This is a genomic window from Nitrososphaera sp., assembly GCF_037447015.1.
Classification (GTDB): domain Archaea; phylum Thermoproteota; class Nitrososphaeria; order Nitrososphaerales; family Nitrososphaeraceae; genus Nitrososphaera.
This window is the reverse complement of sequence record NZ_JBBIHK010000001.1, coordinates 44,808-155,613: the sequence shown is the minus strand read 5'-3', so window position 1 is coordinate 155,613 and position 110,806 is coordinate 44,808. Positions and strand designations below refer to the sequence as shown.

At 58.5% G+C, this 110,806-nt stretch carries 129 protein-coding genes and 1 rRNA gene; 62 read left to right on the top strand and 68 right to left on the bottom strand.

The window, feature by feature from the left end; all coding sequences use genetic code 11:
* Positions 1-112 precede the first annotated feature (112 nt).
* A complete protein-coding gene (locus WKI84_RS00890; protein ID WP_337861625.1) occupies positions 113-694 on the top strand; it encodes a hypothetical protein in 582 nt (193 codons plus the stop codon).
* 10 nt (positions 695-704) lie between these two features.
* On the opposite strand, the gene WKI84_RS00885 is transcribed toward WKI84_RS00890, so the two are convergent.
* Positions 705-1,301 carry a hemerythrin domain-containing protein gene (locus WKI84_RS00885; protein WP_337861624.1) on the bottom strand — a complete coding sequence of 199 codons (597 nt, stop codon included), beginning with the start codon at positions 1,299-1,301 and terminating at the stop codon, positions 705-707.
* Positions 1,302-1,478: 177 nt separating this feature from the next.
* Between WKI84_RS00885 and WKI84_RS00880 the strand changes: the two genes are divergently transcribed.
* Both WKI84_RS00880 and WKI84_RS00875 read left to right on the top strand, forming a co-directional pair.
* A complete protein-coding gene (locus WKI84_RS00880; RefSeq protein ID WP_337861623.1) occupies positions 1,479-2,336 on the top strand; it encodes a MoxR family ATPase in 858 nt (285 codons plus the stop codon).
* A gap of 47 nt (positions 2,337-2,383) precedes the next feature.
* On the top strand, positions 2,384-3,943 hold the full coding sequence (locus WKI84_RS00875; RefSeq protein ID WP_337861622.1) for a vWA domain-containing protein: 1,560 nt from the start codon (positions 2,384-2,386) through the stop codon (positions 3,941-3,943).
* Here the strand turns inward: WKI84_RS00875 and fsa are convergent.
* The 3 genes from fsa to WKI84_RS00860 are packed head-to-tail and all read right to left on the bottom strand — an operon-like array spanning position 3,940 to position 7,263.
* On the bottom strand, positions 3,940-4,605 hold the full coding sequence (gene fsa / locus WKI84_RS00870) for a fructose-6-phosphate aldolase (protein ID WP_337861621.1): 666 nt from the start codon (positions 4,603-4,605) through the stop codon (positions 3,940-3,942). The two genes, WKI84_RS00875 and fsa, sit on opposite strands and share 4 nt — an antisense overlap.
* Positions 4,606-4,607: 2 nt before the next feature.
* Positions 4,608-5,603 (bottom strand): transketolase family protein, encoded by a 996-nt coding sequence (locus WKI84_RS00865; protein WP_337861620.1) that lies wholly within the window; start codon positions 5,601-5,603, stop codon positions 4,608-4,610.
* Positions 5,590-7,263, bottom strand: a complete 1,674-nt coding sequence (locus tag WKI84_RS00860; RefSeq protein WP_337861619.1) for a ribulose-phosphate 3-epimerase — start codon at positions 7,261-7,263, stop codon at positions 5,590-5,592. Before WKI84_RS00860 ends, WKI84_RS00865 begins: the two co-directional genes overlap by 14 nt.
* 163 nt (positions 7,264-7,426) lie before the next feature.
* On the opposite strand from WKI84_RS00860, the gene WKI84_RS00855 reads away from it, so the two are divergent.
* On the top strand, positions 7,427-7,849 hold the full coding sequence (locus WKI84_RS00855) for a hypothetical protein (protein ID WP_337861618.1): 423 nt from the start codon (positions 7,427-7,429) through the stop codon (positions 7,847-7,849).
* Between the two features lie 7 nt (positions 7,850-7,856).
* On the opposite strand, the gene WKI84_RS00850 is transcribed toward WKI84_RS00855, so the two are convergent.
* The 3 genes from WKI84_RS00850 to WKI84_RS00840 form a co-directional block, all read right to left on the bottom strand.
* Positions 7,857-8,219, bottom strand: a complete 363-nt coding sequence (locus tag WKI84_RS00850; protein WP_337861617.1) for a type II toxin-antitoxin system VapC family toxin — start codon at positions 8,217-8,219, stop codon at positions 7,857-7,859.
* Positions 8,220-8,226: 7 nt separating this feature from the next.
* A complete protein-coding gene (locus WKI84_RS00845) occupies positions 8,227-8,448 on the bottom strand; it encodes a hypothetical protein (RefSeq protein WP_337861616.1) in 222 nt (73 codons plus the stop codon).
* Positions 8,449-8,537: 89 nt separating this feature from the next.
* Positions 8,538-9,182, bottom strand: a complete 645-nt coding sequence (locus WKI84_RS00840; protein ID WP_337861615.1) for a hypothetical protein — start codon at positions 9,180-9,182, stop codon at positions 8,538-8,540.
* 114 nt (positions 9,183-9,296) lie between these two features.
* On the opposite strand from WKI84_RS00840, the gene WKI84_RS00835 reads away from it, so the two are divergent.
* Genes WKI84_RS00835 through WKI84_RS00825 form a run of 3 tightly spaced genes read left to right on the top strand, consistent with a single transcriptional unit; the run spans position 9,297 to position 11,942 of the window.
* Positions 9,297-9,761 (top strand): hypothetical protein, encoded by a 465-nt coding sequence (locus WKI84_RS00835; RefSeq protein WP_337861614.1) that lies wholly within the window; start codon positions 9,297-9,299, stop codon positions 9,759-9,761.
* Between the two features lie 47 nt (positions 9,762-9,808).
* Positions 9,809-11,350, top strand: coding sequence for a leucyl aminopeptidase (locus WKI84_RS00830; RefSeq protein ID WP_337861613.1), 1,542 nt, complete (start codon positions 9,809-9,811; stop codon positions 11,348-11,350).
* A gap of 4 nt (positions 11,351-11,354) precedes the next feature.
* Entirely contained in the window at positions 11,355-11,942 is a 588-nt protein-coding gene (locus WKI84_RS00825) for a hypothetical protein (RefSeq protein ID WP_337861612.1), read from the top strand.
* A 14-nt stretch (positions 11,943-11,956) separates the two neighbouring features.
* On the opposite strand, the gene rrf is transcribed toward WKI84_RS00825, so the two are convergent.
* A 5S ribosomal RNA gene (gene rrf, locus WKI84_RS00820) occupies positions 11,957-12,076 on the bottom strand.
* Positions 12,077-12,214: 138 nt separating this feature from the next.
* Here rrf and WKI84_RS00815 point away from each other — a divergent pair.
* The 3 genes from WKI84_RS00815 to WKI84_RS00805 all read left to right on the top strand — a co-directional run bounded on the left by WKI84_RS00815 (position 12,215) and on the right by WKI84_RS00805 (position 16,543).
* The gene (locus tag WKI84_RS00815) at positions 12,215-13,693 is read left to right on the top strand and encodes a hypothetical protein (RefSeq protein WP_337861611.1); all 1,479 of its coding nucleotides are present in this window, start codon (positions 12,215-12,217) and stop codon (positions 13,691-13,693) included.
* Positions 13,694-13,810: 117 nt separating this feature from the next.
* A complete protein-coding gene (locus WKI84_RS00810; RefSeq protein ID WP_337861610.1) occupies positions 13,811-15,652 on the top strand; it encodes a ribosome biogenesis/translation initiation ATPase RLI in 1,842 nt (613 codons plus the stop codon).
* Positions 15,653-15,661: 9 nt separating this feature from the next.
* A complete protein-coding gene (locus WKI84_RS00805; protein WP_337861609.1) occupies positions 15,662-16,543 on the top strand; it encodes a class I SAM-dependent methyltransferase family protein in 882 nt (293 codons plus the stop codon).
* On the opposite strand, the gene WKI84_RS00800 is transcribed toward WKI84_RS00805, so the two are convergent.
* Entirely contained in the window at positions 16,506-16,730 is a 225-nt protein-coding gene (locus WKI84_RS00800) for a hypothetical protein (protein WP_337861608.1), read from the bottom strand. The two genes, WKI84_RS00805 and WKI84_RS00800, sit on opposite strands and share 38 nt — an antisense overlap.
* A gap of 82 nt (positions 16,731-16,812) precedes the next feature.
* Positions 16,813-17,022, bottom strand: a complete 210-nt coding sequence (locus WKI84_RS00795; RefSeq protein ID WP_337861607.1) for a dodecin family protein — start codon at positions 17,020-17,022, stop codon at positions 16,813-16,815.
* A 149-nt stretch (positions 17,023-17,171) separates the two neighbouring features.
* Between WKI84_RS00795 and WKI84_RS00790 the strand changes: the two genes are divergently transcribed.
* Positions 17,172-18,737 carry a hypothetical protein gene (locus WKI84_RS00790; protein WP_337861606.1) on the top strand — a complete coding sequence of 522 codons (1,566 nt, stop codon included), beginning with the start codon at positions 17,172-17,174 and terminating at the stop codon, positions 18,735-18,737.
* Positions 18,738-18,754: 17 nt separating this feature from the next.
* Here WKI84_RS00790 and rimI read toward each other — a convergent pair whose 3' ends face one another.
* A complete protein-coding gene (gene rimI, locus WKI84_RS00785; RefSeq protein ID WP_337861605.1) occupies positions 18,755-19,252 on the bottom strand; it encodes a ribosomal protein S18-alanine N-acetyltransferase in 498 nt (165 codons plus the stop codon).
* A gap of 215 nt (positions 19,253-19,467) precedes the next feature.
* Positions 19,468-19,602 (bottom strand): hypothetical protein, encoded by a 135-nt coding sequence (locus WKI84_RS00780; RefSeq protein WP_337861604.1) that lies wholly within the window; start codon positions 19,600-19,602, stop codon positions 19,468-19,470.
* Positions 19,603-19,776: 174 nt separating this feature from the next.
* Between WKI84_RS00780 and WKI84_RS00775 the strand changes: the two genes are divergently transcribed.
* A complete protein-coding gene (locus tag WKI84_RS00775) occupies positions 19,777-20,952 on the top strand; it encodes a site-2 protease family protein (protein ID WP_337861603.1) in 1,176 nt (391 codons plus the stop codon).
* On the opposite strand, the gene WKI84_RS00770 is transcribed toward WKI84_RS00775, so the two are convergent.
* Positions 20,936-22,204, bottom strand: coding sequence for a hypothetical protein (locus WKI84_RS00770; RefSeq protein ID WP_337861602.1), 1,269 nt, complete (start codon positions 22,202-22,204; stop codon positions 20,936-20,938). The genes WKI84_RS00775 and WKI84_RS00770 overlap by 17 nt on opposite strands.
* Before the next feature lie 63 nt (positions 22,205-22,267).
* Between WKI84_RS00770 and pyrE the strand changes: the two genes are divergently transcribed.
* Positions 22,268-22,888 (top strand): orotate phosphoribosyltransferase, encoded by a 621-nt coding sequence (gene pyrE, locus WKI84_RS00765; protein ID WP_337861601.1) that lies wholly within the window; start codon positions 22,268-22,270, stop codon positions 22,886-22,888.
* Positions 22,889-22,892: 4 nt separating this feature from the next.
* Here the strand turns inward: pyrE and WKI84_RS00760 are convergent, their stop codons facing one another.
* From WKI84_RS00760 to WKI84_RS00730, 7 genes are all read right to left on the bottom strand, one after another.
* Positions 22,893-23,504 (bottom strand): LemA family protein, encoded by a 612-nt coding sequence (locus tag WKI84_RS00760; RefSeq protein WP_337861600.1) that lies wholly within the window; start codon positions 23,502-23,504, stop codon positions 22,893-22,895.
* Positions 23,505-23,534: 30 nt separating this feature from the next.
* Entirely contained in the window at positions 23,535-24,377 is an 843-nt protein-coding gene (locus tag WKI84_RS00755; protein ID WP_337861599.1) for a TPM domain-containing protein, read from the bottom strand.
* An 86-nt stretch (positions 24,378-24,463) separates the two neighbouring features.
* Positions 24,464-25,294, bottom strand: coding sequence for a TPM domain-containing protein (locus tag WKI84_RS00750; RefSeq protein WP_337861598.1), 831 nt, complete (start codon positions 25,292-25,294; stop codon positions 24,464-24,466).
* A gap of 232 nt (positions 25,295-25,526) precedes the next feature.
* The gene (locus WKI84_RS00745) at positions 25,527-26,090 is read right to left on the bottom strand and encodes a TATA-box-binding protein (RefSeq protein WP_337861597.1); all 564 of its coding nucleotides are present in this window, start codon (positions 26,088-26,090) and stop codon (positions 25,527-25,529) included.
* A 77-nt stretch (positions 26,091-26,167) separates the two neighbouring features.
* Entirely contained in the window at positions 26,168-26,584 is a 417-nt protein-coding gene (locus WKI84_RS00740; RefSeq protein WP_337861596.1) for a secondary thiamine-phosphate synthase enzyme YjbQ, read from the bottom strand.
* Positions 26,581-27,177: a signal peptidase I gene (locus tag WKI84_RS00735; RefSeq protein ID WP_337861595.1), complete on the bottom strand. Its 597-nt coding sequence runs from the start codon at positions 27,175-27,177 to the stop codon at positions 26,581-26,583. The genes WKI84_RS00740 and WKI84_RS00735 overlap by 4 nt, the downstream gene beginning before the upstream one ends.
* 37 nt (positions 27,178-27,214) lie before the next feature.
* On the bottom strand, positions 27,215-27,517 hold the full coding sequence (locus WKI84_RS00730) for a hypothetical protein (protein WP_337861594.1): 303 nt from the start codon (positions 27,515-27,517) through the stop codon (positions 27,215-27,217).
* 99 nt (positions 27,518-27,616) lie between these two features.
* On the opposite strand from WKI84_RS00730, the gene WKI84_RS00725 reads away from it, so the two are divergent.
* Together WKI84_RS00725 and WKI84_RS00720 are read left to right on the top strand one after the other, a co-directional pair.
* A complete protein-coding gene (locus WKI84_RS00725; RefSeq protein ID WP_337861593.1) occupies positions 27,617-29,176 on the top strand; it encodes a hypothetical protein in 1,560 nt (519 codons plus the stop codon).
* Positions 29,154-29,822: a fibrillarin-like rRNA/tRNA 2'-O-methyltransferase gene (locus tag WKI84_RS00720; protein ID WP_337861592.1), complete on the top strand. Its 669-nt coding sequence runs from the start codon at positions 29,154-29,156 to the stop codon at positions 29,820-29,822. The genes WKI84_RS00725 and WKI84_RS00720 overlap by 23 nt, the downstream gene beginning before the upstream one ends.
* On the opposite strand, the gene rnhB is transcribed toward WKI84_RS00720, so the two are convergent.
* The gene (gene rnhB, locus WKI84_RS00715) at positions 29,815-30,468 is read right to left on the bottom strand and encodes a ribonuclease HII (RefSeq protein ID WP_337861591.1); all 654 of its coding nucleotides are present in this window, start codon (positions 30,466-30,468) and stop codon (positions 29,815-29,817) included. The two genes, WKI84_RS00720 and rnhB, sit on opposite strands and share 8 nt — an antisense overlap.
* A gap of 96 nt (positions 30,469-30,564) precedes the next feature.
* On the opposite strand from rnhB, the gene WKI84_RS00710 reads away from it, so the two are divergent.
* Positions 30,565-31,716, top strand: a complete 1,152-nt coding sequence (locus WKI84_RS00710) for a tRNA (guanine(10)-N(2))-dimethyltransferase (RefSeq protein ID WP_337861637.1) — start codon at positions 30,565-30,567, stop codon at positions 31,714-31,716.
* Here the strand turns inward: WKI84_RS00710 and WKI84_RS00705 are convergent.
* Positions 31,709-32,218, bottom strand: a complete 510-nt coding sequence (locus WKI84_RS00705; protein ID WP_337861590.1) for a hypothetical protein — start codon at positions 32,216-32,218, stop codon at positions 31,709-31,711. The genes WKI84_RS00710 and WKI84_RS00705 overlap by 8 nt on opposite strands.
* A 91-nt stretch (positions 32,219-32,309) precedes the next feature.
* Between WKI84_RS00705 and WKI84_RS00700 the strand changes: the two genes are divergently transcribed.
* The 4 genes from WKI84_RS00700 (at position 32,310) to WKI84_RS00685 (ending at position 35,125) form a co-directional block, all read left to right on the top strand.
* Positions 32,310-33,146 carry a ferredoxin--NADP reductase gene (locus WKI84_RS00700; protein WP_337861589.1) on the top strand — a complete coding sequence of 279 codons (837 nt, stop codon included), beginning with the start codon at positions 32,310-32,312 and terminating at the stop codon, positions 33,144-33,146.
* A 115-nt stretch (positions 33,147-33,261) separates the two neighbouring features.
* Positions 33,262-33,582 carry a DUF424 family protein gene (locus WKI84_RS00695; RefSeq protein ID WP_337861588.1) on the top strand — a complete coding sequence of 107 codons (321 nt, stop codon included), beginning with the start codon at positions 33,262-33,264 and terminating at the stop codon, positions 33,580-33,582.
* Between the two features lie 11 nt (positions 33,583-33,593).
* Positions 33,594-34,505 carry a serine protein kinase RIO gene (locus WKI84_RS00690; RefSeq protein WP_337861587.1) on the top strand — a complete coding sequence of 304 codons (912 nt, stop codon included), beginning with the start codon at positions 33,594-33,596 and terminating at the stop codon, positions 34,503-34,505.
* Entirely contained in the window at positions 34,502-35,125 is a 624-nt protein-coding gene (locus WKI84_RS00685; RefSeq protein WP_337861586.1) for a KH domain-containing protein, read from the top strand. Before WKI84_RS00690 ends, WKI84_RS00685 begins: the two co-directional genes overlap by 4 nt.
* Positions 35,126-35,146: 21 nt before the next feature.
* On the opposite strand, the gene WKI84_RS00680 is transcribed toward WKI84_RS00685, so the two are convergent.
* Together WKI84_RS00680 and WKI84_RS00675 are read right to left on the bottom strand one after the other, a co-directional pair.
* On the bottom strand, positions 35,147-35,614 hold the full coding sequence (locus WKI84_RS00680) for an Hsp20/alpha crystallin family protein (RefSeq protein WP_337861585.1): 468 nt from the start codon (positions 35,612-35,614) through the stop codon (positions 35,147-35,149).
* A 54-nt stretch (positions 35,615-35,668) separates the two neighbouring features.
* Positions 35,669-36,274, bottom strand: coding sequence for a UbiX family flavin prenyltransferase (locus tag WKI84_RS00675; RefSeq protein WP_337861584.1), 606 nt, complete (start codon positions 36,272-36,274; stop codon positions 35,669-35,671).
* Positions 36,275-36,384: 110 nt separating this feature from the next.
* Between WKI84_RS00675 and WKI84_RS00670 the strand changes: the two genes are divergently transcribed.
* Positions 36,385-37,314, top strand: a complete 930-nt coding sequence (locus tag WKI84_RS00670) for a PfkB family carbohydrate kinase (RefSeq protein ID WP_337861583.1) — start codon at positions 36,385-36,387, stop codon at positions 37,312-37,314.
* Positions 37,315-37,375: 61 nt separating this feature from the next.
* Positions 37,376-37,867 carry a ferritin-like domain-containing protein gene (locus tag WKI84_RS00665; protein WP_337861582.1) on the top strand — a complete coding sequence of 164 codons (492 nt, stop codon included), beginning with the start codon at positions 37,376-37,378 and terminating at the stop codon, positions 37,865-37,867.
* A 255-nt stretch (positions 37,868-38,122) separates the two neighbouring features.
* Here WKI84_RS00665 and WKI84_RS00660 read toward each other — a convergent pair whose 3' ends face one another.
* Positions 38,123-38,284 carry a hypothetical protein gene (locus WKI84_RS00660; RefSeq protein WP_337861581.1) on the bottom strand — a complete coding sequence of 54 codons (162 nt, stop codon included), beginning with the start codon at positions 38,282-38,284 and terminating at the stop codon, positions 38,123-38,125.
* A 119-nt stretch (positions 38,285-38,403) separates the two neighbouring features.
* Here WKI84_RS00660 and WKI84_RS00655 point away from each other — a divergent pair, with 119 nt between their 5' ends.
* The 3 genes from WKI84_RS00655 to WKI84_RS00645 are packed head-to-tail and all read left to right on the top strand — an operon-like array spanning position 38,404 to position 39,565.
* On the top strand, positions 38,404-38,796 hold the full coding sequence (locus WKI84_RS00655; RefSeq protein ID WP_337861580.1) for a helix-turn-helix domain-containing protein: 393 nt from the start codon (positions 38,404-38,406) through the stop codon (positions 38,794-38,796).
* A 35-nt stretch (positions 38,797-38,831) separates the two neighbouring features.
* A complete protein-coding gene (locus WKI84_RS00650) occupies positions 38,832-39,242 on the top strand; it encodes a hypothetical protein (RefSeq protein WP_337861579.1) in 411 nt (136 codons plus the stop codon).
* Positions 39,239-39,565 carry a hypothetical protein gene (locus WKI84_RS00645; protein WP_337861578.1) on the top strand — a complete coding sequence of 109 codons (327 nt, stop codon included), beginning with the start codon at positions 39,239-39,241 and terminating at the stop codon, positions 39,563-39,565. The genes WKI84_RS00650 and WKI84_RS00645 overlap by 4 nt, the downstream gene beginning before the upstream one ends.
* A 12-nt stretch (positions 39,566-39,577) precedes the next feature.
* On the opposite strand, the gene WKI84_RS00640 is transcribed toward WKI84_RS00645, so the two are convergent.
* Both WKI84_RS00640 and WKI84_RS00635 read right to left on the bottom strand, forming a co-directional pair.
* Positions 39,578-40,384: an S-methyl-5'-thioadenosine phosphorylase gene (locus tag WKI84_RS00640; RefSeq protein WP_337861577.1), complete on the bottom strand. Its 807-nt coding sequence runs from the start codon at positions 40,382-40,384 to the stop codon at positions 39,578-39,580.
* Positions 40,385-40,386: 2 nt separating this feature from the next.
* Positions 40,387-40,926 (bottom strand): adenine phosphoribosyltransferase, encoded by a 540-nt coding sequence (locus WKI84_RS00635; RefSeq protein WP_337861576.1) that lies wholly within the window; start codon positions 40,924-40,926, stop codon positions 40,387-40,389.
* A gap of 133 nt (positions 40,927-41,059) precedes the next feature.
* On the opposite strand from WKI84_RS00635, the gene WKI84_RS00630 reads away from it, so the two are divergent.
* The gene (locus WKI84_RS00630; RefSeq protein ID WP_337861575.1) at positions 41,060-41,584 is read left to right on the top strand and encodes a hypothetical protein; all 525 of its coding nucleotides are present in this window, start codon (positions 41,060-41,062) and stop codon (positions 41,582-41,584) included.
* On the opposite strand, the gene WKI84_RS00625 is transcribed toward WKI84_RS00630, so the two are convergent.
* Positions 41,570-41,809 (bottom strand): hypothetical protein, encoded by a 240-nt coding sequence (locus WKI84_RS00625; protein ID WP_337861574.1) that lies wholly within the window; start codon positions 41,807-41,809, stop codon positions 41,570-41,572. The two genes, WKI84_RS00630 and WKI84_RS00625, sit on opposite strands and share 15 nt — an antisense overlap.
* Before the next feature lie 156 nt (positions 41,810-41,965).
* Here WKI84_RS00625 and WKI84_RS00620 point away from each other — a divergent pair, with 156 nt between their 5' ends.
* The 7 genes from WKI84_RS00620 to WKI84_RS00590 all read left to right on the top strand — a co-directional run bounded on the left by WKI84_RS00620 (position 41,966) and on the right by WKI84_RS00590 (position 47,247).
* Positions 41,966-43,495, top strand: a complete 1,530-nt coding sequence (locus tag WKI84_RS00620) for a 4-hydroxyphenylacetate 3-hydroxylase N-terminal domain-containing protein (protein ID WP_337861573.1) — start codon at positions 41,966-41,968, stop codon at positions 43,493-43,495.
* Positions 43,496-43,585: 90 nt separating this feature from the next.
* Positions 43,586-43,933, top strand: coding sequence for a VOC family protein (locus tag WKI84_RS00615; RefSeq protein WP_337861572.1), 348 nt, complete (start codon positions 43,586-43,588; stop codon positions 43,931-43,933).
* A 98-nt stretch (positions 43,934-44,031) separates the two neighbouring features.
* Positions 44,032-44,502, top strand: coding sequence for a transcriptional regulator (locus tag WKI84_RS00610; protein ID WP_337861571.1), 471 nt, complete (start codon positions 44,032-44,034; stop codon positions 44,500-44,502).
* A complete protein-coding gene (locus tag WKI84_RS00605; RefSeq protein ID WP_337861570.1) occupies positions 44,499-45,113 on the top strand; it encodes an RlmE family RNA methyltransferase in 615 nt (204 codons plus the stop codon). Before WKI84_RS00610 ends, WKI84_RS00605 begins: the two co-directional genes overlap by 4 nt.
* 118 nt (positions 45,114-45,231) lie before the next feature.
* Positions 45,232-46,470 (top strand): DUF373 family protein, encoded by a 1,239-nt coding sequence (locus tag WKI84_RS00600; RefSeq protein ID WP_337861569.1) that lies wholly within the window; start codon positions 45,232-45,234, stop codon positions 46,468-46,470.
* A 48-nt stretch (positions 46,471-46,518) separates the two neighbouring features.
* Positions 46,519-46,701, top strand: coding sequence for a hypothetical protein (locus WKI84_RS00595; protein ID WP_337861568.1), 183 nt, complete (start codon positions 46,519-46,521; stop codon positions 46,699-46,701).
* Between the two features lie 48 nt (positions 46,702-46,749).
* On the top strand, positions 46,750-47,247 hold the full coding sequence (locus tag WKI84_RS00590; protein ID WP_337861567.1) for an NUDIX domain-containing protein: 498 nt from the start codon (positions 46,750-46,752) through the stop codon (positions 47,245-47,247).
* Here WKI84_RS00590 and WKI84_RS00585 read toward each other — a convergent pair.
* Complete coding sequence (locus tag WKI84_RS00585) at positions 47,230-48,063, bottom strand: orotidine 5'-phosphate decarboxylase (protein WP_337861566.1); 834 nt, start codon at positions 48,061-48,063, stop codon at positions 47,230-47,232. The two genes, WKI84_RS00590 and WKI84_RS00585, sit on opposite strands and share 18 nt — an antisense overlap.
* The gene (locus WKI84_RS00580; RefSeq protein WP_337861565.1) at positions 48,053-48,751 is read right to left on the bottom strand and encodes a hypothetical protein; all 699 of its coding nucleotides are present in this window, start codon (positions 48,749-48,751) and stop codon (positions 48,053-48,055) included. Before WKI84_RS00580 ends, WKI84_RS00585 begins: the two co-directional genes overlap by 11 nt.
* Before the next feature lie 57 nt (positions 48,752-48,808).
* On the opposite strand from WKI84_RS00580, the gene WKI84_RS00575 reads away from it, so the two are divergent.
* On the top strand, positions 48,809-49,210 hold the full coding sequence (locus tag WKI84_RS00575; protein ID WP_337861564.1) for a hypothetical protein: 402 nt from the start codon (positions 48,809-48,811) through the stop codon (positions 49,208-49,210).
* Here WKI84_RS00575 and WKI84_RS00570 read toward each other — a convergent pair.
* Both WKI84_RS00570 and WKI84_RS00565 read right to left on the bottom strand, forming a co-directional pair.
* The gene (locus tag WKI84_RS00570; RefSeq protein WP_337861563.1) at positions 49,207-50,205 is read right to left on the bottom strand and encodes an adenylosuccinate synthetase; all 999 of its coding nucleotides are present in this window, start codon (positions 50,203-50,205) and stop codon (positions 49,207-49,209) included. The genes WKI84_RS00575 and WKI84_RS00570 overlap by 4 nt on opposite strands.
* 212 nt (positions 50,206-50,417) lie before the next feature.
* Positions 50,418-50,666 (bottom strand): hypothetical protein, encoded by a 249-nt coding sequence (locus WKI84_RS00565; RefSeq protein WP_337861562.1) that lies wholly within the window; start codon positions 50,664-50,666, stop codon positions 50,418-50,420.
* A 352-nt stretch (positions 50,667-51,018) separates the two neighbouring features.
* Between WKI84_RS00565 and WKI84_RS00560 the strand changes: the two genes are divergently transcribed.
* Positions 51,019-52,932 (top strand): beta-propeller fold lactonase family protein, encoded by a 1,914-nt coding sequence (locus WKI84_RS00560; protein WP_337861561.1) that lies wholly within the window; start codon positions 51,019-51,021, stop codon positions 52,930-52,932.
* Positions 52,933-52,979: 47 nt separating this feature from the next.
* Here the strand turns inward: WKI84_RS00560 and WKI84_RS00555 are convergent, their stop codons facing one another.
* The 6 genes from WKI84_RS00555 to WKI84_RS00530 all read right to left on the bottom strand — a co-directional run bounded on the left by WKI84_RS00555 (position 52,980) and on the right by WKI84_RS00530 (position 56,374).
* Positions 52,980-53,153, bottom strand: a complete 174-nt coding sequence (locus WKI84_RS00555) for a hypothetical protein (RefSeq protein ID WP_337861560.1) — start codon at positions 53,151-53,153, stop codon at positions 52,980-52,982.
* Between the two features lie 124 nt (positions 53,154-53,277).
* Complete coding sequence (locus tag WKI84_RS00550; RefSeq protein WP_337861559.1) at positions 53,278-53,481, bottom strand: hypothetical protein; 204 nt, start codon at positions 53,479-53,481, stop codon at positions 53,278-53,280.
* A gap of 44 nt (positions 53,482-53,525) precedes the next feature.
* Entirely contained in the window at positions 53,526-53,783 is a 258-nt protein-coding gene (locus WKI84_RS00545; RefSeq protein ID WP_337861558.1) for a hypothetical protein, read from the bottom strand.
* A gap of 13 nt (positions 53,784-53,796) precedes the next feature.
* Positions 53,797-55,101, bottom strand: coding sequence for a DEAD/DEAH box helicase (locus WKI84_RS00540; protein ID WP_337861557.1), 1,305 nt, complete (start codon positions 55,099-55,101; stop codon positions 53,797-53,799).
* Positions 55,102-55,123: 22 nt separating this feature from the next.
* Positions 55,124-55,459 carry a translation initiation factor eIF-1A gene (locus WKI84_RS00535; RefSeq protein WP_337861556.1) on the bottom strand — a complete coding sequence of 112 codons (336 nt, stop codon included), beginning with the start codon at positions 55,457-55,459 and terminating at the stop codon, positions 55,124-55,126.
* 93 nt (positions 55,460-55,552) lie between these two features.
* Complete coding sequence (locus WKI84_RS00530) at positions 55,553-56,374, bottom strand: plastocyanin/azurin family copper-binding protein (protein ID WP_337861555.1); 822 nt, start codon at positions 56,372-56,374, stop codon at positions 55,553-55,555.
* Between the two features lie 103 nt (positions 56,375-56,477).
* Here WKI84_RS00530 and WKI84_RS00525 point away from each other — a divergent pair, with 103 nt between their 5' ends.
* The gene (locus tag WKI84_RS00525) at positions 56,478-56,765 is read left to right on the top strand and encodes a hypothetical protein (RefSeq protein WP_337861554.1); all 288 of its coding nucleotides are present in this window, start codon (positions 56,478-56,480) and stop codon (positions 56,763-56,765) included.
* Positions 56,766-56,769: 4 nt separating this feature from the next.
* The gene (locus WKI84_RS00520) at positions 56,770-57,114 is read left to right on the top strand and encodes a hypothetical protein (RefSeq protein WP_337861553.1); all 345 of its coding nucleotides are present in this window, start codon (positions 56,770-56,772) and stop codon (positions 57,112-57,114) included.
* Here WKI84_RS00520 and WKI84_RS00515 read toward each other — a convergent pair.
* The 6 genes from WKI84_RS00515 to WKI84_RS00490 form a co-directional block, all read right to left on the bottom strand.
* The gene (locus tag WKI84_RS00515) at positions 57,059-57,310 is read right to left on the bottom strand and encodes a hypothetical protein (protein ID WP_337861552.1); all 252 of its coding nucleotides are present in this window, start codon (positions 57,308-57,310) and stop codon (positions 57,059-57,061) included. The genes WKI84_RS00520 and WKI84_RS00515 overlap by 56 nt on opposite strands.
* Before the next feature lie 39 nt (positions 57,311-57,349).
* Positions 57,350-58,861, bottom strand: a complete 1,512-nt coding sequence (locus tag WKI84_RS00510; protein ID WP_337861551.1) for an MFS transporter — start codon at positions 58,859-58,861, stop codon at positions 57,350-57,352.
* 92 nt (positions 58,862-58,953) lie between these two features.
* On the bottom strand, positions 58,954-59,994 hold the full coding sequence (locus WKI84_RS00505; protein WP_337861550.1) for a PfkB family carbohydrate kinase: 1,041 nt from the start codon (positions 59,992-59,994) through the stop codon (positions 58,954-58,956).
* A 167-nt stretch (positions 59,995-60,161) separates the two neighbouring features.
* Positions 60,162-61,832 (bottom strand): thermosome subunit beta, encoded by a 1,671-nt coding sequence (gene thsB, locus WKI84_RS00500; RefSeq protein ID WP_337861549.1) that lies wholly within the window; start codon positions 61,830-61,832, stop codon positions 60,162-60,164.
* A 60-nt stretch (positions 61,833-61,892) separates the two neighbouring features.
* Positions 61,893-62,318 (bottom strand): thioesterase family protein, encoded by a 426-nt coding sequence (locus WKI84_RS00495; protein ID WP_337861548.1) that lies wholly within the window; start codon positions 62,316-62,318, stop codon positions 61,893-61,895.
* Between the two features lie 65 nt (positions 62,319-62,383).
* The gene (locus WKI84_RS00490) at positions 62,384-62,599 is read right to left on the bottom strand and encodes a hypothetical protein (RefSeq protein WP_337861547.1); all 216 of its coding nucleotides are present in this window, start codon (positions 62,597-62,599) and stop codon (positions 62,384-62,386) included.
* 301 nt (positions 62,600-62,900) lie between these two features.
* Here WKI84_RS00490 and WKI84_RS00485 point away from each other — a divergent pair, with 301 nt between their 5' ends.
* The gene (locus WKI84_RS00485) at positions 62,901-63,176 is read left to right on the top strand and encodes a 50S ribosomal protein L44e (protein ID WP_337861546.1); all 276 of its coding nucleotides are present in this window, start codon (positions 62,901-62,903) and stop codon (positions 63,174-63,176) included.
* 2 nt (positions 63,177-63,178) lie between these two features.
* Entirely contained in the window at positions 63,179-63,379 is a 201-nt protein-coding gene (locus WKI84_RS00480) for a 30S ribosomal protein S27e (protein WP_337861545.1), read from the top strand.
* Here WKI84_RS00480 and WKI84_RS00475 read toward each other — a convergent pair.
* The 6 genes from WKI84_RS00475 to WKI84_RS00450 all read right to left on the bottom strand — a co-directional run bounded on the left by WKI84_RS00475 (position 63,332) and on the right by WKI84_RS00450 (position 69,385).
* Positions 63,332-63,991, bottom strand: a complete 660-nt coding sequence (locus WKI84_RS00475; RefSeq protein WP_337861544.1) for an NTP transferase domain-containing protein — start codon at positions 63,989-63,991, stop codon at positions 63,332-63,334. The two genes, WKI84_RS00480 and WKI84_RS00475, sit on opposite strands and share 48 nt — an antisense overlap.
* A complete protein-coding gene (cobS, locus tag WKI84_RS00470) occupies positions 63,988-64,806 on the bottom strand; it encodes an adenosylcobinamide-GDP ribazoletransferase (protein ID WP_337861543.1) in 819 nt (272 codons plus the stop codon). The genes WKI84_RS00475 and cobS overlap by 4 nt, the downstream gene beginning before the upstream one ends.
* Entirely contained in the window at positions 64,793-65,761 is a 969-nt protein-coding gene (locus tag WKI84_RS00465) for a cobalamin biosynthesis protein (protein WP_337861542.1), read from the bottom strand. Before WKI84_RS00465 ends, cobS begins: the two co-directional genes overlap by 14 nt.
* 2 nt (positions 65,762-65,763) lie before the next feature.
* Positions 65,764-66,633, bottom strand: coding sequence for a cobyric acid synthase (locus WKI84_RS00460; RefSeq protein ID WP_337861541.1), 870 nt, complete (start codon positions 66,631-66,633; stop codon positions 65,764-65,766).
* Positions 66,626-67,777 (bottom strand): histidinol-phosphate transaminase, encoded by a 1,152-nt coding sequence (locus tag WKI84_RS00455; protein ID WP_337861540.1) that lies wholly within the window; start codon positions 67,775-67,777, stop codon positions 66,626-66,628. Before WKI84_RS00455 ends, WKI84_RS00460 begins: the two co-directional genes overlap by 8 nt.
* Before the next feature lie 69 nt (positions 67,778-67,846).
* Positions 67,847-69,385, bottom strand: a complete 1,539-nt coding sequence (locus tag WKI84_RS00450) for a phospholipid carrier-dependent glycosyltransferase (RefSeq protein WP_337861539.1) — start codon at positions 69,383-69,385, stop codon at positions 67,847-67,849.
* Positions 69,386-69,498: 113 nt separating this feature from the next.
* On the opposite strand from WKI84_RS00450, the gene asd reads away from it, so the two are divergent.
* The 3 genes from asd to WKI84_RS00435 all read left to right on the top strand — a co-directional run bounded on the left by asd (position 69,499) and on the right by WKI84_RS00435 (position 72,135).
* Positions 69,499-70,575 (top strand): aspartate-semialdehyde dehydrogenase, encoded by a 1,077-nt coding sequence (gene asd, locus WKI84_RS00445; protein WP_337861538.1) that lies wholly within the window; start codon positions 69,499-69,501, stop codon positions 70,573-70,575.
* Between the two features lie 136 nt (positions 70,576-70,711).
* Positions 70,712-71,194 (top strand): Lrp/AsnC family transcriptional regulator, encoded by a 483-nt coding sequence (locus tag WKI84_RS00440; RefSeq protein WP_337861537.1) that lies wholly within the window; start codon positions 70,712-70,714, stop codon positions 71,192-71,194.
* A gap of 53 nt (positions 71,195-71,247) precedes the next feature.
* A complete protein-coding gene (locus WKI84_RS00435; protein WP_337861536.1) occupies positions 71,248-72,135 on the top strand; it encodes a heme o synthase in 888 nt (295 codons plus the stop codon).
* On the opposite strand, the gene WKI84_RS00430 is transcribed toward WKI84_RS00435, so the two are convergent.
* Positions 72,094-72,849 carry a ribosome biogenesis protein gene (locus WKI84_RS00430; RefSeq protein WP_337861535.1) on the bottom strand — a complete coding sequence of 252 codons (756 nt, stop codon included), beginning with the start codon at positions 72,847-72,849 and terminating at the stop codon, positions 72,094-72,096. The genes WKI84_RS00435 and WKI84_RS00430 overlap by 42 nt on opposite strands.
* 76 nt (positions 72,850-72,925) lie before the next feature.
* Here WKI84_RS00430 and WKI84_RS00425 point away from each other — a divergent pair, with 76 nt between their 5' ends.
* The 5 genes from WKI84_RS00425 (at position 72,926) to WKI84_RS00405 (ending at position 76,149) form a co-directional block, all read left to right on the top strand.
* A complete protein-coding gene (locus tag WKI84_RS00425) occupies positions 72,926-73,270 on the top strand; it encodes an RNase P subunit (protein ID WP_337861534.1) in 345 nt (114 codons plus the stop codon).
* Positions 73,271-73,294: 24 nt separating this feature from the next.
* Positions 73,295-73,750: a 30S ribosomal protein S19e gene (locus WKI84_RS00420; RefSeq protein WP_337861533.1), complete on the top strand. Its 456-nt coding sequence runs from the start codon at positions 73,295-73,297 to the stop codon at positions 73,748-73,750.
* 11 nt (positions 73,751-73,761) lie between these two features.
* A complete protein-coding gene (locus tag WKI84_RS00415) occupies positions 73,762-74,067 on the top strand; it encodes a DNA-binding protein (protein ID WP_337861532.1) in 306 nt (101 codons plus the stop codon).
* Positions 74,068-74,120: 53 nt separating this feature from the next.
* Positions 74,121-75,179: a zinc-binding dehydrogenase gene (locus tag WKI84_RS00410; protein ID WP_337861531.1), complete on the top strand. Its 1,059-nt coding sequence runs from the start codon at positions 74,121-74,123 to the stop codon at positions 75,177-75,179.
* Between the two features lie 70 nt (positions 75,180-75,249).
* Positions 75,250-76,149, top strand: a complete 900-nt coding sequence (locus tag WKI84_RS00405) for a CoA ester lyase (protein ID WP_337861530.1) — start codon at positions 75,250-75,252, stop codon at positions 76,147-76,149.
* Here WKI84_RS00405 and WKI84_RS00400 read toward each other — a convergent pair.
* Together WKI84_RS00400 and WKI84_RS00395 are read right to left on the bottom strand one after the other, a co-directional pair.
* Positions 76,097-77,053 (bottom strand): arsenic resistance protein, encoded by a 957-nt coding sequence (locus WKI84_RS00400; protein WP_337861636.1) that lies wholly within the window; start codon positions 77,051-77,053, stop codon positions 76,097-76,099. The two genes, WKI84_RS00405 and WKI84_RS00400, sit on opposite strands and share 53 nt — an antisense overlap.
* Positions 77,016-78,878, bottom strand: coding sequence for a M3 family oligoendopeptidase (locus WKI84_RS00395; protein ID WP_337861529.1), 1,863 nt, complete (start codon positions 78,876-78,878; stop codon positions 77,016-77,018). The genes WKI84_RS00400 and WKI84_RS00395 overlap by 38 nt, the downstream gene beginning before the upstream one ends.
* Positions 78,879-79,053: 175 nt before the next feature.
* Between WKI84_RS00395 and WKI84_RS00390 the strand changes: the two genes are divergently transcribed.
* Positions 79,054-80,568, top strand: a complete 1,515-nt coding sequence (locus tag WKI84_RS00390; RefSeq protein ID WP_337861528.1) for an AAA family ATPase — start codon at positions 79,054-79,056, stop codon at positions 80,566-80,568.
* 802 nt (positions 80,569-81,370) lie between these two features.
* Here the strand turns inward: WKI84_RS00390 and WKI84_RS00385 are convergent.
* Complete coding sequence (locus WKI84_RS00385) at positions 81,371-82,519, bottom strand: CAP domain-containing protein (RefSeq protein WP_337861527.1); 1,149 nt, start codon at positions 82,517-82,519, stop codon at positions 81,371-81,373.
* Positions 82,520-82,609: 90 nt separating this feature from the next.
* On the opposite strand from WKI84_RS00385, the gene WKI84_RS00380 reads away from it, so the two are divergent.
* The gene (locus WKI84_RS00380) at positions 82,610-82,852 is read left to right on the top strand and encodes a DUF167 domain-containing protein (protein WP_337861526.1); all 243 of its coding nucleotides are present in this window, start codon (positions 82,610-82,612) and stop codon (positions 82,850-82,852) included.
* A gap of 3 nt (positions 82,853-82,855) precedes the next feature.
* On the opposite strand, the gene WKI84_RS00375 is transcribed toward WKI84_RS00380, so the two are convergent.
* Together WKI84_RS00375 and WKI84_RS00370 are read right to left on the bottom strand one after the other, a co-directional pair.
* On the bottom strand, positions 82,856-83,557 hold the full coding sequence (locus WKI84_RS00375; RefSeq protein WP_337861525.1) for a zinc ribbon domain-containing protein: 702 nt from the start codon (positions 83,555-83,557) through the stop codon (positions 82,856-82,858).
* A gap of 258 nt (positions 83,558-83,815) precedes the next feature.
* Positions 83,816-85,465, bottom strand: coding sequence for a hypothetical protein (locus WKI84_RS00370; protein ID WP_337861524.1), 1,650 nt, complete (start codon positions 85,463-85,465; stop codon positions 83,816-83,818).
* Positions 85,466-85,520: 55 nt separating this feature from the next.
* On the opposite strand from WKI84_RS00370, the gene WKI84_RS00365 reads away from it, so the two are divergent.
* The 4 genes from WKI84_RS00365 (at position 85,521) to WKI84_RS00350 (ending at position 89,214) form a co-directional block, all read left to right on the top strand.
* A complete protein-coding gene (locus WKI84_RS00365; RefSeq protein WP_337861523.1) occupies positions 85,521-86,309 on the top strand; it encodes a DNA alkylation repair protein in 789 nt (262 codons plus the stop codon).
* A gap of 160 nt (positions 86,310-86,469) precedes the next feature.
* Positions 86,470-87,552: a spherulation-specific family 4 protein gene (locus tag WKI84_RS00360; protein ID WP_337861522.1), complete on the top strand. Its 1,083-nt coding sequence runs from the start codon at positions 86,470-86,472 to the stop codon at positions 87,550-87,552.
* A 281-nt stretch (positions 87,553-87,833) separates the two neighbouring features.
* On the top strand, positions 87,834-88,355 hold the full coding sequence (locus WKI84_RS00355; protein WP_337861521.1) for a hypothetical protein: 522 nt from the start codon (positions 87,834-87,836) through the stop codon (positions 88,353-88,355).
* A gap of 259 nt (positions 88,356-88,614) precedes the next feature.
* Positions 88,615-89,214, top strand: a complete 600-nt coding sequence (locus WKI84_RS00350; RefSeq protein WP_337861520.1) for a hypothetical protein — start codon at positions 88,615-88,617, stop codon at positions 89,212-89,214.
* Here WKI84_RS00350 and WKI84_RS00345 read toward each other — a convergent pair.
* A complete protein-coding gene (locus tag WKI84_RS00345) occupies positions 89,204-89,413 on the bottom strand; it encodes a hypothetical protein (protein WP_337861519.1) in 210 nt (69 codons plus the stop codon). The genes WKI84_RS00350 and WKI84_RS00345 overlap by 11 nt on opposite strands.
* A gap of 117 nt (positions 89,414-89,530) precedes the next feature.
* On the opposite strand from WKI84_RS00345, the gene WKI84_RS00340 reads away from it, so the two are divergent.
* The 7 genes from WKI84_RS00340 to WKI84_RS00310 all read left to right on the top strand — a co-directional run bounded on the left by WKI84_RS00340 (position 89,531) and on the right by WKI84_RS00310 (position 93,906).
* The gene (locus WKI84_RS00340; protein WP_337861518.1) at positions 89,531-90,010 is read left to right on the top strand and encodes a hypothetical protein; all 480 of its coding nucleotides are present in this window, start codon (positions 89,531-89,533) and stop codon (positions 90,008-90,010) included.
* 41 nt (positions 90,011-90,051) lie between these two features.
* Entirely contained in the window at positions 90,052-91,452 is a 1,401-nt protein-coding gene (locus WKI84_RS00335; RefSeq protein ID WP_337861517.1) for a glycosyltransferase, read from the top strand.
* 335 nt (positions 91,453-91,787) lie between these two features.
* Positions 91,788-92,291 (top strand): hypothetical protein, encoded by a 504-nt coding sequence (locus WKI84_RS00330; RefSeq protein WP_337861516.1) that lies wholly within the window; start codon positions 91,788-91,790, stop codon positions 92,289-92,291.
* 37 nt (positions 92,292-92,328) lie between these two features.
* Positions 92,329-92,478: a hypothetical protein gene (locus tag WKI84_RS00325; RefSeq protein WP_337861515.1), complete on the top strand. Its 150-nt coding sequence runs from the start codon at positions 92,329-92,331 to the stop codon at positions 92,476-92,478.
* Position 92,479: 1 nt separating this feature from the next.
* Positions 92,480-93,046 (top strand): hypothetical protein, encoded by a 567-nt coding sequence (locus tag WKI84_RS00320; protein WP_337861514.1) that lies wholly within the window; start codon positions 92,480-92,482, stop codon positions 93,044-93,046.
* A gap of 163 nt (positions 93,047-93,209) precedes the next feature.
* On the top strand, positions 93,210-93,635 hold the full coding sequence (locus WKI84_RS00315) for a hypothetical protein (protein WP_337861513.1): 426 nt from the start codon (positions 93,210-93,212) through the stop codon (positions 93,633-93,635).
* Between the two features lie 10 nt (positions 93,636-93,645).
* A complete protein-coding gene (locus WKI84_RS00310) occupies positions 93,646-93,906 on the top strand; it encodes a hypothetical protein (RefSeq protein WP_337861512.1) in 261 nt (86 codons plus the stop codon).
* A 180-nt stretch (positions 93,907-94,086) separates the two neighbouring features.
* Here the strand turns inward: WKI84_RS00310 and WKI84_RS00305 are convergent, their stop codons facing one another.
* From WKI84_RS00305 to WKI84_RS00290, 4 genes are all read right to left on the bottom strand, one after another.
* Positions 94,087-95,037, bottom strand: coding sequence for a hypothetical protein (locus WKI84_RS00305; RefSeq protein ID WP_337861511.1), 951 nt, complete (start codon positions 95,035-95,037; stop codon positions 94,087-94,089).
* Between the two features lies 1 nt (position 95,038).
* Positions 95,039-95,686 carry a hypothetical protein gene (locus WKI84_RS00300; RefSeq protein WP_337861510.1) on the bottom strand — a complete coding sequence of 216 codons (648 nt, stop codon included), beginning with the start codon at positions 95,684-95,686 and terminating at the stop codon, positions 95,039-95,041.
* Between the two features lie 119 nt (positions 95,687-95,805).
* The gene (locus tag WKI84_RS00295; RefSeq protein WP_337861509.1) at positions 95,806-96,396 is read right to left on the bottom strand and encodes a helix-turn-helix domain-containing protein; all 591 of its coding nucleotides are present in this window, start codon (positions 96,394-96,396) and stop codon (positions 95,806-95,808) included.
* A 173-nt stretch (positions 96,397-96,569) separates the two neighbouring features.
* The gene (locus WKI84_RS00290; RefSeq protein WP_337861508.1) at positions 96,570-96,749 is read right to left on the bottom strand and encodes a hypothetical protein; all 180 of its coding nucleotides are present in this window, start codon (positions 96,747-96,749) and stop codon (positions 96,570-96,572) included.
* 26 nt (positions 96,750-96,775) lie between these two features.
* On the opposite strand from WKI84_RS00290, the gene WKI84_RS00285 reads away from it, so the two are divergent.
* Complete coding sequence (locus tag WKI84_RS00285; RefSeq protein ID WP_337861507.1) at positions 96,776-96,931, top strand: hypothetical protein; 156 nt, start codon at positions 96,776-96,778, stop codon at positions 96,929-96,931.
* Here the strand turns inward: WKI84_RS00285 and WKI84_RS00280 are convergent.
* The 6 genes from WKI84_RS00280 to WKI84_RS00255 all read right to left on the bottom strand — a co-directional run bounded on the left by WKI84_RS00280 (position 96,928) and on the right by WKI84_RS00255 (position 104,316).
* Positions 96,928-97,185: a hypothetical protein gene (locus WKI84_RS00280; protein ID WP_337861506.1), complete on the bottom strand. Its 258-nt coding sequence runs from the start codon at positions 97,183-97,185 to the stop codon at positions 96,928-96,930. The genes WKI84_RS00285 and WKI84_RS00280 overlap by 4 nt on opposite strands.
* An 87-nt stretch (positions 97,186-97,272) precedes the next feature.
* Positions 97,273-99,201, bottom strand: a complete 1,929-nt coding sequence (locus WKI84_RS00275; protein WP_337861505.1) for a sensor histidine kinase — start codon at positions 99,199-99,201, stop codon at positions 97,273-97,275.
* Between the two features lie 218 nt (positions 99,202-99,419).
* A complete protein-coding gene (locus WKI84_RS00270; RefSeq protein ID WP_337861504.1) occupies positions 99,420-100,685 on the bottom strand; it encodes a spherulation-specific family 4 protein in 1,266 nt (421 codons plus the stop codon).
* 108 nt (positions 100,686-100,793) lie between these two features.
* Entirely contained in the window at positions 100,794-101,561 is a 768-nt protein-coding gene (locus WKI84_RS00265; RefSeq protein ID WP_337861503.1) for an adenylate/guanylate cyclase domain-containing protein, read from the bottom strand.
* Positions 101,558-101,989, bottom strand: coding sequence for a response regulator (locus tag WKI84_RS00260; RefSeq protein WP_337861502.1), 432 nt, complete (start codon positions 101,987-101,989; stop codon positions 101,558-101,560). Before WKI84_RS00260 ends, WKI84_RS00265 begins: the two co-directional genes overlap by 4 nt.
* Positions 101,986-104,316: an ATP-binding protein gene (locus tag WKI84_RS00255; RefSeq protein ID WP_337861501.1), complete on the bottom strand. Its 2,331-nt coding sequence runs from the start codon at positions 104,314-104,316 to the stop codon at positions 101,986-101,988. The genes WKI84_RS00260 and WKI84_RS00255 overlap by 4 nt, the downstream gene beginning before the upstream one ends.
* Positions 104,317-104,434: 118 nt before the next feature.
* On the opposite strand from WKI84_RS00255, the gene WKI84_RS00250 reads away from it, so the two are divergent.
* Complete coding sequence (locus WKI84_RS00250; RefSeq protein WP_337861500.1) at positions 104,435-104,920, top strand: hypothetical protein; 486 nt, start codon at positions 104,435-104,437, stop codon at positions 104,918-104,920.
* 1,224 nt (positions 104,921-106,144) lie between these two features.
* On the opposite strand, the gene WKI84_RS00245 is transcribed toward WKI84_RS00250, so the two are convergent.
* Positions 106,145-110,806: SdrD B-like domain-containing protein (locus tag WKI84_RS00245; protein ID WP_337861499.1), on the bottom strand; the 4,662-nt coding region annotated here is incomplete at its 5' end.

Here is a 110,806-nt window from a genome sequence, read left to right as displayed (position 1 = left end):
CAACGCCTGACCGGGAGGGGATAGACAGAATACTTACGGGTAACGTACACACTGCAAACATGCGCAAGCGTTTTGGGCACGTTTATTATAGATAACGGCGAAAGGTACTTTATTGTCTCCCGCAGCAGGCTCTGAAGCGAGCATCAACGGCAGCAGCAACGGCAGTGGCAACAGCAAGAGGGCCACGGTAACAATGACGTTTAGGATCGAGGAAAGCGTCATGGCAGCGCTCAGGTCTGAATCCGAAAAGAAGGAGGTGAGCCTCAACACGCTCGTAAACCAGGTGCTCAAGAGGTTCGTCGAGTGGGACATGTTCGAGCCCAAGGTGGGCATGATCCCGATAGCGCGGCCGGTGGTCCAGACGCTCTTTGAAAAGATGTCGCGTGAGGGGGTGGTGGAGATGGCCCAGAAGGTGGGCAAGGGGGCCGTGCACGACATCGCCCTTTTCATGAAGAGCAAGATGGACCTTGACTCGTTCCTGTCCTGGCTCGAAATGCGCATGAAAAACTCGTCGATAGAGTTCAGCCACCGCGTCCGCGACGGCAGGCACGTCTTTATAATGAAGCACGACCTCGGCTACAACTGGTCGCTCTACCACAAGACCCTCTTGGAGCTGATATTCAACGAGGTACTGCAAAAGCGCGTGGAGAGCGTCATCACCGCAAGCATGCTGACCTTTGCAGTCGAGGACTGACTTGTACCTGCTACTGCATCCAGTCCCTCTCTTCGAGGTATTCTATGAGCCTGAACAGCTCCTGTATCCTTGCGTCGCCCCCTACGTCCCTCCTGCACCGCTCGTAGTGCCTCAGGAGCTCGGCGTCCTCGCCTGCCCCGATCTCTTTTTCAGCCATGTCGAAAAACCTCTCCTCCTTGGTCGTGTGGTCTGTGACATAGATGGCATACGTCTTTAGAAAGCGGGCGACCGGCTCCCTGCCGTCCTCTCCTCCTCCCGCTCTACTCTTCTTCCAATCTTCCAGGCTGCGCAGCATCATCCTTGCCACTCGCCTGCTAAACTCGTGCTCTATCAGGAACTTGCGGATCTCTTCTGCATGCTGCGCGCTCTTGTACTCGTTTGCCGGGAAATAGGCTTTCTCCTCCTTGCCGTGGTGGAACGCGTCCACAAACTCCTCTATCACGACCGAGATTATCTTGATGTCCTCAAGCGGCACGTGGGCGCCGGCGTACAGCCTGTCAGAGCACCTCTGCGCAATGTCGCGTATCCTGCGGACCGTGACGTGGTCCTGCCTGAGCTGGCCAGTGCTACTACTACTGCTGCTATTATTATTGCTATTGTCGCTCATGCATGCGCCGCCCCGCCACCACTGCTGCCGACAGCACAATGACGGCAAATAACGCTTGGCGGCCCGGTAATAAAAGCAATAAAACATGCGTCTTTTCCCTCCCCCTCCCATATCTAGTGCCGGCGGTCTTAAACGCTCAAATACCATTCCGCGGCTATATTGTAAAGAGATACAGAGATGGTGGCGGCAACAGAACTTGGCGGCCAGCGGCAACAGGAAGGAGGAGAAGAGGTCGTCAACTACCTTGACTGGAACAACGCCCTCGACGTGCTGGAAAAGGCATACCGGTCGGGGCTTTTCGTGCTCATAATAGGGCCCAAGGGGACGGGCAAGACGACCCTGGTGCGCAGGTTTGCGTCCCAGATGCAAAAGGAGCTCCATTCGGTCAACTTTTCGCTGCGCACCCGCGAGTCGCACCTCGTAGGCACGCGCACCATCGAAAAGGGCCAGATAAGCTTTGTCGAAGGCGTGCTGGTCAAGTCGATGAGGAACGGCACCATGCTCTATCTGGACGAGCTGAACGCTGCAGAGGCCGACGTGCTCCTGCGGCTCGACGAGGCGCTTGACGACAGGCGCCAGCTGGTGCTCAAGGAGGCCGAAGGCCAGGTGGTCAAGGCGGCGCCGGACTGGTTCGTGATAGCTACCATAAACCCGCTCTCGCACGTAGGAACAAAGGAGTTGCCGCCCCAGCTGCTCAGCAGGTTCCCGGTTCGCATGAGGCTCGACTACCCGCCAGAAGAGCTGGAGCTGGAGATAGTCAAGCGCCACGTCAAGCTGGACGACGCCCACACGCGCGACGTCAAGCACGCAATCCAGCTTGCAAAGAGCCTCCGCGACGCCGCGGCAGTAGAAGAGCTGTACTACAGCCCTTCGCTGAGGGAGACGATAGCATTTGCCAAGATGCTTGCCGCCGGCCTTGCGCCAAGGCATGCCGCGGAAGTGGTATATGCAAACGCCTATGACCAGTGGGGCCAGGTCGAGTACCAGAAGGTCATGGACATGATAACTTCGATCTTTGGCGGCAGCGGCAGGTGATCAAGGCGCCACCACCAACGTCAACAATTCCAGCCAAAACCGCGATAATGCGCAACGACGTCCTGCTCGACATAGCCACGTTCCTTGCCCGCAGGTGGTCCGGAAACGACAGGACTGCCGTGGCAATAACTGCCGACAAGGCGCCGGCGACCAAGCCGGACAAGAGCCAGATATCGCTCCCTGCACTTTCGTATTACGTAGGCACCGACTTTCAGAGATACAGGCAGTGGCGCGTCGCCCTGTGGTACGAGTCGATGCGGATGCGCCACTCTAGCAAGGTGCTCTCAAACGAACACGCGTTCGGCTTTATCCTCAACACGCTTGAGACCAAGCGGATCGAGATCCTGGGGCTGCGTGACTGGGAGGGGATGGAAGGCGAGCTCATCTTTAACGAGGGCATATCGTGGCAGTCGCGCCAGCTCCTCAACACCATATATGGAAGGTACAAAGTTGCAGAGGCGTTTTCGCAGTATTTCCTCACCGGGTATGTAAAGGGCGAGCTTTTCGGCGGCGAGCTTGACAGGGTGCAAAGGGCTGCCGAATACGCCACCGAAATTGTAAACGAGGCGATAGCCGGCGGCCACGGCACCGGCTGGCTGGAGCAGCACGTCCCCAAACTGATAAAAATGCTGGAGCTGGATCCGCTCGTCTCGATACCCATTCTTGCCCCAAAGACCCGGATGGGCGCCTCGCTCACGCAGCAGAGCGACGTCCTCAAGCAGATAGAGAAAATAGTGCGCACCAGGAAAAAGGAGAAGGACGCGGAGGAAAAAGCAAAGGAGATCTATGACGGGACCGACGTGCTCAAAGAGTTCGAGGCGCTGGTCAAGGAGAGCAAAAAGACAGAGAACAAAGGCTATGACAGCCTCGAGAATTTCGGCCTGAGCGTGCCAGACAGGATGGACGTGGACGAGACGCGCCTCTATGATCTGGACCTGATACAGAAGGTAAAAGCAGCGTTCAGGGCGTGGAAGACCGGCTGGACCGAGAGGCACGACGACACGGGCGACGAGCTGGACGCCGAGGTGTTTGCCGAGTCGCTCCCAAAGCCGTTCCTGACCGACGTGAAACTGTCTATCAAGACCAAGGTGGTATTGCTGCTGGACCATTCAAGCAGCATAGCGGACGTCGAGCTGGAATACAAGCAGGCCACGGTCGCGCTCTGCGAGGCCCTCAGCTACCTTGGAGTCAAGTTTGCAGTTTACGCGTTTTCGACAGAGAACCGCCAGGTCAAGGCGTGGGTGGTCAAGCCCCCAAATGTAAAGTGGTCGCTCGTGTGCGCCCGCAGGCTGGCGCAGATAAAGGCAGTCGGCGGGACTCCGCTTGCAGAGGTGTACGCGCTCCTGCAGCCGGCGCTAAAGTCGTTCCGGCCCGACATCTTTGTAACGCTGACAGACGGCGAGCCTTCCGACTTTGACGCCGTGAGGGCCATGGTGCTGTCGTACAGGAAGGCCGGCGTCAAGATGGTCGCAATAGGGGTGGGGCGAAACCTCAACGACGCAGTAGGCATTGGACACAACCTGAAATACCTGAACTACGAGCGGGCGCTTGCAGTCAGCAGGCTGCAGGACATGCCCAAAAAAGTGATAGGGCTCCTGCGTTCCTAGAACGACAGGCCCGGGTTTTCCTTCTTTACCTTTTCCCAGTCTGCCAGGAATGTCGAAAGGCCCTTGTCTGTCAGCGGGTGCGCCATCATCTTGCCCAGGATGTCTGGCGGCAGCGTGACCACGTGGGCGCCTATCTTGCCGGCCTCCACCACGTGCATCGGGTGCCTGACGCTTGCCACCAGCACGTTCGTGTCGAACCTGTAATTGCTAAAAATCTGCACTATCTCTTTGATGAGCGTCATGCCGTCCTGCCCTGCGTCGTCCAGCCTGCCTATGAACGGGCTCACGTACGAGGCGCCGGCCTTGGCAGCAAGCACCGCCTGGTTTGCCGAAAAGACGAGCGTTACGTTCGTCTCTATCCCCTCCTCCTTCAGCTTTTTCACGGCCCTGAGGCCGTCTGCCACCATAGGCACCTTGACGACGACGTTCCTGCCGTATTTTTTCAGCCTGTGCGCTTCTTCGATCATGGTGTCGTAGGTGGTGCCCACCACCTCCAGGCTCACCGGCCCGTGCACAATGCGCACTATCTCGTGCATTATCTCGGCCGGATTGCCTTTCTCCTTTGACAGGAGGGTGGGGTTGGTGGTAACGCCGTCCACCAGCCCCATGTCGTTGTATTTTTTTATCGAGTCGAGGTTGGCCGTGTCGAGAAAGATCTTCATTGTTATTTCCTAGCCCTGCTCCTAGCTTCAACTACCGCCCTTGCTATTTCTGTTGCGGTCAGGCCGTACTGCTCCAGTAGCGCGTCTACTTCTTCATCGCGGGCCGACTCGCCAAACGTGTCGCGCACGCCCACGCGCCTTACCGGGACCGGGTATGTCTCGCCGACGGCTTCAGAGACCGCCGCGCCCAGGCCGCCGATGATGTTATGCTCCTCGGCAGTCGCTATTGCACCAGTCTCCTTGGCGCATTTTGCCACAAGCTCTGTGTCAATAGGCTTTATCGTGAACATGTCGACCACCCTTGCCGAGATGCCCTTTTCCTTTTTCAGCATGTCTGCAGCCTCTAACGCCTTTCCGACCATCAGGCCGCACGCTATTATCGTGGCGTCAGAGCCGTCTGCGACAAGCACGTTGCCCCTCCCTATCTTGAAATCAGACGCCGGCGTGGATTCAGGGTAGATTATCTCTGTCGTCGGTCTTGCAAGGCGCATGTAGAACGGGCCGGGCGTGTCTACCATCGCCTTTATCAAATGCTTCACCTGCACCGCGTCTGCCGGCACTATGACGCGCATGTTGGGCATCGCCCTCGTCGTGCTGATGTCCTCTATCTGCTGGTGCGACGCGCCGTCGGGGCCGACGGTGAGGCCGCCGTGCGAGACGACGAGCTTGACGCTCAGGTTCGGGTAGCATATGGCGTTGCGTATCTGGTCTACCGCCCTGCCGGGCACAAACGCCGCATACGTGCTTGCAAACGCTATCTTGCCGGCGATGGCAAGCCCCGCCGCGATGGAGACCAGGTTTGCCTCGGCGATGCCGACGTTGAACATGCGCTCGGGGTACTTGTCTCCAAATTTCTTTGTCTTGAGCGAGTCCGTGGTGTCGCCCCCGACGCACACTATTCTCGGGTCGGACTTGCCAAGCTCCACGAGGGCGTCGCCGTACGCGCCCCTCATGTCTATCATCTTTTTCTCGCCCGTGCTCTTGCTACTTGACAGCATTTAGCTCCTCCTCTATTTTCAGTTCGGAAGCATACGGTATCAGTATGTTCTTGCGGGCCTTCATCCAGTCTGCCTTGATCCCAAGGCGCGTGGCGTGGTCCAGCAACTTGCCCTCAAGCGCAACTGCCGCCTTGTGGCGAAGCTGTATTATCGCGCCGTGTATGTCGGCGTTGCCGTACACCGCGCTCCCTGCCACGAATATCCTTGCCCCTGCGTCGTACACCTGCTGGAGCGTGGTGGCGTCTATGCCGCCGTCCGCCTCTATGTAGCCCTTAAAGCCGTGCTCGCGGAGCTTCTTGTTGACTGCGACCATCTTGGGCAGAACCTCCGGCATGAATTTCTGCCCTGCAAAGCCAGGGTTTACAGACATCACTATTATGACGTCCAGGTCTGCGACGTGCGGGTAGAGCCACTCTGGCACCTCTGTCCTGGGGTTTATCGCAATCCCGGGGCTTATGCCGGCCGCGAGGCACTTTTCCTGCATCCTGACAAACTCGTCCTCGCTGCAAGCCTCTGCATGGACGGTGATGATGTCGCACCTTGCGTCGATGTATTCCTGTATGTGGTCTAGCGGCTTTTCGATCATCAGGTGCGCGTCGAACGGCAACGATGTGACGGGCCTCAGCTTTTTTATCGTGTCTGCAAAGAACGTGGTGTTTGGCACGAACTTGCCGTCCATAACGTCGAGGTGGATCATCTCGACGCCCTCCCGCTCGGCCTTCTTGATCTTTTGCTCGTAATTCTCCTTCTCGCCTGCGATTATCGAGGGCGCTATCAGGACCTCGCTCTCGAGCTCTTCAAGTATTATTGGCGTGTGCTTTTTCGGCGGCGCCTTGCCGTGCCACTGCGGGTTGTTTGCCATGTGGCGCACCCCGTTGCCCTTGACCGTGTTTGCCACTATCATGACGGGTTTGTCCTTTATCTGCGCCGCCCTGTTGAGCGCGTCTATCAGCTGCTCGACGCGGTGGCCGTCCACTTCAAACACCTGCCAGTTGAACGCCTCCCACTTGCCCTTGGTAGGGTCGAGGGGCATGATGTCCTCGGTAAAGCCGTCCTGCTGGATGCGGTTCCTGTCAAGGATGGCGACAATGTTGTCGAGCTTGAATTTTGCAGCGGCCATCGATGCCTCCCATATCTGGCCCTCGTTTGACTCGCCGTCGCCTATCAGCACATAGACGCGGCTTTTCTTGCTGTCAAGCCTGTTTGCAAGCGCGATTCCCACGCCGACTGAAAGCCCGATTCCCTCAGAGCCTCCCGAATATTCGACGCCGGGAACGCTGTGGTCTTTTTGGTGCTCGGAATGCCTCACGGGGTGGCCCTGCAGGCGCGATCCCAGCTTGCGGAGCGTCTTCAGCTCCTCGGGGGGGAAATAGCCTGCAACGGCAAGCGTCGAGTAAAAGCCGGGCGCCGAGTGCGCCTTGGAGTTTATGAAATAGTCGCGCTCCTGCCAGGCCGGGTTGGCAGGGTCGTGGCGCATCTTTCTGAAGTAGAGCGTGCCCATTATCTCGGCGGCCGAAAAGGAGGCGCCGGGGTGGCCGGAGCCTGCCTCGGCGATGCCCTGAATGGCCCACATGCGCACGTCGCGCACCTTCCTCTTGAGCTCGAGATAACGCATGTTAAAGCCCATAATTGTCACCAGCGGGTAAATCCACGGCAGCAAAAGCAGGCTCCGAGGAAAATAAAAAGATAGCTCTGCAAGCACGTCTGGCGCTTGGTTTGACAAAGCCAGAGAGTAGTTGTGGAGATTAGAAGAGGGGAGGAGGCTGTCTTAGAACTCGTGGCACCATGCTTAAAAGGGCCGGAATGCAAGAGTACAGCTGAAGTTGTCAGCCTCGCTCTTTGCCAGGCCGCTCTTGATATACGACGACAAGTGCTATTCATGCACCAAGTTTGCCAGGCTGGCCAGCGCGCTCTCCCGGGGCTGGATAAGGACTGCCGGCCACTATTACTCGCAGGAGGCAAAAGAGGCCAAAGCAACAGTCTTTCCGCAGGGCTACGACCCCACACGCATGTTCTGGCTCATAAACAGGAGCGGCGCGTTTGGCGCACGGTCCGGCCTGCCCCGCGTAGCCAAGGAGATAGCCGTAGGCTGGTTCAGGGGCGGCAGGGACAAAAACAATGACACGTTTGCGCCGGCGTGCGCGTACGACGGCACCTCGATGTCGTGCTACACGCCCACCAACGTTTTCAGGCGCCTAGCCACAATGCTCTCGCACGGCGCGTCGTTTACTTTTGCACGCGATTGACTCTATGCTAGGGAGCGATCCTGCGCTGCTCATCATCAAACGTCTTTAGCTCGATTCCAAGCTCCTGGGCAAGCGCCACAAAAGCGGCGTCGTAAAAGGTGCATCTTTTCTTGCAGGCAAGCTCGTAGGCTTTCCTTGCGATCTGCGCGTCCGGCTTTACAAACCTGATCGCGTTTGTGGATGCAAGCTCGAGCAGCAGCTCGATGTACTGCCTGCCGTCCTTCATGTCCTTCAGGACGACTTCATGCTTCCAGACGGCGTTCACTACCTCGTAGAGGGCAATGTCCGGGGCAACCATTGCCTCTCTTTCGAGCAAGGAGGCATCTCTGAGCAGCCCCTCTACGAGGTAGCTGCTGTCTGCGACAAACAACGCCTATCTACTGCCTGCCTCTGTCCTGCCTGATGAGGGAAACGTCTTCCGATGCCGTCGTGCTTGCGCTATCTGTTTTTTGAAGCTCCTTCAGCCTCTTGATTGTTTTCTTTGACTGCTGGGAGTCGAGGTACATCGCAATGGCCTCCTTTATGACGGACGAGATTCTGCCGTGCTTGCGCAGTGCGCTCTTGTCCTTCTCCGAGATCCTGACGCTTATTATCGTCATACATAATGTAATACGCCATATGCTATTTCAGTTTTTTCGGCTCGAGCAGACCTGTCAATGCTGGTTCCAGAATGATAGCGCGTTTGCTTTCAGGATGTGATGTGATCGTCAAGCGTCACGTGCTTGTCGAGTCCCACCAGCGGAGCCGCCTTGTCGCTGCGCACATACTCCTCAGAGATGCCGACTCTGTTGCCAGTCTTTTTGACAAATCCCTCCCTTTCCAGCATGTCAAGCGCCGCCTTGATCGGCTGGCGATTCTCTACTATCTTGGCTGGCAATAGGCTGTTCAGTTCCGCCTTGTGAAATGGCCTGTCCCGTGGGAGCTTGTCGAGCACCTGGTACAGCGTCGAAGAGTGGTCCTGCAAGCTTCCAAGCGAGATCCTGCCGGGCCTTCCCGAGCCGCGTGTCACGAGCGCAAGGTACTTGCCGTCGTTTTTGTTGTAATAGTAATAGTATTTGCCCCTGACGCCCTTGATCACCTTTGACGCTTCGCGCGTATCGACCAGCTCGTACCCTTCTGGGACATAATTCTTTAGCATAGTAGAGTCGTCAACCGCCGCCGCGGCAGAGCCGTCACTTGGGGTTATTATTATCTCGACAACGCCGTTTGACAACACAAGCTTCAGGTTCTTTGGCAGGTCGTCAAAGCCGGTTATAGGCGTCCTGTTGCCCTCCTGATAAATGCGATACTGCCGGAAATTGGCTATCTCGACTTCTCCATTCTGTATGGCCATGCTGTGCTGTCCTACGCCTATTATTATGGACACAGTGAGGGTATGAAGGCACGGCTATTAATGCTTTGTTACAGCAACAAAAGCTTTATAGCTATGCCTAAGCTTAAACGAGCTATGATAAGCGTACGCGTAAAAACACAGCTGCTGGAAATAGCCGTAGCATCCGACAATTCGAGCCTGGGAGAAGTGGTCGAGGCCGCGATAAAGGTGGGCCAGTCGCAGCCAGTCCAGGCAAGCCTCCAAGAGCCAATAATCCTAAAGCAGTTGCCAATCCAAGCTGAACTGCCTTCGTTTTTGCAGCCTGGCAACGGCCCTGCCGAGCAGAGGCAACAACAAAAGAAAAAGCCGGCAGGCGGCAAGGGCGAGCGCGTTATAGCGTATGAAAAGATACTTGAGCTAAAGTCAAAGGACTTTTTCAGCGGCAGCAGCAAGAATTTTGCCGAGATCCAGTCCGCCCTGTCGACGATGGGTTACACCATAAAGAACAACAGGCTCGGCGACGCACTGTTAAAGCTGGTAAGGGATGGCCATCTGGCAAGGGAAGGAGAAAAGAACAGCTACGTCTACCGTGCTCCCTGAAACAACAAGAGATGAATTAAAATAACAATGCGGCAGCCTTTTACCGCATGGCCCAGATCAAGGTAGAGAAGGCGAAAATCGACCAGAAGCAGACCTCGCTTCTGGTAATAGGCGTCTTTGAAAACGAGCAGGACTTTTCGCAGTCAAAAGAGCTCGATCCGTCCGTCCTCATGTACATAAAGGCGGCCATCGACAACAAGGATTTCCGGGGCACTTTTGGCTCAAGCATCCTTGTCTACACTCTGGGCAAGGGCCCAATGCAAAAGATCCTGGCGCTGGGCCTTGGCAAGCGCGAGAAATTCACAGACGAGATGGCCCGCATATGCGCCGGCAAGGCCGCGCAAAAGGCAAAGGAGCTTGGCACCCGCGAGTTTTCCATCCTCCAGTTTTCAAACCTCGACGAGGGGCTGATCGAGGCTATGACCGAGGGCATCGCCCTTGCGCTCTACTCGTTTGACAGGTACAAGGCGCAGGACAAGGAAACGCAGAGGGTGGAGGAGGTGACAGTCCTGATAAACTCGGACTCGCCCCGGTTCCAGATGATAGCCGAGAGGGCCAGCCACGTCGCAGAGGCCGTCAACTTTGCCCGCGACCTTGGCAACCTGCCGCCAAACGACTGCCCGCCGGCGCACCTTGCAAGCGTGGCGCTGTCGCTTGCTGCCGAGTACGGCATGAAAGCGCGAGTAATTGACCGCTACGAGCTTGAGAACATGGGCATGGGAGGCATCGTTGCAGTCGGCAAGGGGAGCAACAACCCGCCGAAACTGATAATACTGGAATACACCGGCGCCGCTGCCGCCGACGCAAGGCCATACCTGCTTGTGGGCAAGGCAGTCACGTTCGACACGGGCGGCATATCGCTCAAGCCGGGCGACAAGATGGACGAGATGAAGTTTGACAAGTGCGGCGGGTGCGACGTGCTTGCGATACTGCGTGCTGTAGCCTCGATGAAGCTGGCAGTCAACGTGGTGGGCATCGTGCCTTCAGTCGAGAACATGCCGTCGAGCACCTCCTACCGCCCCGGCGACATCGTCAGGATGTACAACGGCAAGACGGTGGAAGTGTTGAACACGGACGCAGAGGGCAGGATGATACTTGCAGACGCGCTGGCATACGGCATAGCCACGTACAACCCAAAAGCAGTCATCGACATGGCGACGCTGACAGGCGCTGCTATAATCGCGCTTGGAGCCAACGTGGCGGCGCTCATCGGCAACAACAAGCAGCTGACCGACCGGGTGCGCAGGATGGCCGAGAAGGCGGGCGAGCGCATGTGGGACCTGCCGCTGTACGACGAGTTCCACGAGCAGATCAAGAGCCCGTTTGCAGACATCAAAAACGTAGGCGGAAGGCCGGGAGGCGCCATCACGGCCGCGGCGTTCCTGTCAAATTTTGTCACAAACGTGCCATGGGTGCACATGGACATTGCCGGCACCGCATGGACGCAGGACGGCACGTACGAGAGGAGCTACAACCCCAAGGGCGCTACCGGCTTTGGCATACGCACCCTTGTGAAATTGCTGATGGAAGAGGAAAAGCCACAACAGCAACAGCAACAACAACAGCCTGCGTCTCAATCATCCCCATAGTAGCGTGACAAAGGCCATGCCCGTGTTCCAGCTTGACAAACTCGTCGACGCGCTTGCCGAGCTTGGGTATCCTTGCCGGGAAGGCGACATGGCATCAGACGTCAGGCCGGACAGGCAGCCCTACTATGAGCGGTGGCTGAAAAACCGCGACGGCTTTGTCACCATGGAGCGCGGCAACATCAGCTACATCGGCATCGAGGAGGTGGTGAGGATGGGGCCGTTCTTCAATGTCTATTTCCTGGTTGAAAACGACTCGCTTGCTGACAACGACAGCAACGCCCACAACCTGGTGGACACAGCCCCCTACTATCGGCTGCAGAACGGCAGGCCGGCAGACCTTGGCTGGAGCGGCGGCGTGCTTTCAAACCTGCTTGCAGCAGATCCGGAGCTGTCGCAGGAGCTTGCCAGCAACATCATGAAGGAGGAGTTAAAGAGGATGAGGGTCAGGGCGGGCAACTATTGCTGCGTGATAGAAACCGGGGCGTGGGACCCAGCCGGCATCGCCTCGATATTTGGCATGGTGGACAGGATCGGGGCGCACGCGCGCAAGCTGCTAAAGCAGGTGCATTTCGGCGAAGAGATGGGCGTTTAAGAATGGAGAAAAGATGATGCCAGCACTGCTGCTTCCCGACCGCTCACGCAGATCAGTAACACAGCAGCGACGGCAGGTTTGACTTCCGGGTTCGGAATGGGACCGGGTCGCACCCTGCCGCTATGACCGGCTTACCCTCTTTTCCGCAGAGGGGTTAATTTAACCTTGTGCCGACACTGCCATGCCACGCCGTGCTCATTGTCTGCAATGAGAACAGGGCAAGAGAAATGGCTCGCCTGAATAAATACGGTCAGGGCAAACTTTTCGAGGTTATGAGAAACAGTAGCAGTAGCAACGATGACGGTCATGGTGCCAGCCAGACTTTTCTTTTTGCCGGCATCATGCTTGCCGCCGCGCTTTTGGCATCGGTAGCGACAATGCCCCTCTCCTCTGCGTACGCGCAGGAAGACGAAGAAAGAGAAAGCGACAAGAGCTTCAAGATAAAGAGCTTTGGGATGGACAAGAGCGGCAATCCCTATCTCACCGTCAAGGGGATGGCAGGGGAACAGGTGCCGCACGAGCCCGGGCAGGTGTTTGCATACGCGTTTGTCACGGACGCAGGGCTCTATGCGGCGACCTCCCACGCCGGAAACGACACGCCGGGAGAGGAGCACGACGACTTTGAATGGCATTCGCACAGAGTAGAGCTTGACGGCAGCAACGGCTGCATCGTCTCCATAACGCCGGAAGGCGACGCCGTGCTTGCCACAAACCGCGTCACCCTTTCAGGGACGGGCGCAACCTCTGTTTCAAAGGTGATGACTGCCGAGTTTGCAGAGACGGATGGCAATACCTGCCTTGTCCGCGTGTTTGACCAGGCCGCCAAGTCAAAAGAGCCCAAGAACGACACCGGCGTCCTGCTCTACACGCACGGCAACATGCACAACGAGCACGGCACGCCTGAAATGGACAGGATGGTGGCGATGGAAAGGACGATTGAAAAGCAGTTCAAGACCCCTGCAGAAGTAATATTCCACATGCCGTACAACTGGGACCGGGGGCTGCTGTCGCTTGACAGGGACGCCAGGTACGCTGTCTTTATGTACACCGACATGTTTGGCCCCAACTCGACTGTCATACACAATATCACAAGGGGCATTTTCGGCGGCATATCGCAGTACAACTATTGCCCTGGCGTGCCGATGGGCGGCGGGGCATGCATGTACATGGGCCAGGTGACGAGGCCCGAGCCGACAAACGGCCAGACCGTGCTGGTGTTTGCCGAGCCTGCCCGGCCCGACCACCCGACGCTGAGGAACATCTTTGTCAAGCAGGCCAAGGCAGTCAGCGAGAACCCCAAGACCGAACTGCTCGTCCTCGTCGGCCACGGCGCAAGATCCAACGCAAACGACCTTACCCAGCAGCAAGAGCTTTCAAACGCGGCGGCGTTTGTCGAGAAAAAGCTAAAGTTTGCAGATTCAGTCGGAGTCACTGCAAGGGAGGACTGGCCGGGCCTGTCGCCTGCCGCGGTGCAGGGCGCGGTGGCAAAGGTAAAGGCCATGATGGCGCAGACCGGCGCAACCAGGGTCGTCCTGGTGCCTGCCACCGGCAGCGGGAGCGGCTTTAACATGGTCGCAAGCGCCCTGGCGCAGGAAGGCATCAGCTTTGTGCGGGCTCCAGACCCTCTGCCGCTTGGAGAAAAAGAGTTTGCCGAGTGGTCGGCGCAGGTGATGAGGGAGACGATGGAGTTTATCAAGAAGGAAAAGCCCACGCAGGCCGCCATCACGCCGTACTGGAGCAGGACGTACTGACCGACCGACCGGCTGACCGACTGGCGGGGTTTCTTCTCCCGCCCCGCTCTTTTTCTCTGCCTTTTCCGGCTTTTTTGCTTCTGCCGGCCGAAATCTGCAAATCTATATAACGCATTTGTGCCGCAGTTTACCTGCAACAAGAACATGGGCAATAACGACGATCCGTCGTCCACGCACCGCGTCGCTGTGATGGACTATGAGCTGTGCCAGCCCAAAAAGTGCAACCTGGAGTGCATCATCTACTGCCCGGTGAACAAGACGGGTGGCCAGTGTATAGTGCAGAGGCCGGAGGACAACAAGGCGCTCATATCAGAAGACCTGTGCACGGGCTGCGGAATATGCATCAAAAAGTGCCCGTTCGACGCCATCGTGATCGTCAACCTGGCAAAGGAGCTGACCGAGGACAAGATACACCAGTACGGCGTCAACTCTTTTCGCTTTTACCGCCTGCCCACGCCCAAAAAGGGAGCGGTGGTCGGCCTCGTCGGGCGCAACGGCATGGGCAAGTCCACCATCGTCAACGTGCTGTCGGGCACGCTCAAGCCCAACCTTGGAAAATACGACTCTGAAGACCCGTCGTGGGACGCAGTGCTCAAGCACTTTCAGGGCACCGAGCTGAAGCAGCATTTCGAAAAGATAGCGACGGGCCAGATGCGGGCGTCCATCAAGCCGCAGCTAGTTTATCTTATACCAAAGGCGTTCAAGGGTACTCCCAAAGAGTTGCTGGCAAAGTACGACGAGCGCAGGGTGGCAGACAAGCTTGTGGTCCAGCTTAGGCTGCAGAGCATACTTGACCGCGACCTTGCCACGCTCTCTGGGGGCGAGCTCCAGCGCCTTGCAGTCGCAGTCGCGGCTGCCAAGGACGCCGAGTACTATTTCTTTGACGAGCCATCGTCTTACAACGACGTGTACCAGCGCCTTGAAGTTGCAAAAGTGATGCGCGACCTTGCCGCCGAGGGCAAGAGCGTGATGGTGGTCGAGCACGACATGACGCTCCTCGACTATTTGTCCGACTATATCCATATACTGTACGGCGAGCCGGGCGCGTACGGCATCGTCTCGTCGCTCCAGAGCACCAAGGTCGGCATAAACAACTTCCTCGAAGGCTTTTTGCCTGCCGAGAACGTCAGGTTCCGCGAAAAGGCGTTCCGCTTTGACATTTCCACGTCCGAAGACAGCATGGTGCAGGAGGTCGCAGTCGCAAGCTACTCAGACCTCCAGAAGGCGTTCCCCTCGTTCAAGCTGCAGGTCGCGTCGGGCAAGATACGCAAGGGCGAAGTCGTTGGCATCGTGGGCGCAAACGCGCTTGGCAAGACCACCTTTATGCGCATGCTGGCAGGGGTGGACAAGCCGGACGCCGGCACGATAGACATCGGCGCAAAAATATCCTACAAGCCGCAGTACCTGAACCAGGAATACGACGGCGACGTGCGCTCCCTGCTCTACACGGCGTACCAGGCGCCGGTAGAGATGTCGCCGGCAGAGGAGCAGATTTTGATACCGCTTGGCGTCAAAAAGCTGTACGAAAAGGGCGTGCGCAACCTGTCGGGGGGCGAGCTGCAAAAGGTCGCAGTCGCCGCGTCGCTCTTGCGCCAGGCCGACATTTACGCGCTGGACGAGCCGTCGGCGTTTCTGGACGCCGAGGACAGGATAGCAGTCGCCAAGTTCCTGCAGCGGTTCGTCAGGGCGCAGGGCAAGTCGGCCATAATCATCGACCACGACCTGCAGCTCATCGATCTCGTTTCGGACACGCTCGTGATATTTGAGGGCGAGCCGGGCGTGGCAGGCACCGCGACTGCTCCAATGCGCAAGGAGGATGGCATGAACCGCTTTTTGAAGGCGCTTTCGATAACATACCGCCGCGACGAGACCACCGGCAGGCCCAGGGTCAACAAGGAAGGCGGCCGGCTCGACAGGGAGCAAAAGGACTCGGGCAACTATTACTATGTGAAGCAGTAGGCGAAAGATATGCCACACATGCTCAAGACGGTGCTTGCCGGCGTCCTTGCTCCGGAAGAGGCCGCGCAGCTCTATTCTGCGTTTGACCAGGTGGGCGACATCGTCATAATCAAGGTGCCCGACGGCCTTGCGGACAAGAAAAAGCTGATCGCAGAGGCGATACTTGCAAACGTCAAGACCGCCAGGGCGGTGTTTGCGCAGGCGTCGGCGGTGAGGGGCGATTTTCGGGTGCGCGACCTTGAGCACCTGGCAGGCGAGAACAGGACGGTCACGGAATACAGGGAGCACGGCTGCCGGTTCAAGGTGGACGTGGCAAGGGCGTATTTCTCGCCCCGGCTCTCTACCGAGAGGCAGAGGATAGCAGACCTGACGCAGGAAGGCGACGTGGTGGTGAACATGTTTGCCGGCGTGGGCACCTATTCAATCATAATAGCAAAAAAGGTCAGGACGGCCCGGGTCTACAGCATCGATTCAAACCCTGTGGCAAACAAGCTGTGCATCGAAAACGCCCGGCTGAACAAGGTGCAGGACCGCGTGGTGCCCATATGCGGCGACGCGTCTGCGGTGATCGCAGGCCAGCTTGGCGGCGTTGCCGACAGGGTGCTTATGCCCCTGCCAGAGCGGGCAAAAGAGTTTATCGAGCCTGCCGTGCTCGCACTGAAAGAAACAGGGGGCACGGTGCACTATTTTGCGCACGTCAAGGCCGACGGCAAGAAGGAGGCCAGGGCGTCCGGCGAGCAGGACGCGCACGACGCGTTCCGCAAATACGACCACGGCGTAAACGCGGTGACGGTGGTAAGGGAGGTCGGCCCTCGAATCTACCAGATAGTCGCCGACGTGCATGTGGCGGCGGTCAAGAAGGCGCCTGCTCTTCCTGCCTGGGCGCCGTGAGCATGGTGTAGCCTATCCAGCCAAGGACTGCAAGCAGTATCCCCACGGCCGCGACCATCGTCGCCTGCATGACAACCATGCTGTACTGGGTCCCAAACATGACATAAGCATAGATGAAAAATGCTACCACCGCGGTAACAAGAAGGGCCGCGCCAGCTCCCCTGTTGCCCTTCCGCTTGACATCCATGGGCATCCGGCAAGCGCCGGCATCTTATCAATATTCCCCTCCCGCTCGTTCTTTCTGACGCTTCGGTTGCAGTAGTTGGCGGCTAGCCTTCCTTTCTCCTGACCTTGAAGGCGACCCTCATGACTGCCTGGTACTCGACTATCTTGTCGTTGCTCACGATGACGTTCATCTTGACCACCTCGGCGGTGCGTATGTCCTTGACAGTCATCGCCGTCTCGGCTATCGCGTTCTGGACCGCGTCCTCGAAGCTCTTGGTCGACTCGCCCAGGATGTCAATGTACTTGAAGACCATATGCGCTGTTCCTACACGGGAGGGGCGCTTTTAAAGCCACCTGCGCTCCCTCACGTTGATTAGCCAGAAACAGCGAAAAATCATAAAAATAGCTTACACTAGAAATTCTAACAAAATTTACATAGAAGCAGCATCCAACAAAAGTTGCCTTGGACTTTAAAAACAGGCTGATCCTGTTTTTCATACTGATTGCGGTCATACCCATAGCCGCGCTATCTGTCGTGTTCACGGTGGCCGTGATCGAGTTCAAGGGGCAGATCTCTAACGTCTACGACGGCTTTGTGTCCAACGCAAATATGCTACAGGCGGACAGGGCCGGCCTGCTGAGCATAAGGGCCGACCTTGTCCAGTACACGGCCGCGCAGGACTCTGCGTCCAAGTCGTCTGCCATCTCGCACATGCAGCAGCAGGTAAAGGGCGCCCTGTCGGAGGAGAACACGGTGGCGGCAGGAGGCTACAAAAAGATAGGGGACCTGCCAGGCCGCTTCTCGGCGCCAGGCGCCTTTGCGCAGCAGGAGCAGCGGCAGCCGGCGGGTAGCTTCAACATATCTGCACTGGCCTCTGAAGAGACCATCCTTGTCAGCAAGATAGCGCAGCAGTGGAAGGACTACTCGGCCAAGGTGGACGACCTTGCGATACTCTCGTCAAGCCCCGCCTTTGCGCAGCAGGCGTCGGCGGCAGCCGGTCAGCTGATCGTGCTCACGGACAGGCTCGTCGAGTCGTACGACGCGCTGATAGAGCTCAACGGCAAGATAGGCGACGCGGCAAAGGCGCAGTCGCAGGCGGTGATGCAGTCGGCCTTCTTTTACGGCGGGCTGGCCTCGGCTATATCTGCCGCGTGCGCCACCGCAGCGGCCATACTCGTCTCAAAGAGGGTGGTGCTTGGCGACCTAGTGAGGATGAGCAAGCTCGACCTCGTGGAGACGACGCTGCGCGACCTCATCGGCGGCGGCGCAGACTCGCTTGTGAACGTGGTAAAGAGCCAGATGGCAGAGGAGGGGGATTACCGCGACCGCGCACCTTCAAGGCCGGAGGCCGAGTCTGCAGTGCTCCAGCCAGACGAGGACGGCAGTGGCGACGACGTGGTGATAGGCGCCAAGGCAAGGGCGGCGGCAGACGCCCAGTCTGCGCAGCAGCAGAGGAACAGGCAGGCCCGCCACACCCGGGCATTCATCGAAGAGCAGGTGATGGACAGCGGGGAGGCAGGCGAGGGGCGGCAGCAGCAAGAACTGCCAGAGCTCAAGGGCAAGCTGGTCATGATAAACGCGGGCAGCAACAGCCGGCCGTCGCCTGCCGCTGCAAAGGCGCTTGACAGCCTGTTTGCAAGCCCGAACCTCACCGTCCTCACAAGGAAGGGGAGCAACATCTACCACAGGGCGCCAGGCAGGGCGCTGGTATGGGTGTTTGCACAGGAGCAGGATTCCAAGAGAAAGGGCGAGCCGCAGCGCGTTGTGCCCGCCGCCGACGAGGCCAAGCTGGCGCAGGCGATAGAGGACATTGTCAGCGACAACCCGTCTGCCGTGGTTCTGCTGGACAGCGCGACCGAGCTGATATACACGCTTGGTTTTGAGCGCGCCTTCTCGCTCCTCCGGCGGGTGTCCGAAGTCGTCTCGTCCTACGAGAACGCAAGCGTGGTGGTGCTCATCAACAAAAAGGCGCACGAGGCCAGGGTGATAGAGGCCATAGCCCACGTGGCAAACGGCTTTATAGATTGACTGTGAAAAAGAAAAAATCAGCTGAGCTCTAGCGCCATCAAAAACGCGTCCTCGCCGTCGCGGTAGTACGAGCGCAGGCGCGATTTCGTGTCGAATCTCAGCTTCTCGTACATCCTGATGGCGCCGGTGTTGCTGGCCCTGACCTCAAGGTATATCTCGTCGGCCTTTCTCTGCAGCACGCCGTTGATGCCTTCGAGCATCAGGGCCTTGCCGAGCCCCTTGCCCCTGTGTTCCTCAAGCACCGCCACAGACACGACGTGGCCCTTTTTCACAAAGCCCAGCTTGCGGAAGTTTGAAAAGCCAAACTCGAGCTTGCACATGATGTAGCCGACTATTTTGCCGTCCAGCTCGGCCACTATGAACGCCTCTGGCAGCTCGTGCAGTATCGACTCAAAGAAATAGTCAGAGTAATGTTCCGGAAGCGCCGCCATGTTGATGTCTATAACAGCCGGGATGTCCTTTTCTTCGCACCGGCGTATGACATAGTCGCCCACTTTACGCAGCGCAGTCTGCAAACTGGCAATAAATTGGAAACGTCATTATTTAACCTTACAGACGCCGGCGGCGTGCTTGCTCGGATTACCGGCACGGCCGCTATGGCAGCAACAACAATGTGTATGCGCCCCGGATAAAACAAAAGAAACGGGAAAAAGAAAGTGCTAGCGGTGCCGCCAGTTAGTTAGTGCCTCTTTCTCCCGTAATGGGCGCCCTTCATGCCGTACCCGCCGCACTAGCTGCCTTTGATCTCGACGACGTCATCCGAGTATGATAATATCTCTTTGAGCGTTTCCGGGCTAAGCTTCTGATTCGTCACGTAGTGGGTTCCGTTGTCAAATATCGCGGGAGCCATGCCCGTCCTGTCCATGATGTACTGCCTTGCGGCCTCGACATCTATATGCCCTCCTTCGTGAACACCTCAATCGTGTACGGCTTGGGCTCCTTTGAAGCCTCCTCCCTTTCGAGAAAGTCGTCAATCTGCGTTCCTGAAAGAGGAATTTGGAACAAGCTTTTAATTCGATTGCTGTCAATTATTCACGGAGTGACGGCGCTCTACCTCAACGGCGACTATTCCCGGGTTGTGCCGGTCGTGTCTTCGCTTTTCACCGTGCTTGACATGCAGAGGCACCCTAGCGGCGACGCCGTCCGGTTCCTGATAGCCGAAAAGGAGGTGTCGGGCAAGTTTGAAAAGCTCCTGGCGGAGCTGCGCAAGATGGGCATGATAGCCACTGCCAAGAAGGCCCGCTACTCGTCGAGGCTCATGCCGACGCTTGCCTCTGCCAACCTCACGGTGGACGACGGGGTGGTGATAACCGTGTCAAAGATCGTGGCAGCCGGCAGGCCAAAGAACAGGTACCTCCTGCCGCTGCCGGCGATACTGTTCATTGCCACCATCGCAGTCGTCTTTGTAGACGGCATGTTCAGGGCAGAGTCGGACTTTGCCCGGGCGTTTGTAAGCGACCCCGTCCTGCTGGCCGCAGTCTATACCATGTCGCTTGTTGGCATACTGGGCGTGCACGAGATGGGCCACATGATAGCAAACAGGCGGCACGGTATCCGCGCATCGTGGCCCTACTTTATCCCCGGCATCCCCGGCCTTTTCATACCAACGTTTGGGGCCATGATACTCACCCGCAGCAACATGACCAACCGCAACGTGCTCTTTGACGTGGGCATTTCCGGCCCGATAGCCGGCCTCATAGTCACCATAGTGGTCTCTATCTACGGCTCGTCGATATCGGTGCTGATACCTGCCGACCAGGCGGCCGACCTCATCAACAATTTCCAGCTGGTCGAGGTGCGCAGCAGCATACTGATGATGGCCACGCTAGAGCTCACCGGCAACGGCGAGGCAGGAGGCGGCGACGCCGTGCTTGTCATGTCGCCCGTGCTCTTTGCCGCGTGGGTGGGCTTTTTCGTCACGTTCCTCAACCTGATGCCGGCGGCGCAGCTGGACGGCGGCCACATCGTGCGCTCGACCCTTGGCGTCAGGTGGCACAGGATACTGACGTACAGCAGCATAGGCGTCCTGATAGGGCTGCAGTACTACGTCATGGCCATCCTCGTGCTCTTTATCGCGTCGAGGGCGCCGGAGAGCACGCCGCTTGACGACGTGACGCCGCTTTCGAAAAAGCGCAGGGCGCTGTTCTGGGTGGCCATGGCGCTTGCCGTGCTGTGCGCGCCGCTGCCTGCCGACGTGTTCAGGCTGCCGTTCTGAGCGCCACCACATCGGCGTCGGACACCACCAGGCCCTTGTGGCCCCTGCCGTGCCTGGCGAGAAGCTTTTCGTGCGCGTCCTTGACCCCTGTGTAGGTTGTAAAGCCAAGCTTTGTTGCATAGTAGTTGGGCAGGCTCGACACAAGGCCAAGCTCGTACCTCTGCTTCAGCTCGTGCATGTACACCAGGTGTTCAAGCCCTTCGACGTAGGACGATGATGATGATGATGGTGATGGTGGTGGGAGCATCAACTGCTCGGGCCTGAGCCTGCCTTCCACAAACGCCTGCAGCGCGCCGCCGCCAAGCCCTTCGCGACATTCCGCCAGGAGCACCGCAGTCCCGCCCTCTCTGGCCGCGTGCACGCAGTTCCAGAGCGAGTTGAGGGCGCCGGCAAGCGTCGAGTGGACGCCCGGCTCGCCTGACGCGCTGACTATCAGAGACCTCGTGCGCTCGCAGTCTATTGCCGAGATCGACCTTAGCTGGTCGACAGCCTTTGAAAACGACTCGCCGACAGAGCCGCCGACATGCACGCCGGCAATCCCGGCGCTGCTTGCGACCATCTCTATTGAAGTCACAGCCGGCCTCCCTGCTGCTTCGGCCGCCTCCGCTCCATCCAGACTATCCGCTGCCGTCGCAAGCGCCACCTTGAGCGGCTCCCCCTGGACGCCGGGCGCCGGCATGTTTCCGCTGCGGGCGGCAAACGCCTCTGCCATCCTGCCTGGATAGAGGGCGCGCACAAGCGCCGTGGGTGCGCCGGCAAACCCAAACAGGGGGTCGTACGCCACCTGGGATACTGTTACCACGCTCTGGAATTTTGAGAGCCTGTCCGGAAACGACGACTGCTGCTGGTAGTCTATGCGGTTCACCGATACCGTTGCCGCTGCCGCCTGCTGCTGTTGTTGTTGTTGCTGCCGTCCTGCCTCTCCTCCCTCTTCATGCTGCTGCGGCGTCAGCTGCGCCCTGAGCGAGCTGGCAAACCTGGCTGGCACGTCCACCGTGACTGCAAATCCCTTTGCCCTGGCCGCGCCTGCGATTGCGCCGACTGCGCGCGCGGCGGCCTTTGACGGTGAAAGCGCAAGGATGAGCATGTTGTCCGTGACAGGCACCGAGTCGAGGGCCGCCTTTATCTGCTCCTCCGGCATTGGCGCAAAACCTGCAGCAGCCGCTGCCGGCGAGACGTGGCCTGCCAGGTTCTCAAACCTGATGTCGAGCACCACGTCGGTCGTGCCGTACCTGAGCCAAATCTCCGGCATGTGCTACCGCATGCGCCCCAGCAAGAAAGATAAAATAATTGAGCTATTATACTTTGTACCCAGTTGCATCAAGACTTTACGCTTGAATTCGCCTCCTTTCTGCTAAAGAGCAACGCCCTGCGCTTTGGGGCGTTCACGCTTGCCTCCGGCAAGCCAAGCCCGTACTACATCGACCTGCGCATGCTCCCGAGCTTTCCAGAGCACTTCCGCCTCACCGTGAACGCGCTAAAGGTTGCGGCCGGCAAGATGAAATTTGACGTGCTTGCCTCTGTCCCGACATCGGGCCTCGTGTTCGGCTCGGCGCTTGCCTACGAGATGTCCCGGCCGTTTGTCTATGTGCGCAAAGAGTCCAAGGGGTACGGCACGAGCAAGCTTGTGGAAGGCCACATGCCGTCCGGATCGCGCGTGTTGCTAGTCGACGACGTGGCAACTACGGGCACGTCGGTGAGCAACGCAATCGACGTTATCCGGGCAAACGGCGGCATAGTCGAGGACGTACTTGCAGTCGTCAGCAGGATGGAAGGCGCCGAGGAAAAGCTAAAGGGGTCCGGCGTAAAGCTGACTGCAATCATGACCATCCAGGACATCGTCAACTCGCTCCACGGCGCCAGCCTGATAGACGACGCCACGCTGGACTCGGTCATAAAGCAGGTGGCCGGGAGTGGCGAGTACGAGGCCGACTGATTAGCTAGGGCACCTGGATGTTCACCTGCGGCACGTTTGCCCTCGCCGCAGCGGTCGCCTCGTAGGGCGTGTATGGCTCCAGGTTCCACGGGCCCAGGCCCAAAAAGCCGCTCTCGTTGAACACGTTGTTCGGGAACGTCCTCAGGTGCACGTTAAAGTCGCGCACGCCGTCGTTGTAGTATGTGCGCGCGACTGCTATGCGGTTTTCGGTGCCGGCAAGCTCGTCCATGAGCCGCGTGAGCGTCCTGTCGGCCTTGAGCTCCGGATACGATTCATAAGTGACAAGGATCTTGCTGAGCGCCTCTTCAAGCTGGTTGCTCGTCTGCACGCGCTCGTTCACGGTCGGGGCGCGCTGCCAGTCAGTCCTCAGCCGCGTCACGTTTTCAAGCACGCTCTTTTCAAACTGCAGGTAGGACTGGGCGGTGTTCACAAGGTTGGGTATGAGGTCGTAGCGGCGCTGCAGCTGCACGTCGATGTCGCCGGCCAGCCTCCTGACGTTTTCGTCCTTGCTCTGCGCCGCATTAAAGCCCGAGAAATACATGCCGTACAGGATCGCCAGGATTATGACGACGACGCCCACGGCTGCCCCCACGATGATGACGGCCTTGTTTACCACGGCAGTCTTTTGCCAGACCAGCTTATTATTTTAGCGCCCGGCGCCGCCACCGCCAGAGCCGCCTCCTCCTCCACCGCCTCCAAACCCTCCACCGCCGCTACCACCACCGCGGTAGCCACCGGGGAAAAAGACGGGGCCGCCGTGCCTGCCCCCGCGCCGGTGCCTGAACTTCCACGAAACGACGGCTATGATGATGAAAAACGCAACAAACACTGCAATGCCAACATAGTCAAAGGTCTCGTCGCCCGTGTACTGTATTGGCGCCGGGACCGAAATGTCGTCAGGGGCCTTGTAGCCCATCCGCTCGCCAAGCGCTACCACCGTGCCGAGGAAGGCGTCGTCAAAGGCGCCGGTGCTGCCAGTGTCCTCGTACTGCTGCCTTGCCGGCACCAGATAGTTGTCGAGGATCTCGCCTGCCGTCCCGTCAGTTATGTCGCCCTCAAGCCCCCTCCCGACCTCTATGCGGAGCGACCCGCCGCCTGCGTCGCGCTCTAGCGACATCAGCACGAGCACGCCATTGTCCTTGCCCTTCTTGCCGATGCCCTTCAGGCCGTCCAGGGAAACTTCATTAAAGATATAGTTTGCAAGCATGTCCCTGTCCTGTATCTCGACCCCGTCCTTCTTGATGCCGTGGCCCTGGAAGCTTGGGATGGTGTATATCACTATCTCGTTTGTGGTCGCGTCGTCGAGCCTGCGCAGGTACGAGTCTATGACCCTCTCCTGCGAGTCAGAGATGACATTTGCGTTGTCGTAGATGTAGGCAGGGCGCGATCCCCTTGCAGTGGCAGTTTGCCCGAAAGCCGGCTCGGATGCTACTGCCACCCCCACCGCCGCTGCCGCTGTCGCAACAGCCGCCAAGATGAGGACAAGCATGCTGAAGGAAGAGGCAAGAGCGGCTGGGCGGCAGTACTGCCAAGACACGGAAAAACTGGCTCGTGATGAGCTAATAACCCTTGCCGTCAGCGCCCCGCGCCACCGCCGGCTGAGCTGCCACCCCCACCGCCTCCTTTCCCGCCACCTCCCTTCACGCGGAACTCCCTCCGGGGCATCGCACTGGCCACCACGTGCAGGATCCTCGACACCTTGCCATTCGTCCTGCGGTCCAGGTACAGTAGCACCAGCAATGCAGCACCGGGCACCCCGCCGAAAATCAAAATCGCTGCAATGGTCCTGTTGCTGTCCCTCTCTCTGGACTCCTTCTCGCGCTTTGCCTGGAATTCTTTCATGGGCGCCTCGTATGCGATGTTCTTTTCTCCGTCCGGGTGTTCTAGCGCAATATAGTATCCGACGGCCCTTGCCGTGTCGTACAGGCCGGTTCCAAGCACGTTCTTGTTGCCTGTTTCCTCGTATGTCTTGTAGGCCGGCACCAGGTACCTGTCCAGTATCTCGCCGGCCAGGCCGTCAGTTATCGTCCCTTCAAGCCCCCTGCCTATCTCTATCCTCATCGCGCCGCCAGAGCCGTCGCGCTCTAGCGACATCAGCACGAGCACGCCATTGTCCTTGCCGGCCTTGCCGATGCCGGTGACGCCGTCCAGAGAAACTTTGTTGAAAATGTAATTGGCCAGCATATCTCTATCCTGAATTTCTATGCCGTCTTTTTTGATGCCGTGGCCTGAAAAGCTTGGGATGGTGTAGATGACCACTTCTGCCGACGTGGCGTCGTTGAGCCTCCGCACGTATGAATCCGCCAGGATCTTGATCCCGTCGTCCATCGCCTGCGCCCTGTCGTATATGTAGCCGGGGCGCGACCCTGCTCCTCCGGTTTGTGCTGCGGCCGGCTGCGTCGTCAAGGCCGCCGCCTGCAAGGCCGGGAAAAGGAGAAAGGCGATGATTGCCGCACGCGTGCAAGATCTGGCTGTACCGGGACTGACCCTTGCAAAGCGTCCGGGAAAAGGCGGCGGAGGTGAAGGAATGGATTCCAAGGATCCAGTCCTAATCACAATAATGATGGTGATGATAATGCCCGTCAAGCGACAGACAGGCAAGCTCCCCCGGGGGAGCAAAGAGCCCGCCCGTGGATAGTCACCCCTCGTATATCATCAGGTTCTTTTCTTCGAGTAGCGCGTGCAGGTTGCCCACTGCGCGATAGACCTCGCTCTCCTTCTTGGCGCCTGTGCACACGAGCTTGCCTGAAGCAAACAGCAGGATCACCGTCTTGGGGTCAAGCATCCTGTGTATGAGGCCGGGGAACTGCTCAGGCTCGTACATGCTCCTTGGCAGCACCCTTGCCGCCAGTTCGAGGTGTATCTTGCCTCCAAGGCTTGCAGAAGCGACAATGTTCTGGATCTCTATCTGCGGCTCGTGTTCAAGCGGTATGCCGCCCTTTTTCAGCTTGACAACCACGTTCTTGACCGCCTGTATAGCCATCTTTTCGGACTTGGCGCCGGTGCAGACCATCTTGCCCGAGCTGAATATCAGGGTCGCAGTCTTGGGCGACCTGAGCCTAAAGACGAGACCCGGGAACTGGTCCGGGTGGTACTCCACATCCGGGAATATCTGGGTGATCAGGTTCAGGTTGACCGTCTGGTTCACGGTGGCCGACGCGACGACGTTTTCGATGCTGACGATGGGCTTGGTCTGCGGCATACCTGCCTTTATAAAGGGCCAGTATATATACCTGTTTGTGATTATTTCAAATTAATTGTGCTTTTTTTGCAGTACTGTTACTCGCCGATGACTTTTACAAGGACGCGCTTGGGCCTCTGGCCGTCAAACTCGCCGTAGAATATCTGCTCCCACGGCCCGAAATCAAGCCTGCCGTTTGTGACTGCGACCACCACCTCCCGGCCCATTACCTGCCTCTTTAGGTGGGCGTCGGCGTTGTCCTCGCCCGTCCTGTTGTGCAGGTACGACCCGGGCGAGTAGGGCGCAAGCCCTTCAAGCCACCTCTCAAAGTCTTTGTGGAGGCCCCCCTCGTCGTCGTTTATGAACACGCTTGCCGAGATGTGCATCGCATTCACAAGGACGAGCCCCTCCTTCACGCCGCTCTCCTCGACCACTTGGCGCACCTGCGGCGTGATGTTGATGTACGCGTGGCGCTCTGGCGTGTTGAACGTGAGATAGGCGGTCTTGGATTTCATGGCGACGGCGGCGGTGACGATGATGATGGCGGCGGCTGGCTGCCCGTCGACCCTGAAGAAGCGGACTGTTGCGTGCTGTCGGGCTTTTTCCTCCCTACTTTTGTGAAAAATAACATGACCAGAATTATCGCGATGATGATGTAATTGACGGGCGGGCTGATTATCTTGGTGACCACGCCGGCGCCGGGCATGACGTACACCACCTTGCCGATATAGTTCTCCTTGGTGATCGGGTAGTCGGTGCCGGGTATCGACGCCGGGTTTGCGTCGCCCTTTGTCCTGATTATGCGCTCCCCGTCACCGCCCCTGTCGTTTATCTCGGCCACGCGGTGGACTATGACCCTGTCCTCCCCGTCGGGCCTGTTGAAGACGATGATGTCTCCTATCTTTAGCTGCTCCCACGAGCCGCCGTCCCTGACTACGAGCACGTCGTTGACCTGGAGGGCCGGGACCATGCTCTGGCTCGACACGACGTAGAACGGGTTGTTGGTGTCAAAAGCAAGGCGCAGGCCGAGCCACACGATGGCGACGCCTGCCACCACGATGGCAATGTCGCGCACTGCGACAGGCATCCTGCTCTTCTGGGACTCCACTACATGTGCCACTGTGTGCCGTTCGTTAGATAAACCTTTACCGGCCTTCCAAGTGCTTCATTATCGCCCTGCGCAAAAGCGGCATCTTGTTCATCATTGTCGTGAGGAGCTCGGCGTTTTCGTCCCTGTCCAGCGGGCGGCCGTTCCTTGCCTGGAATGACGACGTGAAACTGCCGATCACCATCCCTACCGCGAGGCCGTATGCAAAATCCTCGATGTCGCCCTGCCCCGGCACCATTCTGCGCGCAAGCCCTACAGGCACGCTTGCGTCCCTGCCTGCCGCCTTGACGAGCGTCTCAAGCTCCTTCCTGTCGGCGCCCTGCAGACCCACAGATGCCACTGTTGGCAGGGAGCATATTCATTCGTTTTGGTCCTCTTTTTGTCCTAGGAAAAACCCTAACTTTTTTAATGGCGTAAAAGTAGCAGTTCCTGCTGAAGAATGTCAGAAGCAAGTAACGTTACTACCGATACTGCTGCTACTGCTGCTACTACCACTTCTCCTTCTTGCACCGTGGTCCTGCTGGAGCTTGGCGTGGCGGCGTTTGACCAGGCCGGGGCGCCGGTGGCGTCACAAAAGTTCGCAAGCCCGCTCAGGTCGTACCGCCTGCTCAAGAGCGGCTCTGCGGCCGACGAGACGAGGCAGTTTGTAGAGAAATTGCGCTCATTTGATAACAACATCTCTGTCAACGACCCGAGCATGGCGATCGTGCTGCGCCAGGCCGGCCTGAGCGCGCAGGTGATGCCGGAGGAAAAGCAGCAAGAGATCCAGTCGAACAAACCCGACTATATCGTCAGGGCAGGCTTTGCGGCAAGCCCGCAGGAGGCGATGCAGGCGCTGCGCGACTTTGCAATCGAGCTTTCATCGTCCCGTGTGAAAGAAGCGTCTGAAAAGCTCGACCTCCACATCGTCCAGTCGATAAACGCGCTGGACGAGCTGGACAAGATAATCAACACGGTGAGCACCCGCATGAGGGAGTGGTACGGGCTCCACTTCCCCGAACTTGACAACCTCCTGCAGAGCCAGGTGGCCCAGGCCGAGATCATCTCGAGGGCCGGCTCGCGCGACAAGATAACAAAGGAGATACTGGAGGCTGCCGGGATGCAGGAGAAAAAGGTCGAGATAATACTGGACGCGGCAAGGAGGAGCAAGGGAGGCGACATGACGCCGGAAAACCTCGCCATCGTGAAAAAGCTGGCCGACCAGGTGATCCTGCAGTCCGACCTGCGGCGCATCCTGTCTGACCACATCGAGGCGGCCATGGAGGCAGTCGCGCCAAACGTCAAAGAACTGCTGACAGCGGCGGTGGGCGCAAGGCTCATAGCCAAGGCGGGCAGCCTGGCCCGGCTTGCGACGCTGCCTGCCAGCACTATCCAGGTGCTCGGAGCGGAGAAGGCCCTATTTAGGGCGCTCAAGACCGGCGCAAGGCCGCCCAAGCACGGCATACTGTTCCAGCACCCGCTCATTCATTCGGCGCCCAAGTGGCAGAGGGGCAAGATAGCCAGGGCAGTGGCGTCCAAGGTCGCCATCGCGGCAAGGATAGACTATTACCGCCACGAGGGCAAGGACGCGGCGATAGGCGAAAAGTTGAGCATGCGCCTTGACGAGATCCGGGAGAAATACAAAGAGCCGGTGCCAGAGAAAGAGCGCGAAAGGAAATACCGCGAGCACGAGCGCCGCGAGGGCCGGGGCGCCGGTGGCGGCAAGTTCGGCGGCCGCGACAGGCGCTTTGGCGGCGGTGGGGGAAGGCGCCGGTTCGGTGGCGGCGGAGGAAGAGGAGACAGGGGCAGGGCCGGAGGCTATGGCGGCGGCAGCCGCGACAGGCGCGAAGGCGCCGGTGGCGAGCGTGACGACCGTGGCGGCCAGAGGGGCGACTCTTCTGGCGGCAGCGGCGGCAGCGGCGGCAGCGGCGGCAGCGGCGGCAGCGGCGGCAGCAGCGAACGTGGCGGAAGCGGCGGCAGAAAGGACAGAAGGCGCTTTGGCGGAAAGCGACGCTATTAGGTGGATCTCGGTCGCAGGCGAAAAGCACGTAGCGACCCTGAACCTTGTGCCGGGCGACAGCGTGTACGGCGAAAAGCTGGTCAAGCAGGACGGCGAGGAATACCGGCTGTGGGACCCTTTCCGCAGCAAGCTCGCCGGCGCCCTGAAAAAAGGGCTGAAAAACATGCCCATCAAGAACGGCAGCAAGGTTTTGTATCTGGGCGCCTCGACGGGGACGACTGTGAGCCACGTCTCTGACATTGTCGGCAACTCGGGGATCGTGTTTGCAGTAGAGCCGGCGACGAGGGTCGCCCGGGAGCTGATAGAGAACGTGGCTGCCAAGCGCAAGAACGTCGTGCCCGTCATAGAGGATGCGCGCCGGCCCCACTCGTATTTTTCGGTCTTTGGCAAGGTCGACGTCGTCTACTGCGACATTGCGCAGCCGGACCAGACCGAGATAGCGATAGCCAACTGCAGCGCCTACCTGAAGCCGGGCGGCGCCATGATCCTGCTTGTAAAGACGCAGAGCATCGACGTGACGCGCGACCCGAACGCGGTGATAGCGCAGGAGGCCAGAAAGCTGGAAAAGGCCGGCTTTACGATAGGACAGATACTGAAGTTAGAGCCGTTTGACAAGGACCACGGCCTAATCTACTGCTTCAAATGAGCGTGCGCTGTTCCATTTCTGCAAGCATCATGCGCAGCGGCTTCCACGACTTTCTTGCAAACGCCGGCGGGCACTTTTTCCTGCCGACCCATTTCCTGATAAAGAGCATGGTGCGCTCGTCGGACGGGTAGCCTGAGCCGATGTCGGAGTAGCGCTTCCTTATCTTTTGTATCTCGGCGTCGCGGGCCAGTTTTGCGATTATCGATGCCGCCGACACGACGACGTTTATCCTGTCTGCGTGGTGGAGCGAGTGTATCTTTGGGGCTGCATCCGGAAGAAGGTGGCTTGCGATGCTGTCCCTGTAGCGGTCGGGGTTGGTGTCGCAGCAGTCCACGTACACCTCATGCGCGCCTATCTTGCCTATGACGTGCGCCATCGCCTTTGCCTCCAGCCTGTTCAGCCCTTTCAGCAGGACGCTTGCATCCACCTCTGCCGGCTTGATGACCTTGACGCGGTGGCGCTCTGAAAGGCCGATTATTGCGTCGTGCAGCTTTTCGCGCGCCTGCCGGGTCAGCTGCTTGGAATCTCTGACGCCAAGCTCTTTTAACTTCGCAATGTTTGACTCGCGGACGCTGATGCCGGCGACGACGAGCGGGCCAATGATGGAGCCGCGTCCTGCCTCGTCGACCCCGCCGACAACAAGCATAAGCTGTCTATGTGAAAAAGGTGGTAGCTTTTAGAGATTGCGCCCTCCCCCCCCCATGACAATAGATATACCCCCTGCGCCCTCTGCCCTTTGACAATGGAAGGCTTTGTCGAGACTGTGGAGGGCCGGACGAAGCTTCTTGTGCCTTCTCTGTCCCTGACTGAAAGGGTGCCGCCCAAGGTGCCCGCCTTTTTCAACCCTGCGGCAAAGCTCAACCGCGACCTGTCGGTGCTTGCCTACCGGGCCTTTGCGCCTAGATTGGAAAAGGGTGAAAAGGCGCTTGCAGACGGCTTTACGGGCATCGGCGCCCGGGCCCTTCGCGCCGCAGTCGAAGTGCCCGAGCTTGAAAAGGTATACGGCAACGACGTGAACCCGACTGCGATTGCGGCCGCCAGAGAGTCTGCCAGAATAAACGGCATAGGCGACAAATGCGTTTTTTCAGTAAATGAAGTGTGCAAGTTTTTGCTGGCCGGCGACGAGCGCGGCGAGCGGTTTGGAATAGTCGACCTCGACCCGTTTGGCACGCCTGCCATGCACATAGACTGCGTGCTGCGCTCGGTGCTTGACGACGGCCTGATATCGATAACTGCGACCGACACCGCCGTCCTGCACGGCGTGTATCCGGAGGTGTGCCGCCGGCGCTACTATGGCCTGCCGCTCAACAACAGCTATGGCAACGAAGTCGCAGTGCGCCTGCTCACGTCAATGATAGCGCTCACCGCGTCGCGGCTGGAACTTGCGATAAAACCTGTCTTTTGCCATGCCGTCTCGACTTACCTGCGCGTCTATGCCGTTGTGCAGGTGAGCAGCGGCGGCGCCAACAGCGTCTATGACAGCATAGGATACGTGATGCACTGCTTCAACTGCGGCCACCGCGTTTCTGCCGCAGAATATCCTGCCGGCGAAATAAAATGCGGGCTGTGCGGCCACAGGATGAGGGTGGGCGGCCAGCTGTGGACGGGCCCGCTCCACGACCCGGGCTTTGTAAAAGAGATGCTCAAAGAAGACGCCGGCGCAGACGCCCGCTGCAGAAAAATCCTCGAGTCAGCCGCCGGCGAAATAGCCGACATACCCTACTACTTCAAGGGCGACGAGATATCGTCGAGGCTCAAGACGAACCCGCGCTCTATCGACAAAATAGTGGACAGGATGAGAGAAGCAGGCTACAGGGCGTCCAGGACCGCGCTCAACCCCGGCGCCTTCAAGACCGACGCCACGATAGAAAAAATACTTGCCGTGCTCACTTAGGGAACGCGTCTACAGCCTGCTCGGCAAGCGAGTCCATCTCTTGCTTGATCTCGGCAAGCCTTGCTGGCGCCGGATCCCTGTTCTCGGAATTGACGATTGCTTCCATCTCTTTCAGGTAGGCATCAAATTTTTCGAGGGCCTGCGCATAGAGCGAGTAGCTCTGGCGCCACTCTTCAGGAGGCTGGCCGGCCGTGAGCCTGTTCTTTAGCTGCGCCGCGTCGAGCCTGACCCTGTCGATGCCTGCCTTTAACTCGTTAGAGCTTATGTCGCCGGTCGTCCATTTCTCGTAGGCCGACTCGATCTCTGTGGTGATAAGGTCGTGCTCGTTGTACACGAACGAGATGTTGTTGGCAGGCATGTTGGCCACGTCCTGCGAGGCAAGCTCGCTGTCGGTGATGTTTGTCACGGTCTGGGTCTGCGGCTGGAGCCAGATGAGCATGCTTGTCGCCACGACGCCGGCGACAATAGCCGCTGTGATGGCTATGCCTTTTTTGCTTGCCAATTGACTAACTAACTCTTGTTTCCTAGAAAAGCGTCCAAATAAAAAGCATATCAACACATATACCGCCGACTGCCCATTTCCTGCAAAATAGATGAGCGCGCCACAGCAGCAACAACAGCCAAGCACTGGCAGGATAACCTACCGGCAGGACCTTACGCCGGACCTCGCGATAATCCGCATCAGCCCCTCCGACGGGAGCCCCGTCCCGGATTTCAAGCCCGGCCAGTTCCTGACGCTCGGCCTAAAGCTCGACGGCGAAGGGGACAAGATAACAAACCGTGCCTACTCGATCGCCTCGCCGCCGGAGCAAAAGCAGTACTTTGAGCTGTATGTGAAATGGGCCACAGAGCCGGTGCCCGGCAAATTTACAACCGCTCTGTTCAGAATGAAGGAAGGCGACCAGCTGTACTGGCGCAAGCCTGCCGGCGCCTTTACCATCGAGGAAAAAAGGCCGGACGGCACGCCCGACGACCGGGCGCTCGTGCTTGTCGCCTCCGGCACGGGCCTTGCGCCGTTTATCAGCTACGTCCTCCACCTGAAGGCTGCCGGCTCTAAAAGGAAAATAGCGCTCCTGCACGGCGCCCGCAACGCAAAAGAGCTTGGCTACCGCGACCTTTTGGAAAAGATAGCAAAAGACGGCGACATCGTCTACCTGCCGACGGTGAGCAGGCCGGGCGAGCCTGCGTCGCAGGGCTGGACGGGGCACACGGGCAGGGTCGAGTCGCTTCTGGTGCCAAACGGGGGCAAGTCCGAGCTTGAAAGGGCGCTTGGGCACAAGGTGGCGCCGGAAAACTCGATGGTCTACATCTGCGGCTACCAGGGCACCATCGACAGCGTAGTTTCGATACTGCAGCCGCTGGGGTTTGTGAGCAACCGCAACAAGCGCAGGGACGGGTCGTTTGACATCAAGATAGAGACGTACGGCTGATGATGGTAGTATATAGTCGCACACCAGCAGCCGGCAGGCGCGGGCGTGGGAGAAAAAGGAAGGGAGCAAAATGCTCATTACATGCCTCTCCCAATGAAGTGTGCATAGATACACATTGTCTTCATCTTCTTATGCTGCCCGGACAACCCAGTACCAGGGGTCGCTCATGGTCGACATATGCGACCTCGACCTGATAGGGACAAAGCTGCAGGAGGACGGGAGGCGGCTTGTCATCAACCTGACAAAAGAGTATTTCCAGCAGCAGGTCATAGGCACAGAGCAGGCCGCCGACCTGCTGAAAAACTGCGCCATCGCAAACCTGGTGGGGGACAGAATAGTCGGCCAGGCGCTCAGGATGAAGATGGCAAAGGAGCTGAGCGTTCGGCGCATCTCTGGCGTGCCGTTCCTGATGATATTCAAGTTCCAGCAAAAGTGAGAGCAAGGGACATGGAAGACGAAGAAGGAGAAGAGCAGAATCCGCCATCGCCGCAAAGTCATAGCCCCGTGGAGGAAGAAGACAAACAGGAAGAAGGCAGGCAGGAGGCCAAGGCCGACAGGCGGTACAGGCGGCACGAGCAGGAGAGCCGCTTTTTGAAAAAGCGGTCGGAGGACTACCAGGTGGTCGAAGAGGTCTTTGACATGCCCACCATGATGGTCATCATGAAGCTGATCAACGACGGCGTGTTGAAGTCAGTCCAGAGCCACTTTGCGGCAGGCAAAGAGTCCAAATTATACATCGGCGAGGCAGCGGGCACCTCGCAGCCCGTGGCAGTCAAGATCTACCTCACGGTGAGCTCGGAATTCAAAAAGAGGATGCAGTACATCGCCGGCGACCCCCGCTTTGCAGACGTGAAAAAAGACACGCGCAGCTTTATCGCGGCGTGGGCCAGAAAAGAGTTCAGGAACCTCAAGCAGGCTCATGAGGCCGGCGTGCGGGTGCCGGCGCCGATAGCGGTGGAAAAGAACGTGCTTGTCATGGAGTTTGTGGGTGACGACCAGGGCAACGTGGCGACCCCGCTTGCAAACCTGGAAGAGGTGACGGCAGACGACTATGAAGAGACGATAAAACAGGTGGAGCTGCTGTACAGAAAGGCCGGCCTCGTGCACGCCGACCTGTCAGAGTACAACGTCTTCAAGAGCCCCGCCGGCGAGGTAATGCTCTTTGACTTTGGCTCGGCAGTCGACGTGCGCCACCCCAATTCAAAACAGTTTTTAGTCCGCGACGTGCAGAACATCAACAGGTTCTTTGCAAAGCGCGGGATCGATGTCGTCGACACGTCAGCGCTCGTCGAGAGGATAATGGCAACAAAAACAGCAGCAGAAGAAAAAGAAGGGAGGGGGTCGAATAAAACCACATGAGCTTTTCACACAACATCAAGCTTCCGCGGGAGAGGATAGGCGTCCTGATAGGCAAGGGTGGCAGGGTAAAGCAGGACATCGAGAAGCGCTGCGGGGTTGCAATCGAGATAGACAGCGAGAACGGCGACGCCCTGATAAAGGGCAACAGGCCGGTCGAGCAGATGGAGATGTTCAAGGCAGTCGAGATCATCTCTGCCATCGCAAGGGGGTTCTCCCCGCAGCGTGCCATGCGCCTGCTGTCGGAAGAAGAGATGTTCCAGCAGGTGGATCTGCGCGACTTTGCGGGCAAGTCGCCGTCTGCGCTTGAGCGCATAAAGGGCAGGATAATAGGCGAGGCCGGCAAGTCGCGCCGGACGATTGAGGACCTGACGGGAGCCTTTATCTCTGTCTACGGCCACACCGTCGGCCTCATCGGCACGTACCACGAGGTCAAGCTTGCGACAGACGCCATAGAGATGCTGTCCAAGGGCAGCATGCACAAGAGCGTGTACAACATGCTGCAGGAGGCGCGCCGGCGCGAAAAGGAAGACAGGATGCGCCTGTGGGAAGACAACAACAGCAGCATCGCCGCCAGAAGCTCAGAAGAGCAACAACAAGAAGACGGCGAAGAAGAATCCTAGAAGAGAGAGAGGCCAGCTGTCCTAGACCTTTTGCATCTTGATGGTGAGCACGCCGTTTCTGTACTTGTAGTCGGATATTCCCATCTCTGTCGTCATGCCCTCAAGCTGCACGTCCCTTGTAAAGTTCTGGCCGCCCCTGATCTTTAGAACGCCGGCAAGCAGGCGGACGTTTATCTGCTCCTCCGGGCCGGGCACCTCCGCTACAAACACCATCTCGCCCTCGTTGTTCTTTATCAGGTCGTACACCCAGTCCTTCTGTTGCTCCTGCTCCCTTGGCATGCGCTTCTGGGCCTCCGGCCTGCTCATCTTGTAGAGCTCGCGCACCCAGTAGACTGCCAGGCCGGCAGCCACGGTAACCAGGATAAAGCTGGCGCCGTCCTGCGCCGTCCTTGATGCCAGCACGTACAGGCCGCCGACGAACATCATGGCTACAAGCGGGATCACAAAGCTCACCGATCTGCTAGAGTAAGCCTTTTTGTACCTGGCCATGGCCTCTTGTCGGCACCACCGGCCATAAGTACAATGCAAGATTATTAAAACGTTCTAGAACGACTTTACGTGCTCGTTGCTACTATTGCCATTGCTGCCGCCCCACCTCTTGTAGAGGCCGTGGTCGGCTATGCCGAACTGGTCCAGCACCTTGCCTACTACGTGGTTTATCAGCTCGTCCATCGTCTTTGGCCGGTGGTAGAACCCCGGCATCGCCGGCATGATGACCACGTTTGGCACGCCTGCGAGCCTGGCCATGTTCTCAAGGTGTATCTTGGAAAGCGGCGCCTCCCTTGGAACCACCACGACCTTCCTGTGCTCCTTGATGCACACCCCTGCCGCCCTTGAGACAAGCGTGTCGTCCAGCCCGTTTGCGATGCTGGCAAGGGTCCTCATGCTGCAGGGGATGACTGCCATGCCGTCCACCCTGAACGACCCCGACGAGAGCGGCGCGGCCATGTTCTTGTCGTCGTAGACCTTGCTTGCAAGGGCCCTGACCGACTGGCCGTCCATCCTAGTCTCTATCTTGATCGTCTTTTCGCCCCACTCGCTCATTATCAGGTGCGTCTCTACCGTCTTTAATTCGCGCAGGACTTCAAGCGCCCTTATGCCGTAGATGACGCCAGAGGCGCCCGTGATGGCGATGACAAGACGCAGCAACGGCAGCAGTTTGCGCCCCTTGTTATATAACGGTGCCGCCGTCGCCCCTTTGTGTGCACGCGAACGCATGCATGCAAAGGCCCCTGCGGGCAACAAGAAAGAGTTTTTATTTGCATCCCGGAAAAGCAGCTCTTGCAGTGCTCACCGTCTTTGGCACGATGGCCCTCGACACGACGCGCACGCCGTTCCGGACAGAGGTACGGATCCTGGGAGGGGCGGCCACCTTTGCGTCGCTTTCGGCGTGCGTGTTCACAGATACTTCTATGATAGCAGTCATCGGCGATGACATGCCGGAGGAAAACATCTCTGCCCTGAAATCGCGGGGCATTGACACGAGGGGCATCGTGAAGGTAAAGGGTGGCAAGACGTTCCATTACGACTCCTCTTTTGACTATAATTTATCGAACAGGACGACGCTCAAGACCGAGCTGAACGTCATTGCCGACTTTGAGCCGGTCATCCCGGACGCGTATGCCAGGTCCAAGTACGTCTACCTTGCAAACAACGACCCGAGGCAGAACATCAAGATCCTGCAGCTGTTCGACGCTCCGCGGCTGGTGGTGTGCGACACAATAGAGTACTGGATCCAGACTGCCAGGCCGGAGGTGGAAAAGATGATGGGCAGAACGGACGGCGTGGTGATAAACGACAGCGAGGCCCGCCTGCTCTGCGGCGAGGTGAACATCGCAAGGTGTGCCAAAAAGATCCTTTCGCTTGGCCCGCAGTTTGTGGTGATAAAAAAAGGCGAGCACGGGGCGGTGCTCTTTGACAGGGAAGGCCAGGTGTTCCCGGCTGCCGCGTTCTTTCTTGACGAGATTGCAGACCCCACCGGCGCCGGCGACTCGTTTGCAGGCGGCCTGCTCGGCCACGTTGCAAGAAAGGACCGGCTGGATTTCCGCACGATGAAGGAGGCAGTCATCTATGGCAACGTCATGGGCTCTTTTGCCGTCGAGGATTTCGGCGTCAAGCGCCTGCTGTCTATCACAAAAGACGACGTGGAAGAGAGGTACGAAAAGTACCGCAACCTGGTGCAGTTTTAAAGAACAGCAGCAGCGGCAGCAGGGCGACAAGTGCTAAATACTGCGGCAGCGGACAATTGCCATGGGCAAGACAGAAAAGAGGCTCCTTGGCAAGAACGCGCAGGTCATAGTCGACATATTGAAAAAGGCGTATTCAGACGAGATGAGGATATTCCACTACTTCTGGTACGTGGGCATCAACATGGAAGGCATCGGCCTGGTCACGTACGCGCAGGCGCTCAAGACGCAGGCTACGGGCGAGCTCATGCACGGCGAGCTCCTTGCAAACAGGATAGCCGAGCTTGGGAGCAGGGCGCCAAGCGACCCGTCCGAATGGGAAAAGCTGAGCACAATCGGCCCGCTCGATCCGGCAAAGCACCTGACGCTCAGGTCTGCGCTTGAGCGGGCGCTCGAGTTTGAGGGCAAGGCCGTGGAGAACTATAACGCGCTTGCGAAAAAGGCGCTGGAGCTGGGCGACTTTGTGACGTACAACCTGGCGACCACAATCCTCGCCGACGAGGTCAAGGACGAGCAGCACACAGAGGACGTGCTGTCGTCGCTGGAAGTAAAGTAAGGAGGGAGAAATAGGAGGAAGCGATCGCTGCAGGCAGAGCGTAATAACTTTTTTATTTCGTATTTCTTGGCCGTCTCTCCAGGTTCTTGTAGACACTGGGCCTTCGTTCAACGTAAAGCAACTTGATTTTATGCGAATTCCAACAGATCTTTATCACCAATCTCCATTTCTGTTCGGCAAACCGCACAGTGTATTTTCCTTCTACGGAGAGGTTTTGCTATTGGATTTGGATCAACCCTTAATATTCCGATTTTTTCATTCAGGTCCTTTGAGCCTGTTTGCCTTTGCCCTCGGCATCGCGTCGTTTGCAATGACATGGGATCTGCTGTACGGCAAACCGTGGGCCTGGACGGCCGCTGTCATCATCACGGTGATCAGCCTGGTGATCCATGCGGCCTCGTTCAACATAATAGGCATAATAATAAGTAAGTGCCTTCGTGCTGTACTACCTGTACAGGCCGCATGTCAAGGGCTATTTCGGCAAGGGCGCGCAGGTGCTGCAGTAAGCCACGCGCCGGGAGGCGGCAGCACCAGATTTGACCTCCTCTGGTAGTGGCAGTGCCGCAGTCAGCCTTGCCAACGTCGAGCAGGCCATTGTGGAGGAGCTAAAGATAAGCGCAGACGAGGCGCAAGCCTACGTCGCAATAGTGAAAAATGGCAAGATGGACGCCGCCGCGCTGGCTGCCAAGCTGTCGTGGGACGAGCAGCATGCGCGTTCGGCTGCAATTTCGCTTGTAAACAGGGGCATGGTCATCGAGATAACGAGCACGGAATACGAGTCGCTCCACCCGCGCTTTGCAGTGACCAACCGCTACCGGAGGCGCTGCGGCGAGGACGGCATACCCTTCAAGAAGAACCTGCGGGTGGACAACATCGGCATCGTGCTTGAAAGGCCGTACGAGGACGCAAGGACTAGAAGGACTAAATAGGCGGGCAGGCGACCCCTCAAGCTGTAGATAGCAAAATGGCGACCTCTGACCCCACCGGCGGCGACAAGGTGGTCTACTTTGGAGTCATAAACATCAACGAGGGCGGCCGCACGCTGGGCTCCGTCGACATCTGGCGCAGCCTGCTTACCAAAGAGATGTTCTGCGAGGAAAAGCGCCTGGGCATTTTAGAGATAGTCGACTATATCGGGATGCCCAAGAAAAAGGCCGAAGAAGAGTGGGCAGTCGCAGTCAGCCGCAAGCGCAAGGGCCACCTGCGCTGGCGCCTGGTAAAGCTGCCAAGGGAGGGCAGGTTCAGGTTCGAAGACGCCGACGACAAGGCAGTCGAAGTCGACGTCAGGGATTACAAGATAACAGGCGACCCTGAGTGGTGGAGCCTGCTGGTCAAGGACAACGTGAACCGCAACATAGAAGTCGAGGGCAAGTGAAAGTTATCAAAATGATGAGCAAGCCTGGTGACGACGACAACGATCTTCCTCCCCTCAAAGTGTTTGTCAAGAGCGCGGACGGGAGCGAGATTGCGGCCAAGCTTTCAGGCTATTTCGTGATAAAAGGCGAGGAGTTCAAGTTCAAGGCTATAGCGTTTGGCAGGATAGGGGGCCACAACGCAAGCGTGACCATAGCCAAGACCGTCGAGAACAAACTTGCAAAGATGGGCCTCGACCCTGAAGCTGTGATAATGGCCATCCAGCGCAAGATAGTAGAAGGCGACGTCACCCTGCCAGAAGGCATCAGGCCGCCGCCATCCTAGTAATAGCCATTATTATAGCAGTGCGCCTTCAAGCGCCGAGCCGCATGCGCACTTGACTCTTTCGACGGGCAGGGCCGGTATCAGCTCTGCGACGAGCTTTTTTGTCTTTTCCACGTTCTTGTGCAGCGTCTCGATGATCTCTTTTGATGATACCGGTATGTCGGCCCACACGTCATAGTCTGTCACGGTTGCAACGGACAGGTAGCATATCTCTGCCTCGCGGGCAAGCGAGCACTCAGGCACGAGCGTCATGCCTATGATGTCTGCCTTCATCACGTCCCGGAAGAACCTGCTCTCTGCGCGGGTTGAAAAGCGCGGGCCTTCTATGCACACGTACGTGGCCTTTTGCTGGAACGGGTAGCCGAGCTTTTCGACGACTCTTGCCGCTATCGAGCGCAGCTCTGGGCAGAACGGGTCTGCCATGGAGACGTGGGCCACCTGCCCGCCGTCGTAAAAGGTGTACTGCCTGCTCTTTGTAAAGTCTATGAACTGGTCGGGGAGCGCGATGTCTCCGGGCTTGTAGTCAAAGCTGAGGCTGCCGACTGCGGAAGGCGCGATGACGCGCTTGACCCCAAGCTGCTTGAGCGCCCATATGTTGGCGCGAAAATTTATCCTGTGGGGCGGTGTCCTGTGGCCCCTGCCGTGCCTTGGCAGAAACGCCACTTTCCTGCCCGCATACTCGCCCACAGTGATGAGGTCGGAAGGCTCGCCGTACGGAGTGTGGATCTTGATCTCTTTTTTATCGGAAAACAGGCCCGAGTCGTAGACGCCAGTCCCGCCGATTATGCCAATGTCTGCTGCTTTTTCTGTCGCTGTCATTTCTATTCGTACACCACCAGAGACTCGACCTTGTAGCCCATGTCACGCAGCCTGTCTGCGCCTTTCAGCCCTGCAAGCTCGATGACGAATCCAAAGCCGGCCACCTTGCCGCCGAGCTCCTCTATCAGCTGTGCCGCGGCGACTGCCGTCCCGCCCGTGGCTATGAGGTCGTCAGCCACCAGGATCTTTTGGCCGCGCTTTATCGCGCCGTTCTGGATCTCCATGGTGGCACTGCCATACTCGATGTCGTACGACTTTTTGACTGTGGCTCCCGGCAGTTTTCCTGCCTTGCGTATCATTATCACGCCGGCCTCTGCCTTCATGCCGATTGCCGTGGCGACTATGAACCCGCGCGACTCTATGCCTGCCACCGCGTCGAACCTTGACTTGAATCTTCTAGAGAACTCGCCAGCAATGAACTTGAGCGCATCGGCATCGCGGAACACGGGGTTTATGTCCCTGAAGAGGATGCCTGGCTTGGGAAAATCGGGATGTTTTGTTATTATCCTGTCAAGGTTGACGACGGCCTTTTTTGAAGCCACGAAATCTATGCGATCTGGCGGATGTAAAAAAGATTGCGAACGTGGTCACGCGTGCTCTTGCCTGCCCTCTTGACAAAGTAAGCAGGGGCTTACTGCCTGCTTTATACGGCCGGCGTGCGGATCATCCCCTGTAGTGGCTCCTCCAGGAGAGACCGAAAGAAGAAGAGAGCAGCAGGCGTTTGCGGACCGGGTAGCCGGCCTGCAGGACTTTGACGGCGCCTTTGAGCTGGTCAAGTCGGCCGTGTTCAAGAAGTTCAAGATGCACAGGGCCGGCCTTTCGCTCATCCTGCAGGTGATGCCCTCGAATCTGGGCGCATACCACATACTCGGCTCAAACGTGATAGTGATGAACAGCTATGTGCTTGCAGCCATCAAGAGGATATCCGGCTCTGACTCCGAATACAACGCCTACCTCTTTATGGTGCTTGCCCATGAATACCTGCACAGCCTGGGCATAGTGGACGAAAACACGGTGCGCCAGATGACCTACGACCTGTGCAAGGCGCTCCTTGGCGAAGGGCACAGCTCCACCCTGATGACAAAGGAGGACCCATCCTCTCTGTTCCCGCAGCTGCGCTACATGGCGCAGAACCAGTTCAGCAGCGACTTTCACGTCGTCAAGAACTTTGACAAGGCCGGCCAGTCATACATCCAGTAGTAGCGAGCCTTTCTTTTCTTTTTCTTTTTTTCTAGATCTGCCGCTGTAATACACCAAGAGCCCCATGCAGCAAAAGCCGATAAACTCTGGTATCATGAACAGCCAGAACCTCTTTTCCGGCGGCGCGTAATAGTCGGCCAGGCTGGCGACCGGCCCTCCGACCAGGCCGCCAAACAGCCCCGCTATGATGGCAGCAGTCACGATCTTTTCTCTGTCTACTGCCATATCGTCATCATGGTAATACTTGCTTCGTCGATTGCTTTATTGTTTTTACCCTGCTATCGGCCATTTACCGCAAAAATTGTTGCGCAAATCGCCGGTTTTTGCCGATTCTCCGAGCCGAGAACGTATAAATAACATGCAGCGCAAGTACCTCATCATATGCCTATCCGGAATGGGGCGGAATACATCGAAAGCCTCAGAGGAAGAAAGTTAAAGGTATACCTTTTTGGAGAACTTGTCAAGGAACCGGTGGATCACCCTATGATCCGCCCGTCCATAAACGCCGTGGCTGCTACCTACGACCTCGCAAACGAGGAGCCAGAGATGGCGGCGGCCAAGTCGTCTATATCCGGCCTGAACGTCAACCGCTTTTTGCACATTGCCGAGAGCGCGCAGGACCTGGTCAACCAGAACAGGATGCAGCGCCGGCTGGGCCAGCTCACCGGGACGTGCTTCCAGCGCTGCGTCGGCATGGACGCCCTCAACTCCCTTTATTCCACCACATACGAGATAGACCAAAAGTTCAAGACGCCGTACCACAAGCGCCTGACTGATTTTATAAAAATGATCCAGCGGGAGAACTATGTCATCGGCGGCGCCATGACAGACGTCAAGGGCGACAGGAGCCTCTCGCCTTCGCAGCAGCCCGACCCTGACATGTTTGTCCACGTGACCAAGAGGGACAAAAAGGGCGTCTACATCACCGGCGCCAAGGCCCACCAGACTGGCTGCATCAACTCGCACTGGATACTGGTCATGCCCACCATGAGGCTCAAGGCCGAGGACAAGGACTATGCCATCGTGGGCGCAGTCCCGGTTGACGCCCCGGGCATCACGTACATCTATGGCCGCCAGTCGTGCGACACCCGCAGCATGGAAGACGGCGACATGGACGCCGGCAACAGCCAGTTCGCAGGCCAGGAGGCCATGATAGTCTTTGAGGACGTGTTCATACCAAACGAGCTGATATTCATGGACGGCGAGTACGACTATGCCGCCATGCTGGTCGAGAGGTTCACCTGCTACCACCGCCGGTCATACGTGTGCAAGACCGGCCTTGGCGACGTCCTGATAGGCGCGGCTGCCGCGATAGCGGACTATAACGGCGTGGCAAGCGCGTCGCACATCAAGGACAAGCTGGTCGAGATGACGCACCTGAACGAGACCATCTTTGCAGCAGGCATTGCATCTTCGTACCAGGCTCACAGGACGGCTTCGGGCAACTGGCAGTGCGACGACATGCTGGCAAACGTGTGCAAGCACAACGTGACCCGGTTCCCCTATGAAATAGGCAGGCTGGCGCAGGACATCGCCGGCGGCCTCATGGTCACGATGCCGTCTGAGAAAGATTTCAGGGGCAAGGTGACCGGCCCCATCCTCGAGAAATACCTGAAGGGGAGAAAGGGCGTCTCGACAGAGAACAGGGTGCGCATCCTCCGCCTGATAGAGAACATGACGCTTGGCCGCAACGCTGTAGGCTACCTCACCGAGTCGATGCACGGCGCCGGCTCGCCCCAGGCGCAGCGCATCCAGATAGCCCGCCAGATGCAGCTGGAATACAAGAAAAAGCTCGCCAAGGACCTCGCAAAGGTGAACGAGGGCGAGGCGGCCGAAAAGGTGCTTGAAAACACCGAGTATTTCGACAAGATATTTGGCAACAGCAAGAAGAAGGGGTCTGGCAGCAAGTAACCTTCTTTCCCTTACTTACCTTTGGTAAGCATATTTAAATAGCTGGCCGTCCTATCAGGCCGCACAATGCCAAGACCAGTTCATTTCGACATGACAGCCGACGACCCGAAGAGGGCGATCAAGTTCTACGAGACGGTGTTTGGGTGGAGGTTTGCCAAGTGGGGCGGCCCCATGGAGTACTGGATGGCCACCACCGGCGACGACAAGAAAGAGCCCGGGATAAACGGCGGGATATCCAGACGCGGCCAGGCCGGGATGCCTGCCATGAACACGATAGGCGTGCCAGACGTCGACCAGTACTCGAAAAAGATCGAAACAGGCGGGGGCAAGGTGGTACAGCCCAAGATGCCTATACCGGGCGTGGGCTGGTTTGCAGCCTGCCAGGACACCGAGGGCAACATGTTTGGGATCATACAGATGGATGAAAAGGCCCGGTAAGAAGCACGTGGCGGGGGCCGTTTTTGAGGCGCCTGCCGAAAAGGATTATTTATCAGTTTCACGCTGATCATAGTATCTTGGGGGTCGCTGTCTAGAAGATGACGTTAAACGAGGCCCAGATCGAGGATCTGACGGGCAAGGTTTTCAGGACTATTGTCTCAAACGGCAAGGACGGCATCCTCCAGTCCGAGCTCTGGAAAGAGCTGGACCTGACAAGCCGCGACGGCTCTCGCGTGGCCATCCGGCTGGAGCGCCGCTCGCTCATCAGGCGCAAAAAGATGCTTGAAAACGGCCGGTGGACGTACAAGCTTTTTGCCACCAAGCTCCCTATAGACACGAGCAGCGTAGAGAATGCGCCCTGCCTCACGTGCCAGTACGAGCACATGTGCTCGCTGGAAGGCTCGTACAGCCCGATAACCTGCGGCCTGCTCGAAAAGTGGCTCCTTGTCTCCCTCGACCTGGCAGACCAAAAGAGGCAGATGGCCGCCGCTGCTTCTTCCCAGCAGCCTAAAGGCAACGGCGAAGAAGAGGCATCATCATCCTCCTCACTGGCGACGACGACAACATGAGGTTGCAGGACGCCCGGCGCGACCACTACCGCCGGCTGGCAAAGGACCAGGGATACCGGAGCAGGGCCGCATACAAACTAAAACAGCTCGACGATTCTTACCGGCTTTTAAAAAAAGGCTACAGGGTAGTCGACATCGGCTGCGCGCCCGGCGGCTGGGTGCAGGTGGCTGCAGAGCACGTCGGGCCGACGGGCAGGGTGGTCGGAATCGACCTCAAGGAGGTTGAGCCGGTCGCCAACGCCATAATCCTGCAGGGAAGCATCACCGACCCGTTGACTCCTGCCAGGATAGCCGATGCTCTCGGGGAAGGAAACGAAAGATCAGTTGCTGACGTCGTGCTGTCGGACCTGGCGCCAAACATCAGCGGCATGTGGGAGGTCGACCACGCAAGGCAGATAGACCTCACGAGGAGCGCCCTTGCCCTTGCCAAGAGCATACTGAGGCAGGGCGGCAGCGCCGTGTTCAAGGTGTTTGAGGGCGAGTTCCTGAAGGAACTCAAGGCCGAGATGACCGCAGCCGGCTTTCAGAAGGTACTCGTGAGCAAGCCCTCTGCAAGCAGGCAGGAAAGCTCTGAATTGTACCTCGTCTGCCTCAACTTTGCAAAGAATTGAGGTTTTCTTGCAGGTATCGTCAATAACCGCAAAATAACCTCAGCTGGAGTTGATTAAATTAATTAAGCAGTTTGCGCAACCAGCATGTGCCGGCAAGTAAGCAGAGCGAGCAAAAAATATGCCACAAGAGCCTGTCGAATACCAGCGCAACCACAAGCTGGACGTACCAAAGGGCCCCGAAGCGGCCCAGAGCAGGCTCCTTGTACTTTGCATCGACAGGGACGATGACATTGGCTCAAAGGGCGGCATCGAGACGCCGATCGTGGGGCGAGACCAGTGCATCAACGCCGGCACGAGGCTTGCCATCGAAGACCCTGAAGACGCCGACGCAAACGCGATTTTCGGCGCAGTCAAGACGTACGAGGAGCTTGTGAGCAAGGGCTACAACGCCGAGGTCGCCGTCGTGGCAGGCAAGTTCAACCGAGGGGTCGAGGCCGACGAAAAGATAAGCCGGGAGGTGCAGGCCATCCTCGCAAAGTACCAGGCGACAGGCGCGGTGATCGTCTCCGACGGCGAGGACGACGAGACAGTGCTTCCGGTAATCCAGTCCCGAGTTCCCGTAGTATCGGTGCAGCGCATAATCATCCGCCACAGCCGGAGCGTCGAGTACTCGTACGCCCTGTTTGGCAGGTACATCAAGGCGCTCATGTACGACCCGCAGTACAGCAAGTTCTTCCTCGGCGTGCCGGGCGCGCTCTTGCTCGCAGGCGGGCTTGCGGTTGCTTTTGAGCAGACCAAGTGGCTGACCGTGATGATACTTGCAATCCTGGGCGGCGCCTTCATTGTCAGGGCGTTTGACATCGACAAGGCAGTCGGGTCTCTTGGCAAGATGGGGCCGACCGACTTCATCAAGATATTCTCTGTAATAGCCGGGGTGCTCATCATGCTTGCCGCAATAGCAAACGGCCTGTCCAGCATCCCCCACGACATACCGGTCAACCAGATGACCGCGCTGGACATCATTACCAACAAGACCGTGGTCGGGAGCTTTGCCAAAGGCACCATCACGCTGGTGTGGATAGGGCTTGCGACCATCCTGGGCGGCGTGTTCCTGGCCAACTGGCTCAGGGGCAGCTCGCGCGAGATGTCTGACATACTGCGCCTGGTCGTGCTCGGCCTGCTGTACATACCGGTGGTCCAGTTTGCCGAAGTGCTGACTGCCGGCACCAACCCCTTCACGCTCATATCGTCGCTCCTCGTGGGCCTCGCAGTGGCGCTTGTGGCAGCCGCGTTCGTCTACCAGCGGTTCAGGCACCACCATCAGCAGAGGCGGGCCGCAACAGGCAGTGGCAATAATAGTGGCGCCGGCGGCAGCAGTAGCGGTGGTGGTGGCGGCGCCACCGACGTGAAACTCTGACCATCATATTTTATTAATAAATAAATACCCTCTCTCGCTCCATCCACTTTGACAGAAATGCCAGAGCACGGCCAGTACGACGAGCAGGCGCAGCGGTGGTTCTGCGGCTACTGGATGACTTTTGAAGAGTGGGAGGACGTGCACGACTATACGCCCAAGGCGGCCCCCGGAGAAGAAGAGAGGGAAGAGCAGGAGGACGACGACGCGGCGGCGACTGCCGCCGGAGATTAGGGAAAAAATATACAAACCAGCGCGTGCATCACTCTATCGCATATACAAATGGTGTTTGACGAGCGGTCTGCCGGAGCCGTCCTTTTCAGGGAAGGCGATGGTGGCGGCAGCAGCGGCGGCGGCAACGGCAATAAAGAGCCGCAGTACCTCCTCCTGCATTACACGGCGGGCCACTGGGATTTCCCAAAAGGCAACATCGAGCAGGGCGAGACCGAGCACGAGGCGGCTGCCAGAGAGATACGGGAGGAGACCGGCATATCCGACATCGAGTTCATCGACGGCTTTGAGCGCACGATATCCTACAGGTACAGGAAGGCCCGCAGGCTGGTGGACAAGGAGGTGGTATTCTTCCTTGCACGGACTTCTGGTGCCAGCGAGGTAAAGATATCGCACGAGCACACGGACCATGCGTGGAGAAAGTACGAAGACGCAGTCAAGCTCGTGACCTTTAAAAACGCCCGCGACCTGCTCGCAGCGGCCAGGGCTTTTCTCCTCTCTTCATCCTCCCAGTCTTCATCGTCATCGTCATCATTGAGAAAGACCTGAGCCTGCCGCCGCAGCCGCCGCCCTCTTTTTCAGCTGGCGCGCAGCGGCAGCCGGGTCGCCTGCCTCAATTATCGACCTGCCTACTATCAAATAGTCCGAGCCGCTCCTGACCGCCTGCTCGACATCTCCGCCCTGCGCGCCCACGCCCGGCGAGTAGATCTCTATGCCCCTGCCCCTGACCTCGCCAAGCACGTCTGCCTGCGTCGCGCCCACCACTATGCCGTCGGCCCCGGCCGCCAGCGCCCTTTCAAGGAACAGTTTGTAGATCCTGCTTTCACGATTATCCGCATTATTGCCGCCGGCAGCAACGGTGGTGGTAGTAGTAACAGTCGTCGTCGTCGTTGTAGTAGTAGGCAGGCCGTACCCCGCGCTTGCGTCAGGGTGGCTCATGTACACGAGCGCTATGACGCCAAGGCCCATGCTGTGCGCCTTTTTCACCAGAGCCGCAAACTCGGAGGGCCCCATGAACGGGTTTGCTATCACGGCGTCAAACCCCATGGCCGCCAGGTGCTCTACTGCGGCGCTGTTGGTGCTCTCGATGTCGTTCAGCTTGATGTCTGCTATGCAGAGCAGGCCGTGCGAGTGCGCAAATTTCGTAATGTCCCAGACTTCTCTGGCAGACAGCGGGAGGAGCAGGTGAAAGTTGAGCTTGACTGCACATATGTGGCCGGCGACTGCGCCTATCTTTTTCTTGGCAAAAAGCTTTAGGTTCTTTGCGGCGCCGGGCCTGGGGTCGACTGCCAAGATTATCCTGCTCTTTTTCTTTTTTGCGGCCTGCGCCATCCGCACCGAATAACTGCTGCTACTAGCCCTCATAGGACTTTACCAGCGGGTGCCCGTCTGCAAGCCTGACCACTTTCATGTAGATGAAGCCGTGCTCATCCAGGCTTGCCGTGAACGTGGGCTGCTCCGGCTTTTGGCTCGAGTAGCGCAGGAACGGCCCTATCGCAGCAGCCGGCTCGCCATCGAGCGCGACATAGTAATAGTAAGAGACGGAATCGTTCTCGTTCACGCTCATCGGCGTGCCGAGTATGTGCCTGTTCCCTTCTTCCCTGGAGTAAAAGAGCGGCAGGGGCGCCTCCTCGTAGATGGTCTTGTAAGCGGCCACCTTGGCAAGCGACGCCAGATCCCTGAGCTTGATGACCGTATAGCCGGACTTTTTCTTGTCTATCCTAGCGTTCTTGGCAAGCGCCGGCGGGAACCTGTCCACCTTTAGGATCGGCGAATAGACAAACGTCGGGTTGCCCACCGCCTCTGCAAGCGTCACCTCCTCCATGCCGCCTGACGCCCTGTACGCCAGGTACTGGGTGTTGGGGCCGATCTCGGCCTCGGCGTAGTATATCACCGGCCTGCCATTCAAGATGTCCAGCTGCACGGCAAGCACCTGCTTGCCCCCAAGCGTCAGCGAAAACGAGGGCATGGGCGCCCGCTCCAGCGCGCAGGCAAGCCGGCCAAAGTCCTTGAGCCCCGCAAGCGGGATGTAGCAGGGCGCCTTTAGTGGCAAATCATGATGTGGTTGACAGGTACAGTATTAAAGTCATCCGCCCTGCTACCTTGCTTGATGGCACCATCTCCATCGCTACCATCGTCGTCATCATCATCTGCGGCAGAAAGAGATGAAGAAGAAAAAGGAAAAATCCGCAGCCTGGTAGAGCAGGCCCGGACCCTGCTTGAAAGCAGCAATAGCGACAACGACAACGATGATGATGAGTTGCTGTGGCAGGCGTACGTCGCAATCGAGCGCGCCATCCTGGCAGTAAAGCTGCGCCACCCAGAGCTTGAGGGGGAGAAACTTCCGCCAGCGTCAAAGCGGACCGCAAAGAGGGAGGACCTGATTGCCGCCGCAAAAGCGGCAATGCTCCAGCTGACGGCAGTGGACGCCTATGGCAAAACAGAAGAGACGTTGTATTTGCTGCGGACGTGCCGCGACGCGCTCAAGGCCGCAGTAGCCAGGTCTTCTTAGGTCGTTTTCCTTCTGTCCACCACGTCGTCAAGCTCGGGGCCCGTGCCTATCATTGTCACCGGGACGCCCAGCTCGCCTTCAATATCCTCGATGTATTTCCTTGCATCGGCCGGCAGTTTCTCGTACTGGCGCACCCGGGCGCACGACGGGAACATGATGTCCAGCTTGGTCACGGCAAGCTGGGTCGCGCTGTTGAGCCTTATCGACTTTTTCGCAAGCGCAAAGTCAAAAGGCGCCGCCCTCCTCTGCCTGCCTGTCACGCTCCCAAACTCGAGCCAGCCGCGCTTTTTCGCCTCTTCCTCTGAAAGCTCGTTGTCAAGCGGCCCGCCCCCCACCCGGGTCACATAAGCCTTGAACACCACAAGCACGTCGTCCACCCTCTTGGGGCCGATGCCGACGTCGGAGCATATGCCCGACGCAGTCACGTCCTTTGAGGTCACGTAGGGATAGCCGCCGTGGAACAGCGAGAGGTACGTCCCCTGCGTGCCCTCGACGAGGACCTTTTCGCCGCTTTCAAGCGCATAGTTGACCGAGTTGCTTACGTCTTCTATGTAGAGCGAAAGCTCAGGCACGTCCTTGGCCATCTTCAGGGTGCGGAGCGCCCTGTCGGCGTTTGCCGGGCCGGTGCCCGTGCCGGTGGTGCCTATCTTGCCCTTCAAATGATCTTCGGCCCTGTCCCGGTCGATGTGCGCCTGCTCGATTATGCCGCACTGGGCGTCCACGTATGTCCTGTCTTCGGCCTTGAACATCGCCACCTCGCTCAGCAGCACCTGCGGGTTGACCAGCACGCCGGCGCCCACGAGAAGCCGCGTGGTCGGGTTGAGAGCCGCGCTTGGCAGCATGCGCACCTTGTACTCTTTTCCTTCAAAAGCAAACGTGTGGCCGGCGTTTGGGCCCACGCCTCCCCTGACTGCGATGGCCGGGTTGTCCTTTTTGGCCAGGTACGCTATTATCTTGCCCTTTCCTTCGTCGCCGAAAAATCCGCCAACCGTCACAAGACACGGCATATATAGAACGATCATCTCTCAGCCGGCGTCGTTATTTATTATTATTTCCGCTCTCCTGCGCTGCTAATCGTCTGGCGGTTCGTTGAGGATATTGCGGGGTAGAGAGAGGGGAGGAGTGCGTGCATATGCTACAGGCTTGCTTACTACGGCCCGAGCTTGAACATCCTGTAGAACAGGTAAACTACCGAGCCGAGAGCCAGTCACACCAGGATGGTGCTTGCCACTATTGTCGCAGGCCAGAGCCCTGCTGGCACCGGGACGGATGAACCTTCGCCGAGGAACATGAAAAACGCGATTATCGTAGGCAGGTTCATCACTATTGCAAGCGTTGCAAAGACATCGTGTTCATAAGACAGGCTGTCAACAACCGTAATCCCGCCTGCAACGGCTCCATAGGCTGCAAAGGCAAGGAGGATCCTCTCGCTGCCGTGCAACATCCTGCAAACCATTGAATTGCCTGGAGAACCTGCCGGCTGCAATTGCGCTACAGGAAACGCCTTCCGCGTTATTATGTTGCGCGCGCAAGCGCAGATCGCATACTCTACAGCCGCTTTTTTGCAAGCGCCGGCGGGAATTCGACGTCCAAAAGCGGCCCGCTCCGCAACGCTGCTGGCGCAAGAATACCTTGCCGCTTGATACGTTCTCGGGCAGCTACGACCATTCCATAAAAAACCAGTACAAGATACTTGCACGCACGTTTCCGGGTTTCGGTTTTTCAGCCACTAAAAAAATGTGCGGCGATTCTCCAAGTGGATAGCATATCTAGTTCTTAAATACATGTAGCTTTACTCGTTGCCTGCTATGACGAAGAAACCAGCAACAAAGAACGCTACTACTACAATGATGATGTATGCTGGCGTGGCGCTCTCGCTCATGCTGACGGCGATGCTCTTTGTGTCGCCTCTGGGCATGGCAGGCTCCTCAAGCCTCGTACGTCCGGCCCTTGCCGACGGCTCTTCTTCTTCCGGCAACAGGGTGCAGTTCGACCTGACAGACGAGCCTGGCAGGTGGTTCAGGAACACGGCCGGCGACATCACCGCAAGCGGCACCGAGTCCCTGGCAGTCGGCAACCCCGGCGTGAGGGTCGACTTTAACGTGAGGTCAAACACGGTGCACACGGTGACCAGCCTGATATTCCCGGCCGGCGCTGCAAACATGCCCTTTGACCAGGCCGAGCCTTCCAAGAGCTCCCAGTCAGTCACGCTGCAAGACCCCGGCCTGTACGTGTTCACCTGCAAGGTGCACCCGTACATGTTTGGCGCAGTAATCGTCGACGACCCGGCCACTGCGGGCCTAGACCTTGGCGAGCAGGTGTCGCTTGTAAACGGCATCACGGTGCCGACTTCAAGCGACCTTGCAACGAGGCTGCTGCGCACGTTCTTTATCGCGACGGCCCCGGCAAACTGGCAGGACTATACTTCCCCGTCGCCGTGGCACGTCACCTATCCAAACGTTGACGTGAGGATCACAGGCGGGGTGGTTGTGAACCTTCCAGCAGTCCTGAACGCGCGCTATGGCAACGACGTAACGCTGCCGCCCCTCTCAAACCCGGCGACGCCCGGAGTAGGCCAGGTGTGGGTGGACACCCAGTTTGAAAAGACGACGGGCAAGACCAAGCCCGGCACCGCGACGGCAGTAGACGCGCAGACGTGGCAGGTCGCAAGAAAGGTCGCCCTGCCGCAGATAAACATGAACAACCCGCACAACATGTGGACCGACAGGAACCAGAACCTGATCTACCAGACGCAGTGGTTCGACAGCAAGCTGACCGTGTTTGAGAGGGCGACCGGCAAGCTGGTCAAGAACGTGTCGGTGGGCGAGTCCCCGTCGCACGTCATGACCCGGACGGACACCGACCAGGTGCACGTCGCACTCAACGGCGAGGACGTGGTGGTCGAGATGGCCCCAGGCGGCCAGAGCATCCAGAGAGAAATACCGATGCAGCGGCCGGGCGAGCCCTCATCGCACCCTCACGCACACTGGATGAGCCACGACGGGAAGAAGATGGTCACGCCAAACGCCTTCAGCGCCGACTCGACGCTGTACGGGTTCGACACGAGCTCGATAGAGGCCAAGCCTGCGACCGGCGCGCTGCCCATTGCGACAGGCATGATGCCGGACTCGAGCAAATACTATGTTGCAAACCTGCTTGACAGCACAATAAGCGTCGTCAGCATGCAGGGCGCGACAAAGGACCAGGTGATCAAGACCATCAACCTGCTGCAGAACTATGACCCGATAAGCGGCGCGCTGACCGGGCCTGTTGGCGCGCTCCCCATACAGACGCCGGTGTCGCCAAACGGCAGGTACATGGTGACTGCAAACACGCTCACTGCGACCATCACCGTGACAGACACCGTGACAGACACCGTGGTCAAAATGCTCCCGTGCGACGCAGGCTGCCATGGCGTCAACTTTGGGGCCAAGCAGGGCGGAGGCTATTACGCCTACGTGGCAAGCAAGTTCTCAAACGCCGTGATAGTGGTAGACGGCGACCCCAACGGCGACGGCAACCCTGCTGACGCAGCCATAGTGGGCAGGGTGGCACTCGTGGCCTCTGCAAGCACGGCCAAGGACGCAAGCGTCACGGCAAACAGGGGCATGGGCGGCCAGGGTGTGCTTGCCATACCCAACGTCTACAACGGGTGGGTGCAGAACCTGCCGCAGACGTGGAAGGCCCAGCTGACCGCAGGCCAGCAGAACCCGGTCCCGTAAAAAGGGCCGCGGCCTCCCCAATCTTTTTTTTGTAATGAAATAATATCTCATAAATTGCAGCGCAAAATGTCCGATGCGTCTATCTTTTTGCCAGCGTAGGCCCCGCCTGCCTTGTCCTCGACTATGATGAACTTGCCCCTGCCTACGTGCACCACGCTTGCTACTACCGAAGTGCCACCGATCTCTACCAGGCACCACGAGCCTGCCTTTGCTTTCTCCATGCTAGAGTACACAGTAGATTGAATTACGCGGCAAGCAATTTAACGGTTGTTCTGGACTGGCATTTACATACATGCACGCTTTACCATGCGGCGGTGGCTGATGCTATGTTTTGTATTATTGTTATCAGCCTGTCTGCTTCAGGCTGTAGCGCCTGACTATCTCCCTGTCTATCTCCTCGTGCTTGATCTGCTCTCCCCTTCTCCCGGGAGTCTTCATGCCCTGCTGGTTCACCTTTTTCCTCTCGTCTTCCAGCTCGTTTCTGCTCTTTTTCCGAAGCTCCTGCGCATACAGCTCGCGAAAAGACCTCTCCTGTTCAGTATCTCCCATAAGCGGCCCCACCCATATACGCTCACTAGTGTGCAAAGCTTGGTTTAACTGTTACTGCTGTCATTGCCATCTCTGCCCCCGGCGGCCACCGAATATTCCTGCTGTTGTTGTTGCTGCTGTTGCCGCGCCGGCCTTGGCTTTTGTTTTGCTTTCGTCATAAGCTGCGGGGTGTAGGTTATGCCGTGGTCTATCTTTAGGTGGCTCAGGAAGGCGACCCCGTTGTTGACGGTGTCTTTGACGATTAGCTCCCGCCCGCAGATGCTGCACTTTATAATGTGCTCGTCGTCTCTTGGGGCCGACAAGCCTTTCTCTCCCTTACCTCCGTCCCTTGCTGCTCGTCCTATTGTTGTTACTGCTGTCATTATGCTGGTGGTGGTGGCGGCGATGATTGTGATGATGGTGATGGTCGCGGCGGTACTTTACAAACGACGGCTGCTGCATGCTGCGCCTTGCCGGCGCAGGTATGCCCATCTCCTCGTTCAGCCTGCTTATCCCTGCCGATGACGACGTCCCTTTGGACTGCCTCAGTATCTTTTCAAAGTCTGGGAACCTGTCCGGCGTCACGAGCGACACAGCCCTGCCCTGCGCGCCGGCCCTCGCCGTCCTGCCGATGCGGTGAAAGTACGTCTCTGTGTCTATGGGCACGTCGTAGTTTATCACGTGGCCCACGGCAGGCACGTCTATACCCCTTGCCGCAATGTCTGTAGCCACGAGCACGCTGTCTGCCCCTTTCCTGAACCTCTGCATGACGGTGTCTCTCTGCTTCTGGTGCAAATCGCCGTGGATTGCGGAGCAGCGGAACCCCTCCTGCCGCAGGTCCCGGGCCAGCCTGTCAGTCCTGTTCTTGGTGGCTGCAAACACGATGGCCTGCTCCTTGAGCGGCCGCATGATGTCGACCAGCCTGACAAACTTTTCCTGCTCGCCGACCAGCAGGTAAGCCTGCGAAACGCTCTTGACCGCAGTCTGTTCCGTGTTGAGCCTGACTTCGCGCATCATGTCGCCCTTGCGCATATAGTCCCTTGCCAGCTTCAATATCTCCTGCGACATGGTGGCCGAGAAAAGCATCGTCTGCCTGTCCCTGTTGTTTGATATGCGGGACAGTATGAACTTGATGTCGTCGATAAAGCCCATGTCGAGCATCCTGTCAGCCTCGTCGAGGACGACGTACATGATGTCGCCAAGCCTTATCGTGCTCCTCTGAAGGTGGTCGATCAGCCTGCCCGGCGTGGCGACGATTATCTGCGGGCCCTTCCTCAGCTTTTCGCGCTGCAGGCCAAAGCTCTCGCCGCCATAGACTGCCACCGCCCTTGCGTTCGGAGTGTGGCGCGCAAGCCTGTTTATCTCGCCTGTGACCTGCACTGCAAGCTCCCTGGTCGGGACCAGCACGAGCGCCTGCGGCTGCCTGCTTCCATGGCTGCTGCCGCCCATCTTTGACAGCAGGGGGAGTGCAAACGCGGCGGTCTTGCCGGTGCCTGTGTGCGCCTGGCCCAGAACGTCCTTGCCCTGAAGTATTAGCGGTATTGCCGCCTCCTGTATCGGAAACGGCGTCTCAAAGCCGCTTTCTTTCAGGGCGGCAAGGACGCTGTCGCCAAGTCCAAGCTCTGCAAATGTCTTGGGCATGCCTCTCTTTCTCTCTCTTTCCCTATTCCTCGAGGCCAGTCAGCTTGCCGTCAGCCTTTAGCTTCTCTGCGTGCGCCGAGATGTACCTCCATATGATGTCTGCCTTGTCCGACTGGAAGTCCCATGGCGCCACCAGCACAAGGTCGTTATCGCGTATCCACATCCTCCTCTTTATCTTGCCTCTGATTCGGCACGTGCGTACTTTGCCGTCTGTACATTTTACAATGATGTTGTCGCCGCCGACGAGCTTGATGACCCTCCCAAAAAGCTGGCCCTCGCCCGGCATGACCATCTCTTTCAACTGTGCTTCGTTCAGAACTTTTCTTTTGCCTAAGTTTAAAACCAAGGATGCTTCCATCGTCGGGGTTAAAAGTCTACGCTTTATGGGCGGGGAGTAAGTGGGGGACCTTTTCATTATTATTAGACAAGCGTATGTCGCAACAATGCCCTTCTAGGGCGCTGCTATCGTCAGCGTGCCCTTCATCCCCTCTTCAGAGTGGATGGTGCAGTGGTAGTCAAACGTGCCTGCCTCTGCAAAAGTGTGCTCCCAGTCCTCGTTCTGGCCGAAAAAGCCGCTGTCCAGCTTTTCCTCCGCCCCTGACGCCGTCCTGTACACCCCGACGACGTTGTGCTTTATCGCCGACTCGTTGACCCACCTTACAGTCGAGCCTGCGTCGGCAGTCACCCTTTCAGGCAGGTACATATTCACGCCGCCGTACACGATGTCTTTTCTCAGCGTCTCTGTCATGACGTGCTCTTGCTCGTCCTGTATGCTGACTACTTTATCTCTTTCAAGGTCGACTGCCACGTTCCATATCTTTTGGCGCGACTGGCCCTGCCTGCCGTCCAGCTCGGAAAACCCTGCCTGCACGTACGGCCTGCCGTCCACGAACTGCCAGTTCTGGGTTATCACAACCTGCCCAAGGCCGCTGTGCGTCACCTTGCCCTCCAGGCTGACAAACGCGCTAGGCTGCACCGCCGCCACGGTCAGCGCCCTGCCACCTCTTGCTTCCCCGATTATCTGCTGCACGCGGGGGTCTTTTTTCGCAATTTCCCACGACTCTTTTGCCACGTCGTTTATCGCATAGATGTACGTGTTGTTCGCCGGCGTCGGCTCCTGCAGCACCTTGACCTCGGACTGCAGGGATATGTTCTCAAGAGTGCGGAAATCCTGAGCGTGTTCCTCCGGCAGCATCTTGGACTGCATCAGGATGGTGCCCCCTGCAACGAACACCGCCACGACTGCGATGACCCCGATGAAATCCTTCCGCACTATGGTGTCTTGCTGCGCAAAAACTCGCTATATACCATGTGGTGCATCAGCCGAAATTAAATTAAATAGCCGCGCGCAGCAAAGTGCATCCGGATAGATACGTATGATGTCCTCGTCTTCTATTGCCGTTGAATACTATGAGAAAAAGTTTGGTGGCGACTCCAAGGCCGCGTTCATACACCTTGTGCGGGAAATAGGCGAGATAGCGTTTGCGATGGAGAAAAGCAACACCGAGCACGCCAAGCTAGAGATAACCGAGTCAGTCGCGCTCCTGCACTACCTGGCGTCGAAATACGGCCTCGACGTGGACGCCAACATGCAGGCCGTTTATTCCAAAAAGATGCAGTCGCTCCGGGACTCCTCTACGTCTTCTCCTCCTGCTCCTAAATGATGACATGAGCCTCCGGCAGAACCTTGACGCCATATCGCAGGTGCTGCGCGACACGTTTGCCGTCGAGCCGTTCAAGCGCAACTACGACACGGTCTTTGCACAGGTCGCAGCCGTCCTGCGCCGGTACGGGCTGGAGGAGAACCCGCGCAATCTGCGCTTCCGCTTTATCCTGTGCGTGCATGCATGCATGCAAGAGTTCTTTGACGGCATCCCGCAGGAGCAGTGGCGCGTCAAGGACCCAGCTTTTGTCAAAGAATCGGAGGAGTTTGCCATCGCAAAATTCCGCGAATGGGTCATCGAGCAGGTGACTTGGCTTTTGCATTTGCGGCCCACTGCTCGTACATTTTAATAAGCTCGTCCACGTCCCGGCCGTCTTCGGAATACGTGACTATTACCGCAAAGGTGCCCTTTGCGTCGTGGCCCCTTGCAAAATAGCCCCAGAACGTGTCCGGCAGCCGCTGAAAGTTAGACCTGTCCATTGCGACGCCTGCGAGGTTGCGGCCCAGCGCGTCGGCGACCCTGGCCGCGTCTTGTGCTTCGATCATGGCGATATTATGTGTGTGTGGCAATAATACGTCGCATGATCATTTAAACTGCGCCGCGGCTGCAGCAGGCTCTATTCTTGAGATGGCGCGCCTGAGCGCAAACGCCAGCGCCACAAGCGCCACTGCGAGCGCGGACACAAACAGGAATATCGACGTGTATTGCGCCGGCGCCGGGAAACTGGCGCCGCCTATGGTCACCTGCCCTGCCTGCATGAACATGCCTGCCACCGCAGGGCCGACCGACGCCCCCGCCAGCCGAAAGAGTGTGTTCATGCCAAACGACACGCCCATGTGCTTTGGCGGGGTGGCCATGGTGTTCATGTTTATCTGGCCCACGTCGGTAAGCGAAAGGCCGGTGGCAATGATCGCAAGGCCGGCAGCAAGCTGGACCGGCGCGCCGTGGAAAAAGAGCATGCCTGCAAACCCTGCAAGCGCGATGGCCGCGCCGGCGATGGCAACACGGGGAGCGCCCATTCTGGAAATGATGTAGCCGGACGTCGGCCCGAATGCGAGCGCCACTATCGAGAAGGGCAGCTGCACATGCGCAGCATCTGCCGCGGTGCCTCCAAAGCCGGAAGGGCCGGGGCTCCTGACAAGCACTGGCACGGTCTGGAACACGGCAAACATCGACAGGCCGATGATGATCGCTATCACGTTTGAGAGCAGTATGGGCCGGAACGACATCAGCTTCAGGTCCACTAGGGGCGCGCTCGACCTCCTTTCGACAAGGATGAACACTGCAAGCGAGGCGAGGCCGCCTGCAAAAAATGCCGCCGGCAACAGCGGCAACAACCTGGCGCCATCCGTGCTGTTACTGTTGCCATCACCACCATCATTTTCGGTGCCCGCCTGCACAAAGTTGAGAGCCGAAAGCAAGAGTATCACCGTGGCTGCAAGCGCCGCGATGCCTGCTATGTCTATCCTCGATTTCTCGGCTGGCTCGTCGGCGACCCGCACAAGCCGGGCGATCACCACTATGAGGGCGACCACTACCGGGGCGACCGGGTAAAAGGTGGCGCGCCAGCCAAAGCTGTTCGTTATCGTGCCCCCTGCCATCAGCCCTATGACCGCCCCAAACGCAAACATCGAGATCAGCGTGCCCTGCGCTATAGCCAGCTTTTCCCGGGGGAACCTGTCGCGCACTATGCCAAACACGATTGGAAAGAACGAGATGCCGATCCCCTGCACGGACCGCGCCGCGACCATGGTGTAAATGTCGGTGGCAAAGCCGCCAGCAAGGACGCCTGCCGCGTAGATGCCCATCACTATCATGAGCATCTTTTTCCTGCCGTACATGTCTGACAGCCTGCCGACCACGGGGACGGATATGGCGCCCACTATCAGGAACGACGACAGGATCCACGACGACGTGCTGTAGCTGATGCCAAACTCGTCTATCAGGTCCGGGATCGCCGGCAGGAGCATCGTCTCTGCATACACGGCGACGACCGCGATGCTGCTCAGTATGGCAAGCACCTTCCACGGCGATAACGTCGTCGAAGGCGATGACGAGGATGATGATGACGACGACGGCAGTGTCTTTTCGGCCAACTGCGACTGACTGGCTCTTTCTTTGCGCCCACCTTATTTAATCCGGGCAGTTGCCAGGGGCTTACCGTCGCTCTGCTATTGCTTCTACTACATTACTGGACGCGCTCTATGAGCTCAAACACCTTGTTCATGGCCGGTGGCTCGCCCGACGCGTCGCGCACAAACAGCGAAGCTGCGGCGTTTGCAAACAGCAGGCGCTCTCCTGGATCAAGGCCGGCTATGTACCCTACAATGTCTGCCGCGTCCCACACGTCGCCTGCCCCTGTCAGCGTCTTTGGGTCGACCTTGATGCCGTGCGCAAACTCGGCCTCCTTGCCGTTTGACCACGCCGCGCCTATGCGCGTGTGCAGGTCGGTGGTGATCCCGACGCTCTCGGCTATCTTTTTTGCCGCGCCCCTGACGTCGTCAGGCCCGTAGCTTTTAGCGCCCAGCCTGATCTCGAGGCCGAGCGCCTCCGCAAGGTGGTCGCACTCGTTCTCGTTTATGCTGAGGCAGTCCGTTACCTGCGAGAGCTTGAAAAGCGCGTCGCGGAATTCCTGCTTTCTGGCAGAAATGTCGGCAGGGTCTATGAAATGCAGGGCAGAAGGGGAGTTCTCAAACGCATAGCCTGCAAGGTCGGTGCCCTTGGAGTTGCTCGCCCAGTTGACCACCATCACGGCGTCAGCCTTTTTCAGGACGGCCCGGTCTTCCTGCGACGCTATCCTGTCTGGGCCAAAATCCCCGGCGTCGCCCACGTCGCTCACCATCACGTTCACCTTGTTACTGTTGTTATACGGGAACTCAAAAGCGGTAGTGTAGCCTTGCCTTCCTCGCGATATCCTCAGTTCCGCCCTGTCGCCAAGGGGGGCAAACACCTGCCTGAGCATGGCCGCCCCCATGTCGTCTGCCACCGTGAACAGCGTCACTTTTACGCCGAGTTTTGCAAGCGCGTACGCGACGTTGGCCGCATTGCCTCCTTTGATGTCTGTGGTCGGGAAGCCCCTGACGCTTCCGCCGCCGCATTTTGCCTTCTCCTCAAGGGCGGCAAACAGCCTCTCCTTGGACTCGAGCCTGATTATCCTGTCGATGAAAAAGTCTGGCATCACGGCGATAGAGCCGGCGACGTACAGCTGCTTTAGCTTTTCAATGATCAATATAGCTTCTTTCTCCTTTCACCTGGCGACTGATTTGTGTGCTTGTTTGTCCGTACAGCGCGCGGTATTTGTTTTTTGTCAAAAGAAATAGCGATGCAGGATAAAAGAGAAAAAGGAAGGAGAAAAGAGGGGCAGGAAACGAAAGGAAAGAGACCTTGCGCCCTTTCTTATTCCATTCCCATGCCGCCCATTCCACCCATACCGCCCATGCCGCCACCTCCTGGCGGCCCGGACGGCATCTTGGACTTGCTGGCGGCTATCACGTCGTCGATCCTCAGGAGCATGGACGCTACCTCTGTGGCAGACTTGATTATCTGCTGCTTGACGACTACAGGCTCTAGTACGTTCTGCTTGTACATGTCGGCCACCTGCGTGTTCCTTGCGTCCACGCCCGTCCACTTGGCGCCCTTGCTCTGCTTGGCGCGAAGCTCGGTCATGGTGTCTATCGGGTCCATGCCGGCGTTCTCGGCCAGGTTGAGCGGGATGGCGTCGAGCGCGTCTGCAAACTTTTGCACGGCAAGCTGCGCCCTGCCCTCCTGGCTTGACGACCACTGGCGCAGCTCGTTTGCGATGTACGCCTCCGGCGCCCCGCCACCTGCCACTATGGCCGGCTTTTCAAGCACATCTTTCATGACCATGAGCGCGTCGTGGAGTGACCTTTCCGCCTCGTCGACCACGCGCTGCGAGCCTCCACGGACCAAGATAGTGACAGACTTGGGGTTCTTGCACCCTTCAATGAACACCCACTTGTCAGTCTCTACTTTTCTTTCTTCCACAAGCTCGGCAGAGCCCAGATCCTTTGACGTAAGGTCGTCCAGGTTGTTGACAATCCTGGCACCTGTAGCACGGGACATCTTGGTCATGTCGCTCTCCTTTACCCTGCGCACTGCAAGCACGCCTGCCTTGGCCAGGTAGTGCTGCGCAATGTCGTCGATGCCCTTCTGGCACAGGACGACGTTTGCGCCCGATGCCTTGATCTTGTCGACCATCGACTTTAACATGCGGTTCTCTTCTTCGAGGAACATCTGCATCTGCTGCGGGTCAGAGATGCGTATCTCGGCGCTCATCTCTGTCTTTTCAATCTCCAGAGCCGAGTTGACAAGTGCTATCTTGGCCTTCTCTATGCGCTTGGGCATGCCTGCATGGACGACTTCCTTGTCGAGCACTATGCCCCTGATCAGCTTGGTGTCGCGCATCGAGCCGCCTGCCTTTTTCTCGACCTTGATGTCGTCAAGGTCGACCTTCAGGCCGCCCTCGTCCGTCTTTTCAGCCACCTGCTTGGTCGCGTCCACCACTATCTGGCCAAGGAGCGGGCTGTCTTCAGACACGAGCTTGGAGTCCATGCTCGTCCTGGCTATCTTTAGCAGCATGTCCTTGTCAGAGACATCGACCTGCACCGCTATCTTTTCCAAAAGCTTGAGCGCCTGCTCTGCCGCCGCGTTGTAGCCGTCAACTATGACTGAAGGGTGTACGTCCTTGTTGATGAGCTCCTCCGCCCTCTCGAGCAGCGCGCCAGCAAACACCACAGAAGAAGTGGTGCCGTCGCCAACCTCGTTGTCCACTGATTTGGCGACTTCGACCATCATCTTTGCCGCCGGATGCTGCACGTCAATCTCCTTCAGAATGGTGGCGCCGTCGTTTGTGATTGTGACGTCACCCAGGTTGTCCACGAGCATCTTGTCCATGCCCCGGGGGCCCAGGCTTGTCTTCACTATCTCTGCGATCAGCTTTGCCGCCATGATGTTGTTCTTTTGAGCTTCCCTTCCCTTGCTTTCCTTTGTCCCTTCCTTCAGGATCAATACTGGCATTCCGCCAGCCGTTGTTTGAATCGATGCCATTGTCACTACTCACCTTATATAGAGAATATGACAGATCCCGTTCCATCTCTTATATATTTTTCACAGGCCGAGCCTTTTCTGCTTCTCTGCAAACTTGGCCCTGAACCGGGGCACGTTGATGACAAACCGCTCGTGCCTCCCCTCGCCTATCTTTTCCAGCCTGTCTGCTGCCTCCACGTCAAACATCACCCTCCTTCCGTCGATTGCCGACACCCTTGCCTTCAGGTACACTTCCGCTCCCACCGGCGTTGCGGCCAGGTGCCTGACGTCGACTATTGTGCCCACCGAGTCCCACTCTGGCTCGGGTATGGCCTGCTCCTTCAGGAGCAGCCTGCACGTCTCCTCCATCTCCAGTATCATCGAGGGTGTGGACATTACGTTCTCGCCCTCCCACAGAAAGCTTGTCGTCATGTTTGCGTCCACCCTTATCGTGCGCTCCTTGGTGGCCCCCACCTTCAGTCTTGACAGCCTGTCGTCTGCGCCCATGTTTTCTTTTTCCTCCTCCTTCCCTCTCTCCCTACTGCTCTGATGCTGTATGAAAAAAAGCTTGTTTAAAACTTGTGCCGGCGGGCGTCCACCTTGCGCTCCCTTTCTTCCTTGACGTGGTGCAGCCTGTCCTTTTCGTGCAGGAAAAGCCTGCCGCACTCGGCGCATTTCAACGCGTGACGCCTGTGGGCCTCCTGCGCATGCCTTACCAGCTCGTCGTAGCTGCCGAAATGGGCGTGGCAGTCCTCGCACTCGTGCTTGTTGCGGGAGAACGGAATCATGGGAAAAGTAAGGAAAAGCCTGCGCTAAAAGGATGACTGAAAAAGAAAGGGAGGCGAGATCCCGCTTGTCTTCTTACTTGCTGCGCCTCATGCCAGAAGCGATGGCATAGGCCAGACCGACGATAAGGCCAAAGGCCAACGGAATCCAGACCGGGAATGCTGCCAACTCGATTGACTGCCCTAACAGCGATTCGAACATGCCATAGCGTTATTTCCACAAGTATATTAGATTTTCTAAAACGGTGGCCTTCGCTTATCCGGACATACATTAAATTACCCTGATGCGGTTGCTGTAGGGTATATGAAGATGGAGAAGGAGATGCGCAAGTTCTGCCCCAAGTGCAAGACGCACACCATCCACACGGTCTCGCTCTACAAGAAGGGCAAGGACAGGACGATGGCAGAGGGAGCGCGCAGGCACGCCGAGGACAAGAAGGGCTACGGTGGCCAAAAGTTCCCCGAGCTCAAGAGGACTGCCAAGACCACGAAAAAGATGACTTTGCGCTATGCATGTAAAACCTGCCAGAGGAAGACCATGAAGCAGGGGCTCAGGATACGCAAGCTGGAGATCGGCTAGACATGAAGCGGGAAAACATACTGATACCCAAGCCGAGGAGCAATTTCGTCTCTATACAGTGCGAAAAGTGCGGCGCCAAGACGGTCGTGTTCTCGCACACCACGCGCAACATAAGCTGCTCTGGCTGCGGCGAGCCGCTTGCGACAAGCTCTGGCTCAAAGGCCCTCATCACGGGCAAGGTCCTGGGCGTTCTGGACCAGTAAAAGGCGCCTGGCCACCTCTTTTTCATCTTTTGTGTTCACGTTCACCGCCAGCTCGACCATGTTCATTGCGACGTACGACTCGTCTACTGCGCTGTTGCAGACGGCGCCTGCGTCAAAGAGCGTGATGCCAGAGTGGCAATAGCCTCCGCCGTCTACAGTCACGCTCGGCTTGACGCCAAGCTTCTCTGCAAACTCTATTTCAAAGACGATGGAGGCTGCAGGCGTCCTCTCCAGGTCGCCCTCGAGCGCATCCACCGCTTTTTCCACCGCCTGCGGCGTCAGGAGAGGCAGGTCGGCCGGCACGACGAGCACCTTTTCAGGCACAAGCCTGGACAGCACGAGCGAGAGGTCTTGCGGGTAGCCGACGCCCGGAGTATCTATGACCTCTACCCTGCCTGTAGAAAGCAGAAACTCTCTTGTCCTGGGCGTGTTTGGGGACACTGCAGCAGCTATCCTGGAAAACCTGCCGGACTTGGCAAGCGCCAGATAGACCCGCTCGACAAAGCGCCTGCCTGCAATCTCTATCATGGGCTTTTCTATCTTTCCTTTGCCTTTGCCCATCCGGCTGCCCCTGCCGCCGCACATTATCACTGCTGCCACCGTCGTTGTCATTGTAACATCACCACCACCATCATCTCCCATCCGGCTGCCCCCGCCGTCATGGTCGAGAGCACGACAAGGGCGGCCAGCCTCGAGATCTCGTTGGACGCGCCAAGGACATCGCCTGATATGCCACCAAAGCTCCTCTTTGACACGTGCCGCAGCAGGGCGCCAAGGGCTACTGCCACGCCGACTGCAGCAATACCTGCATAGCCGGACGCAAGCCAGACGATCGGGGCCATTATCGCAGTTGCGGCAAGCATCTTTTTCCTCCCGTTATCTCTCATGGCCGCGGTAAAAGGCGAGCTGAACCCCTCCCACGCCGACGTGCCCTTGAACGTCAGGAGCACCATCACGTATTTTGCAATGACCTCGGCCGCCACGATGCTTGTAAATATCTTGATTCCTGGAAAACCTGTGTTAAAGACGATTATCATGCCTGCAAAATACATGACAAGGGCGGCCACGCCGGCAGAGCCGACGGCGGGGTCCATCATTGCCTTGCGCTTGACCTCCTTGCCCCCCTTGGCCATCATGCCGTCGGCAAAGTCTGCAAGGGCGTCGGTGTGGTGCACGCCGGTTATTATGACAAGCGCCCCGGCCACAAGCAGGCCCACCATGAGCGGAGGCAGAAAGAGCGACGTGCCGTACGCCATGCCGCCTATTATTACGCCAATGACGGCGCCGGCAAGCGGGAACAGGTACATGTTCCTCGCTATGTAGTGGATGTCGTAGTCGAGATGGCGCCCGCCGCCCTTCTCCACGCCCGCTATGGGCAGGATGGTCAGGAACGCAAGCACCGACTGGACGGGCCTAAGGGACGCCAAGTAGCAATAGCCTCCACCAGCCTGCCAGATATAAGAGTGACATGGCAGGCAACGAGAACACCACGAAAAACAGCACGGTCGTCAGCTTCATTATAGAGATCGCAGTCGCGCATTTCTCAAGCGTGGCCTGCTCCTGGCTGTCGCCCAGCTGGTAGTGGCCTATCTTTTCCAGCCTTATCCGCAGCGCGCCGGCGACCGCGGCCATGGGGTAGCCTGCGTTTGGCGAGAACGTCTTGCCATGGTCGCGCCTTAGCACCTGCAACGAGTTCTTCCAGTCGGCGCCCAGGATCCTGGCCGACGCCACCATGAGAAACGCTGCAATCCTTGCAGGCACATAGTTTGCAGCCGTGTCCAGCCGGGCAGACATCCAGCCGATGTGGCGGTAGTAATCGTCTTTGTAGCCAACCATCGAGTCGAGCGTGTTTATCGCCCTGTACGCAAAGGCGCCGCCGGGGCCAAGGAGCGAGTAGTAAAAGACGGGCCCTGCGATGCCGTCGACCGTGCTCTCGCTCACGCACTCGATGGTTGCAGAAAGCACGTGCTGCTCGTCAAGGTCGTCTGTCTTGCGCCTCACTATCATGGACAGGTTCTGCCTTGCGCCGGGCAGGTCGCCTCTCTCCAGGCAGGCCATTATTGCCCGGGCGTGCCTCTCCATCCCGCGCACAGCAACAGTCGCCTTCAGCGCGACGGCTGAAAACGCTGCCAGGGCAAAGACGCCGGCAAGCTGCAGGCTCGCCACTGCCGCAAAGTGGGCGGCCGCGCCGACCAGGGCTACCAGCAGGAGCGCAAAGGTGATCCCCTTTGCCCTCTCTGCTCTTGCAGATGCTGATTTCAGCCTCGGCACGAAAAAGCCTATCAGCCGGCCAAGCCATGCCACGGGGTGGTACCGGTTTGGCGGGTCGCCAAGGGCCCAGTCGAGCAGCAGCCCGCCGGCAAGCGCGTAAAGGAGCAGCATCGCTAGAGCCTGGCCACCTCGTACAGCTTGCCCACGTCGACGCTCTCCTTGAGGGCCTTTGCCAGCAGGTCCACCTGCCACCCCCACGACTCTTGCGAGGCGTCGCCCCTGTCCGCCGGCGACGCATTGCTGCCGCCGCCGGTGAGCGAGTCTTCCTCTGGCAGGTCGAAAGCTATTTTCGGTATCACCCCAAGCACGCGCTTTTTGGTCATCTTTTGCGCCACGCTGATCGCCGGCTCTAAAAGCGTCGGGTCGCCCCGGAACTTGTTTATCAGGAAACCCTTGACAAGCGCCCTGTGCTTTGGCCTGAGCAGCTGCATCGTGCCAACCATGCTTGCAAAGCAGCCGCCCCGCTCAATGTCTGCCACTATCACGACCGGCGCGCGCACCTTCTCTGCAAGGAGCATGTTGGCAATGTCGTGCTCTGCGATGTTTATTTCGGCAGGCGAGCCTGCCCCCTCTATCACGACGACATCGTTTTCCCTCCTGAGCTCGGCAAGCGCCTTGAGCGCAAGCGGCAGGCCGTGCCTGAGCGCAAAAGAGTCATAGTATTCCCGGGCGTGCATCTCGGCGTAGAACCTGCCGTTCACTATCACCTCGCTCCTGTAGTCGCCAAGCGGCCTGAGCAGTATTGGGTTCATGCGCGGGTCGGGCTCCTTCCTCGCCGCGACCGCCTGCACGGCCTGTGCCCTTGCCATCTTTAGGCCTGAGCCGGCCAAGACAAAGAGGTTGGACGACATATTCTGCGACTTGAACGGCGCCACACTGTAGCCGTCGTCTGACAGCAGCCTGCACAGGCCGGCTACAAGCGTGCTCTTGCCTGCGCCCGACGACGTCCCCTGCACCATCAGGAGCCTTGCAAGCCTAGCCACCTTTCGTTATCGCCTCCAGAGCCTTTACGAGTGCAACGTTCTCCCTGTGCGTCTTGACAGCCACCCTGATATGCTGCGAGCCCATGCCCGTGAACGTGCTGCAGTCCCGCACGAGGACGCCTGTCTTTTTCAGCAGCCTGTCGCGAAACTCGGTGGAATCCTGGTTTTCTCCTCCCCCCCCTTCAAGCCTGATCATGAAAAAGTTTGCGTCGGATTTGAGCGGCGTCAGGGACCCTACCCTGCTGCCTATCCTTTCAAACAAAAAGGCGCGCTCTTTTTCCACGAGCGCCCTTGTCTTTTTCAGGTGGCTTTCTGCGCTGGCAAGGGCTGCCACTCCTGCCGCCTGCGCCAGACCGTTGACGTTCCAGGGAGCGGCCATGGCTGACAGCCTGGCCGCGATCTCGGGACTTGACACGCTGTAGCCCGCCCGCAGGCCGGCCATGCCAAACGACTTGGTCAGCGAGCGCAGCACCACCAGGTTCGGGTGGTCGTCGACAAGCTTTACCATCGACTCGCCTCCGTTCCTGCCTGCCGCCGTTGTAGTCGTCGTCGTTGTTGTCGCAAGCTCGATAAAGCACTCGTCCAGCAGCACCATCCACTGGCTGCCTGCATTTTCGATTATCTTTTTTACCGCAGCGGTGTCGAGCCTGCCGGTCGGGTTGTTCGGGTTGCAGAGAAAGATTGCGCCCCCCTCCGACCCTCTTGCGGCAGCTGCCAGCACCGCGTCAGGGTCGAGTGCAAAATCAGCAGTCAGCGGGACAAACTCGGCACGCAGCCCTGCCTTTTGCGACGCAAGCTCGTATTCGCAGAAGGTGGGCGCCGGGATTATCGCGCGTCTATTGCCTCCTCCTCTTTCGACAGAAGAAGCGGCCAGCCGGGCAAACCAGTAGATTATCTCTGCCGCCCCGTTGCCTGCCGCCACCTGCTCCTGCTTTACCTTGAGGTACCTGGCGACCGCCTTTTTCAGCTGGCGGCATTGCGGGTCGGGATAGGTGGTCACAAGCTGTCCCATGTCCTTTGCAATAGCCCTCATCGCCTCCCTGGGCATACCGAGGGGGTTGATGCTTGAGCTGCAGTCGACCCTGACCAGCCTGTGATCGACCGAATACGCCCCTCCGTGGGAGCAATGATGCGCCAGCGCCACTACAATTCTTCATTGGGGCAGTCTGTATTTATAGGGTGTATCCTGCCCAAGCAAGCCCTCTCATTTTTTTTATCTCGCCATCCTCACTTCTACCAGGCGGCCGTCCTGCGGCGTCCGCAGGCTCGTGTACGGGTATCTGTTCATGTCGTACTCTCTAGCTTTGCCTTCAAACGTAGCGGCGGTCACCGTGCTATCGTACAGCGCCTGGAGCTTGCCGCTCTCGCCCATGTTGTCCCTAAAGTGGCCGTCAACGACCAGCACCACTTCTTTTCCTGCCTTCAAGGGCCGGAACATGGCGTCGCGGTAATCCAAAAGCGCATCCCTGCCAGAATGGATAAAGATCCACGAATACGACGGGCTGGACACCACTATCGTATTGTTCTCGCCGTCATCGCCAGCGGTAGTTTCAAGCACGTAGGAGACGGCTGCAAACTGGGCCGAGCTCAGGTCCAGCGAAACCAGCATGGCTGTGCTTGCCAGCCCAAACGCCAGGATGCCTGCTACCGCCGGCCACGCCACCTCTGGCCTGTAATCGGCAACCCTTCCAAGCAGCAGGCCGCCGGCTATGCAAAACACGGGCAGGAGCGCCATCCAGTGAAAGTACTGGAGGTAAACGCCGCTTGCCAGAAACGCAAGGAACGGCCCGGCCCACAACAGCAGAGCACAGTCGCGCCTTGCCACTGCAAAAGCAAGGCCGGCAGACCCGAGCGCAAAGAGCACGGGGTCGGCAGCGGCAAAAGTCTGGACAAACCGGGGAAAATCGCCGCTCCTGCCGGCCTGCCTGAGCACGCCGGCCTGCCAGTATGCGAGCTGGCCCCTTGCCATAGCCACGAGCGGCCACAGCGCCGGGATGGCAGCGGCAGGTGCGAGCCACGCTGCCAGGCCGGCCAGCTTTTGCCTCCACCCTGCTGCTGTGGCAGCAACAGCCTTTATCACCAGGTACCCGACGAATGGCGCAAAGAGCGCGGCGGGGGCTTTGGTAAAGACTGCCGTGCCAAGCAGCACGCCAGAGAGTATGATGAAAGCATGCTTTTTCCTGCCACTGTTATTGTTATCGTCTGCCGCGCGGACTGCAAAAAACACCGACCCCAGTATGAAGGGGAGCATCATCGAGTCAAGCAGTACCCTGCGGGTGATCCACGTGAACGGCATAACGGCAAACAGCGCCGACGCGATGATGGCTGTCCTGCTCCCGTACCTGCGCTCTGCTATGCCGTATATGAGGAGCGTGTCAATGACTGAGAGGATGCCCATGAACGCCCTTGGGACGGCGTACAGGCCGGCGACCGACGCTGCATCCGCTGAAGGCGGCAAGACGGAGCCGTTGCCGGGCGCATATCCTGCGAGCCAGAGGACGGCTGCGAGCATGATCTGGCCAAAATATGGGTGGTCATAGTAGGTGCCGGGTTCCTGCACGCCTTCTCCCCCGGCGAGGATGTGCATCGCCCTGCGCATGTAGACGCCTTCGTCGTAAAACACGTCCGGAAAGCCGGCAGGGTTCCAGATGTGGGTAAAGGACGAGAGGGCGAGGATTGCGACGAGCAGGCCGGCCGCGCCCCTGCGCCTGCCGGCTACGATGCCCGTCGCCGCAGCCTTTCTCGTCGCCATGTACAGGCCATCCCCCTCTACTGCTCTATTAGCCTTTGTTGAGGCACGTTCTATGCATGCCTCCTATCTGGAAAAACGATTATTAGTTGCTCTACGACAATTGCGCTCCGTATATGCTCAAGGTAGCAGTGATAGGGGCCACTGGCGCCGTGGGCCAAGAGTTTGTCGTGGCCCTCAACAAGCACAGGTGGTTCCAGCTGACCCAGGTGGCAGCGTCTGAAAGGTCGGCAGGCAAGAAATACGTGGACGCGATCCGCGACCCCAGCTCGGGGATACTGAGGTGGCACAACCGCGAAGAGGTGCCCGAGTACGTCAGGAACATGGTCGTCAGCAGGGTGGAGGACATCAAGCCGGAGAACTTTGACCTCATATTCACGGCGCTCGAGTCCGACGACGCCAAGGTGATAGAGCCCAAGTTCGCCCGGACGACGCCGGTGATAAGCACCGCGGCCGCTTTCCGCTACGAGGCCGACGTGCCGATACTGATACCCGGCATAAACGACGAGCAGGTGGATCTTTTGAACGTGCAAAAGAAGAACCGCGGCTGGAAGGGTTTCATCGCCCCGCTGCCAAACTGCACCACCACCGGCCTTGCCATCACACTCAAGCCGATACTGGACAAGTACGGCATCGAGAAAGTGTTCATGACCTCGATGCAGGCGCTCTCCGGCGCAGGAAGGTCGCCCGGCGTCATTGCGCTTGACATCATGGACAACGTCATCCCCTACATCCCAAAGGAAGAGGAAAAGGTGCAGGTGGAAGCAAAAAAGATCCTCGGCTCGATGGGCAAAGAGTCCATCACGCCTGCCGATTTCAGGGTGAGCTGCACGTGCACGCGCGTGCCGGTCCTGGACGGCCATACCGAGTCGGTCTTTGTAGAGACGGAAAAGCCGGCAGAAGCCGAAGACGTGAAAAAAGAGATGCTGAAATTCAGCAGGAACGTGTCTATAAAGGCGCTCCCGACTGCTCCAAAGGAATACATCATGGTGCATGACGACCCGACGCGCCCGCAGCCCCGTATAGACCGTGAAATTAACGACGGTATGACCACCGTGGTGGGAAGGCTCCGCAAGGACACGGCCTTTGACAACGGCATCAAGTACGTGCTCCTGTCGCACAACGAAAAGATGGGGTCCGCCAAGGGGGCGGTCCTGCTGGCCGAGCTGCTAAAGGACAAAAAGATCCTCTAGCTCTTTCCTCTTTTTCAATTCTTTGCAAAACCCTCGAAGGAAGGCATGGTCTTGTAAAATATTGAAATCTGGAACGGCTAAACACCGTTTTATAGGTTTATTAACACCCTGCATCTTTAATTATGCTCGGCTTTCGATGGGAAAGATAGACGATCTCGACGTAAAAATTTTGAGCGAACTTGCCAAGGATGCTAGCATTTCTGTCCCCCGGCTTTCAAAGAAAATCAACGTCAACGCGTCAGTGGTTTACAGCAGGATAAAGCGCCTGGTAAAGAAGGGGCTCATCAAAAAGTTCACGATCGTCATCAACGACGAGGCGCTAGGCTTTAACGTCAAGGCGCTGACCGGCATCAACATGGACTCGAAACTCCGCGACAACGTGCTTGGCGAGCTGTTCAAGATCCCCGAGGTCAGGGAGGTCTCGGAGGTGACCGGCAGGTTCGACATCATAGTCACGATGAACGCACACTCGCTTGACGAGATGCACCAGATAATATCAGAAAAGATAGGCAGGATAGAGGGGGTGCAAAAGACCGAGACGTTCATCGAGATGCGCAAGACCGTGCGCGACGTTGCATACCCTGCAAGCGGCGGCAGTGGCGACAGCGATGACAAGTAATTATAAATAACATTAGCGCCGCCTTTAGGTCAGGCTATAACTACTTGGACACCGTGCACCAGGTTTCGCTAGGCACCAAGATTAGGGACTATTACGAGCTTACCAAGCCCAAGATCTGGTACCTCCTCGTCTTTACGGCTTTTGGCGCGGCCCTGACGGCGTCCCTTCTCTTTGACATACCGGTAACTCCCCTTACCTGGCTGCTGCTCATCGGGGGCGTCGCAGCAGGCTCTGCGGCTGCCGACACGCTCACCGGCTACAACGACCGGGACATTGACGCCATCATGGACCGGACCAAAGGCAGGCCGATCCCGTCCGGCAGGATAAGGCCCAAGAGCGCGCTTGCGTTTGGCCTTGCGCTTGCTGCCATATCCTTGGTGTGCGCCTGGTTCATCAACCCGCTTGCGTTTGGCCTGATGGCGTTTGGCCTGTTTGACAACATCATCGTCTACAGCAAGTGGCTCAAGCGCCGCAGCCAGTCCAACATAATTCTGGGCGGGTTTTCCGGCGGCGCGCCGGCGCTCATAGGCTACGTTGCAGTTACCACGCAGAACATCGAGATCGGCCTCGTGATGGCCGGCCTGGTGTTCCTGTGGATACCGACGCACATATGGAGCCTGGCGCTCCATGTAAAGAAGGATTACTCGCGCGCCAAGGTGCCGATGCTGCCGGTGGTGTCGAGCGAAAAGACTTCGATCCGGGTCATCGCAGGGACCACCATAATGATGGTGGTGTTCAGCGTGCTCCCCTTCTTTTTCAACCAGTTCGGGCTAGTCTACCTGCTGACTGCCGCGGTGTTTGGCGCGGCAATGATAGCAATGTCCGTATGGCTGCTGGTAAAGCCGAGCGAAAGGGCGTCGTGGACCGTCTTCAAGTTTTCAAGCCCGTACCTGACTGCGCTATTTATCGCGTTTATGGTGGACGCCGGCCTCAAGCCGTAGCGCCTTTTCGCACTCGTATATCAGCCTGGCAATCACCACGTGCGCTTCAAGCCCTGTCGGGTGGACTGAATATGTGCAGTTGAACAGCTGCGTCGTCTTTTCGCCGAAATGGCCCTTTGGAAAGCCGCCGACCACAAACATGACGTTCTCCTCCCAGTCGCCGGCTGCAAGGTTCTTGGCGACCACCTCCTGCACGGTGGACTGGACGCCGGCGCTTGACAGGCCCACTATCCTGGCCGGCGCCACTTCTCTTGCCAGCTCTTCAAGCGTAGAATCTCGCATCTCCATCAGCACCTTGCCGTCGTCGCTCTTTACGGCGCCGTCGCGAAAGAGCGCCGACATGACCCCTTCAAAGCGGAAATAGGACTTGGGAACCCTCAGGCCCTCTGCCATCGAGATTACTTTGTCCCCAACAGTATGCACAAACACCTGCAGCCTGCCTTCGATGAACAGCGGGGTGGAAAGCGCCTCCATCAGCGCAAAATGCACAATGTCCGGCCTGCCGCGCTTCCACGCCCCGTCGAGCTTTTTCATGGCGGCGTGGTGGTAACTTCTGTCCAGCAGCATTTCGGCCGGCCTGGCGCCGAGCCTGCGGGCCCTGCCCGCCACGGCAGGATGCGTCGCTATCTCTTTTGGCACCGTCTCAAGCGCCGCCTCTGCTATCACCAGCGTTACCGCATTTGTTGTTATCGTGGCCGTACAGGCGACTGCCACCGGGCCTTATATTAATCCCAGCTTGGTTTATCTGCCAGCGCAAGCTGACGATCTCGCATATTAGCTGGTATCTGCGGTGGGGGACAGCAAAAAACACGTCAGGAAAAAGCAGCAGGCGGTAAAAGAGATAGCGCGCGAGCGCATAGAGATCCTGCTGGCATCTGCCCTGCAAGAGCGCGATCTGGAACTGGCAGAAAAGCAGGCCGGCCTTGCCAAAAAGATAGCGATGCGCCACCGCGTGCGCCTGCCCTACCGCCTGCGCCAGCTGTTCTGCAAAAAATGCAAGGCGTTCATCGTCCCCGGCAGGGACTCGCGGGTGCGCACCGGCCGGTCGCGCACCAGGGCCGTCAGGATCACGTGCGCAAGGTGCGGCCACACCTACAGAAAGGTCATTGCGGCGCGCCGGAATAAGGATTTATAAGGCCTACTCGAACCTGCATTTTGCATGGCCAAGGTTTACGACGTTCCGGCTGACGAGCTGATCTCCCGGCTAGCCGAGCAGCTGAAGAAGGACAAAAAGATAGAGCCTCCAGCGTGGTCGGTGTTTGTCAAGACGGGCTCGCACGCCGACAAGATCCCCCAGAACAGAGACTGGTGGTTTACAAGGTGCGCTTCGCTATTGAGAAAGATTTACCTCCACGGACCCATCAGCGTCGCCGACCTGAAGGTGGAGTACGGCGGCCGCAAAAAGGTTGGATACAACCTCGCCCACCACAGGGACGGCGGCGGCGCCATCGTCAGGCACGCCATCCAGCAGCTTGAAGCCGCAGGATACGTGACCAAGATCCAGGGCAAGGGCAGGATAGTCACGAGCGAGGGGACGAAAAAGCTGGACAGGCTTGCGACAGAGATCCACAAAGAGCTCGTCAAGGCAGTCCCGGCCCTCCAGCGCTACGGGTAAAAGCAGGAAAAATGTCTGCACCGCCATCGCCACACTACCCACAACAACCCGGCGACGACCCGGAGGCGCGAAGGCGCGAGGCCGAAGCGGCAGCCATGCGCCAGCGGGTGCTTGCGATGCTGCTGGACCCTCAGGCCCGACAGAGGCTGACAAACATCCGCCTGGTCAAGCCAGAGCTTGCCGCCGCGGTGGAGAATTACCTTTTGCAGGCTGCCTCTTCTGGCCGTCTCAACCGGGCGTTGTCAGACGAGGAGCTGAAGCAGCTGCTGCTGTCGATTCAGCAGCCGAAAAAAGATTTCAAGTTCGACAGGCGCTAGTTACCGCCGTACACTAGTTAACTATTTAAGGTCTTTACGGAGCCTTTGCCTTGATGAAGGCAGCAGTATTTAGAGAGTACAACAAGGACCCGACCAAGGTAGTCAAGATTGAGGATATCGACGTTCCCAAGATCAAGCCCAATGAAGTGCTGATAAAAGTAGAGTCCGCGGCTTACAACTATAACGACCTGTGGGCCATATGGGGCGAGCCGGTCAAGACGCCTCTCCCGCACATTTCGGGAAGCGACGTGGCCGGCACCGTGGTCGAAGTCGGCTCCGACGTGATCAAGCTCAAGGTGGGAGACAGGGTAGTTTCGCACTCGAACATGAGCTGCCGTGTGTGCGACGCCTGCACCTCCGGCAGGGAGTACGACTGCAACGACCGCATGATCTGGGGCTTCCAGACGGGCCCGCTGTGGGGCGGCTTTGCCCAGTACACGCACCTGCCAGAAGTGAACGTGGCCAAGATAGCAGACAACGTCTCTTTCGACGACGCGGCCGCAGTCTCGATGGTCGGCATGACCTCCTGGCACATGCTGGTGGGGAGGGCCAAGATCAAGCCGGGCCAGCTTGTCCTGATAATGGGCGGCGGCTCTGGCGTCGGCATGGTGGGCATCCAGATAGCCAAGCTCTACAACTGCACCGTGATTGCCACTGCGGGCAACAAGGACAAGATGGACAAGTGCCTCGGCCTTGGCGCCGACTATGTGGTCAACCACCGCGAGGCCGACTGGTACAAAAAGGTGCGCGCCATCACAAAGGAGCTGAACCAGCCGGGCGTGGACGTGGTGTTCGAGCACATCGGCAAGTCCGTCTTCCCGCAGGAAGTCTCGCTGTTAAAGATGGGCGGCACGCTGGTCGCAACGGGCGCCACGACGGGCTACGACTCGACGATCGACCTCCGCTACCTGTTCTTCAAGGGCACGAACCTGCTCGGCTCGACGCAGGGAACGAAGGCAGAGCTTGAAGACGTGGTGTACTGGGTCAGCAAGGGCAAGATCAAGCCCGTGATCGACACGGTGCTGCCGTTCTCTGACATGGTAAAGGGCCACGTCATGATGGCAGAGGCGCAGCAGTTCGGCAAGATACTGACCACTCCGCAAAAGCTGTAAAGAAAAAGAAGGAAAAAGCGACAAGCTTTTACCTCCTTTCTTTCTTCCCTTTTCTGTCGGTAAAACAGATATGTTGTTCAGGACGCTCATATTCGTGCCGGGGATAAACCCGCGCTTTGTCGAAAAGGCCCGGGCGCTTGCAGCAGACGTCGTCTGCCTCGACCTCGAGGACTCTGTCCCGGCAAACGAGAAGGAGCAGGCAAGAAAGATAATAATCGCCGGCGCGCTCTCGCAGCAAGAGTTCCGCGCTTCCGTCTACGTCAGGACAAACTCGCCGGAATCCGGGCTCCTCGACGCCGACCTGGCTGCGGTGGTGCGCCCCGGCATCGCCGGCATCGTCGTGCCCAAGGTGAACGACGCCGGCGAGGTGGAGCGCATCGCAAACGTCCTGTCAGACCTTGAAAAAGAGCGGGGCATGGCCGCAGGCAGCGTCGCGCTGATGCCTTCCATCGAAACCGCAAGGGGGGTGGTCAACGCGTACCACATCGCATCGGCAGCCGCAGGCGGGCGGGTGAACGCGCTCGTCTTTGGCGTCTTTGATTTCCTGCACGACATGCGGATGGACTATGACGAGTCTGACGGCTCTGGCTACGCGTACGCCCGGGCCAAGATACCGGTCGACGCAAGGGCCGCCGGCGTCGCAGCAATAGACGCGATATGGCAAAAGGTGGACGATACCGACGGCCTCGTCAGGGACGCCGCAGCCGCCAAAAAGCTGGGCTACTCGGGCAAGAGCATCATACACCCCGGCCAGATAGAGCCGGTGCACGGGGTGTTCAGGCCGACCCGGGAGGAAATAGAGTGGGCCAAAAAGGTGGTGGCCGCGCTTGGCGACGCGGCCGAGAAGGGCACGGGCAGGCTCGCAGTCAGGCTCGAAGGGCGGATGGTGGACGCCGTTCATTACAAGCAGGCAAAGGCTATTCTGGAAGCTTCTTCTTCTCCTCCTCCTGATGCCGGCGGCCGTACCTGACTATTACCTTTTTGACTGCCAGTATGTTGACGTAGTAGGGTATGTTGTAGAGCGCGGCAAGTGCCGCCACCTGCGGGCCGAAAAACTGGGCCGCAAACACCATGACAAGCGTGTTGTTCACGTACGTCGTGGCTATCAGCCCCTGCGGCCGCTCGTCTGCCGGCGACGCGGCATAGCCTGCAAGGGCGAGCGCGCCAAAGAGCAGAAACGACGCGGCCACAGTCTGCGCAAGGAAGAGCTGGTCTGAAAAAAAGTAGCCCGACACCGTGGAAAACATGCTGATGTTTATCAGGACCACAAACGCGATGGACAGCGGGAACGAGTTCCTCTCTGCAAAGGCCGACGCCTGTGGCGCATACTTTTTTGTCATCCAGCCTGCGCCAAGCGGTATAAAGAGCGCGGCCGCAAGCAGTAGGACCATCTGCCCAAGCGGTATCTCAAACTCTGAGCCTACAAGCACGTAGACGAGCGACGGCAGCACAAAAGGCACCGCAAGCGACGTGACTGTTATCATGCCCACGATGAGGGGCAGGCGGGCGCCGGCCACGTTTGCGACAAAGGGGGCGCCAAGGCCGGTCGACATGCCGGCCACGAGCATCACGGGCAGCGCAAACGGCCTGTAGAGCGCAAACGTCACCGCGTACGCCGCCACCGGCAGAGCCACGAGCTTTACTGCCGCAAGCACGGCCAGGCTCTTTGGCCTCGAAAAGGTGGCGACCACGTCCCTGGCGTCCAGCTTTAGCAGGTTGAGGAACAGGAGGGCGCCAAGCCACACCAGCAGGTACGGCCCCACCATCTTCCCGGCGTCCGGCACGAGCACGCCGGCAGACATCGAGCCTGCAATGGCGGCTGCGAGCGCCCAGTCGTTAGCGCGCCCTGCTGCTGCCGCCACCACCACCGCCACCGGCAAGCTCCTTCAACTGCTGCACTTTATCCCTGACAAGGTCGAACCCCTGCTGCCAGAACTCGACGCGGGTTATGTCCATCTTGCCTGCGTCCATCAACAGCTCTTCCGGCTTGCGAGAGCCGCCTGCCGCAAGTATCGACAGGTACTTTGGCACAAACGATTCCCTGCCCTCGAGCGCGTACTGCCTGTACAGCGACAGCACGAGCAGGTTGCCAAACGAGTACGCGTACGTGTAAAACGGCGTGTGGTAAAAGTGCGGTATGTAGAGCCACTCCCACTGGAATTCCGGCGACACCGCCACTGCGCTGCCAAACTGCTCTGACAGGTTGTCTTTGTAGGTTTCAGAGACCTGGTCGATGGTCGCGCCCTGCTCTCCGATGGCCCTGTGCGCCTCCACCTCAAACAGCGTGAAATGCGCCTGCCGCATGATGGTCGCGTACATGTCGTCTATCTGCTCTGCAAGCAGCAGCCGCTTTTCTGCCCTTGTCATCCTGGCCATCAGGCGCTCGTTGAGGAGCATTTCTGCAAACACGGACGCAGTCTCGGCAAGGGGCAGCGGCGCGTGCGCCACAGTCACTGGAAGGCTGGATGCAAGCATGCTGTGCACGGCGTGGCCGAATTCGTGCGCAAGCGTCGACACGTCGCGCATCCTGCCGTCAAAGTTGAGGAGCACGTAGGGGGTCATCGAAGGCGTCACGGTGTGGCAGAACGCGCCGCCGCGCTTTGCCTTGCGTATCTCCGAGTCGACGTGGCGCTCTGCAAACACGCGCTCTGCAAGGCTCCGCACCTTCGGGTGGAAGTCGCCAAAAGTGTCAAGCACCGTCGACACGGCCTGGCCGTACGTGAACCTTTTGCCAGACCTCTTTGTGGAAAGGGGCGCGTACAGGTCGTACCTGCGCAGCTTTTTCAGCCCTAGCAGGCGCGCCTTTTCCCTGAAATAGTCGTGGAAGACCTGCGCGTTCTTTTTGCACGCGGCGAGCAGCGCCTCGACGGTGGCGTCGTCGAGGTTGTTTGAAGTGTTGCGCACCGATATTGGGGTCCTGTATCCCCGCATCGTGATTGCCTCGTCGCGCCACTCTGTCACGATGTTCTGGTAGATCTCGCCCAGAACGCCTGCGTTCTTTTTGTACGTCCCAAGCAATGCTTTGTACGCGGCCTCCCTCTCTGCCGGGTCGGCGCTCCTGACAAGCGACACCAGCTTTTCCTTGTTGTCAAATTTTCTCCTGACGACTTTTTTCTTTTTGCCGCCACCACCACCTTGGCGCCTGATCTCCATCTCAAACTCAAAGGCGCTTGTCATCTTGTCGTATATCTTGACCAGCGCGCCGGTCCCCGTGACTTCAAGCGTGTTTATCACCTTTTCTTCCGGCTCTGTGAGCGCGTGCCTTGCCAGCAGGCGCTTGTGCCGCAGGTATTCCCTGTACACGGGCGGCGCAGACCCTATCAGGCGGCTGGCGTTTGTGTCGTCCACCTCCTTTTTGAACCAGAGGTCAAAGAACAGCAGGCGGTTGCTTATGCCCGCCGCCATCTTGTCCATCCGGGTCACCAGCGCCGAGGCCTCGTTTGAAGCCGTGTTGGAGTAGTAGCGCAGGTGCGCATAGCCGGACGCAATGCCCACCTTTTCATAGATCTCCTCAAGCTCGTGGATCATCTGCTCAAACTCTGCCGCCGAAATGTCGGGCCGCAGGGACGGCCTCTTGCTTTCAAACGCCCTGACCTTTGCCTCTATCGAATCGAGGAAGACTTTGAAATCGTCGCCTGCGGGATCCCTGACGAGCCCTGACAGGTCCCACTGGCCGACCTTGAGGTTTGCAAAATTCACGGCAAGACTAGGCCGGGTCGACCAAATATGTATTCTTGTCTCTGTCGTCGCAGGGCCGTGTGCGCGTTTCCAGGCTTCTACAAATACAAGCGTAGTTGTATATCTTTTCTAGTTCTTTTAGGTCTGTCTGTGGGAGGGATCAGCTGCAGAGAGAGAGGGCGAGAGGAGATACCGCGTGGTCGACAGGGCCGACATCGAGCGCATGATAGCAGAAGTGGAGGATGAGGCCGGCAGGATGGTGGCGGCAGCAGCGGCAGCCATGGGACCGGTTGTTCCCGGCCCGGCGGCAACAACAACCACAGCAGCGGCAGCGGCGGTGGTGGGCAGGGAGGCTGAAGCAAAAGAGCTCGTGCGCCTCCTGGTCGGCGGGCTCGCAAGGGGGCGCGCCACACCCTTCGTCTCTGTGTACGGGCGCAGCGGCTCGGGCAAGACGACCCTCGTGAAATTCGTGTGCGAGAGCCTCGCCTCCTGCAACAGCGGGCGCCTGGCCGGCCATGTGGCGGTCAACCTCAGGTCGGCCCGCACCGTCTTTGGCGGCGCGTGCGCCATCCTGAGGGAGCTGGGCGGCGGAAAAGGCCCGGACGCGGCGGCAGTGACGGCGGCAGTGGCGACGGCGGCGACGACCGCCACAGCCGGTGCCATGGACAGGGTGGCGCATGCTGTAGAGTCGCTTCTGGCCCGCGGCGGGCTCTTTGTCCTTGTGCTGGACGAGTTTGACTCTGTCTTTGCGGACAGGCGGGGCAGGCCGTCTGACTTTGTCTACCGCCTGCTGGACATGCAGGAGCGGCTGCAGCAAAAGGGTCTGCTGATGTCCATCGTGGCAATATCAAACAGGGCGGTGTTGTCCGGCTACGAGCTGGATGACAGGGTGCAGTCCCGGATAGGCTCTGCGGCCGAGGTGCCCTTTGCCGCGTACTCGACAGGTGACGTGGCCCGGCTCCTGATTGCTGCTGCAAACGACGGCAGCGATACCTTGGCAGTTGCACCTGGCTGCGACCCCGGGGTTATAGAGCACTGCGCGGAGATATGCTCCGACGAGCACGGCGACGCCCGGCGCGCGTTCGAGCTTTTCAGGGTTGCGTGCCAGCTTGCCCGCCTGCGGGGCGACAACAGGGTGACAAAAGCGCACGTGGATGAGGCGCGCGACCAGCTGCAGGAGGACAGGGTAAGGGCGGCTCTGGCCGGCGCCTCCCGCCATGCCAGGGCCGCGTGCATGGCCCTTGCGCGCATATCGTACCTGACCGGCCAAGAGTGGCACGCCACGTCCGTGATATACGGCCAGTACTGCATCGCGCTTGGCGCCGATTCAAAACCGCTCACGTACAGGCGGCTGTCAGAGATCCTGCGCGAGCTTGCAGACGCAGGCGTCGCAGAATCGTCCGCCCTGTCGCCGCCGAGGGGCGGCATCAGCAGCAGCGGCGGCTACGGCACGCGTTACCGGCTCACTCTGGCGCCCGAGCTGATGGGCAAATCCTGTTCCCCGGCACCCGGCTGGTGGGAGGGCATCGAGAAGGCAAAAGAACAGCACGACATGGAAGTGAGGATAGCGCACAGGAGGCGCTTTGAGATAGCGCACAAGTCAGCCGAGGATCCGTCTTACGCCCAGTCTGCGGCGGCCATTGCCCGCAGCGTGGACATGCAGCACAGGGCTTGGTGGGAGGATTTTGTATGGAGGGAGGGGGCCGGGTAGCCAGCTAATCTCCTACCTGCAAATTCGATGGTTCCGCTTACCAGTGGTTTTTGCAGTCCTCTGCAATGTACGCAAGAGGGAGAGAGAAAACGGAGAGAGATTGGGAATGCCGCCTTTATCCATCGACCATGTATATGTGCAAAACTGCCCTTCTGCCGTCCGTATGGCAAAAAAATATCATCTTCCTCGCCCTGCCTTCAGGCACACATCTGCCATGTCTAAATGAACTAACAAGCGGAATAGAGAAAATGCACAGCTGGCTTAAATAATCGAAATTCCATATGAAAGTCACTCGCATAAAAAAGCGGGTTTCAGCATGGACGAACGGAGACGAGGCGAGCAATATGCGCGCGCCGGGCGAATTTGGCCCGCTACGCTGTGCATGATAATGCCTCCTCCCCTTGCTGTCTATCTATTCCATTCCATTCTATTCCTTTTTCGTCTCCTCTTGAAGGCGCTCCTCATCGCCCTCTGCATGCTTTCTCCACCCCCCACTCCCGCCAGGTACTTATCGTCTGGTGCCTGAGGCGGGGCCCCGCCACTGTCCCACTCGCTCCCCCCCTCCTCCACCAGATAGGCGTACTCGCTCCCCTGTCCTTTCCTTCTTGCTCCTGATTGATGTAGACCATTCCCACCTTTCAAGAGAAAAAAAGTTGGCAGAGTGAGAGAGTGTACAATGACCGGCGGTAACTCGGCCGTCTAGTGTGCCAGCCTGGCTGCGGTGGGCTTATCCTTGCCGGTTCAGGCGCTAGGTCAACGTCTTGGTTTGCGTATGCGCAACAAATCTTTTCTTGGAAAAAAATCACTGGAGGCCGGTGGCGCTGACCTGTTGCTGCTGCCTCACGAATATGGAATATGATGTGGCGTCAAACTGCTCGCCTTTTGCGTCCTTGAACATCACATAGAGCGTATAGACTCCGTCCTTGTTTATCGCCGGCTTTAGGTCAAAGCTGATGTCTATGGCGCCGTCCTGGTCCTCCCAGCTCTCCGCCTCTATCACCGTGTACGTGTCAGGCTGCTGGTAGCGCATGCCGCCTGGCAGCGGCGCAAACACGGACGCCGCAAGCTCGCCGGCGCCGTACGATATCATCTTCTTGTTGGCCTGGTACGCCGCAGGCGACGGGTGCTCGTCGTAATACACCACGACGTGGTCGAGCCTGGCGCCGTCCCCCGGCGCGTCGCCGACAATGTTCACGTACCCGTCGTCGGCCTCCACCTCGAGGCCATAGTCGTTCTCAAAGTTCTGCACAAGGGCAAGGTAGTACTCGTCGTAGACTATGCCTATGCTGACCTTGGTGTGGTGCGGGTCCAGTATGTTGTCCCTGTGCCCGTTGTCGCAGCATTCCTGGTCGTTGTACATCATCTCGTGCTCAAGCTCGTCGAGCGCCTTGGCGGGGTCTATCCTCTCGCACAGGATCATGGTAGACACGCACCTGTCGTACTCGTCGGGGCCAAAGCCGGCGATGGCCACGTTCTGGTGCACGCTCCCCTTGCCGCCCATCTTGGTGTAGGTCATGTAGGGCTTTTCGCCGTTGCTCATCCAGTGCGATATCTGCTTCATCTTGAAGACGTCTTCCGCGTGCGCCTGGGCCGCCTCGTTGTCGCTCAGCTCGACAGGCGCCAGCCCAAACTCCCGCCTGTCCTTGTTGATGGCGTCGAGCATGCGCTTTACCAGCTCGTCCTTGGGCACGGTCTCCGGCCCCACGGCAGGCGGCCGCAGGATGGTCACCGCGCTCCCCACCGGATTTTCTTTCTGGTTAAAGATGCTGGGATACATGAAGACGACTGCGACTATTGCTATCGCTGCAATGCCGATTACAGCCGCCCTTGCTATGCCCTTCATCGACCTTTCCCCCGCGTACGGGTTTGCAGCCCCGCACGTCGGGCACGACTCGCTGTATGCGCTGTACCTTGCCGCGCACACTTCGCAGTCGATCCAGAGCTCAGTCACGTCTCCAGAAATGCGGCTAAAGTGCATTTAATGGTTTACGCAGGGCGGTTCTACAACTTTTTATAGCGTCCACCGGCAGCTCCTTTTGCAGTGGTCCTGCGGCGGCGCTATCTGGTGACAGTCAGGTTCTCCGGCGACGGCCGGCTGGAGGTCACGGAGGGCGACAACTCTATCATCATACAGGTGTCGATCAAGTCGCCTCCCGAGCGGGGCAGGGCAAACCGCGAGCTTGTGAAAAGGCTCGCACGGCACTTTGGGGTGCCGGAGCCCAGCGTACGCATCGTGTCGGGGCTTGCGTCGCGCAAAAAGGTGGTAGAGGTCAACTATTGCTAGCGATCACTGCAAGCGGGTGCCGCACTCGCCGCAGAACTTGACCCCCGGCTCTGCCTGCTTGCCGCAGCCTGGGCACGAGGCGCCTGCGATCTGCGCGCCGCATTCCCAGCAGAACCTGGCCTTTTGCACGCTTGCGTGGCAGTGCGGGCAGGATGTTTTGTCGCCGGCAGCAGTTGCTGCTGTCGTCGTTGCGGTGGCGGCAGTAATAGCAGCAGCAGTAGTAGTAGCCAGAGCCCTGCTTGAATGCTCCTTGCACGCCTTCTCTGTCTCGTCAAAGCAGTACTTGCAGGCCCACCTGTTGCATACCGTGCAGCGGCCAAAGTGCGCCTTGGCCTCCTCCTGCCCGTCCTCAAACGCGCGGTCATGTTCCACGTGCCACTCGGCTGACATGTGCCCGTACCTCTTTGCCAGCTCGTCTGCCACGTCGCCTGCGCTCTTGCCTGTCCTGTCCAGCTCCTGCTCGGTCACGGCGGCCTTGGTGCCGCTGCCGTAGGACGCGCCCACTCCGGGTATCTTGGCCGCGATGGTCGTGCCCACGCCGACGCCCCTGCCGATGAGCCGGGCGATTCCTGCCTTGTTGCCAGATTTTGAAGGGACGAACCTGGTCTTGTACCCGTCGTCTGAAAAGTCGCAATAGAACGTGAACTGAAAGCCCGCCTCAGTGCTGTGGTCCTCAAACCTCCTCACGAACGATTGAAGGGACATTGCCTGTGCGCCACTAGGCTCTGCGTTTTCCTTGTTCTTAAGCATTCTCCCATAAAAAATCACCATCAGGAATATCTTTTGATATTTTGCTGGCCTGAGCAAATAACTGTCTGTCTGACTGCCGCGGCGCCGGCTCCACATGGCGCTGTCACATGCCATAGTGCATCGCCAGAGAGATGGCTTTTGCAAAAAAGTCGCACTGCAAAAAGAGGGATAAAAGAGGAAGGGAGGAAGGAGAGGAGGCGCAAGTCCTCCTGCCTATGCCTCCACGAACGGGCAGTTCACCACCACTCCTGCTATCTCTGTGGTCAGCCGCCCTGCTTCTGCTGCCGCGGACACCTGCTGCGCTGTGGTAAGAAATCTTGCCTGCCCTGCATCCGACCACGTGGTCGCAAGTATCCTCCAAAGCGGGCTGTACAGGTCGTCGCCAACGTTGCTCCCTGCGATGCTCGCCTGGAAGCCCATTGGGCCGGTGCCCTTGATCCCGTTTGTGAACACCCACAGGTCAGACGATGCCCCGGACACGAGGGCCGAGCCGGTCTTTTCCACGTACACGACGCCCAGCGCGTCTGCCACCTCCTTGACCGACGCGTCCGTCGCGATGTAGTAGATGGTGGAGCCGTCCGGAGCAAACCCTCTGTGCGCCACGAACGTTACCTGCATCTTGCCGGCCGTGTCGATGGCAAGCACCTGGCCGCCGCCGTACGGCGCGTCGTCCGACAGCTTTTTGTCCTCCCGCACCTTGAGCGACTCTCCTTCTCCCCACTGTACGAACGGGCAGTTCACAACCATCTCTGTCGACGTCACCTTGACTTCGCCCCTGGATGACGCGTCGAGGACCTCGGCCTCTGATTTCAGCTCCCTGGGTGTGGTGCCCGCATTCCACTCGACCGTGTTTACGCGCCAAAGCGGGCTGTATTTCGAGTCGCCCGGCTCCGAGTCTGCCACGTTTGGCTGGAATCCAAGCGGCCCACCGCCCTCTATCCCGTTAGAGAACGCGTAAATGTTTGCAAGCGACCCTGCCGGCGCAGAGGCAAGCGAGGGCGCGTACGCGACCCTAAAGCCCGTCACCCTGGTCAGGTGCGCTGCAAGCTCCCTGTCCGACGCCTCGGTGGATATGTAAAACACCTCGTGGCCACCGGCGTAGCCCCTTGTAAGCGGGATCGTCAAAGGCACGCTCGTCCTGGTCAGCTTTTTGCCTTCCATCATCATCATTGTCGCCGACGCAGATGTCATCATCGAGCCGCTGCTGCCATCATGCCTAGGCTGGCTCACCGTGCCATAGATGGGAGTTGAGCCAAAGTGGCCGCCGAGAGCGGATTTGTCTATCACGATGGTGATGACTGCCCTGTTGCTCACGGTTATGGTCAGCGGAACGCCGTCCGCTATGCCGTCCTTGGTGGACACAGCCGCCCTGCCCTCAAGCACCAGCCTGTTGCCCTTCTCAGAAACGTTGCTGCCGCTGTCTGCCACAAACTTTGTTATGGTGTGCCTGTGCGCGCTGGTGCCGTCCACGGCCACCATGTTTATCCTGGCGCTAAACGCCACTGCTCCTCCCCTACCGTCATCAGTGAGGCGGAGCACCCACGTGCCTGACTGGATCCATTCCGGGCTGCCGTCGCCGCCGGGCTGGACGCTTGATATGCTGCCCCTGAGGAGCTGACTTTTTCCTTTCTCCGTCATCCTTTCCTCTTTTTCCTCTGCCATCATCATCATTGTCGTCATCTTGCCGTCACCGTCACCGTCGCTGCTGCTGTTGCCTGCTGCTGGCGCGGCAAATGCGGCCCTCGCAAAAAAAGGTCCTGCTGGCAGGGAAAGCGCCAGCGCCGACGACAGGATCAAGGCCGCTGCAAGTGCCGACAGCAGCACCCGCAGCCTCTTGCTCTGGTTGCCTTTGTCGTTTTTCATTGCCGCAGCATGCGCAGATATTATAAAATGCATTTTTCCAAATGATTTCCAGATCTTGTCCACATCGCGGCCGACGACGACAGCACCATCGTCATCGTCATCATCATCGACAGCAGTACAAGAGCTGAGAAAAGAGATGCGCAGGCTCGCAGACCCGAAAAAGGCAGAGGCGCTGAGCCGCTTTTTCAAGACCGGCAAGGGCCAGTACGGCGAGGGCGACGTTTTCCTGGGCATCGTGGTTCCCCGGTCGCGCCTGCTTGCCAAAAAGCACGCCGGCCGCCTTGCGCTTGCCGACATAAAAGAACTGTTGCATTCTGCAGTGCATGAAGAGCGGCTCGTCGCCCTCCTCGTCCTGGTCGACAGGTACAGGAGCGACCCGGAAAACGTCGCCAGGTTCTACCTCGAAAACCTCGGGAGGGTGAACAACTGGGACCTGGTCGACCTCAGCGCGCCCAAAATTCTGGGCCCGCATCTGGAGCGCGTCGGTAAAGGCAAATCGTCTGATCTCCTCTGCCGGCTCGTACGGTCTGAAAGCGTCTGGGAGCGGCGCGCCGCCATGGTGTCCACGCTGCACTTTATCCGCAAGGGCGACTTTGCAGACGCCCTCAAAATAGCCGGGATGCTCCTTTCAGACAGCCACGACCTCGTACACAAGGCGGCTGGGTGGATGCTCCGGGAGGTGTACAAGCGCGACCCTGCCGCGGCGGAAGCCTTTCTGGAAGAAAACTGCGCCAGGATGCCAAGGACGATGCTGCGCTATGCCGTGGAGAGGATGCCGGAGGGCAGGCGCCGGCGCTACATGGTGGCGGCGGCTGCCAAAAGAAAAAACGACAATGCCGCGTAATTTTCCAGTACCAGAGTGGCTTGCAAAATTGTGCTATGGTTGTATAATATAATATAGTTTGTCCGGCTTGTTATGCAATAATAATATGTTTTTATTCAAAATATACAAAATTTCGGCTGGATATATATGCCCGTAATGCCGCGCCGCGGTCGGGGTTGTAATGGGACCAAAATTACGGCGCAAGGGAAACCTGTACGTGACCATTTCTGCGGCATTTGCCTTCCTGCTCATTGCAGGGAGCGCGGCTGCCGCAATGGCAGAACCAGCTACCGTGAATGCAGAGACAGTGACAGGCGGCATCCCGCTCCACATGTGGACCACCGCCGCAGAGAGCGGGGCAAGCGGTTTCACGCCTTTTGTTGCAACAGCACAAGATGCCACAGTCACAGTGCACGACTATGCCCAGTACGTCTTTGACCACTGGGAGGACGGCAGCACGGACCGGACCCGGTCTGTGGCGCAGGGCGCATCATCATCAACAACAACAGCAGCAACAATAATGACTGCCTACTACAGGGTAGAGCCGCCCTCTATCCGTGAACTGCTGCCCAAGACCGGCATGTACGTGGCGCTCTATTCGTACCCCGGTGGCGACTCGTGGGCGCAGTGGCAGCGGGTGATAGACGCCAAGAACGCCCACCCGTCGGTGCCCTTCGTGGTGGCAATCAACCCGTCAAGCGGGCCGGGCAGCCACAACCCAGACGGCAACTATGAAGCCGGGATCAAGGCCATGAGGCAGGCAGGCGTCATAGTGCTTGGCTATACGTATGACGGATACGGCGCAAGGCCGGCGCAGGACATCAGGGCAGACGCAGAAAAATACGCGCGGTGGTACGGGCTGGACGGCCTGTTCATCGACGAATTCACAAACAGGCCCGGCTTTGAGGGCCGCTACCGCGACATCACCGCCTACGCCAAGTCGATAGGCATGAAGATGACCATGGGCAACCCGGGCACAGACGTGCCTGCAAGCTATGTCGGGACGGTGGACGTTCTGAACATAACAGAGGGCAGGGGCTACATGCCTGTATCGTGGCTGAACGGCTGGCACCAGGACTATGACAAGCGCAACTTTTCGTACATACGGTACGACGTTGGCTGGCTTGACACCAGCTTTGTCAACGAGTCGTCCAGGTGGGTTGGGCTGATGTACATACACACGGGCAACGACTCTAACGGCAGGTGGTTCTCGCTGCCGCCGTACCTGGAATCTGCCGTGGCCGCGCTGGACAGGCAGCAGTAGTAATAGTAATACTGCAACGGTAGAGAAAGCAGCCACAACAGCCATCAGCGACGAGCGGCTCGAAGAGAGGCAGATGCCTCGCCGCACCGCCTCGTCTCTCCTCCTCTTCATCGTCTATTTTTTCCTTACCTAACGCGTTATTGTTACAATGTTGTAGAAGATAGTTGTTATCAATAAATTTAGAAGATGATTGCAACAGATTCAATATGCCTCTTTGCATGAAAAATATTACTTTGCAGGAAAAACATAATAGTTCAAAACGTGCACTCTATCTTTACACCATGAGCAAGGATTCTAACGAGAGCATCACCTTCCGCATAGACTCTCGCAAGCTAGAGGTCCTGCGTGGCAACGCCCAGGAAAACCAGGTCAGCCTCAACACGCTCGTAAACCAGATACTCACAAGCTACATCGAGTGGGACATGATAGCGGTCAAGGCTGGATATGCCACGCTTCAAAAAGACATCCTGCGAGAGGTGTTCAACGCCGTGGACGAGGAGACGCTGAAAAAAATAGCCGTCAAGACGGCAGACTCGTCGAAGGACCTTTTGCTCCTCATGATGGGCCAGGTCACGCTTGACGCCTGCTTTGCCATGCTCCGCAACAGGGCCAAAAAGTCCGGCTTTACATTCAGAGAGTACGAGGAGGGCGGCACGCGCAAGTTCATACTCCAGCACGAGATGGGGCGCCACTGGTCCGTGTTCTTCAAGGCCCACAACGAGCGGATGATAAACAACGCCGGCCACAGGGCGCACGTCGATTACACCGACAACATGATCGTAATTACCGTGGAAGGCGTGTAAAATGAAACGAATCAGGACAGCCCTGCTGCAAAAAACGATTGCAGTACTTTGCAATGAAATTTCGCATGTCTAACCGAATGTACCCTGACTGCTTATAACGTTGAAGCAGTCTAACAGTTATTAGTCAAAGGCGGTGTCCCATACGCCTTTGCAAGTCAACGATGCAACCCCACCCCCTGCCTTCCCCGGGCAGGGGCACTCTTTTACATACGATAGAGCCGCAAAGACTTTTAGGCATAGCCGATTGTCCTGTATTGGTTTGGGCAGGATCGCAGACGAGGAGGAGGATGACCCCGGAGGCGTGCAGGGCGGCAGGACCGGAGGGGGAGGGGATGGAGAGGGCAGCGTCAGGATCACCTTCAGCCTCGGCCCTGAGCTGGGCGGCATGCTCCGGAAGGAAGCGGACGCCTCCGGCGTGGGCGTCAGCACGTTCCTGCGGCAGGTGCTTGAGCACTATTTCAGCTGGACCGCGACTGCCGCAAAGGCGGGCTTTATCCCGGTGCCCAAGCAGGTCCTTGCCATGGCGCTTGAGAGGCTGACCGAGGACGACGTGTCAGCCATAGCCGAGGAAGTGGGCCGAAGCTACGCCAAAGAGATCCAGCTTTTGATGCGCGGCAGGTTCACGCTCGAAGGGTTTCTGGAGAATTTCGAGCTGTGGGCCCGGGAGGGCGGCATGGCCTACCGCAAGAGGATGGAAAACGGCATATACGAGTTTGCGCTGCAGCACTCGCTTGGCTACAAGTGGTCGCTCTACCTCGCCAAGCTGTGCGAGGTGGTGTTCTACGAGTCTGCCAGAAAGACGGCCAAGTTCGACCTGGCAAGCAACGGCTTTACGTTCAAGGTGAGCGTCAAGAAGTAGGATCAGTGGAAGACGACGATGACGGGGCTTCAGATGAAGAAGAAGCAGCAGTGGCGACGGTTCCTTTTCTCTCCTGTATCTTTGGGTTCGGGCTTGTCTGGTCGTTCCTGCGGGCCACCTGCTCGTGCTCATCAGGAGTCATTTCTCTCGTCTCCGACCCCGGCTCTCCCGGCTCGCGCTTTTTCGGTTCCGTGCGCACGGCAGGGACAACAGACGCCAGGAACGATTTAAAGGGCTTGAATTACCTGCACGAGTTTTAAGATAATGCAATAAGCCGGGGCAAGACTCCTAAATACGATTTTTACGCTTTTACCTTATGGTTCTCAATTTTTCGAGGTCGCTAGTGTCTTCTCTGGTCTTTGCCCTGGCCGTGCTGGCCGCAGCAGCATTGGCTGCGGTAGGGGTGGTGGTTCCAACAGTGGAAGACGCGCACGCGCAGGGCGGGCCCGCGCTCCCCGCCGACGGGGGCAGCGCGGTGTGGTGGGCCATAGTCTTTGTCGTCAGCCTGCTCGTTTCGACCGTGATAATCTACGTCGCTTCAAAGCTCTTTGGGCAGGAGGAAGGGATAGGCAGGGCGTTTGTCGCGGCCATCGTGGGCACCGTAGTCTATTCGGCCGCGTATTTCCTGCTTGGCACCGGCTGGCTTGCCGCCATAGTGGGCGGCATAGTGTGGCTGCTTGCGCTGAAATGGCTCTACGACATCGGGTGGCTCAAGGCGCTCGGGATCGCCATAGTGGTGTGGATAGCCGCGACCGTCGTCGGGTTTCTGCTCCCGACCGCGCCGGGGCCCCTGTAGCAGCGTGTATGCGGGAGATGACCTGTGTGGAAAGAAGAAAAATGATGATGCGGGCAAACGTGATACACACAGACCTGAACCCGTGCGGAGGCGCCGAGAGGCTGGCCGTGGCGACCATGCAGGCGCTCTCGCAGATGGGGTTTGAGATCGACTTTACGGTGGCAAGGGCGCCGGACATCAGGTGCATCGAAAAGGCTTTTGGTGAAGATGCAGCGCGGGTGCTCCGCCAGGTCAGGGTGGTCAGGATGGGCCGCCTGCCGCTGCTGCAGAAGCAGAGGAGGGCGGCAGCCGACATGGCAACGATGACTGTGACGGCTAGGACGGCAGCGGCGGAAAACGAAAAAGGACACTCCTCCTCCTGCAGCCAGGTCCGGCAACAACAGCAGCAACAACAGCAGCAGTACTATGACCTCTTTGTGAACACACACGGCGACGTGCTCCCGTACTATCTGCCGCAGTTCACCCGGGCAAACGCCATCACGTACTGCCACTACCCCGTGGCAGCCGAGTACGTCCGGGACAGGCTGCTCCCATACATAGAGCACATGGAGAATCTGGGCCTTGTGGATCCTGCAGGCGACCGGGAAAAGGTCTGGGGCGAAATCCTGCGCCATTACCTCCTGATGCTTGAAAACTCGCTTGTGCTCACGAACTCGAATTTCAGCAGGCAGGCAATCAAGGCGCTCTGCGGCGTCACGCACGAGCCGATCGTAGTTGCCCCGCCAGTCAACGTGGAAGAGTTCCAGACGCCACCACAGCCAGTGGCGTCAGCCGCAGCAGCAGCAGCGGCAATGGCAGGAGGCGCTAGGCTGCCGCAGCGGTCGCCCCGGGACGACGTCGTCCTTGTGGTGTCCAGGCTGAACCCGTCGAAAAAGCTGGAAAACGCCATCGAGCTTGCATCACTCCTAAAAGAGCGGGGCATCTGCGCCGGGGGCGTCGTCATAGCAGGCAACCTGGGCCGGGGCGACGTATGCGGACAGGAATACCGTCGGCGCCTTGAAGACATGATACGGGCGCGGGGGCTTGCAGGTTATGTGCAGATAAAGACAAACGCAAGCCTGGCAGAGCTGAAGGCGCTCATGCACAGCTCAAAGATCTACTTTCACACCATGCCTGCAGAGCCTTTTGGGATATCGGTGGCTGAGGCGATGAGCGCCGGCCTGATACCCGTCGTGCCGGACATCGGCGGCCAGGCCGAGTTTGTCCCGCGAAAATACCAGTTCCGTTCGCTTGAAGAAGCCACTGCGATAATCGCCGGGTCGCTTGGAGCAGACGACAAAGAGCGGGCAGTGATAAGCGGTTCAGTCAGGCGCTTTTCGGCATCCGAGTACATCCGGTCTCTCCAGGGGCTGGTAAGGGAGCTGGTGGCCGCACCAAGCCCGAAACAGATAGTGGCGCAACAGCAACAGCGGCACGGCTCTGCTGCAGCAGCCGCGCTATAGCCGGGGCAGGCTGTTTTTTAGCAGATGATTTGCCTTTACGGCAGCAACGGCTGTGACTTGCATTTCCTTGCATACCCTGAAGCGGAGAGCAAGGAAGCATGCTCTGCAACAACTATCGCCTGGAATTTTGGCACATGCACGCGCTATATTGCCGGTGAAGACGAGCAACAGCTGCAATTGACTATTGCTTTCACTGAAACTTGTTCTGTGCTGCCATTCTGCAATTGGAAAAAACCGCGAATATGTCTGCGTCAAATGTCTCATTTTATTGCAATGCAGGAAAAATCATGCATAGCATTCCAAAGCCCTTTAAGAAATAAGCTAAAGCTAATAGTATGTCCACAACTGATCATGGATCTGAAAGAAAATTAGGCGGCTCTGCTGCCTCTACTTCTGACAGTTCTTATTCGTCGTCGTCGCCGTCGTCAGGTGCCACGGGTGGCAGCAGCAGCGGCGCCGGCACCGCCGCCAGCAGCAGCCTCTCGCCTGCAGAAAGGGCCGAGCAGATAAGGCTTGCAGCAAACAACATCCGCCAGTCAGCCGTCATGCTGAGGGAGACGCTGAAGGCGCTGCGCGAGTCTGGCGCGCTGAGAGAAATAGGGGCCGCAGTCAGAGAAGCTTCCATAGCGGCCAGGGAGACTGCAAGGGAGATCGACGAGACTGCCAAGCAGCTGGAACGGGAGGGCGTCATCCAGGAAGTGAGCAGCGCCATAGACGACGCTTCGCGCTCTGTAAAGAACGCGGCCGAGACTACCAAGGCCGCAGCCGCTTCTGCCAGGACCGGCACGACGACCCAGGCTACCACTACCACCACAGACACCGCTGCCGGCACTGCTTAGAGAAAAAGGAAGAAAGAGGAGGAGGTGGAAGAGCAGGATGGACGACAAGAGCGTAAAAGACCGTGTGGAGGACGCAGGCGATAAGATGAAGGCCGGCGCCAAGGCTGTAAAGAACAAGGTGGAAGACACAAAGCGCGACATTGACGCCGAGTACGAGAAGGAGAAGGCCAAAGAAAAGCTGAAGTGAGATGGGCGGCCGCAACAGTAGCAGCAGCAAGCTAAGCGACATACGCGACACGGCGTCTGACACAGTAGAGATCCTGCGCCAGCTGGGCACGCCTGGCGTCCAGGAGACGCTGGACAAGGCGCAGAGCATGACCGTGACCGTGAAGGAGATAATGGAGACCATGAAGTCGCCAGAGTGGGTGCAGAACATGGACAACATGCGCAGGATCGTCGAGGACATGAGCAGGTCGTCGCAGGCCATACACGACACGGTGCGGGAGATGAAAGACACCGGAGTCTTTGAGGATCTGAAGGGACTTATGCAGTCTGCCCGCAGGACGATGGACAGTTTCAGCAGCCAGGAAGAGGGAGGAGGAGGGCAGGGCGCGGGCATTGTCCGGCAGGATCTCCACGGGATGCTTGTGGCGCTGCGTGAGATGCTGGACTCGATCAGGTCTCTGACAGAAGAGCTAAAGGCCGCCGCGGCCGAGTCGCGGCAGTCCGGCGCGATATCGGACCTCAAGCAGGCTGCAACAAGCCTGTCTGGCGCATACGAGACCGTGGCAAAGAAGAGCGGGAGGGCGGCATGACGATGACCGTAGTTTCACGTGGCTGTCGCCCTCGCCCTCGCCACCGCAGCTCCTTCTGCCGCCTGCGCATCCGCATTGCTATTCCTGGCTGATGCAAGATGCATGCAGGGGGAGCGGCAACAAAAAGAGAGAAAGGGGGATGTGAGAGGAGGGCAATGATGCCTTGACGGAAAGGATGGAAAAAGAAGAAGGAGGAAGAGGAGAAGCAAACCTTCTGCCGCAGCCGACATCCTCGTCGTCACCACCACCGTCACCACCAATTTCTACCGCGAGGCTGACTGCCGTCATCTACATTCTGGGCGTGCTCAAGATGGTCGGCAAGTACCTGCCCTCCATAACCATGTTCTTTGCCGCGCTCAACGCGATACTGGCGATATACGACGTCAGCACGCAGAGCTGGGGCTGGGCCGCGGTCCACATCTTTTTTGCGGCGGCAAGCGCCATCTTTCTTGTCCAGCTGTACCAGAGGCACCGCATCCACAGCAGCGGCTATTACAGGGGGATCCATTCGGTTCACTACCCGCGGATGGCCCGGATAGATGATTTCGGCAACAACGACTACCGCATCGACAGGAGCGACAGGAGGTGAAAGCAGAAAGGTGAGCAGCAGGGACAACGACAACGACGACACCGTCGCTGCCCGCGGCCAGAAAAGCAGGGGGCTCAGGAGGGACGGGGCGCTTAACGATGCCACGCACGGTCAGCTTGGGGAGCAGCCAAGGCCAGAGCCCGTGCCCGGGAGCAACGAGAACCTGCAGGACTATTACTCGGGTGAAGGCGTTGGCAGCGGCAGCAAAGACGATGACATCAGCATAGGCAGGAGCAGGCGCAAGGTAGCCCGGGACAAGTCGCGCAGCTAAAAGAAGAACCTGCGCGGCGAGTGCCTGCCGTATATCTCGAAATTTATCTGCTTTAGCAGCTTTTTTCTGGAGCTTGCCGCCTTTGCTGCCAAGCGCCGCCTCTATCTCGGCGCGGATGATGTCGCAATATGATATTGAAGGCGTAAATAGAATAAAAATACAAAAATGTAGGGAGGGGAGCTAGTTCCAGAGTTGTGTTCCAGCAGTTATGTGATTTACAGTATCTCTTTGCCAGATTACCGTGCCTGCAGGAATAGAACTGCTTTTCAGGTTGTAATTTGCGCCAGCGGTTGTGTAATCGGTGTCGGCTATTTGTACACCGCCAATGGTTCCATCAGATGCAGTATATCGAGTAATATATGCTCCATTGGCAGAGTCTGTACTCGGCGCAGTAGATTTTACTGGAACTGTACTAAGATATCCAATCGATGATGACCAAATCTCATATTGCTTTACAGTCCATGTAGAGGTCAATTCTGCGCCATTTCCTTCAACTGCAAATTGGAAATATTTCATTTTCTTTGCTACCCATGTCGGCGGATTTCCAACCTGAATGTTCTTGTATTCTGCTCCTGAGGCAAAGTATTGGGCAGGGTCGCCATAGGTTGACATTGTATAGTACTGTATTGGAATTGAGACTATGCTGCCGCCATTAGTATGTGGTTCATAATACTGCCATGTTCTGGTTCTCGAGGGGCTCTCAAAGGCGAATGTGCTATATACATAATCTATGTCGGCAGAGGCGGTTCCATGATTACCTAAACTTGGCCCCGTACCTGAGCAGTTGTATTGGCAGTTAAGACCATTCCAGACTTGATAGACACCCCTTATGGCATTTGCGGCTAAAAGCGCAATTCCTTGTTGATGTATCCAAGAGGTAGTATCTGTTGCAGTACTTGAGGCGAAGGTGGCAGCAGAAAATACCGATGTTATGTCGGTGTTTCGCGTCGATGTTGTTGTGCCGCTGAAATCGGTTTTTTGAGTAAATTGGTTTTCTTTAGAGATTGTCGTTCTGTCAGGATATCCTGCCACGTAGGGATTCGCCGCGAATGCCTGACTATTTGCCATTGTTGCGCCCAACATGATCCCGATAGCAATTATTGCCGACGTGATAGCATACTTGCTTCGCATTTTATGGGATCACCTCCACATTTACACTGCTGTTCTCCACTAATACTGTGTCTGAATTACCCCTATCGTCTGTGACTTGAAGAATTATAGGCACTGGAAAACCAGTTCCAACCAACTCTCCGGGTAATGTATTTGGTATTGAAATATTCATTACAACAGACTGAATATTCCCCTTTGGAATGGCTATAGAGTTGTTATTCAAGCCGGCATATGTAATAAGGGTTCCCAGATCTATGCTACCGGGTACTTGCTTGCCTGTAAGCATAGCTTCTTGTCTTTGTTCAAAGGATGTGGATTTTGCGAGAGATGGCGGATAAAGCAGGTATCCAGTGGGAGGCAGAACTTTCACATTCGCATACGAAGAACCATTTTCTCCACCGATGTGTTTTATATTGACGTTTACCGTCGCAGTAGAGCCTTTCTTCACCTTTACTTCGTTTATTGGTAGCTCTACTTTGACTGCGGATTTTCCTGTCTGGTTGACATGTTCCTCAGCGTTGGTGATTCTGACAGATATTCCCTCTATCTTTTCGTCCGTAGAGACCGGCGGTTGTACAAATGCTTCTACTTGCTTTGTTTGAACAAACTGGACTGCGACCAAAAAAATCGCAAATAGCAGTCCAGCAATTCCAACCGGGGCCATTGCCATGATAATGCTCTTTTTCAAGGCATAATTCACGTTAGACTAATTATATACCATAGTTTTAAGTTTTGATTAAATTTGAATTTAACTAATCAAAAATTGCAAAAATAAATCGTATTTACAGATTATTTTTTGCTCCTGAAATGACTATAGGCCCATGCAGAGAATGCACCTGCTAGTCCACCTATAAAAGATAAGATTAGGGGAATATTGCGATAGAGTACCGAGGGCGGTCTGTCTAGGTCCGTGACAGTCAGTGATAGACTATCAATTCCGATTGATTGAACAGTCGCATAGATCAATCCAGCCGCACAGATTGAAGATGAGATAATAAACAGCTTCTCAAGCTTATGCTTTAGGCTTTGATCTTCTGGATTCAGATGTATGATTATGGCGCTCTTTTTATGGTCATATTTTTTCATCTCTCTTCCCTTGCTGTTCAGGTCTACGCTTGTGACATGAACTACATCAGCTTTCGATAGCCTAGCCATATGATAAGAGACTAGAGGGAGTGAAATGTTCAAAGCGGAGGCGATCTCTCCGGCTGTCTTTCTGCCATCTACCAGACAACGCAGAATGGCGCGAGCCGTTTCGTTGGATAATTCTTCTCCTAGAATCTTTAGCCGCTCATCGTCAATTGATAGGATCTCCACTTCCGTTGCAAAAGAATAAGATGCTAGATCGCCTGTGTCTTCGCTCGGGAGATTTTCTCCCATATAATTATTGATGAATGAAACTTTGGTATATTAGCATTATCAGGATCTGTTGCTTCTCTTTATGCAAAAACAGCTACGCACCAGAAGATGTCTTTATAGCATCATTTTCTTATAAAAGCTACATCACAATGTTGTAAGGTCTTTGCTGCCGCTTAAGAATGACGTCGTTGCAATCAATAACTTGACAGCGCCGTTGTGTATCTCATATGATTATTTTGCAAAAAAGAAAGGGTCCGGCTTGCGCCCTCTGCCTGCCCCTTATGAAAAACGTCGCCCTCGCCGTACTGGCTCTTGCCGGTCTTGAAAAAGCGGCTCAGCACCTCTGCCTTTTTCGGGTCTGCGAGCACGTGCATCTCTTTCCTCAGCTCTTGTACTGCTGTTGACGACGTCGGCGCTGTCGTCGGCGCTGGCGCTTTCCGTGCCAGCAGAACCCTTTTTTGCTAGGGCCGCGTTTGCCGCGCCAGCAGCGGGCGGCAGCAGCAATGACATCAGCAGGAGCAGACGCAAGGTAGCCCGGGACAAGTCGCGCAGCTAAAAGAAGAACCTGCGCGGCGAGTGCCTGCCGTATATCTCGAAATTTATCTGCTTTAGCAGCTTTTTTCTGGAGCTTGCCGCCTTTTTGTTGCTGGCAGGATAGCTCTTGGCCTGCAGGAGCGCCTGCAGCCGTTCCAGCTCGTCAAGCGACAGCGTCTTTAGGCCCCTGTCAGACACCGCTTCCAGCAGCTGCCTGAGCTCGTTATCATCATTATCTTTTTCTCCCTCTGTTCTCCCTCTTTCTTTTGCCGGCACTACAATGTCACCATATGGATACGTGTGTACGTACACATGCTGTTGCCAGCGATAAAAAAACATTGCACGCAGGAGGAGATCTAATTACTACTGCTGCTGTTGATTCTGTTGTTCTGGGGGCGGGTCGGCGTCCGCCACCCTGACGGGAGCCGGCAGCGTGAACGCAAACGTCGCGCCTCTTCCTTTTCCTTTGCCATCGCCGCCGTCCTTGCTGTTGTTCTCCGCCCATATTTTGCCCCCGTGCGCCTCGACAATGTTCTTTGAAATGAACAGCCCAAGGCCGGTGCCTCCTGCCTCGGCCTTGCTTGCAAACTTTTGGAACAGCCGGGGCATTATCTCCGGGTCGATGCCCTGCCCCGTGTCTCTGACTGCCACCTGCACCACGTCCTGCTGCGGCCTGCTGACAGTCACGGTTATCGAGCCGCTCTCTGTGAACTTGGCCGCGTTGTTCACCAGGTTTGAAATGACCTGCTCCAGCCTTCCCCTGTCGCCCTCCACCACAGTGGCGGCGTCTCCCTTGCGCTCGACCAGAAATTCCACGGCGCCGCCTTTTGCCGCCCTCCTCCTTGCGTCCTCCACCGCATGGGCGGCAAGCTCGCCAAGGTCGACCGGCTCCCTGTCAAGCTTGAGCATCCTGCTCTCTATCCTGGTCACGTCCAGAATGTCGGCAGAGAGCCGGTTGAGCCTCTCTGCGTTCCTCTTTATTATCATGAGGTCTTCGCCCTTTATGAAGACGTCCTTACCGGCTATTCCGCCATTTTCTCCTCCTTCCGTTGCGGCGGCGGCCTGCTCTGCAAGCATCTCTGTCATTATTATGATGGGCTGTATGGGCGTCCTAAGCTCGTGCGCGGCTATGTTGATGAACTCTTTTTGCATCCTGTCGTGCGATTCTAGCTGCTCGTTTGCCGTCCTGAGCGACGTCACGGCCTCCTCCAGCTCTGCAGTCTTGGATCTGACCGTGCGCTCAAGCCTCCTGTTCCACGACAGGACCAGCACGGCTATGGCCACCGCAACCGCGCCTATGGCTGCTACCACCGCCGTGCTAAAGTTCCTCTGGGCGTCGATGAGCCCAAGCACGTCGCCGGCGAGCCTGTGCTGGGCGACTATGTAGACGACCCCAAAGTCCTGCCCCCTCCCTTCCTCCACCGTCACGGTCTTGTACGCAAGCGTCCTGGTGACCCCGCCGTACGAGATGTCCTCGGCGCCTGCGCCGCCGGCAAGCGACCTGCGCAAAAAGCCGTTAAAGTCCGGCTTCAAGTCGTCGGGTATCCTTGCCTGGAACTCTTCTCCAAACACGTCCTTGCCTATGGCCGTCGGGTCGGTGGAATAGAGTATGATCCCCTGCCTGTCGAGCATGCCGACGCTGCTTTCGATCTCCTGCGAGAGCTGGCCCTGGAGGTACTTGCCAAGCGTCTCAAGCCTTATCCCGGCGGCAAGCACCCCTCTGAACTCGCCTTCGCGCACAACCGGGAAGGAGACGTACATGCGCGGGATCCCGTCGTTTGAGAGGATTGCCGTGCTGTAGTAGGCGGCAGGCGGCGACAGGTTGTTGCGGGCCTCGACAAAGTACGCCCTCCCGCTGAGGTCTGTCCCTGCGTACTGCTCTGCGACATTTTCCTGGCCCGTGCTGCTCAGGTTGACGAGCCTCCCCCTGTCGTCGAGCCACATGTAAAACTCGGTGAGGTCAGAAGTGGTGGACTGGGCCCTGCCAAGTATCGCCGCGCTCGCCCTGACGCTGCCCGCTGCCTCTCCTGCCGGCGGCCTTTCAAACACCGGGTTTTCGGACATGACTCTGAGGTTGCTGTCTATCGAGTCGAGCTTGGCGGCAAGCACGCGGGAGATGTCGTGGACCTGGATCTTGGCGTTTGACTGTATGTCCCTTGCGGCTACTGCGACTATGTCGGCCGTCGCGCGCCTGGAATATTCGTAGCTTGCCGCGGCAAGAATGATCGCCGTCCCCGCTATTATCGCTACTATGATAAAGCTGTTCTTGGACATCCTACCTGCAAAAGGCACGATGTGACATTAGTATTGTGCATTCAATTAAGCAGCATGGAATTGTAAACTAGAAGAGTAAGATAAAATATATTATGAAAATCTCGGAAAATCTGCATATCTGGCAAATATGCGGGATCTTTGCTGCCAGCATCAGGTGCGCGCCGCCGCCACCGCCGCCGCCGCTGCTGCCTGCTTGCCGTCCTTTCCTGGCAGAGAGTGAGTCTGCAGGCCAGTTGCTATTGCCTGCCCAAGAGCGCGACCAGCTGGCCAAAGTACGGCGGCAGGCTGTTGTAGGGGTTCCTGTCGCCGTCGCTTTCCAGATCGTCGGTGATGTAGAGCAGCCCGACGTACATGGCGGCCTGTTCCACGTACGCTGGGTCGAGCGACTGGACGCCGCGTGCAGTAAAAGAAAACCCCTGCGGGGCGTACTCCGGGTGCCGGGTGTTTTCCTGCAGCTGCTGGATGGCGGGCAGAGACCTGCCTTCGTAGATGGCGACGTTGTCAAAGAAGGCGTCCCGGTAATACTGCGCGTCTGCCTTTGTCCCGGGGTTTGCCCTGACAAATTCCAGACCCTGCGACCTTGCATATTGGGCTATCTCTGCGTAAAAGGCGAGCTTGGCCCCTTCGGAGCTTGCCTGGTCGAGCATTATGCCGTCCACGTCCGGGTACCACGCCCTGTACCTGTCTATCATGGCCTTGATGTCGGCAAGCGTAAAGCCTGGCTCCTGCGAGCCGTAGCGCGTGGGGATGTAGCCAAGCACGTGCTCCACGCCTGCCTTGCCAAGCTCGGGGATGGCGCTGGCATAGGCTGCGTTGCGCGCCTGCCCAGGGCCTGAAGCCGGGTTTATGGTCACCACGAAAGGCACCTGCGGGTGCTCCCTCTTTGCCTTGAGGAGCGTGTTCCACACGCCTTCCGGGTCGGCAAGGTCGGGGAACTTGTACAGCGGCACATAGATCCCCGTCCTGCCTGATGCAGGCACCGGCAGTGGCTCTGCAGCCGGCGGCGGAGGTAGCGGAGGTGGAGGGGCAGCATCAGCAGTAGCAGCAACAACAACATTTGCATCCGGCGGCACTGCCACCTGCGCCGATATCACCGGGGAAAACAGCAGCGGCCTTGACACGCTGTCGATGGAGAAAGCCCGCAAAGCGTAGCTGCCCGCCGGGAGTACGATCTCTGTCTCGGCGCTTGCCCTCTGCCCCGGGCCGAGTGCGCCACTCGTCAGGCCAAGGAACGCCGTGACGCCGTCTGAGCTGCGCGCTTCGAGCACGAGCACGTACTGGCCCGGCACGCGGCCCGCGTTCTCGACCCAGACGGTCGCCACAATGCGGGATCCAGACGCTGCGACTGCCAGGGGGCCTGCTGCGATTCTGTTGTTATCATTGCTGGTGCTCCTGTCGCCGTCCCCCTGCGCAAATGCACGCTCCAGGCTGGCCGCTACAGCCACGGTGGTGGTGATGACGGTGGCTAGGATAACAGCGACAGCCGCTGCTGCGGGGGCCATGATCACGCCAGTACTGCTACGGTAGCGGCCCTTGCTATATGCCTGTTATGCAATTATCTTCTTAGGTACACGTCCCGGCGAGCCTGGCAGGCTGTAGCGTTGCTATCATTATTGCTGTTGCTGCTCTGCTATCGTGACTGCGTATATCTTGTACCCGTTGGCCGCAAACAGCGGCGCGTCCTTGATCTCTGAAAACGAGTACCCTCGCAGCGCCTTGACCTTCTCGTAGAGCCCCTCGCCTATGACTATCCCGCCAGCGGGCGCAAGCACGTTCATCTTGGAGGCCAGGTTGACCGACGTGCCGAATATGTCGTTTACAGACGAGGTCGACATCCTGGCTACTATGACCGCGCCGTACTCGCAGCTTATCCTGTACTTTACTTCCGGCAGGCCCTCCTTCTTCATGCGCTCGTTCAGCTCCGGCTCCTTGGCCGCCATGGCAAAGCTGCACTTCAGCACGTCCTCAAATGCAGACTCGCTGCCGTCCTCCGTGTTGGGAAAGTAGTAGAGCAGGCTGTCGCCTACGTTCTTGACCACGACTGCGCCGTGGCGCATCACCACCTCTGCAAGGCCGTTGAGGAATATGCTGTAGTACCTGCTGGCCTTTTCCGGCGGCATCTTCATCGTGATGCCGGTGGAGCCGACCATGTCCACCACGCCCACGCAATAGTTTTTCGTGGCCGTAAAGAACTCTAGCAGCAGGTCTATCTGCTGCTTTTCCCGTGAATCGTGCTCGCCAGAGTCTGATGCTGCAGCAGCAGAAGAAGAGGAAGAGGAAGATGTGTGCGTCACGCGATCGCCGCTACCGGTGGGAGGAGGAGAAGAGGGAGGAGGGGAAGGGGGAGTGGACGATGATGGCGCCATCCGGCCGATCACTTGCTACTACTACTGCTGCTACTGCTGCTAGCGCTGCCGGGGGCGTCGACCTTGCTGCCCCTGGACTGCTCGATCTCTTGCACCTTGGCAAAAAGCGTCTCTATCCTCACCGGCTTGCGGAGCGACGAGTGCACGCCCTTTTTCACAAGCTCCTCTATCTCGGCGTCGGTTATCGAGGACGCCGTAAAGAGCACCACGGGGCAGTCCCTTATCCTTCCCGATTTTACAAGCTCGTCTATAACGTCGAGGCCGGAAAAGTCGGGCATGGCTATGTCGAGAAAGATCAGGTCGAACCTGTCACGCGTTATCATGGCAAGCCCCTCCCTGCCGTTGTCAGACGACACCACCTCGTGCCCGACGGTGGCCAGCACCTTGACCATCAGGTCGGTTATGTCGTGGCTGTCGTCAACTATGAGGATCCTCATCATCGATGTTCCTCTGTGTCTGTGGGCAGGCTGAAATAAAAACTAGAACCCTTGCCCTCCTCGGTCTCGACCCATATGTGGCCGCCAAGCCCTGTCACTATCCCCTTGCTTATCGCAAGGCCAAGGCCCGTCCCGCCGTGCTTGCGCTTGAGCGACGTGTCCACCTGGTAGAACTTTTTGAACAGGAACTGCTGCTTGTCTTTTGGGATGCCCGGGCCGTTGTCCCTGACCCCAAAGAGCACGCCCTTGCCGTCCCTGGCCGGCTCGGCTATGAGCTCTATCCTGCCGCCGGTCTTTGGGACAAAGTCAACCGAGTTGTAGAGAAGGGCGTTTAGCACCTGCATTATCCTCGCCTCGTCCGACCTCAGCCTGAGCCCAGGCCTGACGTTGATGACAAAGTCGATGTTCTTCTCTTTCATGATGAACTCGCAGTCGCGCTGGACGTTTTTGACCATCCTGTCCACGTCCACCTCGCCTATGTTGAACTTTAGCTCGTTGAGCTCTATCTTTTGCGCGTCCAGCATGTCCGTTATCATCTTTTCGAGTTTTATGGCGTTCTTTTCTATCGTGTCCACGGCAGCCCTCTGCTCCGGCGTCAGCTTGCCAAGTATCGTGTTTGACTTGAGCGCGCCGGTCCACCCGATTATGGGCGTGAGGGGCGTCTTTAGCTCGTGGGAGGCCATGCTCAGGAACTCGTCTTTCAGCTTGTCCTTCCTGCGCAGCTCCTCGTTTGTCGCGTTGAGCTCCTCCACCTGCTGCTTGATTATCTCGGCGTTTGCCCTGTCCCGCTCGAGCGCCTCCTGCAGCCTCTCCTCCGTGTTTTTCAGGTTGGTGATGTCGTTGTGGATTGCGATGTACTGCTTGGGCTTGCCGTCCTCGCCCAGGAACGGCACTATGGTCGTCTTGACCCAATAGTACGAGCCGTCCTTTGCCCTGTTCTTTATCTCGCCTTCGAATATCTGGCCCGACGATATCGTCTTCCACATGTTTTCAAAGAACTCGGGCGGGTGGTGGCCCGATTTCAGTATGCGGTGGTTCTGCCCTATCAGCTCCTTCTCCGAGTACTTGGATATCTCTACAAACTTGCTGTTCACCTTGGTTATCGTGCCGTTTCTGTCGGTGACTGCCACGATGGCCGTGGCGTCGAGCGCGTTTGTCATGTCGGTCAGCTCCTTGGTGCGCTCCCTGACCAGCCTGTTGAGGTTCATGTTGGTCTCAAGCACGCTCTTGCGCATCATGTCAAACTGCTCGGCAAGCTGGCCGACCTCGTCGCCGGACTCGACTTCGACCTTGTAGTCATAGTCGCCCTTGGATATCCTGTCTGCGGCCTCTTTGAGGAGCGTTATCGGCCTGGAGATGGTGCGCGACACATAGACTGCGATCGCTACCACGACGCCGGTTATCACCGTGGCCGCTATCAGTATCCCGTCCCTCAGCTGGGTGATGGGGTGGAATATCTCGGCCTCGTCTATCTCTGCAAGCAGCACGAAACCCAGGTCCCGGGCGCAGTACGACGACCCGACGATGGGTATGCCCCTGTAATCAGGGTAAACGGCAAACACCTCCTCGCCCCCGTCAAAGCACCTGTTGACGGCAAGCGTGTCGACCCGAGTCCTGAACGCCGCGTCCTCTATGAACCTGGATTCAGAGATCAGCGTCCTGTTTGCGTTCACAAGGTAGACCTCGCCGGTCTGCCCAAGCCCCTCGCGGTTGAGCAGGATCTCGTCGAACTTGCCCACGTCCATGGTGGCGATGGCGGCCCCTATGGGCTCCGACGTGCCCGCCTCGCCGTACCTGTACACCGGCACTGCGACCGTGACCTTGCGCTCGCCTCTGACCTGCTCAAACTGGAGCAGGCTCTCCCTTATGCCCCGCCGGAACCGCTCGTCGCCGGACAGGTCGGCGCCCTCCTCCGACGGGTCTGACGACAGGAGCACCGTGCCGTCCCTGCCGAGCACCTTGATGTTCTCAAGCCCTGCCGGCGTGCCTATCACCTGGCGGAACGACTCTACCTCGGCCTGAAAGTTCCTGCGGTACTCGTCCATCTGCTCCGGCGGGACAGGTCCGGCGTTGAGCCGCTCGACTGCCTCCTGAGCGACGCTCCCTGTGAACATCAGCCTCACCTGCTCTATCTTGGTATCCACAAGCGAGCGGATGGCCGCGCCCCTGCCGGTGGACTCGCTCACCAGCTGGTCGCTCACCCTCTCGCGCAGCAGGTTGTCTGCCGATATGAAGCTGATTATCGACACCGCAAAGAGCGTCGTCACGGAAAGGAACAGGCTGACGAATATGATCTTGGACTTGATGCTCAGGAAAACGGGCTTTTGCATCGCCGCATTATTGGCGGCAGGTGCAGGATAAAAACGATCTCGGCCGCGGAAGAAGAAGAAAAAGAAGAAAACAGCGGCGGCTATATCTATTTTAGCAAGATGGCCGTGCCTGCGGCTGGTGGTGGCGGTGGGGGAAAAGAAGAAGAAGGGGAGCAGCTTTGCCTACGTGCTCTACGTCACGCTGATCTCTGTCTCGCTTGCAATAGCGTCGGGGGTGGCCGCCTACTACCTTGCGAGCGCGCCCGCCAGCGCCGGCGGCGGCCCGCAGGTGGAGGTGACGCGCGCGCCGGAGGAGGGAAGAGGGGGAGGCGGAGGAGGAGGTGGTGGAGGCGCACACCCGGCCGACCCTCTGCCGGCTGGACAGCCCGGCGATGATGCAGTAGCAACAGCAGCTGATGCTGCAGCCCATGCCGATAAAAAAGAAGAAGGGCATTCTACAGAAATAGCTGCCGGCGACGGGCATGCCGAGCAGGCCGCAGGCTCTGCTGCAGAGGCGCACGGCAAAGAGGGGGCTGCAACAGCGCCAGCCGAGGGTGGCGACGGCGCGCACGCGGCGCAGGAAAAACAAGATCAAGATCACGCTCCACCGGCCGGCGGCCACTGAATCGAAAAGGCGTCCCTGCCCCTGCCCTGCACTCTTTATTTGCAACCGCTGCTGCTAGTGTGATGCTGCGGGGCCTGTTGTTGCAGCTAGCCGCTGCCTTCTTGATGATGATGGTGATGGTGATTGCCATGATCGTGATGGCCGTGGCCGCTCCTGTGCATCCTTATCTCCCAGATTATCGCAAGGGCCATCAGCAAATAGTCTGCACCAAAGAGCAGGGCCGACACCCACGCGTTCTGGTCTATCCACTGCAGGTACGCCTCCGGGTCGGGCCCGACCGGCACGAACGCCTGCCAGCTGTACGCCATTATGAACGCAAACAGCGACAGCGTCGAGAGCACCCAGAACGGGTGGTTGTGGCTGTCCTTCCTCAGAGCCGCAAGAAGCAGGATGGTAGGTATCAGCATCAGCGTGTTAAAGATGGCGTAGGCGTAGTGTATCGCAAAGTCGGCCGGCAGTATCTTGCCTGTGAGCACCGTGAAATACAGGTACGTTATCAGCGCCAGGAACACCGTCGGGACAGCAGCCGACGCCGCCGCAAGCCTGGGGCCGTACTTGGGCGCAAATATCCTGCACGCCTCGTACAGGTGGAACGTGAACAGGCCAAAGCCGGCCAGCTTGAGCAGCGAAAACGCGCCATAGATGTAGCCGAAACTGCCGCCAAGCACCGCGTTGAGCCTCTCAAGGTCGTGGCCGGTGACAAAGGTGATGAGAAAGTCGCCGGGGTAGATCTCGTGCAGCTCTTCTTCAGAAAGCAGGGTGGGTATCGTGAGGTTGAACCACGTCTCTATCACCCTTGACGCGACCCACAGCGCGAGCCCGGCTGCAAGCGCGATCTCGGCCCTTGCGTGCGGGCCGATGCCCTTGTGCCTGAGCAGCAGGAACGCCAGGAGCACCGAAGACGACGACGTGATGTTGGCTATCCACATCGCCACGGCCTCTTGCTCGGCCTTTTCTCCAGCAAATATGATGAACGCGGCAGATACGAGGACGAGGCCTGCAAGCGCGATTGCAATGTTTGTAAAGCTGAACTTTATCCTGCCAAGCGCCGCCCCGATGTGGACGTGGTGCTTTGTGCGCTGCCCAAACTCCCTTCCTCTGCGCGCCCTGCGGACAAACACGTCTACCAGCACCACGGCCGACACGATGATGAGGCCAAGCTCGGTGATGAGGAACGTGTAGGCAGACATCCACGGCACATTTATCTGCAGGCCCTTCATGCGCTCAACGGTCACAGACGTCGGGTGGCCGCCGTGCCCGTCGTCTTCTGTCACCACCACCTTCAGGCCGTACTCGCCGTGCGAGTCGACCACTAGGCGCGCCTTTTTCTGCCCCTCCTCGCCGGTCCTGAACTTGCCCTCCCCGGCCACGTTGCCCTGGCCGTCGACAAGGTAGTACTTGACCAGGAGGCGGCCGGATCCCTCGCTTGCAGCGTGTGCCTCCTGCAGCAGAGGGTTTTCTCCTTCCCTCTCTCCTGTTGCAGCGTGCTGCTGATTGTTGCTGCCGCCGTCGTCCCCTTCGCCTCCTTCTCCTCCCCCCCCTCTCCACTTCAAACGTCAGGGTCACCCTTGCAGCAGGGGCAAACGCCTTGGCTATGGGATCGACGCCCACCTGCGCGGGCCTGACCGTCCAGTCCCCTATCGAGACTGCCTCGGCGGCCGGCGTCTTTACCGAAACGCTAAAGATCGATTCGGTCAGGGCGATGCCGCTGGAGGTGAGGAGGCCGAGGTAGTTGGCAAGCGGGTTGATGTCGCCGGGCATCTCCGGCGACACTTCTCTGAACACGAGGCCGTCCCTGATGCCCACCCTGACCTGCTTGGGCCCTCCAAGGAACTCCTCGTGCTCGATGATTTCCTGTCCTCCCGGCTGGTGCTGTTCACCTCCTCCTATACTGCTGCCGCTGCCTGAAGAATGGCTGCCGCCCCCTCCTCCACCTCCACCACCACCGCTACCGGCTCCTGCTGGCGAGATCGCAAGCAGCGCCCACGATGAAAAGTGGTTTACGTTCTGGGCGCACACCACGTTGGGGTCGGTGCTGGACGGAACCGTGGGCAGGAACGTCCACACCGGAGGGGTCTGCCTGGTGTCAAGGAACGAGACCCTAAAGTTCTCTCTGGCAAAGCCTGCCGGCAGCGGGGGCAGGGTCATGCAGACGTCAAACGACGTGCTGCTGGCAGGGTTTGAAGGCTCCATGTTGACGATGTTGTTGCTGCTGCTGGCTCCAGACTGGACGCTCGTGGCGCCTGCCGGCAGCGCGCCCAGCTCGGACGGCGAATTCGACAGCAGCTTGAACTCTACCGTCGACGCGCCGTAGACGCTGGTGATGAGCGACTCCACAAGGAGCACCAGGCCGTTGCTGTCGCCCTGGAACGGCACGTTCAGCTCAAGCGGGGTCGTCTCGTCAAGCAGGGTGGGGTCAAACGCGACCGAGCCGACCTGCTCAGGCGCGTCCGTGACCACCGAGAGGCTCAGGGGGAGGGTCTTTGCGGCAAGGCCGCCGACCGACGCCGTGAGGGTGAGCTGCGAGGTGCCCGTGGCTGCGTCGCCGGCAGCGGCGATAGTGAGGGTCGCAGTGGCTATCCCCGTGCCTGCGTCGAGCGGGGTCGCGCCTGTGACTGCGGCGCTGATCCCCGCCGGCAGGCCGGATACGGAGAATACAGGCGTGGGCGTGCCGGCGACCCCGACCGTGACGACGCGAAGCGTGCTCGACACGCCGGTCCCCCTGTTTACCAGCAGGTCGGAGGGCACGGCAGAGACTATAAAGTCGGAAGGCTGGGTGACGCGCACGCCGACCCTCTCGCTTGCTATCACCTGGCCCGTGCCGGCGTCGACTGCCTCTATCACGACGTTGGTGACGACGGGGGCGGCCGGCGACGACACGACCATCGACACCTTGGTCGGGATGCCTGTCGTGACTTCGACCGCCGCGCCTGGCAGGAAGGAAACCCCGACGCCGGGGGCGACGCCCGCCGCGCGCAGCGTCACGGTGGACGAGAACGCGCCTATGGGGGACACTGTTACCTCCTGGGTGCCCTGCGACAGCACCGGGATTATCAGCTCGGCCGGCGCCACCTTGAGCGTGACCGTGCCGGCGGCCGAAGTCGGGATCACCTTGAAGGGCGCAAGCGCGCTCCGGCCAGACAGCGCGCCCTTTGCCCCCACCTCGTAGATGCCGGGGTTGACTGAAGGCACGGTAAACTCGGCAGTTATCGTGCCGGCGGGGCTTGCCTGGATTGCCGCAGCCGACGGGACGACTGCAAACGCGCCCGGCGCAAGCTGGCCAAAGGTCAGCGCCACCTGTTCGCCTGCGACAAAGCCCGAGCCCAGCACGCTCACCTTGGAGCCTGCCTGCCCCTCTGCCGGCGAGAACACCAGGGCCGGCCTTGCCGGCGCGGCCACCGCCACCGCAAGGGTCCTGCCCTTGGTGGTCACCGTTGCAGCCGCCGAGCCGCCGTTGTTGCTATTATTATTACCGGTGCTGTCGGGCCCCTCTGCGCCAAGCAGCAGGGAGTACGTCCCGGCCGGAACCCCGGCACCTGCCGACACGGTCGCGGTGAACGGCAGCGAGCCTCCAAGCACCGGCGTGACGGCAGAGCCTGTGCCCTCGGTGCCAGACGTGGTGCCAGTAAAGGTGGCAACGGTGGAGCCGCCCACGTCTGCAAACCTGACCGTCATGCCTGCCGGCAGGCCGGAAACCTTGAGCGAGAGCGGGTCCGAGTACTGGTTTATCGACTTGGCCGTCATTGTGACAGACGCGCCCGAGCCCTGCGGCACGGTGAGGGCGTCTGACGAAAGGTCGACATCAAACGACGGCCGCTCGGCCGCAGTCACGGTGATCCTGGCCTGGGCGGAAGAAGAAGAAGGGGAAGGAGAAGAGGAAGAGGAAGCCCCTGACGTGGTGGCCGTGAGCAGGTAAACTCCGGGCGCGACGGTGGACGGGATCAAGAGCTCGCTGCTCCACCTGCCGTCTGCGCCGACTGTCACCGGCGACGGCAGGGCCAGCGTCGCAGGCGTGGGCTGGCCTGCGGCTGCGAGCGAAACAGAGCCGAGGGTGGAGGAGGGCACAAAGTCGGTGCCTGACAGGGTGGCCGCAAAGCCCGCCCTGATCGTGTCCGGGTTTGACACGAGCGACGGGATCCTCTCCGCAGTCACCCTGGGCCTGACCTTCAGGCTCACGTCTGCAGTCTTGGTCAGCCGGACAGGATCCTGCCCCTCTGCGACCGCGTTCAGCACGTACGCAGCCGGCTGCGTCCCGTCCGCGGTGGCTATCCTGATGCTTGCGGTGGCGACCTCTCCTATGCCGGGCTGCAGTACGAGCGGGTTGCCGGCCGACAGGGTGGTAAAGACGTTGTCGGCGCCCCTGCTCCACAGCGCGGTCATGCCCTGGCCCAGCCCGGCGACGTTTATCCTGACTGCGGGCGGCACCTTGCCCGGCAGGGCCGCGACTGAAACCTGGAACGCCTGGCTGGTGCCGCCCTGCTCTGCGGCCGGGAGGACTGCCGGCGCCACCTTGAGTGTAAAGGTCTCGGTGCCTGCCACGACCTGCACGTCTGCCGACGCCTTCCTCGTCGAGTCTGCTATCGTCACCGGATAGATGCCGGGCTGGACCGGCGGCACCGTTATGCTCACGGCTAGGGCGCCGTTTGAGTCAAACCTCGTGCCTGCCGGGAGAGCCACCGCCAGCCTGCCAAAGGTCACCGCCGGCGCCTCGTTGGCCGCAAAGCCAGTCGCGGCAAGCGCAAGCGGGTCGCCGGCCTCGGCCGACGCCGGGGAGACTGCCAGCTTGCCTGCCGCCCTTGCCGGCGGCTCTATCTTGATGCTGACGCGCCTGTCTATCGCAGAGCCTGGGTTTGCCGCGTCGTGCGCCCTGACGGTGAGGTCGTAGCTGCCAGGCACCACGGAGGAGGGCACCCTGACCGTCATGGCAGTCGTCTGGACAGAGTTGGACGGGACGGAGGGCGGCGCAAACGTTGGCAGGCCGCTAGGTCCGGCCGCCGCGTCTGCGCCGTTGAAAGCCACCGTCGCGCCCTGCGGCAGGCCGATCACGGTAAAGACCACGGACGCCTGCCCCGGCTGGACCGGCGTCTTTACCGCAAGCGATACCGGCTGGCTCTCTGCTATCGCCACTGCCGCTGCCGATGTCTGCCTTATCGCCGGGACGCTGTCTGGAGTCGCGGTAAAGTCGAACCTGGCCGCAGGCGAGAGCACCCTGAACTCGGCTGCGGTGCTTACGCCGGCGCTGTCGGTTAGGCGCACAGGGTACAGGCCCGGCTGCGCAGAAGCCGGGACGGTTATCGAAAACGTGGCCGCGCCTGCGCTGCTGAAGGTGACGCCGGCGGGCAGGGCAAACAGCATGTCGCCAAATGCCAGCCTGGCAACGGTGGCGCCGGGCGTAAAGTCTGACGCCTGCACCGTCGCCTGCGAGCCGGCTAGGCCAAAGCCGGGGGAAAGCGCGATTGCACCGACGTGCGGGTTGTACCTGATGGCTCCAAAGTCTGCCACCTTTCTGGGCGAGCCCTCCGTCAGCTGGACCGTGTGGACCCCGCCCGCAGGGGTTGTGAACACGAACCCGGACGGCAGCGCGGCGGTGACCTGGTAGGTGCCTGCAAGCAGCGCAAGGAACTCGTACGAGCCGTCAGGGCGCGTCACCGCTGCTGCTGTTGTTGTTGTTGTGCCCGGCCTGACAAGCGTCACCTGCGCACCGCTGATGGCCTCTCCTGCGTTTGCGACGCCGTCGGCGTTCCTGTCCTCAAAGACGGTGCCCCTGATGTCGCCCCTCGTCGGGATGACCGTCTGGACCCTGAACGTCTCCTGCGCCCTGACGGGGTCTGACACGTCGCGCCCTGCGGCGACCCTCCTTGCCACCGAGTCTGCCACGCCGAGGGT

Bases quoted from the DNA above. Each gene is read 5' to 3' on its own strand.
- WKI84_RS00885 (WP_337861624.1), bottom strand. From the start codon at position 1,301: ATGAGCGACAATAGCAATAATAATAGCAGCAGTAGTAGTAGCACTGGC.
- WKI84_RS00880 (WP_337861623.1), top strand. From the start codon at position 1,479: ATGGTGGCGGCAACAGAACTTGGCGGCCAGCGGCAACAGGAAGGAGGA.
- WKI84_RS00875 (WP_337861622.1), top strand. From the start codon at position 2,384: ATGCGCAACGACGTCCTGCTCGACATAGCCACGTTCCTTGCCCGCAGG.
- fsa (WP_337861621.1), bottom strand. From the start codon at position 4,605: ATGAAGATCTTTCTCGACACGGCCAACCTCGACTCGATAAAAAAATAC.
- WKI84_RS00865 (WP_337861620.1), bottom strand. From the start codon at position 5,603: ATGCTGTCAAGTAGCAAGAGCACGGGCGAGAAAAAGATGATAGACATG.
- WKI84_RS00845 (WP_337861616.1), bottom strand. From the start codon at position 8,448: ATGACGATAATAAGCGTCAGGATCTCGGAGAAGGACAAGAGCGCACTG.
- WKI84_RS00840 (WP_337861615.1), bottom strand. From the start codon at position 9,182: ATGGCCATACAGAATGGAGAAGTCGAGATAGCCAATTTCCGGCAGTAT.
- WKI84_RS00835 (WP_337861614.1), top strand. From the start codon at position 9,297: ATGATAAGCGTACGCGTAAAAACACAGCTGCTGGAAATAGCCGTAGCA.
- WKI84_RS00830 (WP_337861613.1), top strand. From the start codon at position 9,809: ATGGCCCAGATCAAGGTAGAGAAGGCGAAAATCGACCAGAAGCAGACC.
- WKI84_RS00815 (WP_337861611.1), top strand. From the start codon at position 12,215: ATGAGAAACAGTAGCAGTAGCAACGATGACGGTCATGGTGCCAGCCAG.
- WKI84_RS00805 (WP_337861609.1), top strand. From the start codon at position 15,662: ATGCCACACATGCTCAAGACGGTGCTTGCCGGCGTCCTTGCTCCGGAA.
- WKI84_RS00800 (WP_337861608.1), bottom strand. From the start codon at position 16,730: ATGGATGTCAAGCGGAAGGGCAACAGGGGAGCTGGCGCGGCCCTTCTT.
- WKI84_RS00795 (WP_337861607.1), bottom strand. From the start codon at position 17,022: ATGGTCTTCAAGTACATTGACATCCTGGGCGAGTCGACCAAGAGCTTC.
- WKI84_RS00780 (WP_337861604.1), bottom strand. From the start codon at position 19,602: ATGGACAGGACGGGCATGGCTCCCGCGATATTTGACAACGGAACCCAC.
- WKI84_RS00770 (WP_337861602.1), bottom strand. From the start codon at position 22,204: ATGCCGGAGATTTGGCTCAGGTACGGCACGACCGACGTGGTGCTCGAC.
- WKI84_RS00755 (WP_337861599.1), bottom strand. From the start codon at position 24,377: ATGCTTGTCCTCATCTTGGCGGCTGTTGCGACAGCGGCAGCGGCGGTG.
- WKI84_RS00745 (WP_337861597.1), bottom strand. From the start codon at position 26,090: ATGCCGCAGACCAAGCCCATCGTCAGCATCGAAAACGTCGTCGCGTCG.
- WKI84_RS00740 (WP_337861596.1), bottom strand. From the start codon at position 26,584: ATGAAATCCAAGACCGCCTATCTCACGTTCAACACGCCAGAGCGCCAC.
- WKI84_RS00725 (WP_337861593.1), top strand. From the start codon at position 27,617: ATGTCAGAAGCAAGTAACGTTACTACCGATACTGCTGCTACTGCTGCT.
- rnhB (WP_337861591.1), bottom strand. From the start codon at position 30,468: ATGCTTGTTGTCGGCGGGGTCGACGAGGCAGGACGCGGCTCCATCATT.
- WKI84_RS00710 (WP_337861637.1), top strand. From the start codon at position 30,565: ATGGAAGGCTTTGTCGAGACTGTGGAGGGCCGGACGAAGCTTCTTGTG.
- WKI84_RS00700 (WP_337861589.1), top strand. From the start codon at position 32,310: ATGAGCGCGCCACAGCAGCAACAACAGCCAAGCACTGGCAGGATAACC.
- WKI84_RS00690 (WP_337861587.1), top strand. From the start codon at position 33,594: ATGGAAGACGAAGAAGGAGAAGAGCAGAATCCGCCATCGCCGCAAAGT.
- WKI84_RS00685 (WP_337861586.1), top strand. From the start codon at position 34,502: ATGAGCTTTTCACACAACATCAAGCTTCCGCGGGAGAGGATAGGCGTC.
- WKI84_RS00680 (WP_337861585.1), bottom strand. From the start codon at position 35,614: ATGGCCAGGTACAAAAAGGCTTACTCTAGCAGATCGGTGAGCTTTGTG.
- WKI84_RS00665 (WP_337861582.1), top strand. From the start codon at position 37,376: ATGGGCAAGACAGAAAAGAGGCTCCTTGGCAAGAACGCGCAGGTCATA.
- WKI84_RS00660 (WP_337861581.1), bottom strand. From the start codon at position 38,284: ATGCCTATTATGTTGAACGAGGCCGCATGGATCACCAGGCTGATCACC.
- WKI84_RS00650 (WP_337861579.1), top strand. From the start codon at position 38,832: ATGGCGACCTCTGACCCCACCGGCGGCGACAAGGTGGTCTACTTTGGA.
- WKI84_RS00640 (WP_337861577.1), bottom strand. From the start codon at position 40,384: ATGACAGCGACAGAAAAAGCAGCAGACATTGGCATAATCGGCGGGACT.
- WKI84_RS00625 (WP_337861574.1), bottom strand. From the start codon at position 41,809: ATGGCAGTAGACAGAGAAAAGATCGTGACTGCTGCCATCATAGCGGGG.
- WKI84_RS00620 (WP_337861573.1), top strand. From the start codon at position 41,966: ATGCCTATCCGGAATGGGGCGGAATACATCGAAAGCCTCAGAGGAAGA.
- WKI84_RS00615 (WP_337861572.1), top strand. From the start codon at position 43,586: ATGACAGCCGACGACCCGAAGAGGGCGATCAAGTTCTACGAGACGGTG.
- WKI84_RS00610 (WP_337861571.1), top strand. From the start codon at position 44,032: ATGACGTTAAACGAGGCCCAGATCGAGGATCTGACGGGCAAGGTTTTC.
- WKI84_RS00605 (WP_337861570.1), top strand. From the start codon at position 44,499: ATGAGGTTGCAGGACGCCCGGCGCGACCACTACCGCCGGCTGGCAAAG.
- WKI84_RS00600 (WP_337861569.1), top strand. From the start codon at position 45,232: ATGCCACAAGAGCCTGTCGAATACCAGCGCAACCACAAGCTGGACGTA.
- WKI84_RS00590 (WP_337861567.1), top strand. From the start codon at position 46,750: ATGGTGTTTGACGAGCGGTCTGCCGGAGCCGTCCTTTTCAGGGAAGGC.
- WKI84_RS00585 (WP_337861566.1), bottom strand. From the start codon at position 48,063: ATGAGGGCTAGTAGCAGCAGTTATTCGGTGCGGATGGCGCAGGCCGCA.
- WKI84_RS00575 (WP_337861564.1), top strand. From the start codon at position 48,809: ATGGCACCATCTCCATCGCTACCATCGTCGTCATCATCATCTGCGGCA.
- WKI84_RS00565 (WP_337861562.1), bottom strand. From the start codon at position 50,666: ATGGTTTGCAGGATGTTGCACGGCAGCGAGAGGATCCTCCTTGCCTTT.
- WKI84_RS00560 (WP_337861561.1), top strand. From the start codon at position 51,019: ATGACGAAGAAACCAGCAACAAAGAACGCTACTACTACAATGATGATG.
- WKI84_RS00555 (WP_337861560.1), bottom strand. From the start codon at position 53,153: ATGGAGAAAGCAAAGGCAGGCTCGTGGTGCCTGGTAGAGATCGGTGGC.
- WKI84_RS00550 (WP_337861559.1), bottom strand. From the start codon at position 53,481: ATGGGAGATACTGAACAGGAGAGGTCTTTTCGCGAGCTGTATGCGCAG.
- WKI84_RS00540 (WP_337861557.1), bottom strand. From the start codon at position 55,101: ATGCCCAAGACATTTGCAGAGCTTGGACTTGGCGACAGCGTCCTTGCC.
- WKI84_RS00535 (WP_337861556.1), bottom strand. From the start codon at position 55,459: ATGGAAGCATCCTTGGTTTTAAACTTAGGCAAAAGAAAAGTTCTGAAC.
- WKI84_RS00525 (WP_337861554.1), top strand. From the start codon at position 56,478: ATGATGTCCTCGTCTTCTATTGCCGTTGAATACTATGAGAAAAAGTTT.
- WKI84_RS00520 (WP_337861553.1), top strand. From the start codon at position 56,770: ATGAGCCTCCGGCAGAACCTTGACGCCATATCGCAGGTGCTGCGCGAC.
- WKI84_RS00515 (WP_337861552.1), bottom strand. From the start codon at position 57,310: ATGATCGAAGCACAAGACGCGGCCAGGGTCGCCGACGCGCTGGGCCGC.
- thsB (WP_337861549.1), bottom strand. From the start codon at position 61,832: ATGGCATCGATTCAAACAACGGCTGGCGGAATGCCAGTATTGATCCTG.
- WKI84_RS00495 (WP_337861548.1), bottom strand. From the start codon at position 62,318: ATGGGCGCAGACGACAGGCTGTCAAGACTGAAGGTGGGGGCCACCAAG.
- WKI84_RS00490 (WP_337861547.1), bottom strand. From the start codon at position 62,599: ATGATTCCGTTCTCCCGCAACAAGCACGAGTGCGAGGACTGCCACGCC.
- WKI84_RS00485 (WP_337861546.1), top strand. From the start codon at position 62,901: ATGAAGATGGAGAAGGAGATGCGCAAGTTCTGCCCCAAGTGCAAGACG.
- WKI84_RS00480 (WP_337861545.1), top strand. From the start codon at position 63,179: ATGAAGCGGGAAAACATACTGATACCCAAGCCGAGGAGCAATTTCGTC.
- WKI84_RS00475 (WP_337861544.1), bottom strand. From the start codon at position 63,991: ATGACAACGACGGTGGCAGCAGTGATAATGTGCGGCGGCAGGGGCAGC.
- WKI84_RS00465 (WP_337861542.1), bottom strand. From the start codon at position 65,761: ATGCTGCTCCTTTACGCGCTTGCCGGCGGGCTGCTGCTCGACTGGGCC.
- WKI84_RS00450 (WP_337861539.1), bottom strand. From the start codon at position 69,385: ATGGCGACGAGAAAGGCTGCGGCGACGGGCATCGTAGCCGGCAGGCGC.
- asd (WP_337861538.1), top strand. From the start codon at position 69,499: ATGCTCAAGGTAGCAGTGATAGGGGCCACTGGCGCCGTGGGCCAAGAG.
- WKI84_RS00440 (WP_337861537.1), top strand. From the start codon at position 70,712: ATGGGAAAGATAGACGATCTCGACGTAAAAATTTTGAGCGAACTTGCC.
- WKI84_RS00420 (WP_337861533.1), top strand. From the start codon at position 73,295: ATGGCCAAGGTTTACGACGTTCCGGCTGACGAGCTGATCTCCCGGCTA.
- WKI84_RS00415 (WP_337861532.1), top strand. From the start codon at position 73,762: ATGTCTGCACCGCCATCGCCACACTACCCACAACAACCCGGCGACGAC.
- WKI84_RS00410 (WP_337861531.1), top strand. From the start codon at position 74,121: ATGAAGGCAGCAGTATTTAGAGAGTACAACAAGGACCCGACCAAGGTA.
- WKI84_RS00405 (WP_337861530.1), top strand. From the start codon at position 75,250: ATGTTGTTCAGGACGCTCATATTCGTGCCGGGGATAAACCCGCGCTTT.
- WKI84_RS00375 (WP_337861525.1), bottom strand. From the start codon at position 83,557: ATGTCCCTTCAATCGTTCGTGAGGAGGTTTGAGGACCACAGCACTGAG.
- WKI84_RS00370 (WP_337861524.1), bottom strand. From the start codon at position 85,465: ATGAAAAACGACAAAGGCAACCAGAGCAAGAGGCTGCGGGTGCTGCTG.
- WKI84_RS00360 (WP_337861522.1), top strand. From the start codon at position 86,470: ATGGGACCAAAATTACGGCGCAAGGGAAACCTGTACGTGACCATTTCT.
- WKI84_RS00355 (WP_337861521.1), top strand. From the start codon at position 87,834: ATGAGCAAGGATTCTAACGAGAGCATCACCTTCCGCATAGACTCTCGC.
- WKI84_RS00340 (WP_337861518.1), top strand. From the start codon at position 89,531: ATGGTTCTCAATTTTTCGAGGTCGCTAGTGTCTTCTCTGGTCTTTGCC.
- WKI84_RS00335 (WP_337861517.1), top strand. From the start codon at position 90,052: ATGATGATGCGGGCAAACGTGATACACACAGACCTGAACCCGTGCGGA.
- WKI84_RS00330 (WP_337861516.1), top strand. From the start codon at position 91,788: ATGTCCACAACTGATCATGGATCTGAAAGAAAATTAGGCGGCTCTGCT.
- WKI84_RS00325 (WP_337861515.1), top strand. From the start codon at position 92,329: ATGGACGACAAGAGCGTAAAAGACCGTGTGGAGGACGCAGGCGATAAG.
- WKI84_RS00320 (WP_337861514.1), top strand. From the start codon at position 92,480: ATGGGCGGCCGCAACAGTAGCAGCAGCAAGCTAAGCGACATACGCGAC.
- WKI84_RS00305 (WP_337861511.1), bottom strand. From the start codon at position 95,037: ATGCGAAGCAAGTATGCTATCACGTCGGCAATAATTGCTATCGGGATC.
- WKI84_RS00300 (WP_337861510.1), bottom strand. From the start codon at position 95,686: ATGGCAATGGCCCCGGTTGGAATTGCTGGACTGCTATTTGCGATTTTT.
- WKI84_RS00295 (WP_337861509.1), bottom strand. From the start codon at position 96,396: ATGGGAGAAAATCTCCCGAGCGAAGACACAGGCGATCTAGCATCTTAT.
- WKI84_RS00290 (WP_337861508.1), bottom strand. From the start codon at position 96,749: ATGCACGTGCTCGCAGACCCGAAAAAGGCAGAGGTGCTGAGCCGCTTT.
- WKI84_RS00270 (WP_337861504.1), bottom strand. From the start codon at position 100,685: ATGGCCCCCGCAGCAGCGGCTGTCGCTGTTATCCTAGCCACCGTCATC.
- WKI84_RS00260 (WP_337861502.1), bottom strand. From the start codon at position 101,989: ATGATGAGGATCCTCATAGTTGACGACAGCCACGACATAACCGACCTG.
- WKI84_RS00255 (WP_337861501.1), bottom strand. From the start codon at position 104,316: ATGCAAAAGCCCGTTTTCCTGAGCATCAAGTCCAAGATCATATTCGTC.